Genomic DNA, 113,940 nt, shown 5'->3' with positions numbered 1-113,940 from the left:
CTCCGCGAGTGGGCGGCGGTCTCGGGCGTCCCGCCGCAGCGCACGATCGCCGTCGGCGACGGTGCGAACGACCTGGAGATGATGGCGGTCGCCTCCCTCGCGGTCGCCTTCAACGCCAAGCCCCTGGTGCGCGAGCGCGCCGACCTCGTCGTCGGCGGCCTCGACCTGTCGCAGCTGCTGCCTGTCCTCGGCCTCCGCGGCTGAGGCCCGCCTCCCCCGCCCTCAGGGGCGTCAGCGGCCCGCGATCGCGACGAGTCCGGCGCAGCCGAGCGCCAGCGCCCAGCTGACGAGCGAGCCCACCAGGAAGTACTCTGCCTTCTCGCCGCTGCCGCCGTCGCGGGAGATCTCGGGGAAGCGCACGATCCCCTTGGCCGCGAGCACGGCACCGGCGAGGCCGATCGCTCCGGCGAGCGTGAGGCCGGCGATCAGCAGCCGCTCCAGCGGTCCGATCGTGCGCCCGCCCTGGAGGTCCGGCAGGCGGGCGTCGGCCGGCTCCCGACGCGCGAACCGCTCGCTCCAGCGCGGACGCGGCGCGGGCTCGGCCTGCGGGAGCTCGCGGAACAGCGCCGCCCGCACGATCACGTTGCCGCTCTCCAGCAGGAAGAGCCCGGCTCCGACCGCCAGAGCGAGCTGCTCGATCGGAGGGAGCGTGTTCGCGACGGTTGTCGGCGCGAGCGGCCCCGTCGGGACGCCGGCGGCGCGGTCGACAGCGGTCAGCACCAGGACCGCCGCGACGAGGGCGACGGCCGGACGCAGACCCCCGGGCGGCCGCGCGTTCTCGACGGTCGTGGTCGTCAGCAGCCAGGCTCCGGCCAGGACGACGACGATCGCCGCACCGAGCGGCGGGGCTCCGACGAGGAGCGCTGCGGTCACGGCTGCGGCGGCGAGCACGGGGATCGCGAGGAGGGCCGCACGGCGGCGGAGGTGCGTGCGCGCGAGGTCGCCGAGGCCGATCACGGCGAGCAGCAGCGCCGTCAGCACGTCTCCTCCAGCAGGCGCGCGCCGGCGAGGAGGGCGCCCGCTCCCGCGCGCCGCAGCGCCTGCGAGACGGCGGGCTGCGAGATCGACTCCTGCTCGCCCAGCTCCTTCTGCGACGCTCCGCGCAGGCTCCCCAGCACGAGCCGGCGATCGCGCGCGCTGAGCGCTCCGACCAGGGCGTCGCGGGAGAGGAGGTAGGCGTTGACCGCCGCCTCGCCGGGGTCTCCGTCGGCGTCCCCGGCGACGAACCATCCGCGGGCCGTGGGCACGGCACCGTCCTCGAGCGCGTGGGCGCGATCGATGGCCTCGCGCGCGTGCCACCAACCGGACCCGTCCTCGAGGTCCCCGGCGATCCCCGACCCGACCACCCGCACCTCGCCCAGGCCGATGCCGGCGCGGCAGTCGACGCCGGCCGGGAGCGAGAGGCGCGCCTGCAGCGTCGCCCGGAGCGCGGCGTGGACGGAGGGGTAGATCGCCTGGAACTCGTCGCCGACCGTCGGGTGCAGGGGCTGGATCGCCGGGACCGCGGCCTCCACCTCGGCGAAGCCCCGCTCGATCTCGCGCTGGGCGCCCGCCCGGTCGACGAGGGAGCGGGAGGTCACCAGGTCCAGGAGCACGGCGACGACATCGGAGGAGGTCATCGCATAAGCCTAGAGCTTATATCCGCCGGATATAAGCCCAGGGCTTATCGGTCAGTGGCCCATCCCGAGGCCGCCGTCGACCGGGATCACGGCACCCGAGATGTACGCCGCCTCGTCGCCGGCCAGCCAGCGCGTGACCTTCGCGACCTCGGCAGCGGTGCCGTAACGGGCGAGCGGGATGCTCTTCCGGTACTCCGCCTGCTGCTCCGGCGAGAGCTCCGCGGTCATGTCGGTCTCGATGAAGCCGGGAGCGACGACGTTGGCGGTGATGTTGCGGGCGCCGAGCTCGCGGGTCAGCGAGCGGGCGAAGCCCACGAGGGCGGCCTTCGACGAGGAGTAGTTGATCTGGCCCGGCGACCCGTAGAGGCCGACCACGCTGGAGATGAGGACGACGCGGCCGAAGCGCTGCTTGAGCATCCCCTTCGATGCGCGCTTGACGACGCGGAACGCCCCGGTGAGGTTCGTGTCGACGACGGACGTGAAGTCCTCCTCCGTCATGCGCAGCAGCAGGGTGTCGCGGGTGATGCCCGCGTTCGCCACCAGGATCTCGACCGGGCCCAGCTCCGCCTCGACCTGCGTGAATGCGGCGTCGACGGAGGCGGCGTCGGTCACGTCCGCGACGACGGTGAGGGAGCCCTCCGGGCCGGAGCCCGAGCGCGCGGTCACGGCGACCCGGTGACCGGCGGCCACGAACTCCTGGGCGATGGCGAAGCCGATCCCCCGGTTGCCCCCGGTGACGAGGACGGTGCGCGGCGTGGTCATGGTGTCCCTCCTGCCGGCGCTCGTGCGGCGCCGGGCGACCCGTACATCCTAGAGGCGCGTCGCGCAACAGATTCCGGGATGAGGCCCTCCCGGCCTGCACCCGCCCGCCGCGACGTAGGCTTGCATGGCTGTGAAACCACGCGAGACACTCACCTCCCTACCGCCGTCGCCGAGCGCCGAGCGGCGCTCCCGCGCGATCAAGTACTCGATCGCCATGGGCATCAGGATGCTCTGCGTCATCTGCCTGCTCTTCGCCCACGGCTGGTGGCTGCTGTTCTTCGCCATCGGCGCCGTGGTCCTGCCCTACTTCGCCGTCGTGCTGGCCAACGTCGGCAGTGCGGGCGAGCGCGGCAACGTCGAGCGGCCGGGTGCGATCGTCCTCTCCCGGCCGGTCGCCCCGAGGGCGGCGACCCGCGGGGAGACCGGCCGTGATCCCGCTCGGCCGGGTCCCCGACGCGCACGCCTGCTCCCGAGCGGGCTGCCCGCGGACGGCGACGTTCGCGATCGAGTGGCGGAACCCGAGGATCCACGCGGAGGACCGTCGGAAGACCTGGCTGGCCTGCGGCGAGCACCTGGAGTTCCTGCGCGAGTTCCTCCTCGCCCGCGACTTCCCGCTCGAGGTGAAGCCGCTCTACACGGTCGACCGCGGAGCGGAACGATGAGCGGCGACGCGCCCCGTCCCTCCTGGCGCTTCGTCTTCTCGCGACGCTGGTTCGGCTATCTCGCTCTCGCGATCGTCTTCGCCGTCGCCTGCGTGCTGCTCTCGCGCTGGCAGGTCGCGCGGCTCGACCAGGCCGCCTCGACCAATCGGCTGGTCACCGCGAACTGGACCGCCGACCCGGTGGCGCTCGACGGGCTGCTCCCCGCCGACTCCACGTGGGACGACGCGCTCGAGTACCGCCCGGTCGAGGTCACCGGCGTCTACGAGACGCAGGGGCAGACCCTCGTCCGCAACCGGCCCTACAACGGCAACCCCGGCTTCGAGATCCTGACGCCGCTGCGGCTCGACGACGGCAGCGTGTTCGTCGTCGACCGCGGCTGGGTCCCCGTCGGCTCGACCCAGGACTCCCCCGACGCGATCCCCGCGCCGCCCGAGGGGGAGGTGACCGTCGTCGCCCGCCTGAAGCCCGCGGAGGGACGGATCGACGGACGCTCCGCACCGGCCGGCCAGATCGCCACGATCCAGCTCGATGACCTGTCGACGCAGCTGGACGAGCCCCTGCGGACCTCGGCGTACGGCCTGCTGGTCGCCGAGGCGCCGGCGCCGGTCGACGCTCCCCCGCTGGCCGCGATCAAGCCGGTCGCCGACGAGGGCCTGCACATCAGCTACGCCGTCCAGTGGGTGTTGTTCGCCGTCATGGGCTTCGGCGGGCTCGGCTGGGCGATCCGCCACGAGTACCGCATCCGCAACGCCGACGACCCCGAGGTCGTCGCGGCCGAGGAGCGGCGCGAGGAGCGCCGCCGACGCCGCGGCCGCAGCGACTCCGAGGTCGAGGACGAGCTGCTCGACGCCCGCTAGGCGAGCGTGATCAGGTCGAGGTAGTCGGCCGCCCAGTGGTCCTCGGTGCCCTCCGGCATGATCAGGACGCGCTCGGGGTTCAGCGCCTCGACGGCTCCCTCGTCGTGGCTGACCAGGACGACCGCGCCCTCGTAGTGCGCGAGCGCGTCGAGGATCTCCTCGCGGCTCGCGGGGTCGAGGTTGTTGGTGGGCTCGTCGAGCAGGAGCACGTTCGCGCCCGAGACCACGATCATCGCCAGGGCGAGACGGGTCTTCTCTCCGCCGGAGAGGACCCCGGCCGGCTTGTGCGAGTCGTCCCCGGTGAACAGGAACGAGCCCAGGACCCGGCGCGCCTCGGTCTCGGTGAGGTTCGGGCTGGAGGAGACCATGTTCTCGAGCACCGAGCGCTTGACGTCGATCGTCTCGTGCTCCTGCGCGTAGTAGCCGATCCGGAGGCCGTGCCCGGCCTCGATCACTCCGGTGTCGGGCTGGTCCACGCCGCCCAGGATGCGCAGGAGCGTCGTCTTGCCCGCTCCGTTGAGCCCCAGGATGACGACCTTGGAGCCGCGGTCGATCGCGAGGTCGACGGCGGTGAAGATCTCGAGCGAGCCGTAGCTCTTCGACAGGTTCTGAGCCTGCAGAGGGGTGCGACCGCAGGCGGACGGGGTCGGGAACCGGAGCTTCGCGACGCGGTCGACCGCGCGGACCTCCTCGAGCCCGCTGAGCATGCGCTCGGCACGCGCGACCATCTGGTGCGCCGCTGCGGCCTTCGAGGCCTTCGCGCCGAACTTCGCGGCCTGCAGCTGGAGGGCGCCGGCCTTCTTCTCGACGTTGACCCGCTCCTTCTTGCGGCGCTCCTCGTCGGCGGCGCGCTGGCGCTGGTAGTTCTTCCAGTTCATGTTGTAGACGTCGATGACCTGGCGGTTGGCGTCGAGGTAGAAGACGCGGTTCACGGTCTCGCCGACCAGCTCGATGTCGTGGCTGATCACGATGAAGCCGCCGCGGTAGTTCTTGAGGAACTCGCGGAGCCAGACGACGGAGTCGGCGTCGAGGTGGTTCGTCGGCTCGTCGAGGATCAGCGTGCTCGCGTCGGAGAAGAGGATGCGCGCGAGCTCGATGCGGCGCCGCTGGCCACCGGAGAGCGTCTTGAGCGGCTGGTCGAGGATCCGGTCGGGGAGGTTGAGGTTGCTCGCGATCGACGCGGCCTCCGCCTCAGCCGCGTATCCGCCGAGGGAGAGGAAGCGGTCCGTGAGGTTGCCGTACTTCTTCATCCCGGCCTCGCTCACGGAGGTGTCGCTGCTCGACATCGCGACCGTCGCCTCCTGCATGCCGAGCACCAGCTGCCCCAGCCCGCGGGCGTCGAGGATGCGGGTGCGCGCCAGCTCCTCCGGGTCGCCGGAGCGCGGGTCCTGGGGGAGGTAGCCGATCTCGCCGCCGCGGTCGACCGTGCCCTTCGAGGCGATGAGGTCGCCCGCGAGGACCTTGGTCAGCGTCGTCTTCCCCGCCCCGTTGCGGCCGACGAGGCCGACCTTGTCGCCATCGCCCACCCGGAAGGAGACGTTCTCCATCAGGAGTCGGGCGCCGACTCGGAGTTCGAGGTCGTGCACGCTGAGCACAGTGCTGTCCGTTCCCGCCAAGAAATGGCGTTCGGTTCGGGAGGAGTGGGGCAAGGGGCCGCGATGCGGCAGCCCCCTAGTATATTTCCTGAGCCGCGGGGCGGATCCACGTCCGCTCACCGCGGACGCGCTCGCTCCTCGCTCTCGGGCGACCAGGACTCTCGGAGATCACCCATGTCCCCTTCCTCTTCCGCCCTCCCGCGCCCGGTCCTCGCCGACCGGCTCGTCACCCGCTCCGTCGCGACCGACGCCCTGCTGGTGCTCGCGGGTGCGGGTCTCACCGCGGCGATGGCGCAGCTGTTCATCCCGATGTGGCCGGTCCCCTTCACGGGCCAGACCTTCGCGGTCCTTCTGGTCGGCACGACGCTCGGCGCACTCCGCGGCGCGCTGTCCATGCTCGTGTACGCGCTCGTCGGCGCTCTCGGCGCCCCGGTCTTCACCGAGGGCTCGCACGGCTGGGCGGTCCTCGCGGGTCCCACCGGCGGCTACATCGTCGGCTTCGTCCTCGCGTCGATCGTCACCGGGTGGCTCGCCCAGCGGCAGTGGGACCGTCGCGTCCTCGGCACGCTGGTGACCTTCCTCGCCGGCACCGCCACCATCTACCTCGTCGGCCTTCCCTGGCTGGCCGCCGCCCTCGCCTCGCTGGGGCTGCCCGCCGACCTCGGCTCCGTCCTCTCCGCGGGACTCGTGCCCTTCCTGGTCGGCGACGCGCTCAAGGCGCTGGTCGCCGCCGCGCTGCTCCCCACCACCTGGGCGATGCTCTCGCGCCGCTCGCGCTGAGCGGTCGCACGGACGCCGAAGGGCCGGGAGGACGATTCCTCCCGGCCCTTCAGCGTTCAGCAGAGGTCGAGCCGCCCGGTCCTCCTGCTCGACCTCGGTGGGCACCTCCACCGACTCGACCGGCGGGAGCGACGACGGCCCTCGACGCCGGAGTCGACCCGTCCGGCCGTTCCGACTCCGCGACGGACTGCGACCGGCTGGAGACGACAGAGACGCCGAAGGGCCGAGAGGACGACTCCTCCCGGCCCTTCGGCGTCGGTGTGCAGCGGCTAGATCGAGAAGCCCAGTGCGCGCATCATGTCGCGCCCGTCCTCGGTGATCCGGTCGGGACCCCACGGCGGCATCCAGACCCAGTTGATCCGGAACGCCTCGACGATGCCGTCGAGCGACTCGGCGGTCTGCTCCTCGAGCACGTCGGTCAGCGGGCAGCCCGCCGAGGTGAGGGTCATGTGGATGACGAGGGCGTCGTTCTCGTCGTCCCAGCCCAGGTCGTAGATGAGTCCCAGGTCGACCACGTTGACCCCGAGCTCGGGGTCCATGACGTCCTTGAGGGCCTCCTCGACCTGGTCGAAGAGCTTCGGCTCGAGAGTGGTGACCGCCATGATCAGACCGTCGCCGAGGTCAGGAAGCGGTCGTAGCCCTCGTCCTCGAGCCGGGTGGCGAGCTCCTTGCCGCCCTGCTCGGCGACGCGGCCGGCGACGAAGACGTGGACGAAGTCGGGCTGGATGTAGCGGAGGATCCGCGTGTAGTGCGTGATCAGCAGCACGCCGAGACCGGTGCTCTGGTGGGCGCGGTTGACGCCCTCCGACACGATCTTGAGCGCGTCGACGTCGAGGCCGGAGTCGGTCTCGTCGAGGACGGCGAACTGCGGGGCGAGGAGCTCGAGCTGGAGGATCTCGTTGCGCTTCTTCTCGCCGCCCGAGAAGCCCTCGTTGACGTTGCGCGCCGCGAAGGACGAGTCCATGCGGAGGTTCGCCATCGCCGACTTGACGTCCTTCGTCCACGTGCGGATCGCGGGCGCCTCCCCGGCGATCGCGGTCTTGGCGGTGCGCAGGAAATTGGTGTTGGTCACACCGGGGATCTCGACCGGGTACTGCATGGCGAGGAAGAGTCCCGCGCGGGCGCGCTCGTCGACGGACATGTCGAGGACCTCGACGCCGTCGAGGGTGATCGAGCCCCCGTCGACGTGGTACTTGGGGTGTCCCGCGATCGTGTACGCGAGGGTGGACTTGCCGGACCCGTTGGGGCCCATGATCGCGTGGATCTCACCCTGGTTGATGGTGAGATCGACACCGCGGAGGATCTGCTTGGTCCCCTGCTCGGTCTCGACACTGACGTGGAGATCGCTGATCTGGAGAACGGACATTCAGACTTCCTTCGTGACGGTCGGGTCGATGTAGACGTCGCCGTCGATGATCTCGACGACGAAGACGGGGACCGGCTCGTAGGCCGGGAGGTTCAGCGGGGTGCCGGTGCGGAGGGAGAACTGGGAGCCGTGCGCCCAGCACTCGAGGCTGTCGCCCTCGACGAAGCCCTCGGAGAGCGAGATCTCGCCGTGGGTGCAGGTGTCGCCGATGGCGTGGATCTCGCCGGCGGAGTCCTGCACGACCGCGATCGCGACTCCGTCGACCTCGACCCGCATGGCCTGGTTGGGGATCAGCTCGGAGACCGAGCAGATCATCGCGGCGTTGCTCATGCGGGGACCGCCGCTCCGCGGGAGGAGCCGGTCTGGCCGGCGCTGCCGGCGAGCTCCGCCTCGATCGCGAGCTGCAGGCGGTCCTCGAGCTCGGCGACCTTGATCTGCTGCACGATCTCGCTGAGGAACCCGCGCACGACCAGGCGTCGCGCCTCGTCCTCGCGGATCCCGCGGGACTGCAGGTAGAAGAGCTGCTCGTCGTCGAAGCGGCCGGTCGCCGAGGCGTGCCCCGCTCCGGCGATGTCACCGGTCTCGATCTCGAGGTTCGGGATGGAGTCGGCGCGCGTGCCGTCCGAGAGGACGAGGTTGCGGTTCTGCTCGTAGCTGTCGGTGCCGGTGGCGCTGTTGCGGATCAGGACGTCGCCGATCCAGACGGTGCGCGCGCCCTCGCCCTGCAGCGCGCCCTTGTAGGTCACGCGGCTGCGGGTGTCGGGGGCGTCGTGGTCGACGTACACCTGCTGCTCGAGGTGCTGGCCGCCGTCGGCGAAGTACAGGCCGAAGAGCTCGCCGTCCGCTCCGCGCTCGACGAGGTGCGCCGAGGGGTTCACCCGGACGATGGAGCCGCCGAGGGTGACCACGATGTGCTTCACCTTCGCGTCGCGTCCGACCCGCACGAAGTGGTTGGCCAGGTGCCGGGCGTCGTCCGCCCACTCCTGCACGGTGACGACGGTGAGCTGCGCGCCCTCGCCGACGAGGATCTCCACGTTCTCCGCGAGGGAGGCCTCCCCCTCGTTCTGCAGGACGACGACGGCGCGGGCGTAGGGCGCCGCCTCGATGATCGTGTGCGCGGCGCGGGGTGCGGAGCCGAGGCCCGAGCGGACGAGGGTGGCGACCTTCTCGTCCTCTCCCGTCACGCGGACGGCGAGAGCCTTCTCGAAGCTCGACCAGGCGTTCGCGGCGGCGCGGTCCTCGGGGAGGCCGGCAGTGCCGATCCGCTGGTCGTCGCGGCCGACCCACGAGACGTCGACACCGTCCACCGGCGTGTGCTCGAGGGGGGCGGGCGAGCCGTCGAGCACGCCGTCGATGAGATCGCCGAGGCGGGCGACGGGCGTCAGCTTCCAGGCGATCTCGCGGCCGGTGACGGCCTCGAAGGCCTCGACGTCGACCGACGCGAAACGCTCGGAGCGCGTCTGCACGGGCGTGAACGCCCCGTCGGAGTGGGCGCTGATGCCCAGGCGCTCAGCGGCGGCCGCGCCGTCGATCTCGGGGGTCGCGGCGCTCGTGGGGACCGTCATCTGGCGGTGGTTCCTTTCGATGGGTGCGGGGCGCCCCGTCCGGGCGCCCCTTCGAGGGGGGAGGCGGGCGTCAACCGACGCTGCCCTCCATCCCCATCTCGATGAGCTTGTTCAGCTCGAGGGCGTACTCCATGGGCAGCTCGCGCGCGATCGGCTCGATGAAGCCGCGGACGATCATGGCCATGGCCTCGTCCTCCGGCAGGCCGCGCGACATCAGGTAGAAGAGCTGCTCCTCGCTGACCTTCGACACCGTCGCCTCGTGGCCGAGCTGCACGTCGTCGACGCGGATGTCGATCGCCGGGTAGGTGTCGGAGCGCGAGATGGTGTCGACCAGGAGGGCGTCGCAGCGCACGGTGTTCGCCGAGTGGTGGGCGTTCGCGTCCACCCGGACCTCGCCGCGGTATCCGGCGCGACCGCCGCCGCGGGCGATCGACTTCGAGACGATCGACGACTGCGTGTACGGCGCCATGTGGACCATCTTCGCGCCGGCGTCCTGGTGCTGGCCGGGGCCCGCGAACGCGACGGAGAGGGTCTCGCCCTTGGCGTGCTCGCCGACCAGGAAGATCGACGGGTACTTCATCGTGACCTTCGAGCCGATGTTGCCGTCGATCCACTCCATCGTCGCGCCCTCGTGCGCGATCGCGCGCTTGGTGACGAGGTTGTAGACGTTGTTCGACCAGTTCTGGATCGTCGTGTAGCGCACGCGGGCGTTCTTCTTCACGATGATCTCGACCACGGCCGAGTGCAGCGAGTCCGACTTGTAGATCGGAGCCGTGCAGCCCTCGATGTAGTGGACGTAGCTGTCCTCGTCCGCGATGATCAGGGTCCGCTCGAACTGGCCCATGTTCTCGGTGTTGATCCGGAAGTAGGCCTGCAGCGGGATGTCGACGTGGACGCCCTTGGGGACGTACACGAAGGAGCCGCCGGACCAGACCGCGGTGTTCAGCGCCGCGAACTTGTTGTCGCCCGCGGGGATGACGGTGCCGAAGTACTCCTCGAAGATCTCGGGGTGCTCGCGCAGCGCCGTGTCGGTGTCCATGAAGATGACGCCCTGCTCCTCCAGGTCCTCGCGGATCTGGTGGTAGACGACCTCGGACTCGTACTGGGCCGCGACGCCGCCGACGAGGCGCTGGCGCTCCGCCTCCGGGATGCCGAGCTTCTCGTACGTGTTCTTGATGTCGTCCGGGAGGTCGTCCCAGGTCTGCGCCTGCTTCTCGGTGGAGCGGACGAAGTACTTGATGTTGTCGAAGTCGATGTCCGACAGGTCGGCGCCCCACGTCGGCATGGGCTTGCGCTCGAAGAGCTTCAGGGCCTTCATGCGGCGGTCGCGCATCCAGGCGGGCTCGTTCTTGAGCGCGGAGATGTCGGAGACGACCTCGGGCGAGATGCCGCGTCGCGCGGAGGCTCCGGCGGAGTCCGAGTCGGACCAGCCGAACTCGTAGACGCCCAGGCTCTCGAGCTCGGGGCGGTCGATCAGGATGTCTGACATGTGTACCTCGTTTCCTACCCACTGCTAACCGGTCGGGTCCCGGAGTCATTCCCCCGGGGGTGGCCCGCGGGTGCTCTCCGGCCGGTCGCGCGATCGATCTGATGCGCGGAGCGGATGATGTGCGTCCCTGGATTCCGGAGGTGTGCGTCGGCGCTCCATCGGGCCGTGTGCGGATCACGTGCGCAGGGTGCGTCGAACCGTGACCAGCTTCTCATTCTACCGGCGTCCGCCGTTCAGCGGAACCTCCGCACCTGGGTGTCGGCCGGGCACCGGTGACGTGCCTCCAGACGCGCATGGCCATACCGGTGTCGGTGGTCCGTGATTCGGTTCCGCCATGACGAACGACGCATCGACCCCGATCCCCGCACGACTCGTGACCGCACTGGTGGGCGCCGGCCTGCCGACCGGACCCGCACGGGCGTTCGGCCCTCTCGCCCGCGCGATCGCGGCCGACCTCCCGCTGCGGGCGCTCCCCCGCGTGCTCCTGCGCCTCCGGCGGCACCTGCTCTCCGCCGAGCCGGAGCCCGCGGTCAGGCGGCGGGCTGGAGCTCCTGGGCGGCGTCCCGGCGCTGGGCGCGCACGGTGAACAGCCTCGGGTTCACGTCGAGCAGCACGCGGACCGCGCCGACCCAGATGAGCGCCGAGCCGAGGAGGTGCACCGCGACGAGCGTCTCGGGCAGCGCGGTGAGCGACTGCGCGACCCCGACCAGCGCCTGCAGCACGACGACCACGAGGAAGGCGATCACGCGCCGCCGGGCGAGCTCCGAGCCCGCCGCCCGCGACAGGCGCAGGAGCAGCGCGGCACCCGCGACGAGCACCGCCGTGCCGAGCACGCCGTGGACGACGGTCACGCTCTCCCAGTGGAACTGCATGCGGGGCACCTCCGCGGAGTCGCCGGCGTGCGGGCCGGTTCCCGTCACGAGGGTCCCCACGAGGATCACGAGGAGCGTCAGGCCGACGAGCCCGATGCTGAGCGCCCGCGTCGGGCGGTCGGGCTCGAAGGCCACGGACTGCGAGCGGTGGGCGCGGTGCCACGTCAGTGCGGTGGTGGTGAGGAGGGCGATGGCGAGAGCGAAGTGCCCGGCCACGATGTACGGGTTGAGGCCCGAGTGGACGGTCGCGCCGCCCGCGAGGGCGTTCGCGACGACGAGCCAGAACTGCGACCAGGCGAGCCGGGTCATGGTGCGGTCGCGCGGCTTCTGCAGGCGCGCGGCCGTGATCGCCCAGCCCACCGCGACCACGAGGACGCCGGTGAACGCGCGGTTCGTGAACTCGATGAAGCCGTGGATCCCGAGCTCGGGGGTCGAGGTGAGCGAGCCCGGCTCGCACGCCGGCCAGGTGGGGCAGCCGAGGCCAGAGCCGGTCAGCCGGACGACGCCCCCGAAGAAGATGATCAGGATGCTCGCGACGAGCGCCGCGGTGGTCCCCCAGCGCAATGCGCGCGGACCCAGGGTCACCCGCTCGGCGAGCAAGGAGAACGGCGTCACCATCAGAAGGGGAGCAGCGGGTCGATGCCGACGGCGAGGAAGAGCAGGGTGAGGTATCCGATGGACCCGTGGAACACCCGCATCGGCGAGACGTGCTCGTGACGGATCGCGAGGCTGTAGAGGCGGTGCGTCTCGGCGATGAACCAGACTCCGCTGCCGAGCGCGACCACCGTGTAGAGCACCCCCATGCCGGCGACGGGGATCAGCAGGAGCGAGCAGGCGACGGTGGCCCAGGCGTAGAGGATGACCTGGAGCCCGACGATCGTGCGTCCGCGCACGACGGCCAGCATCGGCACGCCGGCGGCCTGGTAGTCGTCCCGGTACTTCATCGACAGCGGCCAGTAGTGCGGCGGCGTCCAGAGGAAGATGACGGAGAAGAGGATGACGGGGGCCCAGTCGAGCGAGCCGGTGACCGCCGCCCAGCCGATCAGCACCGGCATGCAGCCCGCGATGCCGCCCCACACGATGTTCTGCGGCGTCCGGCGCTTGAGGAAGAGCGTGTAGAACACGACGTAGATCAGGATCGCGGCGAGCGAGAGGCCCGCAGAGAGCCAGTTGGCCGTGAGGCCGAGCCAGACGATCGACAGGACGCCGATCGTGGTCGCGAAGACGAGCGCGGACCGGTCCGAGATCTCCCCGGTCACGAGCGGCCGGTTCTTCGTCCGGTTCATGATCCGGTCGATGTCGCGGTCGAAGTAGCAGTTGAACGCGCCCGCCGACCCGGCGCTCAGGGCGCCGCCGATCAGGACGTCGAGGACCAGCAGCAGGTTCGGGATCCCGCCCTGCGCCAGGATCATCGTCGGAGCGGTCACCACGAGGAGCAGCTCGATCACGCGCGGCTTCGTCAGAGCGACGAAGGCCTTCACCTTGCGCGAGAGGGTCGTCGGCGACGCCCCGTCCCGCTCGACGGCGGTGGTCTCCACGACTGCGTCCATTGCTCCTCTAACGATTCGATGATCCCGAACGAGTGTAATGCGCCCGTCCGGGAGCCGGGCCCGGCGTGCACGCTTGTCCAATCGGACGCAGACATATGCGACCACGCAACCCCCGGTCGGCGGCGCACCCCCCTCCGTATACTCGGGACTGCTCGCCAGAGCGCCCGGCACGCACCCGAGCCCGCCCGACGATCGTCGGCACGTGGCCGAGAGGGCCGTCGCCGGAGCATCGTGTCGAAGTCGTCATGCGGCGTGCTCCACCATGCGAGAGGGCGGACGGTCCCCGTCTGCCCCACGTCTCGAGAAGGGTCAGTACCAAGTGTCAGAACTGCAATGGGAATCCATTGACGAGAAGGCAGTCGACACGGCGAGGGTTCTCGCCGCGGATGCGGTCGAGAAGGTCGGCAACGGCCATCCCGGAACCGCCATGAGCCTCGCGCCCGCCGCCTACCTCCTGTTCCAGAAGGTCATGCGCCGCGATCCGTCCGACGCGACCTGGATCGGCCGCGACCGGTTCATCCTGTCGGTCGGCCACTCCTCGCTGACGCAGTACGTCCAGTTCTACCTGGGCGGCTACGGACTCGAGCTCGACGACCTCAAGGCGCTGCGCACCTGGGGCTCGAAGACCCCGGGCCACCCGGAGTACGGCCACACCGACGGCGTCGAGATCACCACCGGACCGCTCGGCCAGGGCCTCGCCTCCGCCGTGGGCTTCGCCTACGCCTCGCGCTTCGAGCGCGACCTGTTCGACCCGGAGGCCGCCGCGGGCACCTCCCCGTTCGACCACTTCGTCTATGTGATCGCCGGCGACGGCGACCTGCAGGAGGGCGTCACCAGCGAGGCCTCCTCGCTGGCCGGCCACCAGAAGCTCGGCAACCTGGTCGTCATCTACGACTCCAACCAGATCTCGATCGAGGACGACACCAACATCGCCTTCACCGAGGACGTCAAGGCGCGCTACGAGGCCTACGACTGGCAGGTCCAGGTCGTCGACTGGAAGAAGACCGGCGAGTACCACGAGGACGTCGCCGAGCTGCACGCCGCGATCGAGGCCGCGAAGGGCGAGAGCGACAAGCCGTCGCTCATCATCCTGCGCACCATCATCGGCTGGCCGTCGCCGAAGAAGCAGAACACCGGCAAGATCCACGGCTCCGCCCTGGGCGCCGACGAGCTCCGCGGACTCAAGGAGGTGCTCGGCTTCGACCCAGAGAAGACCTTCGACGTCGCCGACGAGGTCATCGAGCACACCCGCAAGGCCGTCGAGCGCGGTCAGGCCCAGCACGCCGAGTGGGACGAGCAGCTCGCCGCCTGGGCGTCCGCGAACCCCGAGAAGAAGGAGCTGCTCGACCGGGTCCTCTCGGGCGAGCTGCCCGAGGGCGTCCAGGAGGCGCTCCCCGTCTTCGAGCCCGGCAAGGAGGTCTCGACCCGCGCCGCGTCCGGCAAGGTCATCAACGCCCTCGCCGGCGTGATCCCCGAGCTGTGGGGCGGCTCCGCCGACCTCGCCGAGTCGAACAACACGACGATCGAGGGAGCCGGCTCCTTCGTCCCGACGGAGTTCTCGACCCACGAGTGGACCGGGAAGAAGGGCGGCCGCGTGCTGCACTTCGGCATCCGCGAGCACGCCATGGGCGCGATCCTCAACGGGATCGTCCTGCACGGCAACACCCGCCCCTTCGGCGGCACCTTCCTGATCTTCTCCGACTACATGCGCCCGGCGGTCCGTCTCGCCGCGCTCATGAAGGCGCCGGCCATCTACGTCTGGACCCACGACTCCGTGGCGCTCGGCGAGGACGGCCCGACGCACCAGCCGGTCGAGCAGCTGTCGACCCTCCGCGCGATCCCGGGCCTGGACGTCGTCCGCCCCGGCGACGCGAACGAGGTCGCCTACGCCTGGAAGACCATCCTCGAGCGCCGCGAGGGCCCCGCCGGCCTCGCGCTCACCCGTCAGAACATCCCGGTGTTCGAGCGCGGCGAGGGCGACGCGGAGGGCGAGACCTTCGCCTCCGCCGCGAACGTCGCCCGTGGTGCCTACATCCTGGCCGAGGCGCCGGGCGGCACCCCGGACGTGATCTTCATCGCGACCGGCTCCGAGGTCCAGATCGCCGTCGAGGCGCGCGAGGCCCTGAGGAGCGAGGGCGTCAACGCCCGCGTCGTCTCGGCTCCGTCCCTCGAGTGGTTCGAGGAGCAGGACGCCGAGTACCGCGAGAAGGTCCTGCCCTCCTCGGTGAAGGCGCGCGTCTCGATCGAGGCCGGCCTGAGCCTGGGCTGGCAGAAGTACGTCGGCGACGCCGGCCGCTCCGTCTCGATCGAGCACTTCGGCGCCTCGGCCGACTACAAGACCCTGTTCCGCGAGTTCGGGATCACCACCGAGGCGGCACTGTCCGCCGCCAAGGAGTCGCTCGCAGCCTCCTGACCCGAAGGCCGCGTCCACCACGGACGCGGCCTTCGCCGTCGGAGCAGCGGCTCCCCCTCACACCACGCACCACCTACGCAGAAGAAGAAGAGACATGACCGAGAACACCCCCACCGCAGAGCTCTCCGCCGCCGGCGTCAGCATCTGGCTCGACGACCTCTCCCGCTCGCGCATCTCCACCGGAGGGCTGCAGAAGCTCATCGAGGAGAAGAACGTCGTCGGAGTCACCACGAACCCCACGATCTTCGCCGCGGCCCTGACCAACGGCGAGTCCTACGACGCCCAGGTGCGCGAGCTCGCCTCCGCCGGCACCTCGGTGACCGACGCCGTCTTCGAGATCACCACCGACGACGTCGCCGCGGCGTCCGACATCTTCCGCCCGATCTACGACGCGACCAACGGCTACGACGGCCGCGTGTCGATCGAGGTCGAGCCCGGCCTGGCGCACGACGCCCAGGGCACCATCGAGCAGGCCAAGGCCCTCTGGGCCAAGGTCGACCGCCCCAACGCGATGATCAAGATCCCCGCGACCGTCGAGGGCCTCGAGGCCATCACGGAGGTCATCGGCTCCGGCATCTCGGTGAACGTCACCCTGATCTTCTCGCTCGCCCGCTACCGCGCCGTCATCAACGCGTACCTGGCCGGCCTCGAGAAGGCCAAGGACGCCGGCATCGACCTGTCGACCATCCACTCCGTCGCCTCGTTCTTCGTCTCGCGCGTCGACACCGAGATCGACAAGCGCCTCGAGGCCGTCGGCACCGACGAGGCCCGCGCCCTCAAGAGCAAGTCCGGCGTCGCCAACGCGCAGCTGGCCTACGAGGTCTTCGTCGAGGCGTTCGCCACCGAGCGCGCGCTGCTGCTCCAGGAGTCCGGCGCCAACCGCCAGCGCCCCCTCTGGGCCTCGACCGGCGTCAAGTCGACCGACCTCCCCGACACCCTCTACGTGACCGAGCTCGTCGCGGCCGGCGTGGTCAACACGATGCCCGAGAAGACCCTCGAGGCGACCTTCGACCACGGTGTCATCACCGGCGACACCGTCACCGGCTCGTACGCCGACGCGAACGCCGTCCTCGACGCCGTCGCGGCGCAGGGCGTCTCGTACGCCGACGTCACCGAGCTGCTCGAGAAGGAGGGCGTGGAGAAGTTCATCGTCTCCTGGAACGAGCTGCTCGACACCGTCACCGCGGCGCTCGAGGGCGCGAAGGCGCAGGCCTGATCATGGCCATCCAGATCCACGTCAGCGGAGACGCCGAGAAGGCCGTCGACCGCGTCGTCCCGGAGCTCGTCGCCGACGAGGTCGCGTCCGGCATCACCGCCCAGGTCCCCACCCTGTGGGGTGCCGCGGCGGAGGAGGAGGCGGCCAAGCGCCTCGGGTGGACCGAGTCGACCACCGTCTCCCGCCCCCTGATCCCCCAGATCCTCGCCCTGCGCGAGGAGTTCCAGGCCAAGGGCGTCGACCACATCGTCCTCGGCGGCATGGGCGGCTCCTCCCTCGCGCCCGAGGTCATCACCCGCACCGCCGGCGTCGAGCTCACCGTGCTCGACTCGACGGCGCCCGGCCAGGTGCTCGCCGCCCTGAACGACCGGCTCGCGTCGACCGCGGTCGTCATCTCCTCGAAGTCCGGCTCGACCGTCGAGACCGCGAGCCAGAAGAAGGCCTACGAGAAGGCGTTCACGGAGGCGGGCATCGATCCGCTCGACCGCATCGTCATCGTGACCGACCCGGGCTCGCCCCTCGACACCTCCTCCCGCGAGGCCGGCTACCGCGTGTTCAACGCCGACCCGAACATCGGCGGGCGCTTCTCGGCGCTCTCCGCGTTCGGCCTCGTGCCGTCCGGGCTCGCCGGCGCCGACATCGAGGCACTCCTCGACGAGGCGGCCGAGGCCTCCCTCGGGCTCGCCGTGGACTCCCCCGAGAACCCGGGCCTGATCCTCGGAGCGGCGATCGCCGCGACCAGCCCGCGCCGCGACAAGCTCGCGATCGTCGCCGACGGGACCGACATCGTCGGCTTCGCCGACTGGGCGGAGCAGCTCATCGCCGAGTCCACCGGCAAGGACGGCACGGGCATCCTCCCCGTCGTCCTCGGCACGCTGGCCCCCGAGCTCTCGGAGGACCTGCCCGACGTGCAGGTCGTCCGCCTGGTCGAGGACGCCACGGCGCTGCACCTGTTCCCGCGCGACCGTCACGAGGGCGAGATCCTCCTCTCCGGCTCGCTCGGCGCTCAGATGCTGACGTGGGAGTACGCCGTCGCCGTCGCGGGTCGCCTCCTGGGCATCAACCCGTTCGACCAGCCCGACGTCGAGTCGGCGAAGGTCGCGACCCGGGCCCTGCTCGAGAAGCGCCCCGAGCCCGAGGCGCCCGCGTTCACCGACGCGGGCATCGAGGTCACCGGCAGCAGCAGTGTCACCGAGGGCGTCTCGACCGTCGCCGCCGCTGTCGACCGCCTCCTCGCCCAGCTGGGCGACGGCGGCTACGTCTCGATCCAGGCGTACGTCGACCGCCTCGCGCTCCCGCAGCTCGAGGGCGTGCGCGACCTCCTCGCCGCGCAGGCCCAGCGCCCCGTCACCTTCGGGTGGGGCCCGCGCTTCCTGCACTCGACCGGGCAGTACCACAAGGGCGGGGCGCCGACCGGCGTGTTCCTCCAGATCACCGAGCGCTCCGACGTGGACCTCGAGATCCCGGACAGCCCGTTCACCTTCGGCCAGCTCATCCTGGCCCAGGCCGCCGGTGACGCGAGCGTGCTCGCCGAGCACGGCCGGCCGGTGCTGACCCTCACGCTGACCGACCCCGAGGCCGACCTCGAGGCGCTCTTCGAGGCCCTCAACACCTGATCCGACGGGCACGCCGCCGCTGCGCTCTCGAGCGCGTGGCGGCGTGCCCGCGGTCGTCCCGCGACCACTTCCCGGGGCAGCAGCCGGGTCCGCCCGCTCCTCCCCCTCCCTCACCGATAGCAGTGCGCCGGTCCCACCGGCACACAGAAGGACACTGCACATGTCTGTGGACATCACCCCCGAGTTCAACCCGTTGAGGTTGAGCTTCGACCGCCGGTTGAACCGGATCGCCGGGCCCAGCGGCCTCGTCATCTTCGGCGTGACCGGCGACCTCTCCCGCAAGAAGCTCATGCCCGCGGTCTACGATCTCGCCAACCGCGGCCTGCTGCCTCCCGGCTTCGCCCTCGTCGGATTCGCCCGGCGCGACTGGGACGACCAGGACTTCGAGCAGGTCGTCCACGACTCCGTGAAGAAGCACGCCCGCACCGAGTTCCACGAGGAGGTCTGGGCGCAGCTCGCGCAGGGCATCCGGTTCGTGCAGGGCGAGTTCGACGACCCCGAGGCGTTCGCCCGCCTGAAGACGACCGTCGACGACCTCGACCGCGAGCGCGGCACGAACGGCAACTTCGCCTTCTACCTCTCGATCCCCCCGAAGTCCTTCCCGCAGGTCACCGAGCAGCTGCGCAGCTCCGGCCTCGCCGAGCAGAAGGACGGCCAGTGGCGCCGCGTCGTCATCGAGAAGCCGTTCGGCAGCGACCTGAAGACGGCTCGCGAGCTGAACGACGTCGTCGAGTCGGTCTTCCCGCCCGACTCCGTCTTCCGGATCGACCACTACCTCGGCAAGGAGACGGTCCAGAACATCCTGGCCCTCCGCTTCGCCAACATGATGTACGAGCCGCTCTGGAACTCGAACTACGTCGACCACGTGCAGATCACCATGGCCGAGGACATCGGCGTGGGCGGGCGCGCGGGCTACTACGACGGCATCGGAGCGGCGCGCGACGTCATCCAGAACCACCTGCTGCAGCTGCTCGCCCTGACCGCCATGGAGGAGCCGATCTCGTTCGACGCGGCCGACCTCCGTGCGGAGAAGGAGAAGGTCCTCGCGGCCGTCCGCCTCCCCGCCGACCTCTCCACCGCGACCGCCCGCGGGCAGTACGCCGGCGGCTGGCAGGGCGGCGAGAAGGTGCTCGGCTTCCTCGAGGAGGACGGCATGAGCCCCACCTCGACCACCGAGACCTACGCCGCCATGCGCCTGGACATCGGCACCCGACGCTGGGCCGGCGTGCCGTTCTACCTGCGGGCCGGCAAGCGCCTCGGCCGCCGCGTCACCGAGATCGCGGTCGTGTTCAAGCGGGCACCGAAGCAGCTCTTCGCCGAGAGCCAGACCACGTCGCTCGGCCAGAACGCGCTCGTCATCCGCGTCCAGCCCGACGAGGGCGTCACCATGCGATTCGGCTCGAAGGTGCCCGGCGCCGGCATGCAGGTGCGCGACGTGACGATGGACTTCGGCTACGGCCACGCGTTCACCGAGGCGAGCCCCGAGGCCTACGAGCGCCTCATCCTCGACGTCCTCCTGGGCGAGCCGCCGCTCTTCCCTCGGCACGAGGAGGTCGAGCTGTCCTGGAAGATCCTCGACCCGATCGAGGAGTTCTGGGCCACGCAGGGCCAGCCCGAGCAGTACCGCCCCGGAACCTGGGGCCCCGATTCCGCCGACGAGCTCCTCGCCCGCGACGGCCGCACCTGGAGGCGTCCATGATCGTCGATCTGCCCGACACCACGACGAGCGAGGTCTCGAAGACCCTCGTCAAGATCCGCGAGGAGGGCGGCGCCGTCGCCCTCGGCCGCGTCCTCACCCTCATCATCGCGACCTCCCGGGGTCACGAGGAGGAGGCCATCGAAGCCGCGAACGACGCGTCCCGCGAGCACCCGATGCGCGTCATCGTGGTCTCGAAGGACGACGGCACCACCACGGTCCCGGTCGACGCGACGGCGCGCGTCGACGCGCAGATCCGGGTCGGAGGCGACGCCGGCGCGAGCGAGGTCGTCGTGCTCCGTCCCTACGGGGACGCGGCCGAGGACGAGGAGAGCCTGGTCACGGGCCTGCTCCTCCCCGACGCCCCCGTCGTGGCCTGGTGGCCGAACAGCGCTCCGGACAACGCCTCGGCGTCCCCGATCGGCCGGATCGCCACCCGGCGGATCACCGACGCGTCGGCCCAGTCGAACCCGGCGGAGGCGCTGCACCACCTCGCCTCCACCTACGCCCCCGGCGACACCGACTTCGCCTGGACCCGCCTCACCCTCTGGCGCGCGCAGCTCGCAGCAGTGCTCGACCAGCCGCCCTACGAGCCGATCACGGCCGTCGAGGTCTCGGGCGCGCCCGACTCCCCCTCGACGATCCTGCTCGCCGCCTGGCTGCAGCTCGAGCTCGACATCCCCGTCGACCACGAGCTCACGATCAGCGCCACCGGGTCCAGCGGGATCCACGGCGTGCGGCTCATCCGCGACTCCGGAGTGATCGAGCTCGAGCGCTCGGTGCCCAACGTCGCGACGCTCACGCAGCCCGATCAGCCGGTCCACGACATCTCGCTCCCCCGCCGCAGCCTCCGGGACTGCCTGGCGGAGGAGCTGCGCCGGCTCGACCCGGATGACCTGTACGGTGAAGTGATCTCGCGCGGGGTCGACATGCTCACTGAGAAGGCCGAGGCCCGCAGCGCCTCCTGAGGCGTGGGCGCCCGTCCAGGGCGCCCACGCCTCAGAGCTTCCCGACACGGAGCCGAACCCCGCCGATCGGCACCCGAACCCGAAGGAGTCCCCTGAGATGACCACCGAACGCCGCGTGCTGGTCCACCGCGACAAGCAGACCCTCGCCGGCTCGGTCGCCGCCCGGTTCCTCACCAAGACGATCGACGTCCTCGACGACCTGGGTTCGGCGAACGTCGTGCTCACCGGAGGAACGATGGGAGCCGCCACACTCAAGGAGATCGGCTCCTCCTCCGCCGCCGGCAACGTGGACTGGTCGCGCGTGCACTTCTGGTGGGGTGACGAGCGCTGGGTGCCCCGCGGCCACGAGGACCGCAACGACGTCCAGGCGGGGGACCTCTTCAGCGTCCTCGACGTGCCGGCGGCGAACGTGCACTCCTACCCCGCCTCGGACGAGGGTCTGGACCTCGACGGTGCCGCCGCTGCCTACGACGCGGAGCTGCGCGAGCACGCCTCCGAGGGGCGCGACTACCCGCGCTTCGACATCACCTTCCTCGGTGTCGGGCCGGACGGGCACATCGCGTCGCTGTTCCCCGAGCGCTCCGCGATCCGCTCCACGACTCCCGGCGTCCTCGCCGTCCGCAACTCGCCGAAGCCGCCGCCGGAGCGCCTCACCCTCACGCTGCCGCTGATCAACCAGTCGGACCGCATCTGGATGGTGCTCGCCGGCGCTGACAAGGCCTCGGCCCTGGGCCTCGCGCTCGCGGGTGCCAGCACGAACGAGGTGCCCGCGTCGGGCGCGTTCGGTCGCAAGCGCACGGTGTTCTTCGTCGACCAGGAGGCGGCGGCCGAGGTCCCCGAGTCGCTCATCGCTCCGAGCTACTGAGCCCGGTCCGGAAACGACGGAAGGCCCGTCCCCCGAGGGGGCGGGCCTTCCGTCGTTCGTCGTGCGGTGAGGATCAGGACGGGGTCGCGGTGCCTCGTCGGGCGCGCAGCTGCTGCAGCGCCTCCTCGAGGAGCTGAGCCGCCTCGGCCTCGGTGCGGCGCTCCTTCACGTAGGCGAGGTGCGTCTTGTAGGGCTCGGTCTTCGCGACCTGGGGCGGGTTCGCCCGGTCGCGGCCCGCGGGGAGACCGGACTGCGGGGAGTCGATCACCTCGGGGATCTCGTCCTCGGGGAGGGCCGCCGAGAAGTGGCGCACCGTCTCGTTGCCGAGAGCGTCCCAGTAGGAGACCGCGACGCGCTCCGCGTGGAAGCCCCGGTCCTGCTCGCCCATGGGTCCTGCGCCGACGCGCGAACCGCGGATTGCACTGCCGCCTGATGCCATTGCGAGTACCCCTATGCTCCGGTGGTGAACTTGGTGATGAGTCCGAGCACCACGATGCAGGCCAGCCAGACGACGCCCAGGATCACGGTGATGCGGTTCAGGTTGCGCTCGGCGACGCCCGACGCGCCGAGGTTGGAGGTGACTCCGCCCCCGAACATGTCGGACAGTCCGCCGCCGCGCCCCTTGTGGAGCAGGATCAGCATGGTGAGCAGGAGGCTCGTGATGCCCAGGATGACCTGGAGCACGACCTGGAGGATGTCCACGCGGTACCTTTCGAAGTTCTGGCGCGTTGCGCGCCCCGACGAGTATAACGGCGCCTGCGAATCCGCGAGGAATGCGTCGTCCCGTGTTCGGGGCGATGTATACGAGTGTCCGTCGATGGGCGGAGCGGGTGGCCTCGTCGCGGTGCCCTCGACAACCTCTCCAGTCGCTTGACCGCGAGCCTGTGATCCACGTACTTTCGGATCGATCGAGCCGAACGCGACACGCTCTCGGAGGGCACCCCGCGAGGAGCCGACGGCACCGGACCGGCCAACGCGCGAAGCCGGTGTGGGATCCTCCGAGGCGAACCGGCGATCCGCGTTCCAGCGGATCGACGTAGCCGGACGCATCCCGCTCCCGGAACCGCGCCCCGTCGCGAAGCCGACCGCGCCACGCCGCGCAGGGAGCGGCGTGGACGACAGCGAGGCGAACCGGCGATCCGCGTCCCAGCGGATCGACGTAGCCGAACGCATCCCGCTCCCGGAACCGCGCCCCGTCGCGGAGCCGACCGCGCCACGCCGCGCGGGGAGCGGCGTGGACGACGAGAGGGCGGGCCCGATGGGCCCGCCCTCTCGTCGCAGCAACTCAGACCCCGACGTGGTTCCGGAATCGCGCGATCGCCGCGAACTCGTCGACCTGGAGGCTGGCGCCTCCGACGAGTGCTCCGTCGACGTCGGGCTCGCGCATGAAGCCGGCGATGTTGCCGGACTTCACGGAGCCGCCGTAGAGGATCCGGGTCTTCGCGGCGGTGTCGGCGCCGAGGACGTCGGCGACGACTCCACGGAGCGCCTTGCAGACCTGCTGGGCCTGCTCGGGCGTCGCGGCCTGTCCGGAGCCGATGGCCCAGACCGGCTCGTAGGCGACGACGAGGTCGGCGTCCGCGGGGAGGCCGGTGAGGGCCTCCTTCAGCTGGGCGACCGGCACGGCCGACGGGCCGTGCTTCTCGAGGTCCTCCGCGGTCTCGCCGACGCAGATGATCGGAGCGACGCCGTGATTGACGGCCGCAGCCGACTTGGCGGCGATGTCCGCGTCCGTCTCGCCGTGGAGCGTGCGACGCTCCGAGTGGCCGACGATCACGTAGTCGCAGTCGAGCTGCTTCAGGAACTGGCCCGAGATCTCGCCGGTGTAGGCGCCGCTGTCGAACTTCGAGACGTCCTGCGCGCCGTACTTGAGCGGCAGCTTGTCCGAGTCGACGAGGATCTGAACGGGCCGGAGGTCCGTGAAGGGCGGGAACACCGCGACCTCGACACCGTCGAAGTCGTGATCGGCGTCCTTGAGGCTCCATGCCAGCTTCTGCACGAAGGCGATGGCCTGGAGGTGATCCAGGTTCATCTTCCAGTTGCCGGCGATGAGCGGGGTGCGGGCGGCGGTGTCTACCATCCGAGGACCTCCAGTCCGGGGAGGCGCTTGCCCTCGAGGAATTCGAGGCTCGCTCCGCCTCCCGTCGAGATGTGGCCGAACTGGTCGTCGCGGAACCCGAGGGCGCGGACGGCCGCGGCGGAGTCGCCTCCGCCGACGACGCTGAGACCGTCGACCTCGGTGAGCGCCTGCGCGACGGTCTTGGTGCCCGCCGCGAACGGCTCGAGCTCGAAGACGCCCATGGGGCCGTTCCAGAACACCGTCTCGGACGCCGCGATGATCTCGGCGAAGTGCGCGGCGGTGTCCGGTCCGATGTCCAGGCCGAGGCCCTTCTCACCGAAGGGCGTGCCCTCGATCGCGTCGGCCGAGGCGACCTGGTGCTCGGCGTCGGGGCCGAACTCCGACGCCACGACGACGTCCGTCGGCAGGACGATCTCCACGCCCAGCTCCTTCGCCTTCGCGAGGTAGCCGAGCACGGTGTCGACCTGGTCCGCCTCCAGCAGGCTGGCGCCGACCTCGTGGCCCTGGGCCTTGAGGAAGGTGAAGAGCATTCCGCCACCGATGAGGATCGAGTCGACCTTCGGCAGCAGGTGCTCGATCACGCCGAGCTTGTCCGAGACCTTCGAGCCGCCGAGGACGACCGCGTAGGGGCGCTCGGGCTTCTCGGTGAGCCGCTCCAGCACCTCGAGCTCGGCCGCGATCAGCGTGCCGGCGGCGCTGGGGAGAAGCTCGGCGAGCTCGTAGACGCTCGCCTGTTTGCGGTGCACGACGCCGAACCCGTCGGAGACGAAGGCGTCCCCGTACGCGGCCAGCTTCTCGGCGAAGGCGCGGCGCTCGACCTCGTCCTTGCTCGTCTCGCCGGCGTTGAACCGGAGGTTCTCGAGGACGACGACGTGGCCGTCCTCGAGGGCGTCGACGGCGGCCGAGGCCGCCTCCCCGACGGTGTCCTCAGCGAAGGCCACCGGAGCGTCGAGCAGCTCGCCGAGGCGGGCGGCGACGGGAGCGAGGCTGTACTTCGCCTCGGGCTTCCCCTCGGGGCGCCCGAGGTGGCTCACGACCACGACTCGGGCGCCCTCGGAGACCAGACGCTGGAGCGTGGGCACCGACGCGCGCACGCGGCCGTCGTCCGAGATCGTTCCGTCCTTCAGGGGGACGTTCAGATCGCAGCGGACGACGACGCGCTTGCCTGCGAGGGAGCCCAGTGAGTCCAGAGTGCGGAGCGTCACTGCGCGCAGCCCTTAGAGCTTGCCGGCGACGAACTCGGTGACGTCGACGAGGCGGTTGGAGTAGCCCCACTCGTTGTCGTACCAGGAGGCGACCTTGACCTGGCTGCCGATGACCTTCGTGAGGCCCGCGTCGAAGATCGACGAGTGCGGGTCGGTCACGATGTCGCTCGAGACGATCGGGTCCTCGGTGTACTTGAGGATGCCCTTGAGGTCTCCCTCGGAGGCGGCCTTGTACGCCGCGTTGATCTCCTCGACGGTGGCGGGCTTGGTCAGCTCGACGGTGAGGTCGGTGATCGAGCCGGTCGGGACCGGGACGCGGAGGGCGTAGCCGTCGAGCTTGCCGACGAGCTCCGGGATGACCAGGCCGAGCGCCTTGGCGGCACCGGTCGAGGTCGGGATGATGTTGACGGCGGCGGCGCGGGCGCGACGCAGGTCGCTGTGCGGGCCGTCCTGGAGGTTCTGGTCGGCGGTGTACGCGTGGACCGTGGTCATCAGGCCGCGCTCGATGCCGAAGTTGTCGAGCAGCACCTTGGCGAGCGGCGCGAGGCAGTTCGTGGTGCAGGACGCGTTCGAGATGATGTCGTGCGTCGCGGGGTCGTAGGTGTTCTCGTTCACGCCGAGGACCAGGGTCGCGACGTCGCTGCCGGTGGCGGGAGCGGAGACGATGACCTTCTTGGCACCCGCGGTGATGTGCTTGCGCGCGTCCTCCGACTTGGTGAAGCGGCCGGTCGACTCGATGACGACGTCGACTCCCAGCTCGCCCCAGGGGAGGTTCGCGGGGTCGCGCTCCTCGAGGACGATGATCGGCTTGCCGTTGACGACGATGCGGTCGCCGTCGAGCTCGACGGTCGCGTCGAGGCGGCCCGTGATTGAGTCGTACTTCAGGAGGTGCGCGAGGGCCTTGTTGTCGGTGAGGTCGTTGACCGCGACGATCTCGAGGTCGCTGCCCTTGGCGAGGGCTGCACGGAAGAAGTTACGGCCGATACGGCCGAAGCCGTTGATGCCGATCTTGACGGACACAGATATCTCCTGGTGAGGAAAGGCACCTCGACGGTGCAGTGGAGGGGTGGAAGCCGACGACAGGGCGTCCCGGACGCGGGGCCCGGGACGCCGAGATCGCTACGACAGTAGCAGCAGGCCCGAAGTCTTCTCGCGGGCCTTCTCGAAGCGCGCGGACACGTCGGCCCAGTTCACGATGTTCCAGAACGCCTTGACGTAGTCGGCCTTCACGTTGACGTAGTCGAGGTAGAAGGCGTGCTCCCACATGTCGAGGAGGAGGACCGGGACGGTCGCCGCGGCGAGGTTGCCCTGGTGGTCGTAGAGCTGCTCGATGATGAGCTTCTCGCCGAGCGAGTCCCAGGCGAGGATCGACCAGCCGGAGCCCTGGATGCCGAGGGCCGAGGCGGTGAAGTGGGCGCGGAACTTGTCGAACGACCCGAAGTTGTCGTCGATGGCCGCGGCGAGCTCGCCGACGGGCTTGTCGCCGCCGTCCGGCGAGAGGTTGTTCCAGAACACGGTGTGGTTCACGTGACCGGCGAGGTTGAAGGCGAGGTCCTTCTGGAGCTTGTTCACGTTCGCGAGGTTCTCGCTGTCGCGAGCCTCCTGCAGCGAGGCGAGGGCGGTGTTCGCCCCGGCCACGTACGTCGCGTGGTGCTTGTCGTGGTGGAGCTCCATGATCCGCCCACTGATGTTCGGCTCGAGGGCCGAGTAATCGTAGGGCAGTTCGGCGAGCGTGTAGTCAGCCATGTGCGATCTCCTGTTCGTGGTCGTCGCTCCCGTGCGACCCGCCGGCGTCTCGGCGTCCTCCGCAAGGCGGAGGAGGAGGGCCGGGAGTGTCCTGAGCGACCCGATCAGTCTAGCGAGGGGGCCCCTCCGCGTTCGGAGGGCTTGCGTTGTTCGACCAGGAGACACTCAGCGTTCGCCGGGCGAGGCGCGCCGTGCGGCCGGGCCTAGAGGTCCTGCAGCTCTGCCGGGAGGTTCGCGTCGGTGCCCGGGATGTCGAGGTCGGACGCGCGCTTGTCGGCCATCGCGAGGAGGCGGCGGATGCGGCCGGCGACGGCGTCCTTCGTCATCGGCGGATCGGCGTGGTGGCCGAGCTCGTCGAGGCTCGCGTCGCGGTGCGCGAGGCGCAGGCGCCCGGCGTAGCGGAGGTGCTCGGGGATGTCGTCGCCCAGGATCTCCATCGCGCGCTCGACGCGGGCGCACGCCGCGACGGCGGCCTGGGCGGAGCGGCGGAGGTTCGCGTCGTCGAAGTTGACGAGGCGGTTCGCGGTCGCCCGCACCTCGCGGCGCTGGCGCAGCTCCTCCCAGCTCGCGACGGTCGCGGTCGCGCCCATCAGGGTGAGCATCGCGCTGATGCTCTCGCCGTCGCGGATGACGACCCGGTGGACGCCGCGCACCTCGCGGGACTTGGCCTGGACTCCCAGGCGTCCGGCGGCTCCGACGATCGCCATGGCCGCCTCGTTGCCGGGGCAGATGATCTCGAGCGCCGCGGAGCGGCCCGGGTCGGTCAGCGAGCCCTGGGCGAGGAAGGCGCCGCGCCACAGGGCGGCGAGCTCCTCGCGGGAGCCGGTCGTGAGGCGGTTGGGCAGGCCGCGGACGGGCCGGCCCCGCTGGTCGAGGAGGCCGGTCTGCCGGGCGAGGGTGTCCCCGCCCTCGACGACGCGCACCAGCCAGCTCGTGGTCCTCCGGGATCCGCCGGCCGAGACGATGCTGCCCTCGCTGCGGACGCCGTACAGCTCGGCGAGGTCGCGGCGCACGCGGGTCGCGAGCGGGGCGGAGTCGAGCTCGACCTCGACCGCGAGGCGGTTGGAGATGATGTGCAGTCCTCCGGAGAAGCGGAGGATGGTCGCCAGTTCGGCGGCACGGACGGTGTTCTTGCGCGAGACGATCGCGACCAGTTCGCCCTTGACGTCTGCGGTGAGGGCCACGGAGTCTTCCTTACGTCGGGTGCGCGGCTGAGCGCGCGGGGATCATTCTCGGCCGAGGTCGCGGTGCGCCACGTTGACGGCGACGCCCGGCAGCTCGGCCAGACGGGCCGCGACACGGCCCGCGACCGCGACGGAGCGGTGCTTGCCTCCCGTGCAGCCGATCGCGATGGTCGCGTGGCGCTTGTTCTCGCGCTGGTAGCCGTCGAGCACGGGGCGCAGGGCCCGGGAGTAGGAGTCGATGAACTCCTCGGCGCCCTGCTGGGCCAGCACGTAGTCTCTCACCTCTTCGTCGAGACCCGTGTGCGGACGCAGCTCCGGGATCCAGTACGGGTTCGGCAGGAACCGCGCGTCGGCCACCATGTCGGCGTCCGTCGGCAGCCCGTACTTGAAGCCGAAGCTCATCACCGTGACCTGGAGGCCCGCGCGGCCGGCCTCGGCGAAGCGCTCGGTGATGCTGGTGGCCAGCTGGTGGATGTTGAGGTCCGAGGTGTCGATGACGATGTCGGCCGACTCCCGCAGCTGAGCGAGGCGCGTCCGCTCGGCGGAGATGCCGTCGAGGAGGGTCCCCCGGCCCTGCAGCGGGTGCGGACGGCGCACCTGCTCGAAGCGGCGGACGAGCGCGGCGTCGGTGGCCTCGAGGAACACCACTCGGAGGTCGACCCCGGCGCGCAGCTCGCGGACGATGTCGCCGAGGTCCTCGAAGAAGTCGCGTCCGCGGACGTCGACGACCGCCGCGATCTTCGGCAGCGTGTCCCCTGCACGCTGCGCCAGGTCGACCAGCGGGCGCAGCATCTGCGGCGGCAGGTTGTCGACGACGTACCAGCCGAGGTCCTCCAGCGCGTTCGCGGCCGTGGACCGGCCCGCTCCGGACATCCCCGTGACGATCAGCACGTCCTGCTGCTCGCTCTCCGTGCTCATGCGCTCTCCGTGCTCGTGTCTGCTCGTGTCCTCGGTGCCGGGCACCGGCCGCTCTCCCCCGGAGCGCGGGCCTCCAGCCTAGGGCGTGCCCCCGACGGCGGACCCGTCCCGATGCAGGTGCGCGTGGATCGCGCCCGCCAGCGTCGGGCCGATGCCCTTGACCTCGGCGATCTCGGCCTCGCCCGCCTCGCGGAGCCGGGCGACGGATCCGAAGTGCTTCAGCAGGTCGCGGACTCGCGTGCCTCCGAGCCCGGGCACCTCGGCCAGCTGCGACGAGATGTCGCGCTTGCGACGCGTCCTCTGGTGGGTGATCGCGAAGCGGTGCGCCTCGTCGCGGATGCGCTGGAAGAGGAAGAGCGCATCGCTGTTGCGCGGCAGGATGACGGGGAAGTCGGAGTCCGGCAGCCAGATCTCCTCGAGGCGCTTGGCGATCCCGCAGAGGGTGATGCCGGTCACCCCGGACTCGTCGAGCGCGCGCTGCGCGGCTGCGACCTGCGGCTGGCCGCCGTCGACGATCAGCAGCTGCGGGGGGTACGAGAACTTGCGCCGCTTGGCCTCGCCGGTCTCGGGGTCGACCGCCGCGGGCTCGACCGGCTCGCGGAGGTACGCGAGGCGGCGGGTGAGCACCTGGTGCAGCGACTCGGTGTCGTCCGTCGACTCCGCGACGGAGAACCGCCGGTACTGGTCCTTCCGCGCGAGCCCGTCCTCGAAGACCACCATCGAGGCGACGATGTTGGTGCCGCTGAGGTGGGAGACGTCGTAGCACTCCATCCGGAGCGGCGCCTCGCTCATGCCGAGGGCGTCGCGGATGTCCTCCAGAGCCTGCGTCCGAGCGGTGAAGTCGGCGGAGCGGCGGGTCTTGTAGAGCATCAGCGAGTGCTTCGCGTTCTGCGTCGCCGTCTCGAGGAGGGCGGCCTTGTCTCCGCGCTGGGCCGCTCGGAGGCGCACGTTCGTGCCGCGCAGTCCGCTCAACCACTCCTCGAGCGCCTCGGTGTCCTCGGGCAGCTCCGGCACGACGACCTCCCGGGGCGGGACGTCGCCGGTCTCGTAGGCGGCCTGGAGGGCCGTGTCGACGAGCTCCGCCGTGCTCATGTCGAGCTCCTTGTCGACGACCCAGCCCCGCTCGCCGCGGATGCGCCCGCCGCGGACCCGGAACTGCTGCACGGAGGCGGCGAGCTCGTCGTGGACGATCGCGTAGAGGTCGACGTCCACGTTGTCCTTGAGCACGACCGCGCTCTTGGCGAGGACCGCGTCGAGGGCGGCGGCCTGATCGCGAAGCTTGCCGGCGCGCTCGTACTCCATCGCCGCGGCGGCCTCGCGCATCTCCTTCTCGAGCTCGCCGATCATCCGGCGGTCGTGGCTGCCCATGAAGGCGACGAAGCGGTCGACCATCTCGCGGTGCTCGGCGAAGGTGACGCGGTGGGAGCAGGGCCCGCCGCAGCGGCCGATCTGCGACGCGAAGCAGGGCTTGCCGCTCTGCATGGCGCGCTTGTAGTTGGAGTCGTTGCAGGTCCTGATCGGGAACGCCTTGATCATCAGGTCGATCGTCTCGTGGATCGCCCAGATCTTCGGGTAGGGCCCGAAGTAGCGGGCCTTCCTGATCTTGGCGTTCCGCGTGACCATCACCCGCGGGGCCTCGTCGCCGAGCGTCACCGCCATGTAGGGGTAGGACTTGTCGTCGCGGAACTTGACGTTGAAGGGGGGATCGAACTCGTTGATCCAGGTGAACTCGAGCTGCAGGGCCTCGACGTCGGTGCCGACGACGGTCCACTCGACGCCGGAGGCCGAGGTGACCATCCGCCGGGTGCGCTCGTGCAGGCTCGGCAGCGGGGCGAAGTAGTTGCTCAGCCGCGCGCGGAGGTTCTTGGCCTTGCCCACGTAGAGCACCCGCCCCCGGGCGTCCGTGAAGCGGTACACGCCCGGGAGGGTCGGGATCTCACCCGGCTTCGGCCGGAAGTCGACTGTCTGCGCCATGCCTCTCGCTCGCGTCAGCCGAGGATCTCGGCGAGGAACATGCCGGTGTGGCTGCCCTCGACCTTCGCCACGTGCTCGGGGGTGCCCACCGCGACCACCTGTCCGCCGCCGGCGCCGCCCTCGGGACCCATGTCGATCAGCCAGTCGGCCGACTTGATGACGTCGAGGTTGTGCTCGATGGTGATCACCGTGTTGCCCTTGTCGACCAGGCCGTTGAGGACGAGGAGGAGCTTGCGGACGTCCTCGAAGTGCAGGCCCGTCGTCGGCTCGTCGAGCACGTAGACGCTGCGGCCGTTGGAGCGGCGCTGGAGCTCGGTCGCCAGCTTGACGCGCTGCGCCTCGCCGCCGGAGAGCGTGGTCGCGCTCTGCCCGAGGCGGACGTAGCCGAGGCCCACCTCCACCAGCGTGCGGAGGAAGCGGTGGATCGCCGTGATCGGCTCGAAGAAGTCGGCCGCCTCGGCGATCGGCATGTCGAGCACCTCGGCGATGTTCTTGCCCTTGTAGTGCACGGTCAGGGTGTCGCGGTTGTAGCGCGCTCCCCCGCAGACCTCGCACGCCACGTAGACGTCGGGCAGGAAGTTCATCTCGATCTTGATGGTGCCGTCGCCCGAGCAGGCCTCGCAGCGGCCGCCCTTGACGTTGAAGCTGAAGCGGCCGGGCAGGTACCCCCGCGCCTTCGCCTCGGTGGTCTCGGCGAAGAGGTTGCGGATGCGGTCGAACACGCCCGTGTAGGTGGCGGGGTTCGAGCGCGGCGTGCGGCCGATCGGGTTCTGGTCGACATGCACGACCTTGTCGAGGTTCTCGAGGCCGGTGACGCGCGTGTGCTTGCCCGGCACCTTGCGGGCGCCGTTGAGCTGGTTGGCGAGCACGCGGTAGAGGATGTCGTTCACGAGGGTGCTCTTGCCGGAGCCGGAGACCCCGGTGACCGCGACGAACGTGCCGAGCGGGAACTCCGCGTCGACCTTGCGGAGATTGTTGGCGTTCGCCCCGACGACCTTGATCATCCGCTTGCGGTCGATCTTCCGCCGCTTCTTCGGGACCTCGATCGCCTTGCGGCCCGAGACGTAGTCGCCGGTCAGCGAGTGCGTGTTCTCGAGCAGCGACTCGTAGGAGCCGGAGTGCACGACCTTGCCGCCGTTGACCCCGGCACCCGGGCCGATGTCGACGATCCAGTCGGCGGTGCGGATGGTGTCCTCGTCGTGCTCGACCACGATCAGCGTGTTGCCCAGGTCGCGCAGCTTGATGAGGGTGTCGATCAGGCGGCGGTTGTCGCGCTGGTGCAGGCCGATGCTCGGCTCGTCGAGCACGTAGAGCACGCCGGTCAGCCCGGAGCCGATCTGGGTCGCCAGGCGGATGCGCTGCGCCTCGCCGCCCGACAGGGAGGCGGCGGCGCGCGAGAGGTTGAGGTAGTTGAGCCCGACCTCGATGAGGAAGTCGATGCGCGCGCGGATCTCGCGCAGCACCTGCGCGGCGATGTGCGCCTCGCGGTCGGTCAGCTCGAGCCGGCTCATGAAGTCCTGGGCGTCGCCGAGGCTGAGGTCGGCCACGTCCGCGATGCTCGCCCCGTGCACGAGCACGGCGAGCACCTCGGGCTTCAGGCGGGAGCCCTTGCACACGGGGCAGGGCACCTCGCGGAGGAACTCGGACCAGCGGGTGCGCTGGACGTCGGTCTCGGCCTGGACGAACTGGCGCTCGATGTAGGGCACGACGCCCTCGAAGCCCGAGGTGTAGCTCATCTCGCGGCCGTAGCGGTTCTTCCACTTGACCTTGACCTCGAAGTTGTCGCCGTGGAGGACGGCCTGCTGCACCTCGGTGCTGAGGCGCTTCCACGGGGTGGTGAGCGTGAAGCCGAGGTCGCGGGAGAGGCCGTCGAGCAGCTTCTCGTAGTACTGGAACAGGCCCTTGCCCTGGGTGGTCCAGGGGATGATGACGCCCTCGGCGATGCTCAGGTCGGGGTCGCCGAGCAGCAGCTCGTCGTCGACCGACATGCGCGTGCCGAGGCCCGAGCACTCCGGGCAGGCGCCGAAGGGCGCGTTGAAGGAGAAGGTCCGCGGCTCGATCTCGGTCAGCGAGATCGGGTGGTTGTTGGGGCAGGACAGCTTCTCGGAGTAGGTGGTCCAGGCGCCGTCGCCCTCGCCGTCGACGTAGTTGATCTGCACGATGCCGTCGGTGAGCCGCAGGGCCGTCTCGAGCGAGTCGGTGAGGCGCCCGAGGATGTCGGGGCCGGCCACGAGCCGGTCGACCACGACGGAGATGTCGTGCTTGTACTGCTTCTTGAGCACCGGCGGCTCGCTCAGCTGGACGAGCTTCCCGTCCACCATGGCGCGGGAGTAGCCGCCCGCGGTCAGCTCCTTGAAGAGGTCGACGAACTCGCCCTTCTTCTGCGAGACGACGGGGCTGAGGATCTGGTAGCGGGTACCGGTCTCGAGCTCCATCAGCTGGTCGGCGATCTGCTGCACGGTCTGCGCGGAGATCCGCTCGCTGCAGATGGGGCAGTGCGGGACGCCGATGCGCGCCCACAGCAGACGCATGTAGTCGAAGATCTCGGTGATCGTGCCGACGGTGGAGCGCGGGTTGCGGTTCGTCGACTTCTGGTCGATCGAGACCGCGGGGCTGAGGCCCTCGATGAAGTCGACGTCCGGCCGGTCCACCTGCCCGAGGAACTGGCGGGCGTACGCGGAGAGGGACTCGACGTAGCGCCGCTGGCCCTCCGCGAAGATCGTGTCGAAGGCCAGGGAGGACTTGCCCGAGCCCGAGAGACCGGTGAACACCACCATCGAGTCGCGCGGGATCTCGAGGTCGACGTTCTGCAGGTTGTGCACCCGCGCGCCGCTCACCACCAGCTTCGAGGACGACTCGTCGAGCGAGGAGACGAAGCGGTGGAAGGAGGGAGAGGGGGTGGAGGAGGGGTCCGTAACGGCGTTCAGGATCGACACTCCGAAAGTGTATGCGGAGCCACCGACATCGCCCGTGGCGTTCGCTGGGCGCTGATCCGCGGGCCCCTCCCCTTGCGGATCAGCGCCTCCGATCAGGACAGGTGCCCGGCCTTCTCCATCTGGCGGAGCTCGCGCTTGAGCTCCTGGACCTCGTCCCGCAGCCGGGCCGCGAGCTCGAACTTGAGCTCGCCCGCCGCCTGGAGCATCTGCCCGTTGAGGTCGGAGATGATCGCCTCGAGGTCGTTGCCGCCGTTCGCGGCGAGACCCTGACGGCGCAGGTTCGGCGTCGGGCTCTTCTTCTTGGCGTCGCGCCCGGCGAGCAGCTTGGCGGTGTCGGCCCCCTCGCGGGCGAGGGCGTCGGTGATGTCGGCGATCTTCTTCCGCAGCGGCGTCGGGTCGATGCCGTGGTCGAGGTTGTAGGCGACCTGCTTCTCGCGTCGGCGGTCGGTCTCGTCGATCGCGAGCCGCATCGAGTCCGTCACCTTGTCGGCGTACATGTGGACCTCGCCCGAGACGTTGCGCGCCGCACGGCCGATCGTCTGGATCAGCGACGTGGACGAGCGGAGGAAGCCCTCCTTGTCGGCGTCGAGGATCGCCACGAGCGAGACCTCCGGCAGGTCGAGCCCCTCGCGCAGCAGGTTGATGCCGACCAGGACGTCGTACACGCCCGCCCGCAGCTCCGAGAGGAGCTCGACGCGGCGCAGGGTGTCGACATCGGAGTGCAGGTAACGGACGCGGACGCCGGCCTCCGTGAGGAAGTCGGTGAGCTCCTCGGCCATGCGCTTCGTCAGCGTCGTGACGAGCACGCGCTCGTCGCGCTCGGTGCGGCGCTTGATCTCCTCGAGCAGGTCGTCGATCTGGCCCTTCGTCGGCTTGACGACGATCTCGGGGTCGATCAGGCCGGTCGGGCGGATGATCTGCTCGACGATGCCGTCGGCGATGCCCATCTCGTAGCGGCCCGGGGTCGCCGAGAGGTAGACGGTCTGACCGACGCGCGACTTGAACTCCTCCCACTTCAGGGGCCGGTTGTCCATCGCCGAGGGCAGGCGGAAGCCGTGCTCGACCAGCGTGCGCTTGCGGGACGCGTCGCCCTCGTACATCGCACCGATCTGCGGCACCGTCACGTGCGACTCGTCGATCACGACGAGGAAGTCGTCCGGGAAGTAGTCGAGCAGGCAGTGCGGGGCCTCGCCCGACTCGCGGCCGTCGATGTGGCGGGAGTAGTTCTCGATGCCGGAGCAGAATCCGATCTGCTGCATCATCTCGAGATCGAAGGTCGTGCGCATCCGCAGGCGCTGCGCCTCGAGGAGCTTGTTCTGCTTCTCGAGGTCGGCCAGGCGCACCTCGAGCTCCTGCTGGATGGTGTCGATCGCACGGTGCATGACGTCCTGGCTGGCGACGTAGTGCGAGCCGGGGAAGACCGACACGGAGTCGAGCTTCCGGACGATGTCGCCGGTGAGCGGGTGGAGCGTGTAGAGCGCCTCGATCTCGTCGCCGAACATCTCGATCCGGATCGCGAGCTCCTCGTACATCGGGATGATCTCGATCGTGTCGCCCCGCACCCGGAAGGTGCCGCGGGCGAAGTCGACGTCGTTGCGCGCGTACTGCATCGACACGAACTTGCGGATGAGGCGGTCCCGGTCGACCCGCTGGCCGACCTGGAGCGCCACCATCGCCTCGAGGTACTGCTCGGGCTGGCCGAGGCCGTAGATGCACGAGACGGTCGACACCACGATCACGTCGCGGCGGCTCAGGAGCGAGTTCGTGGTGGAGTGGCGCAGCCGCTCGACCTCGGCGTTGACCGAGCTGTCCTTCTCGATGAAGGTGTCGGTCTGCGGGACGTAGGCCTCGGGCTGGTAGTAGTCGTAGTACGAGACGAAGTACTCGACGGCGTTGTTGGGGAACAGCTCGCGGAACTCGTTGGCGAGCTGCGCGGCGAGGGTCTTGTTGTGCGCGAGCACGAGCGTGGGGCGCTGCACGGCCTCGACGAGCCAGGCCGTGGTCGCGGACTTACCGGTCCCGGTGGCGCCCAGCAGGACGACATCGGTCTCGCCGGCGTTGATGCGGGCGCTCAGATCGGCGATCGCGCCGGGCTGGTCACCGCTCGGCTTGTACTCGCTGATGACCTCGAACGGGTGCACGGCACGGGTTGGCTCCATGGTTCGAAGCGTAGCCGCGACCACCGACACCGGACGGCGCGTGCGCTGGCGGCGAACGGGGGTGCGCTCTCCGGCCGGGCCGCTCGGTCACGAGGGCGGGTGTCGGGGAAGGACCGTCAGCGGGCGAGCCGCTCCCACAGCGCGTCGGTCCGAGCGAGCGTCTCCTCCAGCGTGCCGGAGGAGTCGATCACGACGTCGGCGAGGGCGAGGCGCTCCTCGTCGCTCGCCTGCGAAGAGACCCGCGCACGCGCCTCCTCCTCGGTCAGTCCCCGGCGGGCGACGAGACGCTCGATGCGGAGGTGCTGCGGCGCGTGCACGACGACCACCTCGTCGAACTCCCCCGCTCCTCGGCCCTCGGCCAGGAGGGGGACGTCGTAGACGACCACCGCGTCCGGGTCCGCCTCGGCGGCCTCCGCGAACAGCCGCTGCGAGCGGAGCGTCACCGCCGGATGGGTGATCGCATTGAGGTCGGCGCGGGCCGCCGCGTCCGAGAAGACGATCGCGCCGAGCGCCGGGCGGTCCAGCGCGCCGTCCGCGCGGATCACGGACGGGCCGAAGCGCTCGGCGATCGCCGCCAGCGCCGGCTCCCCCGGCTCGACGACCTCGCGCGCGAGGACGTCGGCGTCGACCACCACCGCTCCGTGCTCGGCGAGACGGCGGGCGACGGTGGACTTGCCCGAGGCGATGCCTCCGGTGAGGGCGACGAGATGCACCCGGCCACCCTACCCAGCGCCGTCGCCCGGAACGCCGAACGGCCGGCCCCCGAGGGGACCGGCCGTTCGATGCGATGTGCTCGCGATCAGTTGTTCGAGGACAGCTTCTCGCGGAGCGCGGCGAGCGACTCGTCGTCGGCGAGGGTGCCGCCGGTGGTCGACTCGCTGGTGAAGCCGGCGCCGACCGAGACGCCCTCGGAGACGGTGGCCGCCTCCTCCTGCGACTTGGCCACCTGGGCCTTGTGGGCCTCCCAGCGCGCCTGAGCAGCGGCGTACTCCTGCTCCCAGGCCTCGCGCTGCGACTCGAAGCCCTCGCGCCACTCGTTGGTCTCGGGGTCGAAGCCCTCGGGGTACTTGTAGTTCCCCTGGTCGTCGTACTCCGTGGCCATGCCGTAGAGCGCCGGGTCGAACTCGGTGCCCTCGGGGTCGACGTTCTCGTTCGCCTGCTTGAGCGAGAGGGAGATGCGGCGACGGTCGAGGTCGATGTCGATGACCTTGACGAACACCTCTTCGCCGACCGACACGACCTGCTCGGCGAGCTCGACGTGCTTGCCCGACAGCTCGGAGATGTGGACGAGGCCCTCGATGCCGTCCGCGACGCGGACGAAGGCACCGAACGGGACCAGCTTCGTGACCTTGCCCGGCGCGACCTGTCCGATCGCGTGGGTGCGGGCGAAGACCTGCCACGGGTCCTCCTGGGTCGCCTTGAGCGAGAGCGAAACGCGCTCGCGGTCGAGGTCGACCTCGAGGATCTCGACGGTGACCTCCTGGCCCACCTCGACGACCTCGGAGGCGTGCTCGATGTGCTTCCAGGAGAGCTCGGAGACGTGGACGAGACCGTCGACGCCGCCGAGGTCGACGAACGCACCGAAGTTGACGATCGACGACACGACGCCCTTGCGGACCTGACCCTTGTGCAGGTTGTTCAGGAACGTGGTGCGGCTCTCGGACTGGGTCTGCTCGAGGAGCGCGCGACGCGACAGGACCACGTTGTTGCGGTTCTTGTCGAGCTCGAGGATCTTCGCCTCGATCTCCTGGCCGAGGTACGGCGTGAGGTCGCGGACGCGGCGCAGCTCGATGAGCGAGGCCGGGAGGAAGCCGCGGAGGCCGATGTCGACGATGAGACCGCCCTTGACGACCTCGATGACCGAGCCGGTGACGACGCCGTCCGACTCCTTGATCTTCTCGACGTCGCCCCACGCGCGCTCGTACTGCGCACGCTTCTTGGACAGGATCAGGCGACCCTCCTTGTCCTCCTTCTGGAGGACGAGGGCCTCGACGCTGTCGCCCACGTTGACGACCTCGGAGGGGTCGACGTCGTGCTTGATGGAGAGCTCGCGCGAGGGGATGACGCCCTCGGTCTTGTAGCCGACGTCGAGGAGGACCTCGTCGCGGTCGATCTTCACGACGGTGCCTTCGATGAGGTCTCCGTCGTTGAAGAACTTCAGAGTCTTTTCGACCGCGGCAAGAAAGTCTTCAGCAGACCCGATGTCGTTGATCGCGACCTGCTTGGTTGCCTTGTCGGTCGTTGCGGTTGTCATTAAGGGATGCTCCAGGATGGATGGGTCTCGGGCGGCGGCCGCCTGCGGGCCTCGCGGCTCGGCGGAGTGGTGACCACTGCGGTGGTGAGGGATGTGCCTCCGGCCCGGGAGCCGCGCTCGGCCGGCCGGAGGACCGGCCTTCCTCGCGCGCCGCGGGCACGGCGGCGCCACAGATGTGACACCCCAGCTTAGACGCCCCGGGAGGCGCACGGCAATCTCGCCGCGCCCGTCCAGGCGCGGGTTCCGGAGTCAGCCGGCGAGGGAGGAGCGGAGGGTGTCGAGACCGACGCCGCCGAGGTCGAGCGCCCTCCGGTGGAAGGCCGCGAGCGAGAACGCGGCGCCCTCGCGCGCCTCCGCCTCGTCGCGCAGCTGCTCCCAGATCCGCTGCCCGATCTTGTAGGACGGAGCCTGCCCCGGCCAGCCGAGGTACCGGTTCACCTCGAAGCGCACGAACGCGTCGTCCATGTTCACGTTGGCCCGCATGAACTCGAGGGCCGACTCGGCGGTCCAGACGGTGCCGGAGCCCGGCATCGGCTTCTGGAGGTGCACGCCGATGTCCAGCACGACGCGCGCCGCGCGCATCCGCTGGCCGTCGAGCATGCCCAGGCGGTCGGCCGGGTCGTCGAGGTAGCCGAAGCGCTCCATCAGCCGCTCCGCGTAGAGCGCCCAGCCCTCGGCGTGGCCGGAGGTCCCGGCGAGCTGACGGCGCCAGGTGTTGAGGCGGGCGCGGTTGTGGACGGCCTGGCCGATCTGCAGGTGATGGCCCGGGACGCCCTCGTGGTAGACCGTGGTCAGCTCCCGCCAGGTGGCGAACTCGGTGACTCCGGCCGGGACCGACCACCACATCCGCCCCGGGCGCGAGAAGTCGTCGCTCGGACCGGTGTAGTAGATGCCGCCCTCCTGGGTCGGCGCGATCCTGCACTCGAGGCGGCGCACCTCCTCCGGGATGTCGAAGGCGGTGCCGGCGAGCTCGCGGACGGAGCGGTCGCTGGTCTCCTGCATCCAGGCCTGCAGAGCGTCGACGCCGTGCAGAGTGCGGGCCGGGTCCGCCTCGAGGTGGGCGATCGCCTCGGCGACGGAGGCGCCGGGCAGGATCTCGCGCGCGATCGCCTCCTGCTCGGACGTCATGCGGGCCAGGTCCTCGATCCCCCACTCGTAGGTCTCGTCGAGGTCGACGACAGCGCCGAGGAAGCGGCGGGAGTGCAGCGCGTACAGCTCCCGGCCGACGGCGTCCTGCTCGGTCGCGGCGGGGGCGAGCTCGCCCCGGAGGAACTGCGCGAGCGACCCGTAGGCGGCCGAGGCACGGCGGGCGCCGTCCTCCAGTCGCTGAGCGAGCGACGCGGGCAGGGATCCGGCGGCGGGAGCGGCCTCCGCGGCCAGCTCGGCGAAGAACCCCCGGGGAGCGGCGATCTTCCGCGCCTGCTCGGCGACGAGCTCGACCTGGCGGCGGGCCGGGACCACGCCGGTGCGCATCCCCTCGCGCAGGGTCTCCGCGTAGCCCTCGAGGGCGGCCGGCACGGCCAGCAGCCGCTCGGCGACCGCCTCCCAGTCGGCGACCTCGTCCGTCGGCATCAGGTCGAAGACGTCGCGCAGCTCCTGCGCCGGGGACGCGATCACGTTGAGGTCCCGCAGCGGCAGACCGGCGTCGTGCCCTTCCAGGGAGAGCCGGAGCTCGGCGCCGAGGTCGGCGACCGTGACGCGGTCGACGTCGTCCACGGGGTCGGCGGCCTCGAGCTCGGCGAGGGCCGAGGCGGTCGCCGCCCGGGCGCGCTCGAGACCGGCCGGCGAGTAGTCGCCCAGGCGGCCGTTCGCGCCGCTGCGTCCGATCGCGGTGCCGAGGGTGGGGTCGAGGTCGACGAGCGTGTCGACCCAGCGCTCGGCGACGGCGTCGACGGCGGTGGGCTCGCGGGGGGTGTCGGTGCTCATGCCTCCGAGCCTAGCCAGGCGCTGCGGCCGGCTCAGTGCGCGGCGACGTCCCAGTCGGACCCGTGGCCCACCTGCACCTCGAGCGGGACGCTCAGGTCGGCGGCTCCCGCCATCCGGCCGCGGACGATCGCCTCGAGCGGCTCCTCCTCGCCGGGGGCGACGTCGAAGATCAGCTCGTCGTGCACCTGGAGGAGCATCCGCGAGCCGAGCCCCTGCTCGTCGAGGTCGGCCTGCACGCCGATCATCGCGCGCTTCATGATGTCGGCGGCCGAGCCCTGGATCGGCGAGTTGAGCGCCGCCCGCTCGGCGTTGTCGCGGAGGACGCGGTTCGCGCTCTGCAGGTCGGGGAACGGACGCCGGCGTCCGAAGATCGTCTCGGTGTAGCCGGTCTCGCGGGCCTGCTCGACGACGCTGCGGAGGTAGTCGCGCACCGCGCCGAAGCGGACGAAGTAGTCGGTCATCAGCTGCTTGGCCTCGGCGCTCGAGATGCGCAGCTGCTTCGACAGGCCGAAGGCGCTCAGGCCGTAGGCGAGGCCGTACGACATCGCCTTGACCTTGTTGCGCATGGCCGAGGTGACGTCGCCCGGATCGACGCCGAAGATCCGCGATCCGACGAAGCGGTGCAGGTCCTCGCCGGAGTGGAAGGCCTCGATCAGCCCGGCGTCGCCGGACAGGTGCGCCATGATCCGCATCTCGATCTGCGAGTAGTCGGCAGTGAGGAGGGTGCTCGCGTTCGCTCCGTGGACGAAGGCGGTGCGGATGCGGCGGCCCACCTCGCTGCGGACGGGGATGTTCTGCAGGTTCGGGTCGTTGGAGGAGATCCGGCCGGTGGCCGTGCCGGTCTGGTCGTAGCTGGTGTGGATCCGGCCGTCGGCGGTGACCGACTTCTCGAGCGTCTCGATGATCTGCTTGAGCTTGGTCGCGTCGCGGTGCTCGAGGAGCAGCCCGAGGAACGGGTGCGGGTGGGACTCCTGCAGGTCGGCGAGGGCGGAGGCGTCGGTGGTGTAGCCCGTCTTCGTGGCCCGGGTGCGCGGCATGTCGAGCTCCTCGAAGAGGACCTGCTGCAGCTGCTTGGGCGAGCCGAGGTTCATCTCGTGGCCGATCTCGGCGAACGCGCGGCTCGCGAGGTCGGCGGCCGAGACGGTCAGCTCGGCGCGGAGGCGCGCCAGCACGTCGGCGTCGATCGCGACGCCGGTGAGCTCCATCGTCGCGAGGACCTGGACGATCGGCAGCTCGATGTCGACGAGTACCGAGAGCATCCCCTCGCCCAGCCGCTCGCGCAGCGGAGCGACGAGCCGGTACGCGTACCAGGCCTCGGTGGCGGGCCCCATCGGCTCGACGGTGGGGACCAGCTGGTTCGGGTCGCCCTGCGCCATGGTCTCGTCGAGGTGCTGCGCGACCTGCGCCGCGAGCGTGGCCGGGTGCCCGGTGGGCTGCACCAGCCAGGAGGCGACGCGGGTGTCGAACGCGAGCCCCGCGACGGGGAGTCCGGCCCTCCGCAGCGCCTTGATCTGGGGCTTCGCGTCGGCGAAGTACTTGGGGGCGGGCCCGGCCAGCCACTGCTCGAGCGCGGTGTAGTCGGGCCGCTCGGCGGCCCACGGGACGAACGCCGTCTCCTTCTCGACCGCGAGACCCACACCCTCGAGCCCGCCGGCTCCGAGCAGGACCTGCACGGCGACGGGCGCGGTGCCCTTCGCCGACACGCGGTCGAGCCAGTGCGCGAGCTCCTCGTCGACCAGGGTGCGGACGGCGGGCGCGGAGGTCGTGACCACGTCGCCCGCCAGGGCCGCGGCGGCGCCGTCGACGCCCTCCTCCGCGGCGATCGTGAGGACCCGCTCCTGCAGGGTCTTGAACTCGAGGCGGCTGAAGATCTCGCGGACCGCGTCGGGATCGATCGGACGGCGCGTCAGATCGTGCGGCCCGAGGGGGAGCTCGACGTCCGTCACCAGCCGGTTGAGGCGGCGGTTGCGGAGCGCGTTCTCCTTCTGCTCGCGCAGCTTCTCGCCGACCACGCCCTTGATCTCGTCGGCGTGGGCGATGATGTCGGCGACCGTGCCGTACTGGTTGACCCACTTCGCGGCCGTCTTGGGGCCGACCTTGTCGACGCCGGGCAAATTGTCGCTGGTCTCGCCGACGAGCGCGGCGATCTCGGGGTACTGGTGCGGCTCGACGCCGTACTTCTCGAACACCTTGTCGCGGTCGTAGCGGGTGAGCTGCGAGACGCCCTGGGTGGAGGGATAGAGCAGGGTGACGTCCGGGGTCACCAGCTGGATGGTGTCGCGATCGCCCGAGACGACCAGCACGCGGAAGCCGGCCTCGGCCCCCTGGCGCGCGAGCGTCGCGAGGATGTCGTCGGCCTCGAAGTCCTCCTTCGAGACGGTCCGGATGTTCATGGCGTGCAGCGCCTCCTCGAGGAGGGGGACCTGGCCCTTGAACTCGGGCGGCGTCTCGCCGCGGGTGCCCTTGTACTCCGGGTACTCGCGCGTGCGGAACGAGTAGCGGGAGATGTCGAACGCGACGCCGAGGTGGGTCGGCTTCTCGTTCTTCAGCAGCAGGATCAGCATCGAGAGGAAGCCGTGGATGGCGTTCGTGTGCTGGCCCTCGCGGGTCTGGAAGCTGTCGACCGGGAGCGCGTAGAACGCCCGGAACGCCAGGGAATGGCCGTCGACGAGCAGGAGGGTAGGCTGTTCCGGATCTGACACAGGGCCAGACTACACAGCGCCTCCGACACCGGATCGGCCCGCTCGCGCCCGCCGGTCAGGGCCGCTCCGAGGCTCCAGCGCGAGGAGCGACGTGACCGAGCCGACCCCCACCACGACCGCCTGGATCCGCCCGCCCGCGCTCGACCTGGTCGCCGGGATCGGCCGCGGCATGGGCGAGCTCGCCGAGCGGATGGGGATCCTCTGGCACGAGCTCACCCCGCAGCACTCGGTGGCCTCGATGCCCGTCGAGGGCAACCGGCAGCCGGTCGGCATCCTGCACGGCGGCGCACACGTCGTGCTCGCCGAGTCGATGGGCTCGATCGCGGCGAACGTGCACGCCGGCGCGGACCGCCTGGCGATGGGCATCGAGCTGAACGCGAGCCACAGCCGCTCGGTCCACTCGGGCTTCGTGATCGCCACCTGCGACGCGATCCACCTGGGGTCCACCCTCACCACCCACGAGATCGTCGTGCGCGACCAGGAGGGGCGCCGCCTCTCCACCGTGCGGATCACCAACATCATCCGCGACGCCCGCTGACGGGAGCGGACGGGTCCCCCTCGCGGGAGCGGAGGGCGACGACCACGCCCAGGACCGCGACCGCCGTCGGGACCGCCCGTGCCTGCGAGCGACGGGGGATCGACCGGTCGGCCGCGCCGCTCGGGGACCCGGCACCGCGGCGAGCGGCACTGTCAAGCGACGGCGCGCGACTGTGCCCGGTGGTGCCCGAAGGGCGACACTGAGCGGATGAGCCTTCGCCATCTCCTCAAGAGCCTCCCGTCCATGCCCTCCGAGCTGCCCTCGTTCGATGCGGAGGCGGCTCCGGCCGATCCTCTCGAGCTGTTCGCGCAGTGGCTCGAGGAGGCGAAGGACGCGGGCCAGCTCCTCCCCCACGGCGCCACGCTCTCCACCGCCTCCGACGACGGCACCGTCTCGGCGCGCGTGCTCGTGCTGCGCGAGATCGACGAGGCGGGCTGGGCGTTCTCCACCCATGCCACCAGCCCCAAGGGACGCGCCATGGAGGAGAACCCGCACGCCGCGCTGACCTTCTTCTGGCCGGTCCAGGGCCGTCAGGTCCGGGTCGAGGGCCGGGTCGAGCGCGCCTCCGCGCAGGAGTCGGCCGACGACTTCCGCCGCCGCTCCGAGGCCGCTCGCACCGCCCTGCTCGTCGGACGCCAGAGCGAGCCGATGCGCAGCGCGCAGGACTTCGGCCTCGTCACGCTCCAGACCAGCGTCGCCGTGGGCTGCTCGCCCGCGACGCTCGACCGGGAGTGGGCCGTCTACCGCGTCGTGCCCGAGCGCATCGAGTTCTGGCAGGGCTCGACCGCGCCGGAGCAGGATCACACCCGTCTCGAGTACCGCCCGGGAACGACGGAGGCGGGCGGCTCCCCGTGGGAGCGCACCCGCCTCTGGCCCTGAGGCCGTGGGCCCTCGGGCCCGGCCTCGCGCTAGGCCTTCTTCGTGCTCAGCTGCTCGATGATCGCCTGCGCGACGTCGTGCATGGTGAGCCGGCGGTCCATGGAGGCCTTCTGGATCCAGCGGAACGCCTCGGGCTCGGTGAGCCCCATCTTCTCGTTGAGCAGGCCCTTGGCGCGGTCGACGAGCTTGCGGGTCTCGAAGCGCTCGACCATGTCGGCGACCTCGGCCTCGAGGGTGAGGATCTGGGCGTACCGCGAGAGGGCGATCTCGATCGCGGGCAGCAGGTCGTTGGGCGTGAAGGGCTTCACGACGTAGGCGAGCGCTCCGGCCTCGCTGGCGCGCTCGACGAGCTCCTTCTGGCTGAAGGCGGTGAGCAGGACGACGGGCGCGATGTGCGCCTTCGAGAGGCGCTCGGCCGCCGAGATGCCGTCGAGCTGGGGCATCTTGACGTCCATGATGACGAGATCGGGGCGCAGCTCGGTGGCGAGGGCCACAGCGGTCTCGCCGTCGCCGGCCTCGCCGACGACCTCGAAGCCGTTGTCGCGGAGGATCTCCACGATGTCGAGGCGGATGAGGGATTCGTCTTCGGCGACGACGACCCGACGGGGTGCGGTCGACGAGGGTTCCTGGTCAGTCACGCCGATGAGCCTACGGTATTCTCGACGGGCTGGTGATGAGCCGGTGTGGCGGAATGGCAGACGCGGGGCACTCAAAATGCTCTGTCCGAGAGGGCTTGTGGGTTCGAGTCCCACCACCGGTACCCGCCTGGTCGCGCGGTGCGCGCCTCCGCTCGCTAGCGTCGTCGGATGAGCACCGACCCCTGGCCCCTGTTCTCGCTGGAGCTGCGCACGCCGCGGCTCGAGCTGCATCCGGTCCGCGACGCCGACCTCGGCCCTCTCGCCGACGCGGCCCTCGCGGGCGTGCACGAGAGCGGCCGCTCGCCGTTCCCCTCCCCCTGGGCCGAGGCGCCGCCGGAGCGCCTGCCCGGCGAGCTCGCCCGCTTCCACTGGTCGCAGCGCGCGCAGACGACGCGGGAGTCGTGGCGCGTCGCGTTCGCCGTGGTCGAGGACGGCCGGGTCGTCGGCTGCCAGGACGTGGTCGCCGAGTCCTTCGCCACCACCCGCACCCTGACCTCGGGCTCGTGGCTCACCCGCTCGGCGCAGGGCCGCGGCCTCGGGCAGGAGATGCGCGCCGCCGTGCTCCTCCTCGCCTTCGACCACCTCGGAGCCGAGGTCGCCGAGAGCGCCGCCCTCTCCTGGAACACCCGCTCGATCCGGGTGTCGGAGGCCCTCGGCTACCGGCCGAACGGGACGCACCGGATCGTCGGTCCGGACGGTGCGCCGGTCGAGGAGCTGCGGTTCCGCGTCACGCCGGAGACTTTGGTGCGGCCGGAATGGACGCTGGAGGCCTCGGGGATCGACGCCGCACGAGCGGTCCTCGTCCAGGACCCGCTCGGTCCGCCCTCCCCTGTCTGATTCACCAGAACATCGTGCCCGGCGAGCCCTTGAACGGACCGACCACACGCGAGGTGATCCAGCCGCCGTAGAAGTCGCCCGGCTGCGGCTGGACCGTCTCGCCGTCGACCGTGCAGGAGTCCATCCGGCCGGGGTAGAGGGCGACCGTGTCGACGAGGGCCTCGAAGCCGGCCATCGGCTCGGGGTACGTCCAGCCCGCCGCCTCCGCGACCGCTCCTCCTCCCCCGCGCACGGTGAGGTAGGAGGCCGCGCCCTTGAACTCGCAGATGCTGCGGCCGGGCGCGGGCTCGAGCACCCCGGGCGCGAACGAGGACACGGGGAGGTAGTAGACGGGAGGGTGGCTCGTCTCGAGGACGCGGAGAGCGTCACGGGACTCGGCGACGACGACGCCGCCCAGCCGCACGACCACGTGCTCGGTGGTGGTCTCGACCCTCGGGGGTCGCGGGTAGTCCCAGACGGATTCCTGGCCCTCGGCGGGCGGCACGCGCTTCATCCCGCTCACGCTACGCGGCGGGGAGCGGGGCTCCGGCGCCTCCCAGAGGATGCCCGGGCGGACGCCGCGGCTCCGCAGATCCCCGCCGCCGGGACGCGCGGGGGCCCCGGTCGCGTAACGTCGTCCCTGCGGCGGAACCCCGAGCCCGCGCGCAGAAGGAATCCAGAGTGCCCACCGAATGCATCCACGGCCTCGACATCGCGCTCTGCGACGTCTGCACCCCGAAGAAGCTCCCCGAGCAGGTCGGCCGTGCCACCCGCGCCCCCGCGCGCGTGCCCGGGACCTCCCGTGCGGCCACGGCCCGTGCCGCCGCCCGCGGCACGGCGCGCGAGAAGCCCCTGCCGAAGGTCGACATCGCCGCGCAGCGGATCTACCACGTCACCCACCTCGACAACCTCGAGGCGATCGTCGCCGCCGGCGCGATCCTGGCGGACCAGCAGCTCCAGGAGCGCCCCGCGATCGACGTCAGCGCCGAGACCACCCGCGAGCACCGCCGTGCCGTGCAGGTGAAGGACGGCGTCAGCGTCGCCGGCTTCGTGCCCTTCTTCCTCTCCCCCGACGCCGCCCTCTGGGCCGACCTGCGCGGCGAGCGGGTCGCTCCGCACTGGTCGCCGAGCGCCCACGAGACCACCGCTTCGCAGTACGTCGTCCTGGTGGGCTCGCTCGCCTCCGCCCCGGTCCTGAGCGACGGCGACGCCTCCCACGTCCTCACGCGCTTCACCGAGGGCGACGCGCTCGTGCGCACCTTCGCGCGCCTCCTGGTCGACGAGCCGGCCCTGCGCAGCGCCGAGGCGCTCGTGCCCGAGCGCTTCCCGCTCGAGGGCGTCGCGACGGTCGGCGTGGCGTCGGTCGCCGCCCGCAACCGCGTCAAGGCTCTCTTCGAGGGCATCGACGCCTCTCCCCGCGTCGCCGTCTACCCGCCGTGGTTCCACCCGGTGGCCGAGGAGGAGTGACCCGGCGCTAGTCGGCCTCGAGGAGGTCGAGGCGGTCGGCCAGGTACCGGCGCAGCGGCATCAGTCCCTGCTCTCCCAGACCGGGCGCCCAGCGCACGAGCACCTCGGAGCCGCGCAGGGCCAGCGGCTCCTGGCCCGACTCGAGCGCTGCGGCGTCCAGTGCGAGGCGCCGCCAGCCGTAGTTGACGATCTCGCCCTCCTGGAACTGACCGTCGAAGGCGGCGCGCCGGATCTCGCGGCGCGCCTCCTGCGACTCGGACTGGTTGTTGGCGTGAAGCGGAGCGACGGCACGAGTGACCGAGCCCGTCGCGAGGAGCTCGCCCTCGCGTCCGAGGAGCACCACGCCGAGGCGCCACGCGCGGGTCACCGGCGCCATCACCGGCTTGCGGCGGAAGCCGAGGATCGCGCGCGGCGTCCGCAGCTCGGCGACGGCCTGGTCGGCGATGCCGCGGGCGTCGAGCTCGGCGGAGACCTCGCGCAGGAGCGCGGCCAGATCGGCGGCGGCCTGCTCGGCCCCGGGTGCTGCGGGCATCGCTCCTCCTCGGCTCGTCCCGCCAGCCTACGGGCCCGGTGTGCACCGGCCACCCCGCTCCGCACCGCTAGCATCGCCTGACGACACCGAGGAGGACGAGCGATGCGCGTCATCATGATGGGCCCGCCCGGCGTGGGCAAGGGCACCCAGGCGGCCGTGCTGTCGCGCGAGCTGGGGGTGCCGGCGATCTCCACCGGCGATCTGTTCCGCGCGCACGTCGCCGACGGCACCGACCTCGGACGGCGCCTGCGGGCGCTCGTGGAGGCCGGCGAGTACGTGCCGGACGAGCTGACGAACGCCCTGGTCGCCGAGCGCATCGCCGAGGAGGACGCCCGGGACGGGTTCATCCTCGACGGCTACCCGCGCACGCTCGCCCAGGTGGACGCGCTGGCGGAGCTCCTCGAGGAGCGGGGCACGCCGCTCTCGTGCGTCGTGCTGCTGACGGCCGACGCGGACGTGGTCCTCGAACGGCTGCACGTGCGGGCGCAGGAGCAGGACCGCGCCGACGACGACCCCGAGGTGGTGCGGAACCGGATCGAGGTCTACGAGCGCGAGACGGCTCCTCTGGCGGAGGTCTACGACGAGCGCGAGCTCCTGGTGCGGATCGACGGCTCCGCCTCGCAGGACGAGGTCGCCGCGAGGATCATCGCGGCGTGCCGGCCCGAGTGAGCCGACCCGCCGCGACGCGGGCTCAGATCGCCGAGGCGAGGACCTCGTCGAGCTTGGCCGAGGCCTCCTCGTCGGTGCCCTTCAGGGCGAGCGAGAGCTCCGACACGAGGATCTGACGCGCCTTCAGGAGCATCCGCTTCTCGCCGGCCGAGACGCCGCCCGCCTGCTCGCGGCGCCACAGGTCGCGGACGACCTCGCTGACGCGATACACGCTGCCGCTGGCCATCTTCTCCTGGTTGGCCTTGAAGCGGCGGGACCAGTTGCTGGCCTCCTCCGCGACGTCGCTGCGCAGGACGTCGTAGACCGCCTGGACTCCGGCGTCGTCGATGATCTCGCGGACGCCGACGAGCTCGGCGTTCTCGACGGGGAGGGTGATGGTGAGCTCGCTGGTGTGCACGTTCATCGTCATGAACGTCTTCTCGACGCCCTTGACCGAGCGCTTCTCGAGCCCGGTGATCGTCACCGCTCCGTGGTGCGGGTAGACCAGGGTCTCGCCGACCTCGAATGTCATCATGTCGTGCCTTTCGTCGTGGGGCGTGGTGGGAGTGAGGAGTCCAGGGGGCGCAGCGGCGCCGCGGCGAGCCAGGCCGGGAGCAGCGCGACGAGGTGCTCGACCAGCTCCTCGTCGGTGCCGTCGAGGGAGCCGGCGAGCCAGGCGCCGACCACGGAGAGGACGCCGCCGGCCGCGAAGACCGCGGTGAGCTCGGGGTCGACCGCTGCGGGGACGTCGACCCGGGCGAGCACCTCGCGGTGCAGGGCGAGCGCCGTGTCGAGCACGGCGTCGTCGGAGGCGACCCGGGCGGAGGCCCGCGCGCGGAGCCGGGCATGGAACGCGTGGCGGTCGACCAGCCGCTCGACGAGCCGCGAGTAGCCGCGCTGCAGGGCGTCGGCTCCGGAGCGGTCGGCGGGATCGCCCTCGGCGACGTCGGCGACCACGAGGTCCTGGCGGAGCAGCGCGGAGGCTACTCCCGCCGCGTCGTCGAAGTGGGCGTAGAACGAGCTGCGGCTGATCCCGGCCTCGCGCACGATGTCGCTCACCGCGATGCCCTCGGCCCTCTCGCCGTCGCTCTGCATGACGAGCCGCTCGACCGCGTCGAACACGCGGCGGCGGGTGCGCCGGGCTCGCGGATCGGCGGAGCCGAGCGCCGAGGGGGACTCCGCCGCGGGCACGGAGGCGAGGCGGGCGGGAGTCATCGACGTCAGTCTACCACTTCCCGGACAGGTGTACGGGAAGAGCGTCAGGCGCCGGTGCGAACCTGGTCGAGGCCGGCGATGCGGTCGATCGCGGCCTGCTCGCTCGGCGAGACCCGGCCGAGATACCGGCCCAGGAACACGAACAGCAGGCGGTTCGCCGTGATCGCGGGCCACCACGGGCGCCGAAGGCCCAGGAGCCTCCGCACCTCGGGGCTGAGCGAGGCGACCGCGCCGGCGAACAGCAGCGGGTAGACCACGCCCGCCTCGCCCGGCAGCCGGATGTCGCGGAGGAAGCCGACCGCCTCGTGCACGCGTGCGTCGGGCTTGAGCTCGCCCGCGAATCCGGCGAGCTGCGCGCGGAGCTCCGAGACGCTCTCGGGCGGATCCTCCACTCCGAGCAGCCGGCCGGAGGCGGCCCACTCGCGCACGTAGGCGTCGGGGCCGCCGGGGATCCGTCCGCCCCAGATCTCGTGGGCGCCGAGGAACGCGTCGGTGAAGGCGTCGTGCACCCAGAGCAGCAGGCGGGGGTCCTGCGCCGAGTAGGAGCGCTCACGCCCGCCGGCGTCCTCGTAGGAGCCGACGATCCGCTCGTGCACGCCGGTCACCCAGCGCGCCGCTCCGCTCGCCGCGGCGGTGTCGCCGAAGCTGGTGGTCAGGACCCAGCGGACCGTGTTGTCGAGGCGGCCCATCGGGTCCTCGCGGTAGCGGGAGTGGTCGTGCACACCGGCCATCGCTCCGGCGTGGAGGGTCTGCATGAGCAGAGCCCGCACTCCGGCGATCATCGTGGGCAGGCCGCCGTTGACCGCCCAGACCGCGCTGCCCGGTCCGAAGAGCCCGGCGTCGTCGCCCTTCTCGAGGGCCACGATCCAGTCGGCGCGGGGGCGGGGGCGGCGGCGTCTCATCCGCTCAGTGTGCGCTCGTATCCTGGGCCGCGCCTGGCCGTTCTGTCACCCTTCGTGGGGCCGTGGTCCCTCGGCCAGCAGTTCGCGGACGTCGTCGGCCGACAGCGCCCGGGCGAAGAGCTCGCCCTCGTCGAGCACCGCCGTGCTGAGGCGGCCCTTGCGCTCCTGGAGGCGCATGATCTTCTCCTCGATCGTGTCCGTCGCCACCAGCCGGTACACGTTCACCCGCCGCTCCTGGCCGATGCGGTGCGCGCGGTCGACGGCCTGCGCCTCGGCCGCCGGGTTCCACCACGGGTCGAGGATGAAGACGTGGTCGGCCTCGGTGAGGGTGAGCCCGGTGCCGCCCGCCTTCAGGCTGATCAGGAAGACGGGCGCGGCTCCCGAGCGGAACTCCTCGATCACTCCCGCGCGGTCCCGCGTGGAGCCGTCGAGCTGCACGAAGGGGATGCCGCGCCGGCGCAGCCGCTCCCCCGCCCGCTCCAGGTACGAGGTGAAGGTGCTGAAGACGAGGACCCGACGGCCTTCCGCGATCACGTCGTCGAGCTGCTCGACGAGCACGTCGAGCTTCGCGGACGGGACGTGCCGGTAGGCCGGGTCGACCAGGGACGCGTCGAGCGCGAGCAGGCGCAGGAGGGTGAGCGATCGGAACACCGTGAAGCGCTGCCGGTCGAGGTCGTCGACCAGACCCAGGAGCTTCCGCCGCTCGCGCTGGAGGTAGCCGTCGTAGAGCACCCGGTGGGCGGGGGTCAGCGCGACCTCGATCGTCTGCTCCTGCTTCTCGGGGAGCTCCGGCGCCACCGCCTCCTTGGTGCGGCGGAGCAGGAACGGACGCAGTCGTCGGCGCAGTCTCTCGAGGCGGCGGCGCGCGCCCTCGGTGTGGCTGACGGTCCGTCCCTCGGACAGATCGGGCGAGGCGATGCCGACGGGCGCCTCCGCGTGCAGGATCGGCCGGGTGTACTCCTCGCGGAAGCGGCGCAGCGGCGGCAGGAGCCCGGGCGCCACCAGGGCGAGGACCGCCCAGAGCTCGTCGAGCGAGTTCTCCAGCGGTGTGCCGGTGAGCGCGAGCGTGACGGGCGCGCCGACCCCGCGGGCGGCCCGGTGCGTCTGTGAGGCGGGGTTCTTGACGAACTGGGCCTCGTCGAGGATCAGCGCCGACCACGTCCTCGACGCCCAGCGCTCGCCGCCGAGGCGCAGGACCGCGTAGCTGGTGAGGACCACGTCCGCGTCGGCCGGGATCGCGTCGAGCGCGCCCTCCCGCGAGCTCGCGACGACGTGGACGCGCAGGGCGGGCGCGAAGCGCTCGGCCTCCGAGCGCCAGCCCGGCACGACCGAGGTGGGGGCGACCACGAGGAACGGCGCACGGCGGATCCCGGCGCGGCCCGCCTCCTCGACCGCGTCGAGCATCATGGCCAGCGCCTGCAGGGTCTTGCCGAGACCCATGTCGTCGGCCAGGATCCCGCCGAGCCCGTGACGGAGGCGGTGCACGAGCCAGGCGTAGCCCGCCCGCTGGTACGGACGCAGCCGGGCGGTCAGGCCCTCCGGTGGCTCCACGTCCTCCGGCGACCCGGCGGCCAGCGCGGAGTCGAGCACGGCGCGCCACGCGTCGGAGGGGACGCTCTCGTCGGCGAGCTCCTCCAGCTCGTTCCACAGCCCGGCCTGGTGCCGGCCGAGCCGCGGTCCCGTCTCCCACTCCTCGAGCTCGTCCGCCCGGGTCAGCAGCTCCCGGAGCCGGTCGAGGCCGGGGTGCGCGAGCGAGAGGTAGGAGTGGTCGACCAGGCGGATGCGGTCGCCGCCCGCGGCCAGAGCGCGGAAGAGGGGCAGGAACGGCACGGTCGCGTCGCCGATGGTCACGACGACGCCGAGGTCGAACCAGTCGGCGCTCTCGGTGTCGACCGCGGTGATCGTGAGCGTGAGCGGTCCGGTCAGCAGGCGGTAGTCCGGGGCCGCGCCCTCGCGCTCGAGCCGGACCCCGCCGATCCCCTCCAGCTGCGGGAGCTGCTCCACCACGAACACCGCCGCCTCGGCCCCGCGCAGGACCGCGCTCGTCCCCGGCTCCGGCACGAGAGCGGACCCGGCCTCGCCGAGCACCGAGCGCACCCGGCGGAGCACCGCGCGCTCGAGAGCCGCGTCGGCCGTGCCGTCGAGCTCGCCCGCGCGATCGGGCGAGCGGCGCCAGTGCCAGCCCACCCTGACGGCGCGCCGCGGCTCGAACGAGACCGTGCAGACCAGGCGCGGGGGTTCCGGATCGTCCAGGACGAGGTCGACGCCCTCCTCGCGCACCGCGACGCGGCCGCGGAGGGCGGGGAGGTGCTCGCCGACGAACTCGGGCACGTCCTCCGCCGGGACCTCCGTCTCCTCGGGGTGGTCGAGGAGCCGCAGCTCCTCGTCGTCGAAGGGCAGGGACGCGGGCGCGAGCAGGAGCGAGGACGGATCGCCGCCCTCGACCGCGTAGACGCCGTGCCGGGCGACCGGACGCGCTGACTCGGGCGCGTGCTCCGCGCCGTCGATCCGCAGGACGGGCCGCAGCCGCAGGCCTCCCTCCTCGGCCGAGACCGTCACCGCCACATGCGCGGGACCGGCGAGACGGACCGCGCCCTTCTCCGGGGCGAGCAGCGGGATCCCGGCGGCCTGCGCCTGCTCGAGCAGCCGCCAGAGCAGCGGGCTCTCGTAGTCGTCGAGGTGGATCCAGTCGGGGTCCTGCCCCAGGTGGACGGTGCGCGTGGCGCGGTGCAGGGCCGCGAACTCGGCGAACCAGCGCTGGTGAGCGGGGTCGAGCGAGAGGCGGTGGGTCTGGAAGTTCAGCGACTTCCAGGTGAGGGTGGTGCGGTTCCAGGCGCCCCCGCGCCCGCGGACGACGGGGCGGGTGGCCAGACGGTGGTCGCGGCGCTCGGCGGCGTCGTAGGTCTTCGCCGTGACGCGCTCGCTCGCCGGCGCCCGCCAGGGATCGTCGGCCCGGCGCACCAGCCGGCGCAGCTCGAACTGCAGCCCGATCGGAGTGAGGACGGGCGGCGACTCGGCCTCGGCGGGTCCGCTGAGCTCGCCGACGCGGGCGCGCCAGGAGGAAGGGATCGACTCGGGAGGCACCGCCCCATGCTGCCACGCGCCGCCGACACCCCCGCCCGCACCGCGTGACGGGCAGAATCAAAGGATGACCAGCAGCGACTCCCCCGCGCCCACCGTCCTCACCCTCGGCAGCGAGAGCCTGCGCCTCGCCCTGACGACCGCCGGGGCCGAGATGACGTCCCTCCGCGACGACGAGGGCCGCGAGTACCTGTGGCAGGCCGGCCCGGAGTGGCGCCGGCACGCTCCCGTCCTGTTCCCGATCATCGGGCGCCTCCCCGGCGACACGCTGCATCACGACGGCGCGGACCACCGGATGGGGCAGCACGGCTTCGCGCGGGACCGGGTCTTCGAGCTCGCGGGCGTCTCGGCGGACGAGGCGGTGTTCCGGCTCCGGAGCGACGACGCCACGCGCGCGGTGTTCCCCTTCGACTGGACGCTCCTCATCGCCTACGCCGTGACCGGCGCCTCGCTCCGGATCACCCAGACCGTCGAGAACAGGGGTCCCTCTCCGCTGGGCTTCTCGCTCGGGAACCACCCGGCCTTCGCGCTGCCGCTGCCCGAGGGCCGCGGCGAGCACCGCATCCGCTTCGCGCAGCCCGAGCCGGAGGGGTACCGCCGCGCTCCGGAGAACCTGCTGCTCGAGGCGCGCCACCCGGCGCCGCTCGAGGACGGGGTCCTGACAGTGGACGACGCGCACTTCGAGGAGGGCGTGATGATCTTCGACGAGCCGCGCCGGCGGACCCTCCGGCTCGAGGCCGACGGCGCCGCCCGCGCGATCGTCGTCGACACCGGGGACTTCGACGTGGTCGGCGTGTGGAAGCCCGTCGGGGCCCCGTTCGTCTGCCTCGAGCCGTGGCGGAGCGTCCCGACCCCCGAGGGCTGGGACGGCGACATCGTCGACAAGCCGCGCCAGATCGTCCTCGAGCCGGGCGGCCGGCGGTCGCTGTCCTACAGCATCGCGCTGAGCTGAACGTCCTCGCGCTGGATCTGCGCGTCGAGCAGCTCGAAGCGGCGGATGATCAGCCCCTCGCGGGTGGCCCAGGGGCAGATCACCAGCGTCTCGATGCCGAGGGCGTCCATGGCCGCCTCCGCGACGAGAGCGCCCGCGAGCAGCTGCGGAGCCCGCAGAGCGGAGACGCCGGGCAGCGCTGAGCGGTCGGCCGCGCTGATCGCGGCGAGGCGGGCGGACCACAGCCGGAGGTCGACCAGGTGCAGCTCGCGGCGCACCAGCGGACCGGCGGCGCTCGGAGCGGCGCCGGTGATCCGCGCCAGAGACCGGAAGGTCTTCGACGTGCCTGCGACCAGGTCGGGGCGCCCCAGGGCGAGGAAGCCGCGGACGGGCTCCGCGAGCACCTCGCGGGCGTGACGCCGGGCGGCCTTCACGCTCGTGGCCGAGGCGGGATCGCCGACCAGCAGGTCCCGCGTCACCCGCCCCGCTCCGAGCGGGACCGACACGGCGAGCTCGGGCACCTCGTCCACGCCCATCGAGAGCTCGAACGAGCCGCCGCCGATGTCGAGGTCCAGGATCGAGCCCGCGCCCCAGCCGAACCAGCGGCGCACGGCGAGGAAGGTGGCCGACGCCTCCGCCTCGCCGCCGAGCTCCTGGAGGTGCACGCCCGTCTCGGCGCGGACCCGGTCGAGGACCGCCGCGCCGTTGCCGGCCTCGCGGATCGCCGAGGTCGCGAACGCCAGCAGGTCCTCCGCGCGGTGCTCGCGGGCGACCTCGGCGGCCTCGGTCACGAACGCGATCAGCTCGCGCTGGCCCCGCTCGGTGATCTCCCCCGCCTCGTCGAGGTGCGCCACGAGAGCGAGGCTCCGCTTGTGCGAGCGGTAGGGCACCGGGCGGGCGCCGGGGTGCGCGTCGACGAGGAGCAGGTGGACCGTGTTGGAGCCGATGTCGAGCACGCCGAGTCGCATGGGTCCACGGTATCCGCCCGCGGAGTCGCGTTTCTCCACGCGGGCCGCCGGGGAACGCCGGAGGGCCCGGCCGCTCGCGCGACCGGGCCCTCCGGGGGTGCTGGACTCAGTGGTCCCAGTTCTCGGCCCTGTCGGCCGAGCTGGACGAGCCGACGATGTGCACCCGCATGTCGTTCGTCGTGCCGGCACGCCCGGGGGGCGATCCGGAGACGACGACCACGGTCTCGCCCGCCTGGGCGAGGCCCTCGCGGAGCAGCACCGCATCCACCTGCGCGAACATCGCGTCGGTGTGGTTGACGCGCGGCGTGACGAAGGACTGAACGCCCCAGTTCAGCGCCATGCGGCGCCGGACGGCGGGCTCGGGGGTGAAGCCGATGATCGGGATGCCGTGGCGCAGGCGCGTCATGCGGCGGACCGAGTCGCCCGACTCGGTGAACACGCAGAGGAACTTCGCCTCGACGAACTCGGCGACCTCGGCGGCGGCCAGCGTGACGGATCCGCCCTGGGTGCGGGGCTTGCTCCCCAGCGGGGGGATGCGCTCCAGGCCGTGCTCCTCGGTGGACTCGACGATGCGGGCCATGGTCTGCACGGTGACGACGGGCCAGGCTCCGACGCTGGTCTCGCCCGAGAGCATGACCGCGTCCGCGCCGTCGAGGATGGCGTTCGCGACGTCCGAGGCCTCGGCCCGGGTGGGGCGGGGGCTCTCGATCATCGACTCGAGCATCTGGGTCGCGACGATGACCGGCTTCGCCCAGCGGCGGGCGAGCTCGACGGCGTGCTTCTGCACGATCGGCACCGCCTCGAGGGGAAGCTCGACGCCGAGGTCGCCGCGGGCGACCATGATGCCGTCGAAGACGTCGATGATCTCCTGCAGGTTGTCGACCGCCTGCGGCTTCTCGATCTTGGCGATGACGGGAGCCTTGCGGCCCTCCTCCGCCATGATCTCGTGCACGCGCTCGATGTCGCTGGCGTTGCGCACGAAGGAGAGGGCGATGATGTCGGCGCCGAGGCGGATCGCCCAGCGGAGGTCGTCCTCGTCCTTCTGGGAGAGGGCGGGGACGTTGACCGCGACACCGGGCAGGTTGATGCCCTTGTTGTTCGAGACGTTGCCGGGGACGACGACCTCGGTGACGACCCGGGGGCCCTCGACGGCGGTGACGCGGACAGCGACCTTGCCGTCGTCGATGAGGAGCATGTCGCCCGGGTTCACGTCGTCCGGGAGGCCCTTGAACGTGGTGCCCGAGAGCTCGCGCGTGCCGAGGACGTCCTCGGTGGTGATGGTGAAGACGTCGCCCTCGGCGAGGGCGTACGGGCCGCCCTCGAACTTGCCGAGGCGGATCTTCGGACCCTGCAGGTCGACCAGGATCGCGACCGCGCGCCCGGCGTCGTCCGCGGCCTTCCGCACGATGCGGTAGATGCCTTCGTGGACGTCGTAGCTTCCGTGACTGAGGTTCATGCGGGCCACGTCCACGCCGGCGTCGATGATCGCACGAATGGTCTCGTACGACGACGTTGCCGGGCCGAGGGTGGCGACGATTTTCGCTCGTCTCATTGAGGGGGTGCTCCGTTGTTCTGCGCCCGGAGGCGCGTCGTTAGCGGGGAGGGTGAGCTGATTGCTGGCGGGCCGAGACTATCGCGTCCCGGGGACTAGAGCGTGAAGCCCCGGTCGTCGGGGCCGACCGGCGCCGGCAGCTGGGTCGTGCCCTCGAGGTAGCGGTCGACCTCGGCCGCGACGGAGCGGCCCTCGGCGATCGCCCAGACGATCAGGGACTGGCCGCGCCCGGCGTCGCCGGCCACGAAGACGCCGGGGACGGTCGTCTCGAAGGCGTCGCCGCGCGCGACGTTGCCGCGCTCGGTGAAGGGGACGTCGAGCTGGCGGCCGAGGTGGTCCGCCTCCGGGCCGGTGAAGCCGAGGGCGAGCAGGACCAGGTCGGCCGGGATCTCGCGCTCGGTGCCCGCCTTGGGGACGCGGCGCCCGTCGAGGTACTCGGTCTCGGCCACGCGCACCGCGCGGACCTCGCCGCCCTCGTTCGCGAGGAACTCCACGGTCGACGCGAGGAACATCCGCTCCCCGCCCTCCTCGTGGGCGCTCGAGACCTCGAACACGGTCGGGTCCATCGGCCAGGGCTGGCTGTCCGGGCGCTGCGACGGCGGCTGCTGCCCGATCGCCAGGTTCGTGACCGACGCGGCCTTCTGGCGATGGGCGGTGCCGATGCAGTCCGCTCCGGTGTCGCCTCCGCCCAGGACGACGACGTGCTTGCCCTCGGCCGAGATCTGCTCGAAGACGCGGTCGCCCGCGATCGCGCGGTTCGACTGCACGAGGTACTCCATGGCGAAGTGCACGCCGTCGAGGTCGCGACCCGGGATCGGCAGGTCTCGCGGCACGAGAGCACCGGTGGCGACCACGACCGCGTCGTAGCGCGCCCGCAGGTCGTCCCAGGTGATGTCGGAGCCGATGTCGACGCCCGCGCGGAACCGGGTGCCCTCGGCCTTCATCTGGTTCAGGCGGAGCTCGAGGTGCTTCTTCTCCATCTTGAAGTCCGGGATCCCGTAGCGCAGGAGGCCGCCGATGCGGTCGTCGCGCTCGTAGACCGCGACGGTGTGCCCGGCGCGGGTGAGCTGCTGAGCGGCGGCGAGCCCCGCCGGGCCGGATCCGACGACCGCGACGGTCTTGCCGGTCAGGCGCTCCGGCGGGTGCGGCTGCACCCAGTCGTTGCCGAAGGCCTGATCGATGATCGAGACCTCGATCTGCTTGATCGTGACGGCGGGCTGATTGATGCCGAGCACGCAGGACGACTCGCACGGCGCCGGGCAGAGCCGGCCCGTGAACTCCGGGAAGTTGTTCGTCGCGTGCAGGCGCTCGATCGCCTGGCGGCCCTCGCCGCGCCACATCAGGTCGTTCCACTCGGGGATCAGGTTCCCCAGCGGGCAGCCCTTGTGGCAGAACGGGATGCCGCAGTCCATGCAGCGGCCCGCCTGCCGGCGCAGCACGGCGGAGTCGCCCTGCTCGTAGACCTCTTTCCAGTCCATCAGGCGGACGGACACGGGACGCCGCTTGGGCAGCTCCCGGTCCTGCACCTTCAGGAACCCCTTGGGATCAGCCACCGGTCACCTCCAGAATCCGTCCCCAGACGACGTCGCCGTCGGGGTCGAGCCCCTCCTCCACAGCGGATGCGCGCGTCGCGAGCACCGCGGCGAAGTCGCGGGGCAGTACCTTGACGAAACGCGAGACCGTTCCGTCGAAATCGTCGAGCATCCCCTGGGCCAGGGTCGACTCGGTCTCCGCGACGTGCCGCTCGAGCAGGTCGCGCAGGATCTCCACGTCGGCGCTGCCGAGCTCGGAGAGGGTCAGCTCGCCGGAGGCGATCGCGTCGCGGTTCACGAGCTCGCTGCGCAGGCCGTGGATGTAGGCCGTGCCGCCCGACATGCCGGCGCCGAGGTTCCGCCCGGTCTCGCCGAGGATCACCGCCAGGCCGCCGGTCATGTACTCGAGCGCGTGGTCGCCCACTCCCTCGACCACCGCGGTGGCGCCGGAGTTGCGGACCAGGAAGCGCTCGCCGACCATCCCGCGGATGAACATCGTGCCCTGGGTCGCCCCGTAGCCGATCACATTGCCCGCGATCACGTTCGTCGAGGCGTCGAAGGTGCTGCGGCGGTCCGGCCGCACCACGATCTGGCCGCCCGAGAGGCCCTTGCCGACGTAGTCGTTGGAGTCGCCCTCGAGCCGCAGCGTGATGCCGGCGGGAAGGAACGCTCCGAGCGACTGCCCGGCCGAGCCGCGGAGCGACACGACGATGGAGTCGGCCGGCAGGCCGTTCTCGCCGAATCGGACGGTGACCTCGTGGCCCAGCATGGTGCCGACGGCGCGCTCGGTGTTCTTGATCTCGCGCTCGATCCGCACGGTGCCGCGGTGGTCGAGCACGTTCGCCGCGAGGCGGATCAGCTCGTTGTCGAAGTGGTGCTCGAGCTCGTGCTCCTGCGCGCGGCCGTGGCGGCGCGGCTCCTCCGCCGTGAAGACCGGTCCGACGAGGATCGGCGTCAGGTCGAGCCCGCTCGCCTTCCAGTGCTCGATCGCCTGGTCGACGTCGAGCAGCTCGCGGTGGCCGACGATCTCGTCGACGCTCCGGAAGCCGAGTTGCGCGAGGTACTCGCGCACCTCCTGGGCGATGAACTCGAAGAAGTTGACGACGAACTCGGGCTTGCCGGAGAACCGCTGGCGCAGCTCCGGGTTCTGCGTCGCGACGCCCACCGGGCAGGTGTCGAGGTGGCAGACGCGCATCATGATGCAGCCCTCGACGATCAGCGGAGCCGTCGCGAAGCCGAACTCCTCGGCTCCGAGCAGCGCGCCGATGACGACGTCGCGACCGGTCTTCATCTGGCCGTCGACCTGCACGACCACACGGTCGCGCATGCCGTTGAGCATCAGCGTCTGCTGGGTCTCGGCCAGGCCGAGCTCCCAGGGCGTGCCCGCGTGCTTGAGCGAGTTCACCGGGCTCGCGCCGGTGCCGCCGTCGTGACCCGAGACGAGGATCACGTCGGCGAGGGCCTTCGCGGTGCCGGCGGCGACCGCTCCGATGCCCGACTGGCTGACCAGCTTCGCGTGGATGCGCGCCGACGGGTTCGCCCGCTTGAGGTCGAAGATCAGCTGCTTGAGGTCCTCGATCGAGTAGATGTCGTGGTGCGGCGGCGGCGAGATCAGGCCGACGCCGGCGGTCGCGTGCCGGGTGCGCGCGATCCACGGGTACACCTTCGTCGGCGGCAGCTGACCGCCCTCGCCGGGCTTGGCGCCCTGAGCGAGCTTGATCTGGATGTCGTCGGCGTGGGTGAGGTACATGCTCGTGACGCCGAAGCGGCCCGAGGCGACCTGCTTGATCGCGGAGCGGCGCTCCGGGTCGAGCAGCCGCTCGGTGTCCTCGCCGCCCTCGCCCGTGTTCGACTTGGCGCCGAGGCGGTTCATCGCGATGGCGAGCGTCTCGTGCGCCTCCGGCGAGATGGAGCCGTAGCTCATCGCGCCCGTCGAGAAGCGCTTCACGATCGCCTCGACCGGCTCGACCTCGTCGATCGGGATCGGCGTGCGCCCCGCGGTGTCGAGCTTGAACATGCCGCGGAGGGTCATCAGCGAGCTCGCCTGGTCGTCGACCATCTTCGTGTACTCGCGGAAGACGTCGTAGCGGCGGTTGCGCGTCGAGTGCTGCAGGCGGAACACCGTGTCCGGGTTGAACAGGTGCGGGGCGCCGTCGCGGCGCCACTGGTACTCGCCGCCGACCGCCAGGCGCTCATGCGCGACGATCGCGCCGTCCTCGGGGTACGCGGCGCGGTGACGCGCGGCGTTCTCCTCGGCGACGACGTCGATGCCGATGCCGCCGAGCTTCGAGACGGTGCCGGTGAAGTACTGGTCGACGAACGCCTGGCTGAGGCCGACGGCCTCGAAGGTCTGCGCCCCGGCGTAGCTCGACACGGTGGAGATGCCCATCTTGGACATGATCTTCAGCACGCCCTTGCCGAGCGCCTTGATCACGTTCTTCACGGCCTTCTCCGGCGAGACGTCCGACAGCATGCCGCTGCGGACGAGGTCCTCGCAGGTCTCCATCGCCAGGTACGGGTTGACCGCGGAGGCGCCGTAGCCGATGAGCGTCGCCACGTGGTGCACCTCGCGGACGTCGCCCGCCTCGACCACGAGCCCCACTCGCATCCGGTTCTCGGTGCGGATGAGGTGGTGGTGCACGGCGGCGAGCATCAGCAGCGACGGGATCGGCGCGAGGTCCTTGGTGGAGTCGCGGTCCGAGAGCACCAGGAACTGCGCTCCCGCGGCGATGGCCTCGTCGGCCTCGTCGCACATCTCGTCGATGCGGTCCTGCATCGCGCGGGGTCCCGCGTCGACGCGGTACAGGCCGCGGATCGTCGTGGTGATGTGGCTCAGCGGGCGCGGCGCGATGTGCTGGATCTTCGCGAGCTCGTCGTTGTCGATGACCGGGAAGTCGAGGACGACCTGGCGCGCATGCTCGGCACCGGCGGTCAGCAGGTTGCGCTCGGGGCCGAGGCCCAGGCGGAGCGAGGTCACGACCTCCTCGCGGATCGAGTCCAGCGGCGGGTTCGTCACCTGCGCGAAGGCCTGCGTGAAGTAGTCGAAGAGCAGGCGGGGGCGCTTGGACAGGACGGCCACGGGGGTGTCCGAGCCCATCGCTCCGAGCGGCTCCGCACCGGCGCGCGCCATCGGCAGCAGGAGGAGGCGGACCTCCTCCTCGGTGTAGCCGAAGGTGCGCTGGCGGCGGTTGACCGAGGCGGGCGTGTGCACGATGTGCTCGCGCTCGGGGAGGTCCTTGAGGTTGATGCGGCCCTTCTCGAGCCACTCCTCGAACGGACCGGAGGCGGCGAGCTGCCCCTTGATCTCCTCGTCCTCGACGATGCGGCCCTGCTCGGTGTCGACCAGGAACATGCGGCCGGGCTGCAGGCGTCCCTTGCGGACCACCTTCGCGGGATCGATGTCGAGCACGCCGATCTCGCTGGCGAGCACCACGAGCCCGTCGTCGGTGACGACGTAGCGGCCGGGGCGGAGCCCGTTGCGGTCGAGGGTGGCGCCGACGAGCTCGCCGTCGGTGAAGACGATCGCGGCCGGGCCGTCCCACGGCTCCATGAGCATCGAGTGGTACTCGTAGAACGCGCGGCGCTTCGGGTCGAGCGCGCCGTCCTGGTTCTCCCAGGCCTCCGGCACCATCATCATGACCGCGTGCGGGAGCGACCGGCCGGCCAGGTTGAGCAGCTCGACGGTCTCGTCGAACGAGGCGGAGTCGCTGCGGCCGGGCGAGACGATCGGGAACAGCGGGGCCAGGTCGCCCAGCTCGCGGCTCTTCAGCTGCGACTGGCGTGCGCGCATCCAGTTGCGGTTGCCCTGCACCGTGTTGATCTCGCCGTTGTGCGCGATCATCCGGAACGGCTGAGCGAGCGGCCACGACGGGAAGGTGTTGGTGGAGTACCGGGAGTGCACCAGCGCGAGCTTCGACGCGAAGCGCTCGTCGGACAGGTCCGGGTAGAACGGCTCCAGCTGGAGCGTCGTCACCATGCCCTTGTAGACGAGCGTCCGGCTCGAGAGCGACATGAAGTAGACCTCGAGCTCGCGCTCGACGCGCTTGCGCAGGCGGAAGGTCAGGCGGTCGAGGCGCACGGAGGAGAGGGGCGTGCCGCTCTCGTCGGTCAGCTCGCTCCGGATGAACAGCTGCTCGATCGCCGGCATGGCGGCCCGGGCGAGCGTGCCGATCTCGTCGGGCTGCACGGGCACGGAGCGCCAGCCGACCACGGCGAGGTTCTCCTCGCGGGCGATGTCGGCGATCGTCGACTTGACCCGCTCGCGCTCGAACACGTCCACCGGGAGGAAGGCGTTGCCCACCGCGTACTGGCCCAGCGGCGGGAGCTCGAAGGGAGCGACCGCGCGGAGGAACTCGTCCGGGATCTGCGTGATGATCCCCGCGCCGTCGCCCGTTCCCGCGTCGGAGCCGACGGCGCCGCGGTGCTCGAGGTTGCGCAGCGCGTTCAGCGCGGCGTCGATGATGTCGTGGCCGGCGGTGCCGCGCATGGTGGCGACCATCGCGAGACCGCACGCGTCCTTCTCGGCGGCCGGATCGTACATCCCCTGCGCCGGCGGCATGCCCAGGAAGGGCACGGCGCGGGCCGGGGTCGAGGGCTGGGCGGAGGCCATGGGAACCGTCCTCACGGGGGTGATGGCTGATCGGGACGTCGCTGGCCCGCGGTGGTGGAGGAGGAGCGGCTCCCCGATCGGGAGGGCCGCAGGGTTCTGCCGTGGCGCGAGCGTCGCGCGCCGTCGGCGGTGCCTGCACGACGACCCGCCCGCGGCAGCGCTCGTGGCTGCGCCGCGATGGGGCGGTCGTGGAGGTGTCGGGCACCCGGGAGGCGGTCGCGGAGGCTCCGCGACCTCCGTCAGGTGCGGGAGACCGTCGGCTTCTCGGCGTCGGTGCCGGAAGCAGGGGTGGTGGTGTCGTCGGAGTCGGACTCGACGTCCTCGAATTCTACCGCAGCCGGGGCGGGCGTCCACTCGCGACCCGGCCGGTAGGCCGAGGGCTCGGCGCCCGGGTGCTCGCGCTTCTGGATCACCACGAGGACCAGGCCGATGACCACGGCGATGAGCGCGGCCCAGACGTTGGTGCGGATGCCCCAGAAGAACTCGCTCGGGTCGATCCGGATGGACTCGAACCAGACGCGGCCGATCCCGTACCAGATCAGGTAGGCGGCGAAGACGGTGCCCCACTGCAGCTTGAGACGGCGCTCGAGCAGGAGGATGACCGCGATGCCGACGACGTTCCAGAGGATCTCGTAGAGGAAGGTCGGGTGGAAGAGCGTGCCCGCCGGGAGGCCGACGGGGAAGGCCGGGTTGGTGGTCTCGATCTCGAGGCCCCAGGGCAGGGTCGTGGGCAGGCCGAAGAGCTCGTGGTTGAACCAGTTGCCCAGGCGCCCGAGCGCCTGCGCGGCGAGCATGCCGGGGGCGAGGGCGTCGGCGAAGGTCCAGAACCGCACTCCTGTCCAGCGGCAGCCGATGAACGCGCCGACCGCGCCTCCGATCAGCCCGCCGAAGATGGCGTTGCCGCCGTTCCAGATGCGGACGACCTCCCACGGGTCGGCGCCGTCGTAGAAGTAGTCGCCGGGATGGGTGAGCACGTGGTAGGCGCGGGCGCCGACGATGCCGAGCGGCACCGCCCAGATGATGATGTCGAGCACGACCCACGGCTCCGCGCCGCGGCGCTTGAGGCGCTGGTTCGTCATGATCGTCGCCACGATGATCCCCGCGAGGATGCAGAGCGCGTAGGTGTGGATCGCGAGCGTGAAGGTGCCGATCGTGAGGTCGTACTGACTCCACGCGTCGGGGGGGCTCGGAATGCTCAGCGGTACGGACACCGGTACTCGACCTTTCGAAGGAGGGGGTCCCCCGGGCGCGGCTCGGCCGCGCCCCGGTGGGCATCCCGATTGTAGCGGGAGGGTGTCAGCGCGCGGAGCGCAGGCGGGTGCCCTCGGCGAGGCCGCGGGAGGTCTCGGCGACCGCGTCGACCCCGCCGGACGCCAGCGCCCGCACCAGGGCGGATCCGACGATGGCGCCGTCCGCGTAGGCGAGGATCTCGGCGACCTGCTCGCCGGTCGAGATGCCCAGGCCGACGCACGCGCTCTCGGAGCCGGCGGCGCGGAGGCGGTCGACCAGGGTGCGGGCCGCGGAGTCGACGTCGGTGCGCGCGCCGGTGATGCCCATCGTCGAGACCGCGTAGACGAATCCACGGCTCGAGTCGACGGCCTGGCGCAGACGCGTGTCCGTCGAGGACGGCGCCGCGAGGAACACGCGGTCGAGTCCGAGCCGCTCGGAGACGGCGAGCCACTCGGCGCCCTCGTCCGGGATCAGGTCGGGCGTGATGAGGCCGGACCCGCCGGCCTCGGCCAGATCGGTCGCGAAGCGCTCGACCCCGTACTGCAGGACGGGGTTGTAGTAGGTCATCACCAGGACCGGCACGTCGACGCGCGCCCGGATCTCGCGGACGGCCTCGAAGCCGTGGCGGAGGCGGAAGCCGCCCGCGATGGCGGCCTGGGTCGCCTCCTGGATGACGGGTCCGTCCATCACCGGATCGGAGTAGGGCAGACCGAGCTCGATCGCGTCGACGCCGTTCTCCGCCATGGCCACGGCGGCGTCGATGCTGGTCGGCAGGTCGGGGAACCCGACGGGGAGGTAGCCGATCAGGGCGCCCGCCGCCTCCTCGTTCCGGCGCCGGACGGTCTCGGCGACGCTCGGTCCGCGGCCGCTCACGACTGCACCGCGCCCTGGTCCATGAGGCCGAAGTAGTGCGCAGCGGTCGTCATGTCCTTGTCGCCGCGGCCCGAGAGGTTGACCAGGATGGTGGCCTCGGGGCCGAGCTCGCGCCCGAGCTCCAGCGTGCCGGCCAGCGCGTGCGCGGACTCGATCGCCGGGATGATCCCCTCGGTGCGGCTGAGCAGCATGAGCGCGTCCATCGCGGCCGAGTCGGTGACCGCGCGGTAGTCGGCGCGGCCGATGCTCGAGAGCCATGCGTGCTCCGGGCCGATGCCCGGGTAGTCGAGGCCGGCCGAGATCGAGTGCGACTCGACGGTCTGGCCGTCCTCGTCCTGGAGGAGGAAGCTGCGGGCGCCGTGCAGGACGCCGGGGCGGCCCTTGCTGATGGTCGCCGCGTGGCGGGGGGTCTCGATCCCGTCGCCGCCGGCCTCGAAGCCGACGAGGCGGACCTCGGGGTCGTCGAGGAAGGCGTGGAAGATCCCCATCGCGTTGGAGCCGCCGCCGACGCAGGCGGTGACCGCGGTGGGCAGCGAGCCGGTGAGCTCGAGGACCTGCTCGCGCGCCTCCTCGCCGATGATCTTCTGGAAGTCGCGGACGAGGGCCGGGAACGGGTGCGGGCCCGCGACGGTGCCGAAGATGTAGTTCGTGGTGCCCACGTTCGTCACCCAGTCGCGCATCGCGTCGTTGATCGCGTCCTTGAGGGTGCGCGAGCCGGTCGTCACGGGGATCACCTCGGCGCCGAGCAGGCGCATGCGGGCGACGTTGAGGGCCTGGCGCTCGGTGTCGACCTCGCCCATGTAGACCACGCAGTCGAGGCCGAACAGGGCGGCGGCCGTGGCGGTCGCGACGCCGTGCTGGCCCGCTCCCGTCTCGGCGATGACGCGGGTCTTGCCGATCCGCTTGGTGAGCAGCGCCTGGCCCAGCACGTTGTTGATCTTGTGCGAGCCGGTGTGGTTGAGGTCCTCGCGCTTGAGGATGATCCGCGCTCCGCCGGCGTGCTCGGCGAACCGCGGCACCTCGGTGATGATCGACGGACGGCCGGTGTAGCTGCGGTGCAGCTCCATCAGCTCGGCCGCGAACGCGGGGTCGACCTTCGTGCGCTCGTACTCGGCGCTCAGCTCGTCGAGGGCCTCGACGAGGGACTCGGGGACGTAGCGTCCGCCGAACTCGCCGAAGTAGGGGCCGAGTTCATCCCGGAGTGCCATGGGGGTACCGCCTATCGGAGTGGTCAGTGCGCCAGGAAGCCGGCGAGGGTGGAGACGGGGTCGCCGCCGGTGACGAGAGCCTCGCCCACGAGGACGACGTCGGCTCCGGAGCCGCGGTAGTGCGCGACGTCGTCGGCGGTGAGGACGGCCGACTCGGCCACCTTCACCGCGTCGTCGGGGAAGCGCTCGGAGAGGCGGCCGAAGAGGTCGCGGTCGAGCTGGAAGGTGGAGAGGTCGCGGGCGTTCACGCCGATGAGCCGCGCGCCGAGGTCGGCGGCCCGCTCGAGCTCGTCGGCCGAGTGCGTCTCGACGAGCGGGGTCATCCCCAGCTCGAGCACGAGGGCGTGCAGCGCGGCGAGCAGGGGCTGCTCGAGCGCGGCGACGATGAGGAGGACCAGGTCGGCTCCGGCCGCGCGGGCCTCGAGGACCTGGTACGGCTCGGCGACGAAGTCCTTGCGCAGGACGGGGATCGACACGCGCTCGCGGACCGCCTCGAGGTCCGCGAGGGACCCCTTGAAGCGGCGCTCCTCGGTGAGGACGCTGATCGCGCTCGCTCCCCCGAGCTCGTACTGCCCGGCCAGCTCGGCGGGGACGGGGATGTCGGCGAGGGCTCCGCGCGACGGGCTGGCGCGCTTCACCTCGGCGATGATCCTGACGCGCTCGGCGGGGGCCAGAGCGGCCAGGGCGTCGAGGGCGGGCGCCTGGGCGAGCGCGCGGCGCTCGACGGCTTCGAGCGGGGCGCTCTCGCGGCGCCGGGCCGCGTCGGCCAGGGCGCCGGCGGTGAGGTCGGCGAGCACCTAGGCGCGCGCCTTCGGGTTCGCCTTCGCGCCGTTGACGCCGTAGCCCGCCTTGGCCATGCCCATTCCCACGAGCAGACCCACCACGACCAGGCCGGCCGAGAGCCAGACCACCAGGGGCACGTCGAACCAGAACGCGATCGTGCCGATCGTGAATCCGACCAGCATGATGACGACGGCCGTCCACGCTGCGGGCGAGTGGCCGTGGTTGTCGTCGTCGTGCTCGGTGCTCATGGGTCTCCTCCTGGGGGTGCATCGGGACCAGAGCAGTCTAGCGTGAGGCGCCTGAGCGCCCGGCCCCGGACTCGCCTGCGCAGCCGCCCGCAGGAGGCGGGGATGCCGGACCGCCGGACACGACCCCGGCCGGTGTCAGCGGCCCGAGGTGGGGTCGTCGCCGCGCGAGAGCTCGTCCCACGAGACGACCGGGTCGATGTCGCCGTCGTCCGTCTGCACGGTCGACGCGCCGTGGCCGTAGCCGTCGGCGGGCTCGAAGCGGGAGGCGCGCTTCCGCGCCGCTCCCGGCCAGCGGCGCGAGGTCGCGAGGACGCCGATCCCGAGCAGCGCCGTGAGCGCGCCGCAGACCAGGGCGACGACGGGCCAGGCCGTCGCGGAGGACGAGGCCACGAGGGCCGCGACGGACTGCTCCCCCGCGATGGCGGTCGCCTCCGTGACCAGCGAGGCGCCGGCGCGCACGGGTTCGCCCAGTGCTGTCGCGGCCGCGAGCACCACCGAGGCACCGAGGACGGCCTGGAGCAGACCGAGCACGATCCGGAACACGGGGCCGGCGATGGCGAGGGCCGCGGCGAGGGCGAGGCCCGCGAGCGCCAGGGCGGAGAGCGCGGGCGCGGCGACGGTCCCGGCCACGTCGATCCGCTGGCCCTCCCCCTCGATCGCGGCCAGGGTCAGCGTGGACCAGGTCTGAGTGGAGGAGGTCAGCTCGAGCGCGGCGAGGAGCACGACCCCGAGGATCGCCGTGTACTTCAGCCGCCGTCCGCTCATGCTCACTCCGCCGGGCCGAGGCCGGTGAACGGCACGAGGGGGTCGACGTCGAAGCAGGCGTGCTCGCCCGTGTGGCAGGCTGCGCCGATCTGCTCGACCTGGACCAGCAGAGTGTCGGCGTCGCAGTCGAGGGCGGCACCCCGCACGTACTGCGCGTGCCCGGACGTGTCGCCCTTGCGCCAGTACTCCTGGCGCGAGCGCGACCAGAAGGTGACGCGGCCCTCGGTGAGGGTGCGCCGGAGAGCCTCGCGGTCCATCCAGCCCATCATGAGCACCTCGCGGGTGTCGTGCTGCTGGATGATCGCGGGCAGGAGCCCGGTCGGATCGAAGGCGGCGCGGTCCAGGACGGCGTCGAGCTCGGCGGGGGTCATCGGATCTCGATCCCGGAGGCGGCGAGCGAGCGCTTGACGTCGCCGATCGTCAGCTCGCGGTTGTGGAAGACGGAGGCGGCGAGCACGGCGTCGGCTCCCGCGTCGACGGCCGGAGCGAAGTGCTCGACGGCGCCGGCGCCTCCGGAGGCGATGACCGGCACGGAGCTCAGCTCGCGCATCGCGGCGATCAGCTCGAGGTCGAAGCCCTGCTTGGTGCCGTCGGCGTCGATGGAGTTGACCAGCAGCTCCCCGGCGCCGCGCTCGACGGCCTCGGCCGCCCAGGCCAGGGCGTCGAGCTCGGTCTCGCGGCGTCCGCCGTGAGTGGTGACGACGAAGCCGGACGCCGTGGCGTCGCTCCGCTTGACGTCGAGCGAGAGCACGAGCACCTGCGCGCCGAAGACGTCGGCGATCTCGCCGAGGAGCTCGGGCCGGGCGATCGCGGCGGAGTTGACGCCCACCTTGTCGGCGCCGTGCGCGAGCAGTCGCGAGACGTCCTCGGCGCTGCGCACGCCTCCGCCGACCGTGAGCGGGATGAAGACCTGCTCGGCGGTCGCCCGCACCACGTCGTAGGTGGTCGAGCGGTCGTCGACCGTGGCGGTGACGTCGAGGAAGGTCAGCTCGTCGGCGCCCTGCTCGAAGTAGAGGCGGGCGAGCTCGACGGGGTCGCCCGCATCGCGCAGGTTCTGGAAGTTGACGCCCTTCACGACGCGGCCGGCGGCGACGTCGAGGCAGGGGATGACGCGGACGGCGAGACTCATCGGCTCCCCCTCTACAGGCGCGCGGCGTGGATCGAGGTGACCAGGATCGCGCGGGCGCCCAGGTCGTACAGGCGGTCCATCACCTGGTTCATGTCCGAGCGCGGCACCATCACGCGGACGGCCACCCACTCGGCGTCGTGCAACGGCGAGACCGTCGGGGACTCGAAGCCCGGGGCGATCGCCGTGGCGCTCTCCAGGAGCGCGACGGGGCAGTCGTAGTCGAGCAGCACGTACTCGCGGGCGACCAGCACGCCCTGCAGGCGGCGCAGCAGCACCGGGATGCCCTCGGGCTCCCCTGCGGCGGAGACCAGGACGGCGGTCGAGTCCAGGATGACCGGGCCGAAGATCTCGAGGCCGGCCTTGCGGAGCGTGGTGCCGGTCTCGACGACATCGGCGATGACGTCGGCGACGCCGAGCTGGATCGCGGACTCGACCGCGCCGTCGAGGCGGATCAGCGTCACCTCGACGCCGTGCTCCCGGAGGAAGCGGCCCACGAGGCCCGGGTAGCTGGTCGCCACGCGGAGGCCGTCGATCTGCGCGAGCTCGTCGTAGCGGCCGGCGGGCCCGGCGAAGCGGAAGGTGGAGTTCGCGAAGCCGAGGCTCGCGATCTCGCGCGCCTCGGAGCCGGAGTCGATCAGGAGGTCGCGGCCGGTGACCCCGACGTCGAGAGCGCCGGAGCCGACGTAGGTGGCGATGTCGCGCGGGCGCAGGTAGAAGAACTCGACCCCGTTGCGCTCGTCGACGACGTGCAGCTCCTTCGGGTCGCGACGGCCGGTGTAGCCGGCCTCCGCGAGCATCTGACCGGCGGTCTCCGAGAGGGAGCCCTTGTTGGGGACGGCGACGCGCAGGAGCGCCGGGGCGGGGGTGGTGGTCACGGGACGTCCTTCATGACTCGACGGCTGTTCAGGGGGCGGCACGGCTCCTCGGGGAGCGTGCGGGCGCGACGGCGCGGAGCGGAGGCGCACCCCGGCGAGCGGGGCGGGGCTCACAGATGCCGGTAGACGTCGGCCGTCGTCAGTCCCTTGGCGAGCATGAGCACCTGCAGGTGGTAGAGCAGCTGCGAGATCTCCTCGGCGGTCCGCTCGTCGCCCTCGTACTCGGCGGCCATCCACACCTCGGCGGCCTCCTCGACGATCTTCTTGCCGATGAAGTGCACGCCGGCGTCGAGCTCGCGGACGGTGCCCGAACCCTCGGGACGGGCGGCGGCCTTCTCGCCCAGCTCAGCGAAGAGGTCGTCGAAAGTTTTCACCGGGGAAGTCTATACGGCGGCCGGGCGCGGGCCGCCTCAGTGCCGGTGCAGGTGAGCGGTCGCCGTCTCGCGCAGCGACGCGATCGCGGCCTCCGGGTCGTCCGCGCCGAAGACCGCGGAGCCCGCGACGAAGGTGTCGGCTCCCGCCTCCGCTGCGATCTCGATCGTGCCGGGAGCGATCCCGCCGTCGACCTGGAGCCAGACGTCGAGCCCGGTGCGGTCCACCACGTTCCGGAGGGTGCGCAGCTTGGGCATCGTCTCCTCCATGAAGGACTGGCCCCCGAAGCCGGGCTCGACCGTCATCACGAGGACCTGGTCGAACTCGGGCAGGAGGTCGAGGTAGTCGTCCACCATCGTGCCCGGCTTGAGCGCGATCCCCGCCCGAGAGCCGATCTCGCGCAGGCGCCGCGCGAGTGCCACGGCGTCGCGCGCGGCCTCGGCGTGGAAGGTCACGGAGTAGGCGCCGGTCTCGGCGTAGTCGGGGGCCCACCGGTCGGGGTCGTCGATCATCAGGTGCAGGTCGAGCGGCCGGGGCGAGACGTCCTGGAGGCGCTGGACCATGGTCAGCCCGAACGTGAGGTTCGGCACGAAGTGGTTGTCCATCACGTCGACGTGCACCAGGTCGGCTCCGGCGATGCGCTGCAGCTCGGCCTCGAAGTTCACGAAGTCGGCGGAGAGGATGCTGGGGTTGATCCGTGCGGGCATGCGTCCAGCCTAGATCGGAGCGTCCTCCGCGTCCGCCCGGCCGAGCACGCTCCCGCTCCGGAGGGTTCAGGCGTCTCCGGACGCCGCCTCGAGGGGCCGGCGGCGGAGGAGCTGGACGAACATGGCGTCGGTGCCGTGCCGGTGCGGCCAGAGCTGCACGTGGAGGGGGCCGTCCGGCAGCGGGAGCGGGTCCGCCGTCACCGCGCGCAGCACGGCCGGCGTGTCGACGAGCTCGAGCTCGTGCCGCTCCTGCGCGAGGGCGAGCACGCGCCGGGTCTCGCCGAGGTGCGGCGAGCAGGTCACGTAGGCCAGCAGCCCGTCGGGAGCGAGAGCCCGGACCGCGGAGTCGAGCAGCTCGCCCTGGAGGGCGGCCAACGGCTCCACGTCGGCCGCGGACTTGCGCCAGCGCGCCTCGGGCCGCCGCCGCAGCGCACCGAGACCGGTGCACGGCGCGTCGAGGAGGATGCGGTCGAACGATCCCGGCTGCTCGTCGCCCAGGTCGCGCCCGTCGCCGGTGCGCACCTCGACCGAAGGGTCGACGGCGGCCAGCGCCTGCCGCACCAGGCCCGCGCGGCCCGGGACCACCTCGTTGGCGAGCAGCGCCGCCCCTCCTGCGCGCGCCTCCGCCGCGAGCAGCGCCGCCTTGCCGCCCGGTCCCGCGCACAGGTCGAGCCAGCGCTCGCCCGGGCGGACCGGCCGTGCCCGGGAGAGCGCCAGAGCGGCGAGCTGGGAGCCCTCGTCCTGCACGCGCACGCGGCCCTCGTGCACCGCGGGGAACGCCTCCGGGTCGCCGCCGGTGCTGGTCATGCCGACCGGCGAGAACCGGTCGGGTTCGGCGTCGGCGATCTCGCCGGGAGACGCCAGGCCCGGCAGAGCCACCAGGTTCACGCGCGGAGCCGCGTTGTCGGCGGCGAGCAGCGCGTCGAGCTCGTCGGCCGCCCCCTCCGCCGCCAGCGCCCGTCGCAGGGCGCGCACGATCCACACGGGGTGGGAGCTCAGCGCGGCGATCCGGTCGTCCCCGGAGACCGCGGCCGCGGAGACCCGCTCGCGCCACTCGCCGGCGCTCGAGCGCGAGACCGCGCGCAGCACGGCGTTGGCGAAGGCCACTGCTCCCCGCGAGGAGCCGGCCGCGACGAGCGCGACGCTCTCGTTCACCGCGGCGTGCGGGGCCACGCGGGTCGCGAGCAGCTGGTGCACGCCCAGGCGCAGCGCGTCGAGCACGGGCGCATCGATGCTCTCGACGGACCGGCCGGCCGCGAGGGCGATCACGCGGTCGTAGTAGCCGGACATCCGCAGAGTGCCGTAGCAGAGCTCGGTGGCCAGTCCCGCGTCGGCGGGCGAGAGGCCGGCGGCGCTGATCCGCGCGGGCAGGACCAGGTTGGCGTAGGCGTCCGACCCGCTCACCGCGAGCAGGACGTCGTAGGCGACCCGGCGGGCGGGAGCGGCCTCGCGACGGGCGCTCATGCGAGCACCGTGCTCTCGCGCAGGCCGCGGGCCCAGGCGGCGCCGGCCATCGGGGTCCTGCCGGCGGGCTGGACGGTGACCAGCTCGACCGCTCCGTCCGCGGTGCCGACGAGGGCGCGCCCCGCGTCGAGGCGGACGACGCCGGGAGCGAGGTCCCCCTCGGCCGCGCGGACCGCGAGCACCTTGAGGCGCGCGTCGCCCACCGCGGTCGAGGCTCCGGGCTCGGGAGTCGTTCCGCGCACGAGCGCGAGGACCCGCGCGGTCGGGAGGCTCCAGTCGATCCGGGCGTCCGCGGCGTCGAGCTTGGGAGCGGGGGTCGCCTCTCCGGCCTGCGGAGTCGCGACGGCCGTGCCCTCCTCCAGCGCGTCGACCACGCCGAGGGTGAGGCCGGCGCCGCTCCCGGCCAGCTCCGTCAGCAGCTCGCCCGCGGTGCGCTCCCCCGCGTCGACGGCGAGCTCGGCGTACACGTCACCGGCGTCGAGCTCGGCGACCAGCTGGAAGACGCTCGCGCCGATCCGCGTGTCGCCCGCCATCAGCGCCCGCTGGACGGGAGCCGCCCCGCGCCAGCGCGGCAGCAGGGAGAAGTGCAGGTTGATCCAGCCCAGGCGCGGCACCGCCAGCAGGCGCTGCCGGACGAAGCCGCCGTAGGCCACGATCACGCCGAGGTCGGGGGCGAGCCCCGCGATGCGGTCCGTCACGTCCTCGTCGAGGCGGTTCGCCCGGATCACCGGGATCCCCAGCTCCTCGGCCGCGACGGCGACCGGCGAGGGGGTGAGCACGCGCTTGCGTCCCACCGGGGCGTCCTCCCGGGTGACCACGGCGACGACCTCGTGCGCGGAGGCGGCGAGGTCGCGGAGGGTCGGAACGGCGGCGGCGGGCGTGCCGGCGAAGACGAGGCGCACGGGGGTCTCCTGGGGAGTCAGAGGATGTCGGGGTCGTCGAGACGGACCCGGAGCCGGGGGGCCGGCCGGAAGCGGCCGGGCGTGGTCGGCGGGCGACGACGGCGCGTGGCGTTGCGGATCACGGCGGAGCGGAGGCGCGCGGCCACATCCGCACCGCGAGCGTAGTCGAACCGGACGATCGCCCGGACGGAGCCGTCCTCGAGCCCGACAGGACCGAGGACCTCGTGCCGGTCGTCCTCGTCGAGCGCGTCGAGCGCCTCCTCCACCGCGTGCGCGTCGCCGCTCACCGTGGCCAGGCGCACCGCGGGCGGGAAGCGCAGAGCGCGCCGCTCCTGGAGCTCGGCCCGGAGGTACTCGGCCTGCCGCCAGGTCGCCAGGGCGGTCGCGAGCCGGCCGCCGACCCCGACCAGGAGGACCGGCGCGCCCGGGCGGGCCAGCGCCGCGGCGTTCGACCAGGTGCGGAGCGCATCGTCGGCGACCCGCAGGCTCTCGCGGGCCAGCATCCGCTCGCCGTCCAGCAGCAGGACGGCGTGGTAGCCGCCGTCGGCCCGCGGCTCCGCCCCGCGCGTGGCCACGACGAGCGCGGGCTCGTCGGGGAGGGTGAGCACGGGGCGCTGCCCGTCGGCGACGATCACCTTGGCACCCGGGAAGGCGCGTCCGAGCTCCTCCGCGGTGCGGCCCGCGCCGAGGGAGACGAGGCGCAGAGCCGTCGCCTCGCAGACGGAGCAGGTCCAGTCGGCCGCGATCAGGCCGCACCAGCCGCAGCTCGGCCGCCCGCCCTCGGAGTGCACGCCGAGCGGACCCTGGCAGCGGTTGCAGCGTGCGACGGTCCGGCAGCGGGCGCAGGCGACCACCGGCGCGTAGCCGGGGCGCGCGACCTGGACGAGCACGGGACCGGAGTCGAGGGCTTTCCGCGCCTCCCGCCAGGCGGAGGAGGGGATGCGCGCTGCCGCGTCGTGCTCGTCGGCCGCCCACTGCTGCGCGGTCGGCACGACGTGCGGGCGGCGGCTCGGCCGCGGCTCCACCTCGGTCGCGAAGCCGATCTCGACGAGCCGCTCGACCTCGACCGTGCGCGTGTTGCCGAGCAGGACGAGGCCGGCGCCGCTCTGCTCCTGCCGCACCAGGGCGACGTCGCGGGCGTGCGCGTAGGGCGCGAGCGGCTCGGCGAAGAGCGGATCGCCGTCGTCCCAGAGCCCGATCAGGCCGAGGGCGGAGGAGGGCGCGTAGAGGACGGAGCGGTTGCCGACGACGACCCGCGGCCCGGGATCGAGGCAGCGGACGAAGGCGGAGTAGCGCTCGGCACCCTTCTGCCGCGCATCGAGGCGCACCACCGCCTCCGCGGGGACGAGGGCGGCGAGGGCCAGCTCCAGCTGCTCCTGGTCGCGGTAGTCGGGGACGGCCAGGATCGCGTCGCGGCCCGCGGCGAGCGTGTCCCGGGCGAGCTCGGCGAGCGTGACGGCCCAGCCGCCGACCCACGCGCCCGAGTCGAGCCTCACCGGAGCGGGCACGGCGCCGACCGCCAGCCGGGCCCCCTCGGCGAGTCCCGCGAAGGAGGCGTCGGGGTAGCCCGTCACGCCGCCCGCCTCGACCGCGGGCGCCGCAGGAGCGGGACCCGCGGCGAGTCGCGCCTTCTCGACGCGGACGTGGCGGCGCGGCACGGCCAGGCGCAGCACGTCGCTCGCGCCTCCGGAGGCGCGGTCGGCCACCCGGCGGGCGAGGGCCCAGACCTCCGGGGTCAGCACGACGAGCGGCGAGACCAGCTCCTCGATGCCGCTGAGCGCTCCGGCGTGCTCGGTCCCCTCCCCCGTCTCGACGACGAACGCGTCGGCGATCCGGCCTCCGGTCCGCAACGGCACCCGCACGCGCACGCCGGGGACCACCTCGCCGCGCAGCGCCTCCGGCACCGCGTAGTCCAGGAGCCGGTCGAGCTGCGGGAGGGGCGAGTCCAGGAGCACGCGCGCGACGGCTCCGCTCGTCGCCATCGCCGCCGCGCCCGCTACGAGAGGCCCGCGGCGGAGCGCAGGTCGTCGACCCGGTCGAGGCGCTCCCAGGTGAAGTCGGGCAGCTCCCGGCCGAAGTGGCCGTAGGCCGCGGTCTGCGCGTAGATCGGGCGGAGCAGGTCGAGTGCGTGGATGATCGCGGCCGGGCGCAGGTCGAAGACCGAGCGGATCGCCTCGGTGATCGTCTCGTCGGAGACGGTGCCGGTGCCGAAGGTCTCGACGTAGAGGCCGACCGGGGCCGCCTTGCCGATGGCGTAGGCGACCTGCACCTCCAGCCGCGAGGCGAGCCCCGCGGCGACCGCGTTCTTGGCGACCCACCGCATGGCGTAGGCGGCCGAGCGGTCGACCTTCGACGGGTCCTTGCCCGAGAACGCGCCGCCGCCGTGGCGGGACGCTCCGCCGTAGGTGTCGACGATGATCTTGCGGCCGGTGAGCCCGGCGTCGCCCTGAGGGCCGCCGATCTCGAAGCGGCCCGTCGGGTTGATCAGCAGGCGCACGGCGGAGGAGTCGAGGTCGACCGTCTCGAGGACGGGGCGGATGACGTGCGCCGCGATGTCCGCGTGGATCGTCTCGGTGCTGACGTGCTCGGCGTGCTGGGTGGACAGGACGACGGTGTCGATGGTGGACGGCGTCGTGCCGTCGTAGCCGATGGTGACCTGGGTCTTGCCGTCGGGTCGGAGGTAGTCGAGCTCGCCCGACTTGCGGACGGCGGCCAGGCGCTCGGCGAGGCGGTGCGAGAGCCAGCTCGGCAGCGGCATGTACTCGGGGGTCTCGTCGGTCGCGAAGCCGAACATCAGGCCCTGGTCGCCCGCGCCCTGGCGGTCGAAGGCGTCCTCGCCCGCCTCGGAGGAGCGGACCTCGAGCGCCGTGTCGACGCCGGCCGCGATCTCGGGCGACTGCTGGCCGATCGAGACCGAGACGCCGCAGGAGCGGCCGTCGAAGCCCTTCTCCGAGGAGTCGTAGCCGATCTCGACGATCGTGTCGCGCACGATCTTGGGGATCTCGACGTAGCCGCTCGTGGAGACCTCGCCCGCGACGTGCACGAGCCCCGTCGTGACCAGCGTCTCGACGGCGACCCGGCTGTGCGGGTCCTCGCGGAGCAGGGCGTCGAGGATGCGGTCCGAGATCTGGTCGCAGATCTTGTCCGGGTGGCCCTCGGTGACGGACTCGGAGGTGAACAGGCGGAGGGGACCGGAGGTCATGCTTCTCTTCTCGTCCCGGCTCGTGCGGACCGGGGTCGTTCGTACCGGGAGTGGCCTGGCGAGCGCGATGCCGGGCGGCAGGCGATCGGCGCCTGGGCGGGCGGACCGGCGAGGCTAGCGCACGACCGCGTCGAGGACGCGATCGGCCACCTCCGCCTTGCTGCCCGAGGCCTCGCCAACTATATCGCCGGCCCGATCGAGCACCACGACGGCGTTGCTGTCGCTCTGGAAACCCTCGGCCCAGCCCACCCTGTTGAGGACGAGCAGGTCGCAGCCCTTGCGGGCGATCTTGGCGCGGCCGAGGGCGAGCATCGCGTCCCGGTCCGGCTCGGTCTCCGCGGCGAAGCCGACGACGATCTGCCCCTCCCGCCGGGAGGCGGAGATCTCGGCGAGGACGTCCGGGTTCTTGACGAGCTCGAGGACGAGACGGTCGCCCTGCTGCTCCTTCTTGATCTTCGCGTCGGCGACCGCGGCGGGCCGGTAGTCGGCGACGGCCGCGGCCATGATCACGACGTCCGCGCCGGGGGCCGCGGCGAGGGCGGCCTCGCGCAGCTCGAGCGCGGTGCCCACCGGGAGGACCGTGACGCCCTCCGGCGCCGGCACGTCGAGGTTCGCGGCGAGGAGGGTGACCTCCGCGCCCCGGGCCGCAGCGGCCAGCGCGAGCGCGACGCCCTGCCTGCCGCTGGAGCGGTTGCCGACGAAGCGCACCGGGTCGAGGGGCTCGCGGGTGCCGCCGGCGGTCACGAGGACGCGCACGCCCGCGAGGTCGCGGCGGGCGGAGGCGGAGCGGGCGTGGACGGCGAGGGCCTCCGCCACGATCGTCTCGGGCTCCTCCATGCGGCCGGGGCCCGAGTCGGCGCCGGTGAGGCGGCCGACCGCGGGGCCGACGACGTGCACGCCGCGGGAGCGGAGCACCGCCGTGTTCGCGACGGTGGCGGCGTTCGCCCACATCTCGGTGTGCATCGCGGGGGCGACCACGAGCGGGGCGGTGCTCGCGAGCACCGTGTTGCCGAGCAGGTCGTCGGCGAGGCCGGCGGCGAGCTTGGCGAGCGTGTGCGCCGTCGCGGGCGCGATCACGATGAGGTCGGCGGCCTGGCCGATGGCCACGTGCCGGACCTCGGCGACGCCCTCGTAGAGCTCGGTGTGCACCGGGTTCCGCGAGATGGCCTCGAGGGTGGGCTTGCCGACGAAGCGCAGCGCGGCCTCGGTCGCGACGACGTGCACGTCGTGCTCCGCGAGGACCAGCGCGCGGACGACTCCGACGGCCTTGTACGCGGCGATGCCGCCGGTGATGCCGACGACGACGTTGAGCCGTCGGCCGGCCTCGAGAGAGGAGCCCACCCGGAGGGGACTACTCGGCGAGGGGCTTGGCGACGAGCTTGTCCTCGTTGATCTCGTGCAGTGCGACCGAGAGGGGCTTGTCGTCGATGGTGGAGTCGACCAGCGGGCCGACGTTGTCGAACAGGCTGCCCTCGTGGAGGTCGGCGTAGTAGTCGTTGATCTGGCGGGCGCGCTTGGAGGCGAAGATCACCAGCGCGTACTTGGAGTCGACCTTCGAGAGGAGCTCGTCGATGGGCGGGTCGATGATGCCGAGGTTGTTGGCCATGGGTGTCTCCTTGCAGGCGCATCAGCGCCGATCTGCGGCTCCGGAGCAACACGGCGTGCGGGCTCCGAGGGGCGTGTGCCCTGTGGGACCCGGGGCGTCGGCCCGGAGGTGGTCGGTGGCCCGGTGTCAGCGGCCCGGGTCAGCGGGCGCGCCGTCGGCACGAGGCGACATCAATTCTACGACCTCGCGGGCCGCTTCGGGCACGGTGCTGTTGACGACGGCGAAATCGAACTCGTCCTGCGCGGCCAGCTCCACCTTCGCGGTGGCCAGACGGCGCTCCTGCTCCTCCGCGCTCTCGGTGCCGCGGCCGACCAGGCGGCGGACCAGCTCGTCCCAGCTCGGCGGCAGGAGGAAGACCAGCCGCGCGTCCGGCATCCGCTCGCGAACCTGGCGGGCACCCTGGATGTCGATCTCGAGCATCACCTGCCGGCCCTGCTCCAGCGCGGCGTCGATGGGGCCGCGGGGCGTGCCGTAGCGGTGAGCGTTGTGGACGACGGCGTACTCGAGGAACTCCCCCGCCGCGACCATCCGGTCGAACTCGGCGTCGTCGACGAAGTAGTAGCTGACGCCGTCCACCTCGCCCGGACGCGGGGCCCGGGTGGTGGCCGAGACCGAGAGCAGCACGTCCGGGTAGTTCTCGCGGATGTAGGTCGACACGGTGCCCTTGCCGACCGCGGTCGGACCGGCGAGGACGAGCAGGCGGTTGCGGCCGGGGCGGCGCTGCCGCGACTCCCGCTCCTCCAGGAACGACGACAGGCCCTCGACCTGGCGCCGGCCGAGCCCGCCGAGGCGCTTCGACTCGGCGATCCGCAGCTGGTCCATCACCCGGGGCGTCTTCACCACGCCGAGTGCGGGCACGGCGCGGAGCAGCTCGCTGACGCGCATCCGCCCCTCGACTCCGAGCGGCTCGGCCTGGGCCGCCGCGAGCACGGCGGTCGCGGGGCGGCGTCCGGCGGCGACGGCCTTCTTGACGGCGGCGCGGGCACGGCGCGCCGCGATCGCGGCCTCGGAGGCGGCGCGCCGGTCGACCTCGGGCGGCGAGGGACGGCGCACGGCCTCCGGGCGCGAGGAGGCGCCGGGATCGGGGCTGACGGTTTCAGCGGACAAGGGTCTCCTGGATGTCGGTCGCGCGGCGGGTGATCTCGGCCGCGATCCCCGAGGGGCCGGCGCCGAGCACGCTCCGCGACTCGCTGACGATGGTGGCGGCGCTCAGCGCGCCGAACAGCCGCTGCGCGTCCGCGACGGCCGCGCCCTGGTGGCCGAAGCCGGGCGCGAGCACCGGGAGTGCGGGGAGCAGAGGTTCGTCGATGCCGATGCCGAAGTCGCCCAGGGCGACCGTGGCGCCGAGCACCACGCCGATCGAGCCGATCGACGCGCGAGCGTGAGCGTCGTTCCAGGATGCCACGTCCGCCACGACCGCGCGTGCCACGGTGGATCCCGCCCGGCCGCCGTCCTGCACGAGGGCGCGCTGCACGGGGCGGGCCTCGGGGTTGGAGGTGGCTGCGAGGACGAACACGCCCTTGCCCGCCTCCTCCGCGAGGGTCAGCATCCCCTCGAGGGAGCCCAGCCCCTGGTAGGCCGCGGCGGTCATGGCGTCCGCCTCGAGCGGCGAGCCCGGCCGGAGCCACGCCTCGGCGTAGGCGGTGACGCTCGTGCCGATGTCGCCGCGCTTGACGTCGGCGATCACCAGCAGTCCGGCCTCGCGCGCGTCGGCGAGCACGCGCTCGAGCGCGGCGTAGCCCGCCGAGCCGTGCCGCTCGAAGAACGCGATCTGCGGCTTCACCACGCCCGCACGGCCGGCCGCCGCCTCGACGACCGTGCGTCCGAAGCTCTCGAGCCCGGCCGCGTCGTCGGCGAGGCCCCACGCGTCGAGCAGGTACGCGTGCGGGTCGATCCCCACGCAGAGCCGGCCGTGCGCGGCGAACGCCGCCTCGAGGCGCGAGCCGAAGGAGGCGGTGCCCGCCGCGCCGCCGCTCACGCGGTGCGCTCCGCGCGGCGCAGGGCGTAGTCCTGCAGGCTCGTCACCTCGAAGGGCTCGTTCGCCGCGTCGAGCGAGGCGACCGCGGCCGCGAGCTGGGCGATCGTGGTGAACAGCGGCTTGTCCGCGGCGACCGCGGCGGCGCGGATCTCGTAGCCGTCGGCGCGGGTCGCTCCTCCGCTGGGCGTGTTGATCACCACGTCGACCTCGTCGCGGGCGATCAGCTCGACGATGGAGGGCGCGTCGCCCTCGGCGGTCTCGCTGTACTTGCGGACCACGCGGGCCTGGATCCCGTTGCGGTTCAGCACCTCGGCCGTGCCCTCGGTCGCGAGGATGTCGAAGCCGAGCTGGCGCAGGCGCAGCGCGGGCAGGACGATCGAGCGCTTGTCGCGGTCGGCGACCGAGATGAAGACGGTCCCGCTCGCCGGCATGCCGCCGTACGCGGCGTCCTGGCTCTTCGCGAAGGCGCGCGGGAAGTCGCGGTCGATCCCCATGACCTCGCCGGTGGAGCGCATCTCGGGCCCGAGCAGCGAGTCGACGATCTGGCCCTCCTTGGTGCGGAAGCGCTTGAACGGCAGGACCGCCTCCTTCACCGCGATGGGAGAGTCCATCGGGACGTCGGAGCCGTCGCGCTCGGGCAGCAGGCCCTCGGCCTTCAGCGCGGCGATGGTCTCGCCCACCATCAGGCGCGACGCGGCCTTCGCGAGCGGGATGCCCAGCGCCTTCGACACGAACGGCACGGTGCGCGAGGCCCGGGGGTTCGCCTCGAGCACGTAGAGCACGCCCTGGCCGATCGCGAACTGGACGTTCAGCAGTCCCCGGACGCCGACGCCCTGCGCGATCGCGAGGGTCGCCTCCCGCACCTGGTCGATCTGCCGGCGGCCGAGCGTCACCGGCGGGAGCGTGCACGCCGAGTCGCCGGAGTGGATGCCGGCCTCCTCGATGTGCTCCATCACGCCGCCGATGTAGAGCTGCTCGCCGTCGAAGAGCGCGTCGACGTCGATCTCGATCGCGTCGTCGAGGAAGCGGTCCACCAGCAGCGGGTGCGCCTCGTCGATGATCCCCTCGCCGGCCATCCGCTCGAAGTAGTCCTCGAGCTGGGGCGTGCCGTAGACGATCTCCATGCCGCGCCCGCCGAGGACGAAGGACGGACGGACGAGGACCGGGTAGCCGATCTCCACCGCGACCTCGCGGGCGCCGTCGAGGTCGGTCGCGGTGCCGTTGCGCGGAGCGAGAAGCCCCGCCTCGTCGAGGATCCGCGAGAACGCGCCGCGCTCCTCCGCGAGGTCGATGTTCGCGGGGGTGGTGCCGAGGATGGGCACGCCGGCCGCCTCGAGGCCCGCGGCGAGCCCGAGCGCCGTCTGGCCGCCCAGCTGCACGACGACGCCGACGAGCTCGCCGGACTGCGACTCCGCGTGGATGACCTCGAGCACGTCCTCGAGAGTCAGCGGCTCGAAGTAGAGGCGGTCCGAGGTGTCGTAGTCGGTCGAGACCGTCTCGGGGTTGCAGTTGATCATGATCGTCTCGAAGCCCGCGTCCGAGAGCGCGAACGAGGCGTGCACGCAGGAGTAGTCGAACTCGACCCCCTGGCCGATGCGGTTGGGGCCGGAGCCCAGGATGACGACCTTGCGGCGGTCGGCGGCGACGACCTCCGTCTCCTCGTCGTACGAGGAGTAGTGGTACGGCGTGAGCGCCGGGAACTCGCCCGCGCAGGTGTCGACGGTCTTGTAGACCGGGCGCACGTCCAGCGCGTAGCGGGTGCGGCGGACCTCCGCCTCGTCGAGCCCGCGGAGCTCGGCGATCTGCGCGTCCGAGAAGCCGTGGTCCTTCGCGAGGCGGAGGAGTCCGGCGTCGAGGCCGTCGTGCTCGCGCACCAGGTCGGCGATCTCGTTGATCAGCACGATCTGGTCGAGGAACCAGGGGTCGATCTTCGTGGACTCGAACGCCTGCTCGACCGTGGCTCCCAGGCGCAGCGCCTGCTGCACGGTGACGATGCGGCCGTCGGTCGGGGTCCTCGCGATCTCGAGCAGCTCCTCGACCGAGCGCTCCTGCGCGCCCCAGTGGAACGACGAGCCGCGCTTCTCGAGCGAGCGGAGCGCCTTCTGCAGCGCCTGCGCGTAGTTGCGGCCGATCGCCATCGCCTCGCCCACCGACTTCATGGTCGTGGTCAGCGTCTTGTCGGCGGCCGGGAACTTCTCGAACGCGAACCGCGGGACCTTCACGACCACGTAGTCCAGCGTCGGCTCGAAGCTCGCCGGCGTCACCTTGGTGATGTCGTTCGGGATCTCGTCCAGGCGGTAGCCGATGGCGAGCTTCGCGGCGATCTTGGCGATCGGGAAGCCGGTCGCCTTGGAGGCGAGGGCGGAGGAGCGGGAGACGCGTGGGTTCATCTCGATGACGATGATCCGGCCGTCCGCCGGGTCGATCGCGAACTGGATGTTGCAGCCGCCGGTGTCCACGCCCACGTCCCGGATGATCCGGATGCCGATGTCGCGCAGCTTCTGGTATTCGCGGTCGGTGAGGGTCAGCGCCGGTGCGACGGTGATCGAGTCGCCCGTGTGCACGCCGACGGGGTCGACGTTCTCGATCGAGCAGACGACGACCGTGTTGTCGGCCGTGTCGCGCATCAGCTCGAGCTCGTACTCCTTCCAGCCGAGGATCGACTCCTCCAGGAGAACCTCGGTGGTGGGGCTCTGGTGCAGGCCGTCGCCGACCATCCGCACCAGCTCCTCGCGGGTGTAGGCGAAGCCGGAGCCCAGGCCGCCCATGGTGAACGACGGGCGGATGACGAGGGGGTAGCCCAGGTCCTCGGCGTACTCGATCGCCTCGTCGACGGTGTGCGCGATGTAGGACTTCGCGACGTCGGCGCCCGCGTCCAGCACCAGCTGCTTGAAGATCTGGCGGTCCTCACCGCGGTTGATCGCCTCGAAGCTCGCGCCGATGAGCTCGACGCCGTACTTCTCGAGGATCCCGAGGTCGTGCAGCTGGATGGCCGCGTTCAGGGCCGTCTGCCCGCCGAGGGTCGGCAGGATCGCGTCCGGCTTCTCCTTGGCGATGATCGCCTCGATCGCCTTGGGCGTGATCGGCTCCACGTAGGTGGCGTCGGCGAAGTCGGGGTCGGTCATGATCGTCGCCGGGTTGGAGTTGACGAGGATCACGCGCACCCCCTCGGCGCGCAGCACGCGGCAGGCCTGGGTGCCGGAGTAGTCGAACTCGACGGCCTGTCCGATGACGATCGGGCCGGAGCCGATGACCAGGACGCTCTGGATGTCTTCCCTGCGCGGCATTACTTCTGCTCTCCGATGCTGCTGGTCGTGGGGATGTCGGTGGGCTCCGAGGCCCCGCGCCCGGCCGTGCGCTGCACGACCATCTCGCGGAAGCGGTCGAAGAGGTGGTTGGAGTCGTGCGGGCCGGCCGCCGCCTCCGGGTGGTACTGCACCGAGAAGGCGGGGATGTCGAGGCAGCGCAGGCCCTCCACGACCGAGTCGTTGAGGGAGTAGTGGCTGACCTCGACGCGGCCGAAGCCCTCGGGCGAGTCCAGCTCGCCCTCGATCGGCGCGTCCACGGCGAACCCGTGGTTCTGCGAGGTGATCTCCACGCGGCCGGTGAGCTTGTCGAGCACGGGCTGGTTGATCCCGCGGTGGCCGAACGGGAGCTTGTAGGTGCCGAAGCCGAGAGCGCGCCCCAGCAGCTGGTTGCCGAAGCAGATGCCGAAGAACGGCAGGTCGGCGCGCAGGGTGGTGCGCAGCAGCTCGACGTGGCGGTCCGAGGCCTCGGGGTCGCCGGGGCCGTTGGAGAAGAAGAGCGCGGACGGGTCGAGCGCGAGCACCTGCTCGGCGGTCACCGACTCGGGCAGCACGTGGACGTCGAAGCCGCGCTCCGCGAGGTAGTCGACCGTCGAGGTCTTCACCCCCAGGTCGATGACCGCGACCGAGCCGACGCGCTCGCCGCGGGCGGGCACCGTGTACTGCTCGTCGGTCGAGACCGAGGAGGAGAGGTTGAGCCCCTGCATCTGCCGGCCGCCGAGGACCAGCGCGAGCTGCTCCTCCTCGGGGAGGGCGAGGTCCTCGCCGGAGAACACGCCGGCGCGCATCGAGCCGGCCGAGCGGATGTGGCGGGTGATCGCCCGGGTGTCGACGCCGGAGATCCCGACGATGCCGTCGGACTCCAGGTCGTCGCCGAGGGAGCGCTGCGCGCGGAAGTTGGAGACGACGCGGGAGGGGTCGCGGACGACGTAGCCGGCGACCCAGATGCGGCGGGACTCCATGTCCTCGTCGTTGGTCCCGGTATTGCCGATGTGGGGCGCGGTCTGCACGACGATCTGGCCGGCGTAGCTCGGGTCGGTCAGCGTCTCCTGGTACCCGGTCATGCCGGTGGCGAAGACGATCTCGCCCAGGGTGCGGCCTCGGGCGCCGTAGGCCTGTCCCCGGAATCGTCGTCCGTCCTCGAGGACGAGGACGGCGGTGGGTTCGGTGCTGAGGCGTGTCGTTGGCACGGACTAGGAGCCCTTCTGGGTCGTGTCGGGGCCGCCGTCGGCGGCTCCGGGGTGGGAGGGGGAGGAACGGGGGCCGGCGAGGCGCTGCAGCTCGGCGACCAGGTGCGCCCGGAGGGCGGGCTCGGCCACGCGGAGGTAGCTGTCGACGGTCTCGTCGCCGCGGGGCGACCAGGAGATCACGAGCAGGCCGCCCTCCTCGACGACGCGGTCGATCACGTAGCTGCCCTGGCCCGCTCCGCGCAGGAGGGAGGCCGGGATCACCGTCTCGCGCTCGCCGACGGGGGCGATCACGACGCCGCGCTCGTGGAGGCGCAGCACCGCGTTGCCGCGGAAGCCGAGCCCCGGCAGCACGACGCGCTCGAGCGGCTGCTCGAAGCGGGTCGTGGCCACGTACGGGAGGTCGACGCGCTCGACCTCGGCGCCCAGCGAGGACGCGGGCACGGGCTCCGGCGCGAGGGCGGCCGAGCGGCGGCGCCGCGCGCGCCAGGAGAGCAGCATGCCGACGAAGACGAGGACGACGACCGCGGCGATGACGATCGTGATCGCGGCCCTATCCACGGGAGGCCTTCGCGGAGGCGGCGACGACCGCCGCGTCGACGAGCTCGCCGTCCAGCACGGTCGGGAAGCCCCGGTGGAGGGTGGCGACGACGCGGCCCGGCAGCTCGCGACCGAGGTACGGGGAGTTGTCGCTGCGGCCGCGCAGGTCCTCGACGGAGAAGCGGCGTCGCGCCTCCGGGTCGTAGAGCACGACGTTCGCGGCGGCCCCGACGGCGAGGCCGCGGTCGTAGCCGTCGAGCCGGCCGATGCGGGCGGGGGCGGAGGAGAGCACGCGCGCGACGTCGGACCAGCTCATCCGCCCGTCCTCGACGACGGCGGCGTGCACCACGCTCAGCGCGCTCTCGAGGCCGACCATGCCGAACGCCGCGGCGTCCCACTCGCAGTCCTTCGCCTCGACCGGGTGCGGCGCGTGGTCGGTGGCGACGATGTCGATGGTGCCGTCGGCGAGGGCCTCGCGGAGGGCGAGCACGTCCTCGTCGCGGCGCAGCGGCGGGTTCACCTTGAAGCGGGCGTCGTAGCTCGGCCCGTCCTGGCCGGCGACGGCCTGCTCGGTGAGGAGCAGGTGGTGGGGGGTGACCTCGGCGGTCACGTCGATCCCCCGGGCCTTCGCCCAGCGGATGACGTCGACCGAGCCCGCGGTCGAGACGTGGCAGACGTGCAGGCGGGAGCCCACGTGCTCGGCGAGGAGCACGTCGCGGGCGATGATCGCCTCCTCGGCCACGGCGGGCCAGCCCTGCAGGCCGAGGGCGCTGGAGACGGCGCCCTCGTTCATCTGGGCGCCGACGGTGAGCCGCGGCTCCTGCGCGTGCTGGGCGACGACTCCGTCGAACGCCTTGACGTACTCGAGAGCGCGGCGCATCAGCAGCGCGTCCGAGACGCACTTCCCGTCGTCCGAGAAGACCCGCACGGCCGCGCGGCTGCGGGCCATCGCGCCGAGCTCGGCGAGCGACTCCCCCGCCAGACCCACGGTCACCGCGCCGATCGGGCGGACCGTCGCGTAGCCGGCGTCCTCGCCCAGGCTCTGCACCTGCTCGACAACGCCCGCGGTGTCCTGCACCGGCGAGGTGTTCGCCATCGCGAAGACGGCGGTGAAGCCTCCGGCGGCCGCAGCTCGCGTGCCGGTGAGGATCGTCTCGCTCTGCTCGAACCCCGGCTCGCGCAGGTGCGTGTGCAGGTCGACCAGGCCGGGCAGCGCCAGCAGGCCGTCGGCGTCGATCACGCGGGCCCCGCGCGAGTCGAGGTCGGCGCCGATCTCGACGATCACGCCCCCGTCGATCAGCAGGTCGGCGGTCGACTCGTCGGCGAGCGTCGCCCCCGAGATCAGGATCCGCTCCGGCGCCGTGCTCTGAAGCGGCTGGGCAGTGCTCATCAGTGGACCTCCCGTTCGCCGGACAGCAGCAGGTAGAGCGCGGCCATCCGGACGGACACTCCGTTCGTGACCTGTTCGAGCACCGTGGAGCGGCTCGAATCGGCGGCCGCCGAGGAGATCTCGACGCCCCTGTTCATGGGTCCGGGGTGCATGACGATGGTATCGGGACCCAGCCGGGCGAGCCGCTCGTCGTCGAGGCCCCAGATCCGCGCGTACTCCCGGCCGTTGGGGAAGAACCCGCTCGACATCCGCTCGAGCTGGATGCGCAGGAGCATCACGACGTCGGGGAGCCCGGTGTCGATCGCCTCGTCCAGATCGAAGCGGATGGTCGCGGGCCAGTCGCGCGTGTCGACCGGCACGAGGGTCGGCGGTGCGACCAGGGTCACCTCGGCGCCCAGCGCCGTCAGCAGCCAGACGTTCGAGCGCGCCACCCGCGAGTGCAGGACGTCGCCCACGATCGTGACCGCGACACCGTCGAGGCTCTTGCCGCGGGACGCGGAGGCGCCGTGCAGGCGCCGGCGGATGGTGAACGCGTCCAGGAGCGCCTGGGTCGGGTGCTCGTGGGTCCCGTCGCCGGCGTTGAGGATCGACGCGTCGATCCAGCCGCTCGCCGCCAGAACCGCAGGGGCTCCGGAGGCGCTGTGGCGGATGACCACGCCGTCGGCGCCCATCGCGGCGAGCGTCTGCGCGGTGTCCTTCAGGCTCTCGCCCTTGGAGACGCTGGAGCCCTTCGCGCTGAAGTTGATGACGTCGGCCGAGAGCCGCTTCGCCGCCGCCTCGAACGAGATCCGCGTGCGGGTGGAGTCCTCGAAGAAGAGGTTGACCACGGTCTTCCCGCGCAGGGTCGGCAGCTTCTTGACCTCGCGGTTCTGCACGTCCGCCATGTCCTCGGCGATGTCGAGGAGGGCGATCGCGCTCGCGCGGTCGAGGTCGCGGGTCGAGAGCAGGTGCTTCACGGAGCCGTCTCCTCGCCGGTGGCCTGCGACTCGATCGCGACCAGGTCCTCCCCGTCCGTCTCGACGAGCCGGACGTTGATCCGCTCGCTCAGGCTGCTCGGCAGGTTCTTGCCGACGAAGTCCGCCCGGATCGGGAGCTCGCGGTGTCCGCGGTCGACCAGCGCGGCCAGCCGCACGGCTCGCGGACGGCCGATGTCGCTGAGGGCGTCCAGGGCGGCGCGGATGGTGCGGCCCGAGAAGAGGACGTCGTCGACGAGGACCACGGTCCGGCCGTCGATGCTCGCGGGGACGGCGGTGCGCGCGGGGGTGCGGACCGGGTGCCGGGAGAGGTCGTCGCGGTACATGGTCACGTCGAGGGAGCCGGCGAAGACGGGGGGACCGTCCGGCTCGATCCGCGCGATCGTCTCGGCGATCCGCCTCGCGAGGGCGACGCCGCGCGTCGGGATGCCGAGGACGACCAGCGACTCGGGGCCGCGGTTCGACTCGAGGATCTCGTGGGCGATGCGCGTGAGCGCTCGCGTGATGTCAGCGCCGTTGAGCACGATTCGTGCCGTCACACCGACCTCCTTCCCCGCCTCACAGGACGGCTGTTAAAGGAAAAGCCGTGTCGAGTATAGGGGCCGTCGCGCGGGCCGCCGGACGGGCAGCCCGGGAACGACTTCGGCCCGCCCGATCACGGGGATCCGGCGGGCCGAGCAGGTCTCCGGGGCGGGTCAGGCCGTCGTGCGGGACTCCGCGACGGAGGCGAGGAGCCCGTTGATGAAGCCCGCCGAGTCGTCGGTCGACAGCGACGTGGCGGCCTCGACGGCCTCCGAGATGGCGACGCCGTCGGGCACCGCGTCGTTGTGCAGGATCTCCCACACCCCGATCCGGAGGATCGCGCGGTCGACCAGCGGCATGCGCGAGAGTGTCCAGCCCTGGGCGAGCCGGGCGATCAGCTCGTCGATCTCGTCGGCGTGGTCGATGACCCCGTCGACGATCTCGCGGGCGTAGAGCCACGAGGCCTCACGGGCCGGCTCGTTCGCCGCTCGCTCGGCCTCGGCGCGCAGCGACTGGGCGAAGCTGATCTGCCGGACGTCGGCGTTGTAGAGGATGTCGAGGGCGCGCTTGCGCGCCTTCGTGCGAGCACTCACGGGAGGCCCGGCTCAGCTGACGCGGCCGAGGTAGTCGCCCGTGCGGGTGTCGACCTTGACCTTCGTGCCCTGCTCGAGGAAGAGCGGGACCTGGATCTGGTAGCCGGTCTCGACCGTCGCGGGCTTGGTGCCGCCGGTCGAGCGGTCGCCCTGGAGGCCCGGCTCCGTGTAGGTGATCTCGAGGACGACCGAGGCGGGGAGGTCGATGTAGAGCGGGTCGCCGTCGTGCAGGGCGAGGGTCACGTTCTGGTTCTCGAGCATGAAGTTCGCCGCGTCGCCGACGACCGCCTCGGGGACGGTGATCTGGTCGTAGTCGCTGGTGTCCATGAACACGAAGTCCGCGCCGTCGCGGTAGAGGTACTGGAAGTCGCGGCGGTCGACGTTGGCCGTGTCGATCTTGGCTCCCGCGTTGAAGGTCTTGTCGACGACCTTGCCCGTGAGGACGTTCTTCATCTTGGTGCGGACGAAGGCGCCGCCCTTGCCCGGCTTGACGTGCTGGAAGTCGATGACGTTCCAGAGCTGGCCGTCGATGCTGAGGACGGTGCCGTTCTTGATGTCGGTGGTAGAGGCCATGCGAAGGGGGATCCGTTTCGGTGGAAGTCTGCGCCGGCGAGCCCGGTACGCGGGCGCGGCGATATCGGCCGGTCCGGCTGACCCGTCGAGTGTAGTCGACGCGGCCCCGTCGGCAGAGGAGTCTGGACGCCGCGTGCGAATCGCCCCACCGGTCCGCGGGAGCGCGAGACGGTGGAGGACCGACCCCGAGGAGGAGCACAGGGACGCCGTTCCCGCCGACACCGTCGTGCCGCCCTGGTACTCGATCGCATTCCTCGCCGTGCCGATCGTCATCACCGTCGTGATCGTGCTCGTCGTGGTGCTGATCGTCGTGAACCCGCGCCGGGCGCGCTCGCTCGGAGTGGATCCGCTGACCCTGCGGACCGAGGTCGCGGCCCGCTTCGCGCGCGAGGGTCCCGGCTCCGCCCGCCCGCTGGCGGACCGGCTCGCCGAGCTGGAGGCGCTGCGAGCGGCGGGCACGATCACCGAGGCCGAGTACGCCCAGGCGCGGAGGGCCGCCCTGGGCGGAGGCTGACGGCGCCGCCCGGGCTCAGCCGAGTCGGAACTACGAGCCGATCTCCTGGTACGCCGCGAACAGCAGCGACGTCTCCGGCCCCTGCAGGATGCTCGGGCGGGCGATGTCGTCGAGGACCACGAAGCGGAGCATCCCCGCGCGGGTCTTCTTGTCGCGCTGCATCGCGGCGAGGAGCGTCTCCCATCGTCCGAGCGGGTAGCTCGTCGGCAGGGTCAGCGATTCGAGGACCCGGCGCTGGCGGTCCACCACCGCGTCGCTGAGCGAGCCGGTCAGGCGCGAGAGCTCGGCCGCGAACATCATCCCGACCGAGACGGCCGCGCCGTGGCGCCACTGGTAGCGCTCGGCGTGCTCGACCGCGTGCCCGAGGGTGTGCCCGTAGTTCAGGATCTCGCGCAGGCCCTTCTCGGTGAAGTCCTCGCCGACGACCCGCGCCTTGATCCCGATCGACAGCTCGACCAGGCTGCGGAACTCCTCCGACGTCGGGTCGGTGGCCAGGTCGATGTCGGACTCGATGATGTCGAGGATGCGCGGCTCGGCGATCATCCCGTACTTCACGATCTCGCCGAATCCGGCGAGGATCTCGTTGCGCGGGAGGCTGGTCAGCACGTCGAGGTCGGCGACGACCGCCCGTGGCGCGTGGAAGGCGCCGACGAGGTTCTTGCCCTCGGCCGTGTTGATGCCGGTCTTCCCGCCGACGGCCGCGTCGACCATCCCGAGCACGGTGGTCGGCACCTGCACCAGGTCGACCCCGCGGAGCCAGGTGGCGGCGACGAAGCCGGCCAGGTCGGTGATCGCGCCGCCGCCGAAGCCGACGACCACGTCCGTGCGGGTGAAGTCCGACTGCCCCATCACCTGCCAGCAGAAGGCCGCCACCTCCACGCGCTTCGCGGCCTCGGCGTCCGGGACCTCGGCGAGCAGCACCTCGTAGCGCTCGAGCAGGCTCTCGCGGATCTCGGCGGCGAGGACCGCGAGGGTCGGCGGGTGCACGATGAGCACCTTCGCGGCCCGGGGGCCGATCGCGTCGGCGAGGCCGTCGAGGAGTCCGCGCCCGACGTGGATGTCGTAGCCGTTCTCTCCGGCGACGGGGATGGCGGTGGTGCCGTCGTTCATGACTGTCTTCCGCTCGGGCGGCTCGTGGCCGCCGGGTCCGATGGTGCAGGGGTGGCGGAGGGGCGCTGCGCGCGCACCCACTCCGCGATCTCGGCGGCGATCAGGGTGATCGGCCGCCGGGAGGTGTCGACCACGGTGTCCGCGAGGGACTCGTAGACCGGGCGCCGCTCGTCGAAGATGCGGACCCAGTCGCCGACCCCGCCGCGCACCAGCGGGCGGGAGCCGGAGCCGAGCCGGTCGCGGACGGCCTCGGCCGTGGTGGTGAGGAGCACGACGGGCACGTCCGCGAGGTCGGCGCGCGTCGCGGGATCGAGCACCGCTCCCCCGCCGAGGCTCAGCACCACGTCGCGACGGACGGCGCGCTCGACGACACGGCGCTCCTCCCGGCGGAAGGCCGGCTCGCCGTGGGCGTCGAAGTAGGGGGCGATCGGGCCGTGGGTGCGCACGAACTCCGCGTCGGAGTCGACGAACCCGGCGCTCAGCGCCTTCGCGACCCGCTTGCCGATCGTCGTCTTGCCGGCGCCCATCGGGCCGATCAGGACGAGGCGGGCGCGGGCCGCGCCGGTATCGTGACCCGCCATCAGCGGGCCGCCGAGGACGCGGCCATCAGGCGAGCCCGAGACCCGGGTCGCTCGCGGCGGCCGTGCGGAGCTCGTCGGGGATGGCGGCGAGGTAGCCCTGCAGGTTGCGGCGGGTCTCGGTGACGCTGTCGCCGCCGAACTTCTCGAGCACGGCGTTCGCGAGCACCAGGGCGACCATCGCCTCCGCGACGACACCGGACGCCGGCACCGCGCAGACGTCGGAGCGCTGGTGGTGAGCGCCGGCCGCCTCGCCGGTGGCGACGTCGACGGTGCGCAGCGCGTGCGGCACGGTCGCGATCGGCTTCATGCCGGCGCGGACCCGCAGCACGGTCCCCGTGCTCATCCCGCCCTCGGTGCCGCCGGCCCGGTCGCTGGACCGGGAGATGCCGGCGGCGGACTGGAAGAGCTCGTCGTGCGCCTCCGAGCCGCGGCGGGTGGTGGTGAGGAAGCCGTCGCCGACCTCGACGCCCTTGATCGCCTGGATCCCCATCAGGGCCGCCGCGAGCTGGGAGTCGAGACGACGGTCCCAGTGCACGTAGGACCCGAGTCCGGGCGGGAGATCGTACGCGAGGACCTCGACCACGCCACCGAGGGTGTCGCCGTCGTCGTGGGCGCGGTCCACCTCGGCGACCATGAGGGCGCTGGTCGCGGCATCGTGGCAGCGCAGCGGATCCGCGTCCAGGGCGGCGACGTCGGCCGGGCCGGGCAGCGGCGAGCCCTCGGGCACGCGGACCGGCCCGATGGCGAGGGTGTGGCTGACGAGCGAGACGCCGAGCTCGCCGAGGAAGCGGCGGGCGACGGCACCGAGGGCGACGCGGGCCGCGGTCTCGCGGGCGGAGGCGCGCTCGAGCACGTTGCGGGACTCGGGGAAGCCGTACTTCTGCATCCCGACGAGGTCGGCGTGGCCCGGGCGGGGCCGGGTGAGCGCGGCGCCGCGGCCCTTGGGCAGGCTCTCGGGGTCGCGGGGCTCCGCCGACATGACGTCGACCCAGCGCGGCCACTCCGTGTTGCCGATGCGCAGGGCGATGGGGCTGCCCATCGTCGCTCCGTGCCGGACGCCGGAGGAGATCGTCAGCTCGTCCTGCTCGAAGTTCATCCGGGCTCCGCGGCCGTAGCCGAGCTTCCGGCGCGCCAGATCGGCGCGGATGTCGTCGAGGGAGACGGGGACGCCCGCCGGCAGTCCTTCGAGGACGGCGACGAGTTCGGGACCGTGGGATTCCCCGGCCGTGAGCCAACGGAGCATCCTCCGATTCTGGCACACGAGGTCAGTGCGCCGGACCCGCCGAGACGGCTCGGCGCATCGCCGCGAGCACCTCGTCCTCGCGATCGAGAGGCAGGACCGGGTCGCCGCCGACGAAGATCCGCACCTGCACGAGTGCCTGGTGGAGCAGCATCCCGAGCCCGGAGACGACCGGGGAGCCGCCCTGCTCCCAGCGCCGGGCGAGCGCGCTCGGCCACGGGGAGTACGCCACGTCGAACAGGGTCGAGCCCGCGACCGCCGCGTCGGGCACGTCGAGGCCGTCCGCCGCCCCGCCGGGGAGCGTCGAGATCACCAGTGGCGCTCCGGTGGACCAGTCGGCGAAGGAGCGGACCGAGATCAGGACGCCGAGCGACTCCGCGAGCGGAGCGAGCTCGACGGCCCTCGACGCCGTCCGCAGGACGAGGTCGACCCGCGCCGCGCCCAGCTCGGCGGCGGCGGCCAGGGCGGAGGCGGCGGTCGCTCCCCCGCCGAGCACCTGGACGCGCTCCGCCGAGACGACGCCCGCCTCGGCGAGGGCGCGCACGATGCCCGCGACGTCGGTGTTGAACCCGCGGAGGCGGGGTGCCGGGCCGGAGCGGTCGACCAGCACGGTGTTGACCGCGCCGGTGGCCCGGGCGACCGCGTCCTCCTCCGCCAGCAGCGGGCGCACCGCGTGCTTGAGCGGCATGGTCAGCGACAGGCCGTGCCAGGGCTCACCGGACACGACGTCGGAGAGGGTCGCCTCCGTCGTCTCGACGGCGCGGTAGCTCCAGTCGAGTCCGAGCACCCGGTACGCGGCCGCGTGCAGCGCGGGCGACTTCGAGTGCGCGATCGGCGCGCCGAGGACCGCGAGGCGGTACCCGGCGGCCGTCACTGGTACTCCGGGTGGTCCCGCATCCAGGCCTGCCACTGGTCGACGGCCGCGTTGTGCTCGGCGTCGGTGGTGGAGTAGACCGTCTCGCCCGTCTCGAGGTTCACCGTGACGAAGTACATCCAGGTGCCGTCCGCGGGGTGCATGACCGCGTCGATCGCCACGTCGCCCGGGTTCGAGATCGGCGCGGGCGGCAGGCCGTCGCGCTGGTAGGTGTTGTAGACGTTGCCGGCGTCGTTCCGCTCGGCGTCCGTGGTCGAGACGCGGTCGGTCGCGCCGGTGCCGTACGCCACGGTCGCGTCCGACTGCAGGCGCCAGCCCTGGTCGAGGCGGTTCTGGAACACGCGCGCGACCTTCGGGAAGTCCTCGGCGACGCGGGCCTCGCGCTGCACGAGGGACGCGAACACCACGACGCGGTAGCGGTCGTCCACCGGCACGCCGGCCTGGTCGAGCGACTGGTACATCCGGTCGACCAGCGTCTTCAGGATGTCGTGCGCCGGCGTCGACGGGTCGATGTCGTAGGTCGCGGGGAACAGGAACCCCTCGAGGCTCGTCGCCCCGGCCGGGAGCCCGAACGAGCCCCAGTCGGCGGCGGCCGCCTCGAGGTCCGTCAGCGCGACCCCGGTGCCGTCCGCGATGAGCGGCAGCGCCTCCTTGAGCGCCGTCCCCTCGGGGATGACGAAGGTGTTCGCGAGGCGCGTCGACTCGGAGTCGAGCAGCGCCGACAGTGCGGCCTTGGCGCTCATCTCGGCCTTGAGCGAGTACGCGCCGGGCTGGAAGACGGGCTCCGGGCTCTGGGCGAGGAGCAGGTCGTAGAAGGGGTCGTACGACTTGATGACCCCGTCCGAGACGAGGTTGTTGGCGATGTCGCTGCCGCCGTCGCCCTGGTGGATCGTGAACAGCACCTCGCTCGAGCCGGTGCCGGTGAAGTCGGTCGGCTCGGGCTCGGCGAACAGGCCTCGCACCGGCTCGAGGAAGATCGTGACGGCGATGGCGACGAGCGCGGCGAAGACGCCGAAGGCCAGAAGCCCGCCGATGAGCCCGCGGCGGCTGCGGCGCTTCTTCGCGCCGCCCGTCGCGGGAGCCGCGCGGCCCCGCTTCGGGCGCGCGTCCGGGTCGAACGCGGCCGCGTCGTCGCGGCCACGGGGCTCGGGCACGTCGGGCCCGGTGAAGAGGCGGCCCAGCGGATCGTGCGCCTCAGTCGGCGCGGGCTGCTGCTCCGGAGTCGGGTCGGGCGGAGTCGGCTGCGCCTGCTCGGCGGCGCGGGCGTCGCGGCGGCTCGGGGGGACGTCGGTCACGAGGAGGTCCTTCGTTCGGTTCGAGCAGGACCCCGGCCGGGGTACCGGCCGAGCGCTCGGAATCGATGGCGTGCTGCAGGATCACCACGGCGGCGACCTGGTCGATCACGGCTCGGGAGCCGCGGGTGGTGCGTCCGGAGCGGTGCAGGGCGCTCTGAGCGGTGACCGTCGACAGCCGCTCGTCGACGAGCCGCACCGGAGCGGTGGGCACCGCCTCGGCGAGCAGTCGAGCGAATCCGCGCGCGTCCTCCGTCGAGGCCGTCTCGGCCCCCGACAGCGACAACGGCAGTCCGACGATGATCGCCTGGGCATCGTACTCGGCGGCGAGGTGCGCGATCCGGGAGACGTCCGAGGATCCGCCGTCAGTGCCCGCCCGTGCGACCGTCTCGACGGGCACCGCGAGCAGGCCGTCGGCGTCGCAGCGGGCGACCCCGATGCGGGCACGGCCCACATCGATGCCGAGCCGGACGCCGAACCGGCCCATTCAGCTGGTCGCTTCCTGCACCACGGCCTCGAGCGCCGCGCCGATGGCGGAGACGTCGGAGCCGCCGCCCTGGGCGAGGTCGTCCTTGCCGCCTCCGCCGCCACCGAGGATCCCGGCGGCGCGCTTGGCGAGCGCACCCGCGCGGCGGCCCTGGTCGCGGGCGGCCTGGTTGGTGGCGACGATCACCGCGGGCTTGCCCGAGACGTCGGCGGCGAGCGCGACGACGGCCGGCTCCTGGCCGAGCCGCTCGCGGACGGAGGTCACGAGGGAGCGCAGCTCGTCGGTCGATCCGGCGGAGCCGATGCTCTCGGCGACGACGGTCGTGCCGCCCACGGTGCGGCGGGTCGCGGCGAGGGCGGGCACCCGGTCGGCGAGGGCCTTGGCCTCGAACGCGGCGATCCGCTTCTCAGCGGCCTTGAGGCTCGCGACGAGCTCGCCGATCCGCTCGGGGAGCTGCTCGCGCGGGGTCTTCAGCGAGGACGAGATCGTGCTGACGAGGGCGCGCTCGGCGGCGAGCTCCTGGAAGGCCTCGCGGCCCACGAGCGACTCGACGCGGCGGTTGGTCGATCCGACCGAGGACTCGCTGACCAGGCTGATCACGCCGACCTCGGACGAGCGCCCGACGTGGGTGCCCGCGCAGAGCTCGCGCGACCAGGGCCCGCCGATGTCGACCACGCGGACGACGTCGCCGTACTTCTCGCCGAAGAGGGCCATCGCGCCGAGCGCCTTCGCCTCGTCGATCGGGAGCTCGCGCGTGACCACCTCGAGGTTGTCCCGGATCGCCGTGTTGGCGATCTCCTCGATCTCGCTGCGGGTCTCGAGCGAGAGGGCCTGGTTCCACGAGAAGTCCAGGCGCAGGTAGCCCGCCTTGTTGTAAGAGCCGGACTGGTGCGCCTGCGGGCCGAGCACCTGGCGCAGCGCGGCGTGGATGAGGTGCGTGCCCGAGTGCGCCTGCGTGGCGCCCCGGCGCCAGTCGCGGTCGACGACGGAGGTGGCGGCGTCGCCCACTCCGACCTCGCCGCTGGCGACCTGGACCTTGTGGCTGATGAGCCCCTTGACGGGCTTCTGCACGTCGAGGACCTCGAGATCGAAGCCGGAGCCGACGATGCGGCCGGCGTCGGCCTCCTGGCCGCCCGACTCCGCGTAGAGGCTGGTCGCCTCGAGGATCACCTCGGCGATGTCGCCCGCGACCGCCTTCGTGACGGAGTGCCCGCCGACGATGAGGCCGAGGATGCGCGTCTCGGTGTCGAGCACGTCGTAGCCGGTGAACAGCGTCTCGCCGTGGGCGCGGAAGTCGGCGTAGACCGAGAGATCGGCCAGCGCCGACTTCTTCGACTTCGCGTCGGCCTTCGCACGCGTGCGCTGCGCGGTCATGAGGGAGTCGAACGCCTCGCGGTCGACCGTCAGACCCGACTCCTCGGCGATCTCGAGGGTGAGGTCGATCGGGAACCCGAAGGTGTCGTGCAGGAGGAACGCGGTGTCGCCCGGCAGCGTCGGCGACTCGGCCTTCTTCGTCTTCAGGACCGCGAGGTCGAGGATCTCGGTGCCGGCCGCGAGGGTGCGGAGGAACGCCTCCTCCTCGCCGTAGGCGCTGGTCGAGAGGCGCTCGAACTCCGTGGACACCTCGGGGTAGGCCGACGCCATCGCGTCGCGCGAGGCGGCGAAGAGCTCGGGGAACGTCGCGGTGTCCACTCCGAGCAGGCGCATGGCGCGCACCGTGCGGCGCATCAGGCGGCGGAGGATGTAGCCGCGCCCCTCGTTGGACGGCGTCACGCCGTCCGACAGCAGCATCAGCGAGGAGCGCACGTGGTCGGCGATGACGCGCATGCGGACGTCGTCCTCGTGGACGGCTCCGTAGCGGCGGCCCGAGAGCTCGGCGGCGCGGTCGAGGACCGGACGGACCTGGTCGATCTCGTACATGTTCTCGACGCCCTGCTTGAGGAAGGCGACGCGCTCGAGGCCCATGCCGGTGTCGATGTTCTTGCGCGGAAGCTCGCCGAGGATGTCGAAGTCGACCTTGCTCGTGCCCTCGCCCCGGAGGTACTGCATGAAGACGAGGTTCCAGATCTCCACGTAGCGGTCGTCGTCCGTCGCCGGGCCGCCGTCGATCCCGTAGGCGGGGCCGCGGTCGAAGAAGATCTCGGAGCAGGGGCCGGCGGGGCCGGGCTGGCCGGTCGACCAGTAGTTGGTGTCCTTGTCCAGGCGCTGGATGCGCTCGTCCGGCAGTCCCGCGATCGTCTTCCAGAGCGCGATCGCCTCGTCGTCGTCCTTGTAGACGGTGACCCAGAGGTCCTTCTCGTCGAAGCCCAGTCCCCCGTCGCTCTCGGCGCCGGTGAGCAGCTCCCAGGCGTAGCCGATCGCCCCCTCCTTGAAGTAGTCGCCGAAGGAGAAATTGCCGTTCATCTGGAAGAAGGTGCCGTGACGAGGCGTCTTGCCGACCTCCTCGATGTCGTTGGTGCGGATGCACTTCTGCACGCTGGTGGCACGCGGGTAGGGCGCGGGGACCACTCCGGTGAGGTAGGGCACGAACGGCACCATGCCGGCGACGGTGAAGAGGAGGCTCGGGTCCTCGCTCACGAGGGAGGCGGAGGGGACCACGGTGTGGCCGCGGCTCCCGAAGAAGTCGAGCCAGCGGTTGCGGATGTCTGCGGTCTGCATGGGTTCCGTTACGGTTCGGTCGGTGACGACGCGGATGTCGGGCGGCGGGGCGTCAGCCCTCGCCGATGGCGGCCTTCAGTTCGGCCTCGCGCTGGTGGTAGCCCTCGGAGACGGCCTCGCCGAGCTCCTTCGCGGTGCGGTTGATGTCGGCGAAGAGCCGGGCGCCCGCCTCGGTGCGCGAGACCTGGTGGGCGACCGCGAATCCGAGGCCGATCCCGATGACGATCAGGAGGATGTTCTTCACGGGGTGTCCTTCCACAGCGGCGGGGCGGGCGCGACGGCGCGACGACCCGTTCGATTCTAGGGCGCGGGCGCGGCGCTACTTCGAGCGCGGGCGCTTCGTGCGCTTCGCGGCGGAGCGGCCGACCGCGGCTCCGGCCTTGTCGGCCGTCCGTCCGGCGACGAGCACGGCGCGGACTCCGGCGGTGAAGCCGGCGAGCTTGATGAGCGGACCGCCGACGGTCGCGGCCGTGAGAGCGACGAGCGCGTTGACGTTGCCGGTGACCTCGGCGACGTCCTTGGTGATCGTGTCCACCCGCGCGAGCTGGTGGTTGGCCTCGCGGAGGGTGGACGCCGACTCGTCGAGGATCGGCGTCAGGCCGTCGCTGGCCTGCTTGATGGCCTCGCTCGTGCTGTCGAAGACGCGCCCGAGCTTCCAGAGCGGGACGGCGGTGATCGCCACCAGGATCGCGAACACCCCCGCGGCGATGAGCCCTGCGATGTCTCCACCGGTCACGGTGACCTCCGTTCGATGCCGCCCAGCGCGGCACTCCAGCCTACCGACGGGCCGCGAGAGGGTCGGACGCGGGGACGGGCGCTCGGCTCGGGCGCGACGGCCGGATCGGGCGCAGCGCGGGACTCTCGGAGCGCGGCGGGCACTCCGGATCGCGACCCCGGGAACGGGAAAAGCCCCGGTGCGGACACCGGGGCCTTTCTCTGCGGGGCTGGACTCAGCGGGCCGCGTAGTACTCGACGACGAGCTGCACTTCGCAGGTCACGGGGACCTCGGCGCGCTTCGGGCGGCGCAGGAGCGTCGCCTGCAGCTTGTCGATCTCGACCTCGAGGTAGCCCGGGGTCTTGGGGAGGACGTCGACGTGTCCACCGGCGGCGGCGACCTGGAAGGGCTCGGTGCCCTCGGAGCGGGTCTTGACGTGGATGACCTGGCCCGGCTTCACGCGGAAGGAGGGGCGGTCGACCGTCTTGCCGTCCACCATGATGTGGCGGTGGGTGACGAACTGGCGGGCCTGCGCGGTGGTACGGGCGAAGCCCGAGCGCAGGACGAGGGCGTCGAGGCGCATCTCGAGGAGCTCGACCAGGTTCTCACCGGTCAGGCCCTGGGTGCGGCGCGCCTCCTGGAAGGCGATGCGGAGCTGCTTCTCGCGGATGCCGTACTGGGCGCGCAGACGCTGCTTCTCACGCAGGCGGACCGCGTAGTCGGAGTCGGCCTTGCGCTTCGAGCGGCCGTGCTCGCCGGGAGCGTAGGGACGCTTCTCGAGGTAGCGGGCGGCCTTCGGGGTCAGGGGGATGCCGAGGGCGCGCGAGAGGCGCGTCTTCGAGCGGGTACGGGACGTGGTCGACACAGTGGTCCTTCCAAGGTCTGAGAGGTTCGGTCGCAGCTCTCGACCGCCGGCTCCGGGAGGAGGGCGGACGCCGCGGTCGTGTCCTCCGCGGGTGCGGGGGAAGGGTGACCGCAGTGGCGGGCTGCGCGATTCAGAGGGATGCGCTGCTCCGCTCGGCTACAGAGCGGTGGGCAACCTCGCAAGACTATCAGGCCACGGCCTCCCGTGGGGTCGCGCGAGCTCGCGGTCGGCGCGGTCAGCCCCGGTCGCCGCGGATGATGCGAAGGAGCTTCGCCAGGCGTGCGGAGACGTCGCGCTCGTTGCCGTGCTCGGTGGGCCGGTAGTACCGCGCGCCCTGGAGCGGATCCGGGAGGTACTGCTGCTCGAGGACGCCGAGGTCGGCGTCGTGCGGGTACCGGTAGCCCTTCCCGTGGCCGAGCTTCTTGGCGCCGGGGTAGTGCGCGTCGCGCAGGTGCGCCGGCACGCGGCCCGCGCGGCCCGCGCGCACGTCCGCGATGGCCGCGTCGATGGCGGAGTAGGACGCGTTCGACTTCGGGGCGGTCGCCAGGTGCACGACCGCCTGGGCGAGCGGGATGCGCCCCTCCGGCATGCCGATGAACTGCACGGCGTCCGCCGCGGCGATCGCGACGACGAGCGCCTGCGGGTCGGCCATGCCGATGTCCTCGGACGCGGAGACGATGATGCGGCGGGCGATGAACCGCGGATCCTCCCCCGCCTCGATCATCCGGGCCAGGTAGTGCAGCGCCGCGTCGACGTCCGAGCCCCGGATGGACTTGATGAAGGCGCTGATGACGTCGTAGTGCTCGTCGCCGTTGCGGTCGTAGCGCAGCAGGGCGCGGTCGACGGCGCGCGCGACGACCTCGCTCGTGATCACGGGGAGCGCGGGCTCCTCGGCGGCGGCCTCGACGGGAGCGCCCTCGTCGTCCTCGTCCTCGTCCGGGTCCTCCGCGGCGGCGGCGCGGGCGACCCGGTCGGCCTCGCGGGCCTCCGAGCGGGCGGAGGTGGCGGCGGCCTCGAGCGCGGTCAGCGCCCGCCGGGCGTCTCCGGAGGCGAGCCGCACGATGCTCGCCCGGGCCTCCTCCTCCAGCGTCACCGAGTCGCGCAGACCCCGCTCGTCGTGCAGGGCGCGGTCGACCAGGACGCCCAGGTCGTCGTCGCTGAGCGGCTCGAGGGTCAGCAGGAGCGAGCGCGAGAGCAGCGGCGCGATCACCGAGAACGAGGGGTTCTCGGTCGTGGCCGCGATGAGGATGACCCACCCGTTCTCGACCCCGGGCAGCAGCGCGTCCTGCTGCGCCTTGGTGAAGCGGTGGATCTCGTCGAGGAAGAGCACGGTGGACGTGCCGTAGAGGTCGCGGGTGGAGAGTGCCTCCTCCATCACCTGCCGCACGTCCTTCACGCCCGCCGTGACGGCGGAGAGCTCGACGAAGCGGCGGCCGCTGGAGTGGGCCACCGCCTGCGCGAGCGTGGTCTTGCCCGTGCCGGGAGGGCCCCAGAGGATCACGGACACCGCTCCCCGCTCCCCCGTCGTGTCGGCGGCGAGGGCGACCAAGGGCGAGCCGGGCGTCAGGAGGTGGCGCTGGCCGGCGACCTCCTCGAGGCTGCGCGGCCGCATCCGCACGGCGAGCGGAGTCGCCCCGGAGCGGAGTCCGGCCTGCTGCATGGTCATGCCCCCAGCGTAACGACGGCCTCCGACAGAGCCCCGGCCCGACTGCCCGGCGCGACGGAGCGGCGTTTGTCGCGCCTCCGGCGGTTCTCGTAGGCTCGACGCGGCCTGCGTGCGCGGGCCGCCGCGCCGAAGCCGCGCGGACGAGGACGTCGGAGGAACACGTGGCCCAGGGCAAGTCGAACGACCGCGAGGCGCGCACCCGGCTCCGGGCCTACCAGGCCCGTCAGAGCCTCCACCGCTCGAGGCAGAAGCGGCGCGTGCGCGACAACGTGATCGCGGCGATCGCCGCCGTCGTCGTGATCGGGCTCGCGGTCGTCGCCCAGATCCTCTACTTCTCCGGCGGCCCCGGCACCCCGGTCGCCGAGCCGACCTCCTCCTCCTCCGCGACCCCGACGCCCGAGGCGACGGGGTCGAACACCGGCGACGTCCCCTCCTCCGACATCGCCGAGGGCCGCGACTGGACGGGCACGCTCACGATCGGCGAGGACCCGCTGGGCATCACGCTCGCCGGCGCCGCCGCCCCGCAGGCGGTGTCCTCCTTCATCTCGCTGACGCAGTCCGGCTTCTACGACGGCGTCTCCTGCCACCGCCTCACCACGGAGGGCCTCTACGTCCTCCAGTGCGGCGACCCGGACGGCGACGGCACCGGCGGACCGGGCTACAGCTACGGCCCCGTCGAGAACGCGCCCGAGGACGGCGTCTACCCGGCCGGGACCATCGCGATGGCCCGCCAGGGCGGCAACGGCTACAGCCAGGGCAGCCAGTTCTTCGTCGTCTACCAGGACACGACCCTGCCCGCCGACGCGGCCGGCGGGTACACCGTGCTCGGGCAGGTCACCTCGGGACTCGACGCCCTCGTCAGAGACGTCGTGTCGAAGGGCACGGCCGACGGATCGGGTGACGGCGCCCCCGCCGAGCCCGTGTCCATCACCTCCGTCTCCGTCCAGTAGCCGCACCCGCGGCGTCGTCACGGTCCGCCCGCGCGGGGAGTGCAATAGGCTTGTCGTCACTGCCCGTTCGCGGCCGAGCGCGGTCTTCGGCCCTCCGGCCGTCGAGCCCCACCGGCCGACGACGCGACGGGCACCGAGAAGCACGACATCGAACAGCAAGGTGAGGCTCCGAGCGATGAGTGACCAGCAGCCGTGGGGACGGGTCGGCGACGACGGGACGGTCTACGTCCGCGTCGGCGACGGGGAGCGAGAGGTCGGCCAGTACCCCGATGCGACTCCCGAGGAGGCGCTCGCCTACTACGAGCGCAAGTACACGGAGCTCGCCGGGCAGGTGTCCCTGCTCGAGCAGCGCGCCAAGCGGGGCGCACCCGCCGGAGACATCGCCCGCACGGTGCAGTCGCTGTCCGCGGCCATCGCGCAGGCGAACGCGGTCGGCGACCTCGAGTCGCTGCAGACCCGGGTCGACGCGCTGAGCGGCTCCGTCGAGGATCTGACCGAGCAGCAGGCGGCCGAGTCGAAGGCCGCGCTCTCCGAGGCTCTCGCCTACCGCGAGGCCATCGTCGCCGAGGCCGAGGCCCTGGCGGCGGTCGACCCGGCGAAGACGCAGTGGAAGCAAGCCAGCGCCGCGATCGACGACCTCTTCGCCCGCTGGCAGAACCACCAGCAGCAGGGCCCTCGCCTTCCCAAGAACGACGCGAACGAGCTGTGGCGCCGGTTCCGCGGTGCGCGCACCACGATCGAGCAGAACCGCAAGGCGTTCTTCGCCGACCTCGACTCCGCGCACCGCGAGGCCAAGCAGGCCAAGCAGGCGCTCATCGACCAGGCCGAGGCGCTGGTGCCCCAGGGCGCCGACGCCATCCCGGACTACCGCGCGCTCCTCGAGCGCTGGCGGGTCGCCGGCCGTGCCGGCAAGCGGTTCGACGACGCGCTCTGGGCGCGCTTCAAGGCCGCCGGCGACGCGATCTACGGCGCCAAGGCCGAGATCGTCGCGCAGGAGAGCGTCGAGTACACCGAGAACCTCGACCTCAAGCTCGCCCTCCTCGAGGAGGCGGAGCCGCTCCTGCAGGAGCAGGACCGCGAGAAGGCCAAGCGGGTGCTGCTCTCGATCCAGGAGCGCTGGGACGCCGTCGGCCGCGTGCCGCGCGAGCAGGTGCGCACCGTCGAGGACCGCCTCCGCAAGGTCGAGGCGCACGTCCGCAAGCTCGACGAGGAGCACTGGAACCGCAGCAACCCGGAACGCAAGGCCCGCTCCGAGGGTCTCGCCTCGCAGCTGACCGCCGCGATCCAGAAGCTCCAGGAGGAGCTCGACGAGGCGAAGGCGCGCGGCGACCGCGACGCGATCGCCCAGGCTCAGGAGGCGCTCGACGCCCGCAAGGTCTGGCTCGACGCGATCGGCTAGACCCGCGCCGGCGGATCCCTCCACAGATCCGCTCGCGACGCTCCGGAAGGGAGGCGCATCGGCCAGCATGGCCGGATGCGCCTCCCCTCCGTGCTCCTCCCCGGGCACCTCCCTCTCGCGGAGCTGTGCGCCGCCCGCCTCGACGGCGAGCTGGTCGCGCTCGACGAGGGCTTCCTCGTCGCGGACCTGCCCCTGGGGGCGTCCGAGCGGGCCGCCTCCCTGCGCGCGCTGCTCCCCCGCGGCGCCGTCGCCGATCGTCTCTCCGCCGCGTGGGTGCACGGAGCGATGCACCGTCCGCCGCGGGTGCACAGCGCCTCGATCGACCGGCGGAAGCGCCGACAGGCGCCGTCGAACCCCCGCCTGCGCTGCCACGAGGTCCTGCTCGACGAGGACGACGTCGTCCTCCTCGGCGGCGCGCCGGTCACGTCGCCTGCTCGCACGCTGATCGACCTCGCCCGGACGGAGGACGCGGGCGCGATCCTCCGAGCGCTCTCTCGGAGCACCCGGACCGGCCTCGACGCCGTCCTCGCGAGGCTGGAGGAGGGCAGCGCCGTCGCCGGACGGAGGATCGTCGGACGACGGCTGCGGGCGGCGCTCGGCGAGGCGCCGCCCGGGGATCAGCCCGCGTTCACCCGGTAGACGTCGTAGACGGCGTCGATCCGGCGCACGGCGTTCAGCACGCGGTCCAGGTGGGTGGTGTCGCCCATCTCGAAGACGAACCGGCTGATCGCCAGCCGGTCGCTCGAGGTCGAGACCGTCGCCGAGAGGATGTTGACGTGGTGCTCCGAGAGCACGCGCGTCACGTCGCTCAGCAGGCCCGAGCGGTCCAGCGCCTCGACCTGGATCTGCACGAGGAAGATGCTCTTGGAGGACGGCGCCCACTCGACGTCGACGATCCGCTCCGGTTCCTTCAGCAGCTCCTGCACGTTGTGGCAGTTCGCCTGGTGCACGGAGACGCCGGCTCCCCGCGTCACGAATCCGACGATCTGATCGCCCGGAACCGGAGTGCAGCACTTCGCGAGCTTCACGAGGATGTCCGGCGCGCCCTTCACGAGGACGCCCGACTCGCTGCTCCGGCTCCGCGGCCGGGGCGAGCGAGGGAGGGTGACCTCGTTCTCGTCCGACTCCGGATCGCCCTGGATGGAGGAGACGACCTTCTCGAGCACCGACTGGGTCGAGACGTGGCCCTCGCCGACGGCCGCGTAGAGCGCCTCGACGTCGTTGTAGCGCAGCTGGCTGGCCACCTCGGTGAAGGTGTCCTGGCTCATCAGCTTCTGCAGCGGCAGGTTCTGCTTCCGCATCGCCCGGGCGATGGAGTCCTTGCCCTGCTCGATCGCCTCGTCGCGCCGCTCCTTGGTGAACCACTGCCGGATCTTGTTGCGGGCCCGGGGGCTCTGCACGAAGTGGAGCCAGTCCTGACTCGGTCCCGAGTCGGGGTTCTTCGAGGTGAAGACCTCGACCACGTCGCCCGTCGTCAGAGCCGACTCGAGCGGCACGAGGCGCCCGTTGACCTTGGCGCCCATCGTCCGGTGCCCGACCTCGGTGTGCACCGCGTAGGCGAAGTCGACCGGGGTCGCACCGGTCGGCAGGCCGATCACGCGTCCCTTCGGGGTGAAGACGTAGACCTCCTTGGCGCCGATCTCGAAGCGGAGGGAGTCGAGGAACTCGTTCGGGTCGGTGGTCTCCGACTGCCAGTCCGAGAGGTGCGCGAGCCAGGCGAGGTCGGTGTCGTTCGATCCGGAGGTGGGCACCTTGCCGGTGGCCATCTGCTCCTTGTACTTCCAGTGCGCCGCGATGCCGAACTCCGCGTGCTGGTGCATCTCGTTGGTGCGGATCTGGATCTCGACCGCGCGGCCCTTCGGCCCGACGACCGTCGTGTGGAGCGACTGGTAGAGGTTGAACTTCGGAGTGGCGATGTAGTCCTTGAACCGGCCCGGCATCGGCGTCCAGCGGGCGTGGATCGAGCCGAGCACGGCGTAGCAGTCGCGCACCGAGTTCACGAGGACGCGGATGCCGACCAGGTCGTAGATCTCGTCGAACTCGCGACCGCGGACGACCATCTTCTGGTAGATCGAGTAGTACTGCTTCGGCCGGCCGACGACGCGACCGCGGATCCGCCCGGCCCGCAGGTCCTCGCTGATCAGGTCGATGACGTTCTGCACGAACTCCTCGCGCTGCGGCGTCCGCCGCTTCACCAGGCTCTCGATCTCGTTGTAGATCTTCGGGTAGAGCACCGCGAAGGACAGGTCCTCGAGCTCCCACTTGATCGCCTGGATGCCGAGGCGGTGCGCCAGCGGCGCGTAGATCTCGAGGGTCTCGGTGGCCTTGCGGGCCGCGGACTCGGCGGGGACGAAGCCCCAGGTCCGCGCGTTGTGGAGGCGGTCGGCGAGCTTGATGATCAGGACGCGGATGTCCTTCGACATCGCCACGATCATCTTGCGCACGGTCTCGGCCTGCGCGCTGTCGCCGTACTTGACCTTGTCGAGCTTGGTGACGCCGTCGACGAGCATCGCGACCTCGTCGCCGAAGTCCGCGCGGAGCTCGTCGAGCTGGTAGTCGGTGTCCTCGACGGTGTCGTGCAGCAGCGCGGCGGCGATCGTCTTCGAGCCGATGCCGAGGTCGGCGAGGATCTGCGCGACGGCCAGCGGATGCGTGATGTAGGGCTCGCCGCTGCGGCGCTTCTGGTTCGCGTGCGCCCGCTCCGCGACCGAGTACGCGCGCTCGATGAGCGCGATGTCGCTCTTGGGGTGGTGCATCCGGACGGTGCGGACGAGGGTGTCGACAGCACCGGAGGGCTGCGCGCGCGAGAAGATCCGCGGGACCAGTCTGCGCAGGGCAGCGGTCGAGGACGTCGTCGTCGTTTCCGTCACGCGAGGATCTCCATCGCCCCATTATCGCCCGTGCGGACGGCGCCGATGACCGTTCCGCCCGGGGCGGACGGCGCCGGCGTCAGCCGATGCGTCCCGGGCGCCCCTCGCCGTCGACCACGTCGCCGCCCGCCGCGGCCCAGGCGGTCATGCCGGCGTCGACGTTGGCGACCTCGTAGCCGGCGCCGTCGAGGGCCTGCGTCACCATCGCGGAGCGGACTCCGGAGTGGCAGACCACCAGGATCGCTGTGTCGGCCGGGAGCTCGTCCTGCCGGGCGCCGATCTCCCCCATCGGGATGTGGTGGGCGGCCGGAGCATGCCCCGCCGCCCACTCGTGCGGCTCCCGGACGTCGAGCAGCCAGACCTCGTCGCGCTCGACGAGTCCGACGGCGTCGGCCGCCGTGACCTGTGCGTAGTCGGCCACGGCTCAGCCCTGCACGGCCGGCGCGGCCGGAGCGGTCGCCTTCGCCCGGGCCGACTCCACGCGCTTGTCGTGCTTGGAGATCTCGGGCTCCCGGCTGCGCAGCTGGGCGTACAGCGGCGCCGCGACGAAGATCGTCGAGTACGTGCCGACGATGATGCCGATCAGCAGGGCGAGCGAGATGTCGCGGAGCGTGCCCGCGCCGAGGACGAACGCACCGATCACGAGGATCGCGGCCACTGGGAGTGCGGCGACGATCGAGGTGTTGATGGAGCGCACGAGAGTCTGGTTCTCGGCCAGGTTCACCGTCTCGGAGAAGGTGCGGGTCGTGCTGCCGAGCGCCTCCACGGTGTTCTCGCGGATCTTGTCGAAGACCACGACCGTGTCGTAGAGCGAGTAGCCGAGGATCGTCAGCAGTCCGATCACCGCCGCCGGCGACACCTCGGTGCCGGTGATGCCGTAGACGCCCGCCACGATCACGAGGTCGTGCAGGAGCGCGACGATCGCCGCGAGCGACATCTTCCAGGTGCGGAAGTACGCCCACATGGCCAGGGCCGCGAGGACCACGAAGATCACCAGGCCGCGCAGGGCCTGCTGGGTCACGTCGTTGCCCCACGCCGCTCCGATGAAGGAGGAGGCGACCTGGTCGGTGGGCACGTCGTAGGCCTCCGACAGGGCGTTCCGCACCGCGGTCGACTCGTCGGTCGAGAGCTGGCCGGTCTGCACGCGGATGGAGTCGTCGCCGACGATGGACACGCGCGGCACGGTCTCCGGAGCGACCGAGGTCACCGCGTCCGTCGCCGTCGCCTGCTCGAGGCTCGACGGCGAGGACACCGTGAACTGCGAGCCGCCGGTGAACTCGATGCCGAAGTTGAAGCCGCCGCGGGCGACCGTCCCGAGCAGCGTGATCAGGATCAGGGCGAGTGAGACGAGGTACCACGTGCGGCGCCGGCCGACGAAGTCGATCGATCGCGCACCGGTGTAGAGGTCGTTTCCGAACTGCGAGAAGCTGGCCATCACGCGTCCTTCCCGTTCGAGTCGTTGGAGTCGCGCAGGCCGGCCGCCTCGGCGGCCTTCCGCTCGGCGATGGTCTGGCGCTTGGCCGCCTCGCGGGACGCGGAGGCGCGCTTGCCGGCGACCACCTGGTCCTGCGGACGGAAGGCGGCACGGCCGCGGTAGACGGCTCCGAGCGCCCGGGGATCCAGGCCCGACGCCTTGTGCCCCTCGGCGAAGAACGGTCTCGTGGCCATCAGCTGCAGGATCGGGTGGGTGAACAGCGCCACCACGATCAGGTCGATGATCGTCGTGATCCCGAGGGTGAGCGCGAAGCCGCGGACACTGCCGACGGCGAGGAGGAAGAGGACCACCGCGGCGAGCAGGTTCACCATGTCGGACGCGAAGATCGTGCGCAGCGCGCGCCGCCAGCCGGACTCGACGGCGGACTCGAGGCCGCGTCCGTCGCGGAGCTCGTCGCGGATGCGCTCGAAGTACACGATGAACGAGTCGGCCGTGATGCCGATCGCGACGATGAGACCCGCGACTCCTGCGAGCGAGAGGCGCAGTCCCTCCCGCCAGGACAGCAGCGTGACGACGAGGTAGGTGACGATCGCCGCGACGAGCAGCGAGGCGATCGTGACGGCTCCGAGCACGCGGTACTGCGCGATGGAGTAGACGATGACGAGGATCAGGCCGATGAGGCCGGCGAGCAGGCCGCTGGCGAGCTGGGCGGAGCCGAGCGTCGCCGAGATGCTGTCCGAGCTCTGGACCTGGAAGCCGATCGGCAGCGCGCCGTACTTGAGCTGGTCGGCGAGCGTCTTCGACGACTCCTGGGTGAAGGAGCCCGAGATCTGCGCGTTGCCGTCGGTGATGGCGGCGTTCGTCGACGGGGCCGAGATGACCCGGCCGTCGAGGACGATCGCGAATTGGTTCTGCGCACCCTGCAGCGCCACGAGCCGCGAGGTCGTGGCGCCGAAGGCCTGCGTGCCCTGGTCGTCGAACGAGAGGTTGACGGCCCAGGTGCCGGTGCTGGCGCCGGAGGAGGTCGTCATCAGGCCGTTCGAGGCGTCCGAGATGTCCTCGCCGGTGATCTCCACCGGGCCGAGGACGTACTTCACCGTCCCGCTGTCGTCGCAGGTGATGAGCGGCTGGTCGGCCGGGGCGAGGTTCGGGTCCTGGCCGTTGAGGAACGCGCAGTCGAACGAGGTGTACTGGGCCTCGAGCGCCGGCGTGAGGTAGGCGAGGTCGCTCGCGTTCGTCGGCGAGGCGGTCGGCTCCGTCGCGAGCGACGGATCGACGGGCGTCGGCGTGGGCGAGGACGTCGCGTCGCCGCCGACCGAGCTGTTGGTGGCCTGGCTCGCGACGAGGACCGGGCGGAAGTCGAGCTTCGCCGAGGCCTCGATGCGCTGGAGCGTCTCGTCGTCGGGCGTGCCCGGGATCGAGACGACGATGTTGCTCGAGCCCTGGGTCGTGATCTCGGCCTCGGAGACGCCGGACGCGTCGATGCGCTGGCGGATGATCGAGACGGCCTGGGTCAGCTGCTCCGACGAGACGGTGTCGCCGTCGTTCAGCTGCGGCTGCAGGACGATCTGAGTGCCGCCCTCGAGGTCGAGGGCGAGCTTCGGCGTCCAGGAGCCGCCGCCCCAGAGGACGGCCGCCGTGTTGAGTCCGACGAGAGCGAGGATCAGGACACCGAGCCAGCTCAGGGAGCGGCGGGCCTTCCGGACGGGGGTTGATGCGGCCACCCAGGGCTCAGCTTTCTCTTCGGTCGACGGTGATCGGCCCGGGGTCGCCCGGGCGTGGAGAAGGGCGGGCGGGCGCCGATGCGCCCGGCCCGCCCAGGAGACTACTGCGCGTCGGGGCGGCGGTCGCGCTCGACCGGGTCCACCAGCGGGTCGCGGTGCGCGGAGTCGCGCTCGCCGAACTCGGGCGAGCCGGTCGCGGTCAGCGGGTCGGCCTCGTCCTCGGTGTCGACGGCGACGGCGTTCTCGCTCGGGTCGATGAGGCGGGCGATCGCCTGACGGTGGATGGTCAGCAGCGTGCCGGGGGTCGACTCGATGACGATCTTGTTCGCCTCGTCGTCGATCGACACGACGGTGCCGAAGAGGCCGGAGCCGGTCATGAGCTCCACCCCCGGCTGGAGGTTGTTCTTCATGCTCTCCGCGTCGCGCTGGCGCTTCTTGTTGTTGCGGAACATGAAGATGATCATCACGGCGAGCAGCAGGACGAGCAGGATGATCGTCGGATCCATGGGTGGGCCTTCCGGAGTGGATGGGCGATCCGCCGCGCGGCCTCAGGTCGAGGCGGAGCGGATCGAGCGGCCCGTCGGGCCTAGAGAATCATAGATCATCGGGGAACAGGGGCGGCTGAGCCGCCGTCCCCCGGGGGTCGATGCCGAAGTGGCGGTAGGCGGCGGGGGTCGCCACGCGGCCGCGCGGCGTCCGGGTCAGCAATCCGATCCGCACGAGGAACGGCTCGACGACGGCCTCGACCGTCTCCGCCTCCTCCCCCACCGACACGGCGAGGGTGTTCAGGCCGACCGGCCCGCCGTCGAAGCGGGTCAGCACGATCTCCATCACCGCGCGGTCGAGCCGGTCGAGTCCGAGCGCGTCGACGTCGTAGAGCTCCAGCGCCGCGCGGACGGCGGTCACGTCGGCCCGTCCGCCGTGGACCAGGGCGAAGTCCCGCACCCGCCGGAGCAGGCGGTTGGCGATGCGCGGGGTGCCTCGGCAGCGGCCGGCGATCTCGGCGATCGCGTCCGCGTCGATGTCGAGCTCGAGCAGCCGTGCCGCCCGGGCGAGCACCTGCCGCAGCTCGTCCTCCGCGTAGAACTCGAGGTGCGCGGTGAAGCCGAAGCGGTCGCGGAGCGGATTGGGCAGCAGGCCGGAGCGGGTCGTGGCGCCGACGAGCGTGAACGGGGCGAGATCCAGCGGGACGGACGTCGCTCCCGCCCCCTTGCCGACCATGATGTCGATCCGGAAGTCCTCCATCGCGAGGTAGAGCATCTCCTCCGCGGAGCGCGCCATGCGGTGGATCTCGTCGATGAAGAGGATCTCGCCGGGCAGCAGCGAGGAGAGGACGGCGGCGAGGTCGCCCGCGTGCTGGATCGCGGGGCCGCTGGAGAGCCGCAGGGGCGAGGAGCTCTCCTCCGCCACGATCATCGCGAGGGTCGTCTTGCCGAGACCGGGCGGGCCCGCCAGCAGGATGTGGTCCGGGGTCCGGCCCTGCATGGCCGCGGCCTTGAGCAGCAGCTCGAGCTGGCCGCGCACCTTGCGCTGGCCGACGAACTCGCTGAGGTTCCTGGGCCGCAGGGCGCCCTCGAAGGCGACCTCGGCCTCCGATGCGACCTCGGCGCCCAGCACCTCGTCGCTCACGAGCGGGCCGCCGGACCGAGGCGGGCGAGGGCGAGCCGGAGCAGCGCCTGCACGTTCGCGGCGTCGGAGGCCTGCGCGTCGAGCAGGATCTCATCGACCACATCGGCCGCGGTGCGCTCGGGCCAGCCCAGGCCGACGAGCGCCGCGAGCACGTTCTGCGCGGCGGTGGCGGCGGGACCGGAGCCGCGGGCGGCGCGCGGACGGACGGTCACCTTGCCGGCGAGCGACAGGATGATCAGCTTGGCCGTCTTCGGGCCGATGCCGCTGACCTTCCGGAACACCCCGTCGTCCTCGTCGGCGACCGCCTGCGCGATCCGGTCCGGCTCGACCGCGCCGAGCACACCGAGGGCGGACTTCGGGCCGACGCCGGTCACGCCGATCAGCAGCTCGAAGATCTCGAGCTGCTCCTCGTCGGGGAAGCCGTAGAGGGTGAGCGAGTCCTCGCGGACGACGAGCACGGTGCTGACCGTGGTCTCGTCGCCGACGCGCATCTCGAGCGCGTGCTGCGGGGTCACGTTCACCGCGTAGCCGACGCCGTGGACGTCGAGGACGGCGAGACTCCCGCGGGCGGAGAGGACGGTGCCGCGGAGGGAGGAGATCACCGCGTCAGTCTAGATGCTCGAACAGGCGTTCGACTCGCGGCCTCGGCGGCGCGCCACGCCCGCTGCGCTGCTGTGCCGCCCGCCGCTCCGTCGGCACCGGCTCCCGCCGACCCGGAGTAGGGCGCGAGAGGGGCCCGCCAGGCGTGGCAGACGGCCAGGGCGAGAGCGTCGGCCGCGTCGGCCGGCCGCGGCGGGGCGTCGAGCCGGAGGACGCGCTGGATCATCGCGGTGACCTGGCGCTTGTCCGCGGCTCCGTAGCCGGTGACGGCGGCCTTCACCTCGCTCGGCGTGTGCATCCCGACCGGGAGCCCGCGCCGGGCCGCCGCGACGAGGGCGACGCCGCTGATCTGCGCGATGCCCATCACGGTGCTGACGTTGTTCTGCGCGAAGACCCGCTCGATCGCGACGGCGTCGGGGCGGTGCTCGTCGAGCAGCGCCTCGAGCCCGTCGCCCAGGGCCAGCAGGCGGCGCTCCAGCGCGTCATCGGGCGGTGTCCGGAGGACCGTCACGTGCACGAGGGTCGCGCGGCGGTCGCGCGAGACGTCGACGATGCCGACGCCGCAGCGGGTGAGCCCGGGGTCGATCCCGAGGACGCGCATCAGGCCGCCCTCCGGGATCGGGCCGGGCTCACCGCGTCACTCCTCGTTCTCGAGCTCGGCGCGCACCTCGGCCGTGATGTCGAGGTTGGTGTAGACGTTCTGCACGTCGTCCGAGTCCTCGAGCGCGTCGATCAGGCGGAAGACCTTGCGGGCCGTCTCGGCGTCGGCCTCGACCTGGAGGGAGGCGACGAACTCGATGTCGGCGGAGTCGTAGTCGATGCCCGCCTCCTGCAGGGCCGAGCGGGCCGGGACGAGCTCGCTCGGCTCGACGCGGACCTCGAAGCTCTCGCCGTGGTCGAGCACGTCGTCGACGCCGAAGTCGAGGACCGCGCCGAGCACGTCGTCCTCGGTGACGCTCTCTCCGTGGGGCACGGAGATGACGCCCTTGCGTGCGAAGTTGTAGGCGACGCTGCCCGGGTCGGCCATGGTGCCGCCGTTGCGGGTCATCGCGGTGCGGACGTCCGCCGCGGCGCGGTTCTTGTTGTCGGTGAGGCACTCGACGAGCAGGGCGATGCCGTTGGGGCCGTAGGCCTCGTACATGATCGTCGTGTAGTCGATGACCTCGCCGGTGAGGCCGGCGCCGCGCTTGATCGCGCGGTCGATGTTGTCGTTCGGCACCGAGGTCTTCTTCGCCTTCTGCACGGCGTCGACGAGCGTCGGGTTGCCGGAGAGGTCGGCGCCGCCGATCTTGGCGGCCACCTCGATGTTCTTGATCAGCTTGGCGAAGGACTTCGCGCGGCGCGAGTCCTTGATCGCCTTCTGGTGCTTGGTCGTGGCCCACTTGGAATGCCCGGACACGGTGCTCCCTCGGAAATCTCGTTGCGTGCGGCCCCCGAGGGCGCCGCTGATGGCAGGGGCCAGTCTATTCGAGAGCCGGTCCGCGCCCGTCTCGGCCCGAGCACCGAGCCTTCCGCGCCCGTCTCGCCGGCGACGAGCCGCCCTCCCCACGCGCCCCCGCACCGCCGAACGCACGGTCCGCGTGCCAGCGGATCGCTGTAGGCGGACGCGACCCGCTCCACCC

At 72.0% G+C, this 113,940-nt stretch carries 103 protein-coding genes, 1 tRNA gene and 2 pseudogenes (1 of these 106 only partly in view); 22 read left to right on the top strand and 84 right to left on the bottom strand.

Features of this window, described 5'->3' with window-relative positions; translation table 11 throughout:
* Positions 1-204, top strand: the 3' portion of a protein-coding gene (gene serB / locus C5D66_RS02820; RefSeq protein ID WP_104254987.1) for a phosphoserine phosphatase SerB. Its footprint begins 456 nt before the window's first position; the window shows 204 of its 660 coding nt (coding positions 457-660); its start codon lies beyond the left edge, outside the window; the stop codon is at positions 202-204.
* A gap of 27 nt (positions 205-231) precedes the next feature.
* Here the strand turns inward: serB and C5D66_RS02815 are convergent, their stop codons facing one another.
* From C5D66_RS02815 to C5D66_RS02805, 3 genes are read right to left on the bottom strand one after another with little or no spacing between them, the layout of a single operon-like run.
* Positions 232-981 carry a hypothetical protein gene (locus C5D66_RS02815; RefSeq protein ID WP_104254986.1) on the bottom strand — a complete coding sequence of 250 codons (750 nt, stop codon included), beginning with the start codon at positions 979-981 and terminating at the stop codon, positions 232-234.
* Entirely contained in the window at positions 975-1,619 is a 645-nt protein-coding gene (locus C5D66_RS02810; protein WP_104254985.1) for a SatD family protein, read from the bottom strand. Before C5D66_RS02810 ends, C5D66_RS02815 begins: the two co-directional genes overlap by 7 nt.
* Positions 1,620-1,670: 51 nt before the next feature.
* Positions 1,671-2,381 carry a beta-ketoacyl-ACP reductase gene (locus C5D66_RS02805; protein ID WP_104232629.1) on the bottom strand — a complete coding sequence of 237 codons (711 nt, stop codon included), beginning with the start codon at positions 2,379-2,381 and terminating at the stop codon, positions 1,671-1,673.
* A gap of 124 nt (positions 2,382-2,505) precedes the next feature.
* Between C5D66_RS02805 and C5D66_RS17635 the strand changes: the two are divergent.
* From C5D66_RS17635 to C5D66_RS02790, 3 genes and pseudogenes are all read left to right on the top strand, one after another.
* A pseudogene (locus C5D66_RS17635) lies at positions 2,506-2,706 on the top strand (DUF3099 domain-containing protein); the annotation flags it as partial.
* A gap of 103 nt (positions 2,707-2,809) precedes the next feature.
* Positions 2,810-3,043, top strand: a complete 234-nt coding sequence (locus C5D66_RS02795) for a hypothetical protein (RefSeq protein ID WP_104225286.1) — start codon at positions 2,810-2,812, stop codon at positions 3,041-3,043.
* Positions 3,040-3,900 (top strand): SURF1 family protein, encoded by an 861-nt coding sequence (locus C5D66_RS02790; RefSeq protein ID WP_104250363.1) that lies wholly within the window; start codon positions 3,040-3,042, stop codon positions 3,898-3,900. The genes C5D66_RS02795 and C5D66_RS02790 overlap by 4 nt, the downstream gene beginning before the upstream one ends.
* Here the strand turns inward: C5D66_RS02790 and C5D66_RS02785 are convergent.
* On the bottom strand, positions 3,897-5,495 hold the full coding sequence (locus C5D66_RS02785) for an ABC-F family ATP-binding cassette domain-containing protein (protein WP_104221943.1): 1,599 nt from the start codon (positions 5,493-5,495) through the stop codon (positions 3,897-3,899). The two genes, C5D66_RS02790 and C5D66_RS02785, sit on opposite strands and share 4 nt — an antisense overlap.
* Before the next feature lie 174 nt (positions 5,496-5,669).
* On the opposite strand from C5D66_RS02785, the gene C5D66_RS02780 reads away from it, so the two are divergent.
* Entirely contained in the window at positions 5,670-6,275 is a 606-nt protein-coding gene (locus C5D66_RS02780; RefSeq protein WP_104232632.1) for a biotin transporter BioY, read from the top strand.
* 269 nt (positions 6,276-6,544) lie between these two features.
* Here C5D66_RS02780 and C5D66_RS02775 read toward each other — a convergent pair whose 3' ends face one another.
* The 7 genes from C5D66_RS02775 to C5D66_RS02745 form a co-directional block, all read right to left on the bottom strand.
* Positions 6,545-6,877 carry a metal-sulfur cluster assembly factor gene (locus tag C5D66_RS02775; RefSeq protein ID WP_104221939.1) on the bottom strand — a complete coding sequence of 111 codons (333 nt, stop codon included), beginning with the start codon at positions 6,875-6,877 and terminating at the stop codon, positions 6,545-6,547.
* Positions 6,878-6,879: 2 nt separating this feature from the next.
* Positions 6,880-7,641, bottom strand: a complete 762-nt coding sequence (gene sufC, locus C5D66_RS02770; RefSeq protein ID WP_104221937.1) for a Fe-S cluster assembly ATPase SufC — start codon at positions 7,639-7,641, stop codon at positions 6,880-6,882.
* On the bottom strand, positions 7,642-7,971 hold the full coding sequence (locus C5D66_RS02765) for a non-heme iron oxygenase ferredoxin subunit (RefSeq protein WP_077222834.1): 330 nt from the start codon (positions 7,969-7,971) through the stop codon (positions 7,642-7,644). It lies immediately after the preceding gene.
* On the bottom strand, positions 7,968-9,206 hold the full coding sequence (gene sufD, locus C5D66_RS02760; RefSeq protein WP_104255361.1) for a Fe-S cluster assembly protein SufD: 1,239 nt from the start codon (positions 9,204-9,206) through the stop codon (positions 7,968-7,970). The genes C5D66_RS02765 and sufD overlap by 4 nt, the downstream gene beginning before the upstream one ends.
* A gap of 70 nt (positions 9,207-9,276) precedes the next feature.
* The gene (gene sufB, locus C5D66_RS02755; RefSeq protein WP_104221933.1) at positions 9,277-10,695 is read right to left on the bottom strand and encodes a Fe-S cluster assembly protein SufB; all 1,419 of its coding nucleotides are present in this window, start codon (positions 10,693-10,695) and stop codon (positions 9,277-9,279) included.
* A 530-nt stretch (positions 10,696-11,225) separates the two neighbouring features.
* The gene (locus C5D66_RS02750; RefSeq protein ID WP_104255362.1) at positions 11,226-12,185 is read right to left on the bottom strand and encodes a heme A synthase; all 960 of its coding nucleotides are present in this window, start codon (positions 12,183-12,185) and stop codon (positions 11,226-11,228) included.
* A complete protein-coding gene (locus C5D66_RS02745; protein ID WP_104255363.1) occupies positions 12,185-13,117 on the bottom strand; it encodes a heme o synthase in 933 nt (310 codons plus the stop codon). Before C5D66_RS02745 ends, C5D66_RS02750 begins: the two co-directional genes overlap by 1 nt.
* Positions 13,118-13,436: 319 nt before the next feature.
* On the opposite strand from C5D66_RS02745, the gene tkt reads away from it, so the two are divergent.
* The 6 genes from tkt to pgl all read left to right on the top strand — a co-directional run bounded on the left by tkt (position 13,437) and on the right by pgl (position 21,891).
* A complete protein-coding gene (tkt, locus tag C5D66_RS02740; protein ID WP_104326781.1) occupies positions 13,437-15,530 on the top strand; it encodes a transketolase in 2,094 nt (697 codons plus the stop codon).
* A gap of 94 nt (positions 15,531-15,624) precedes the next feature.
* A complete protein-coding gene (gene tal / locus C5D66_RS02735; RefSeq protein ID WP_104221924.1) occupies positions 15,625-16,746 on the top strand; it encodes a transaldolase in 1,122 nt (373 codons plus the stop codon).
* 2 nt (positions 16,747-16,748) lie between these two features.
* Positions 16,749-18,362: a glucose-6-phosphate isomerase gene (locus C5D66_RS02730; protein ID WP_104221922.1), complete on the top strand. Its 1,614-nt coding sequence runs from the start codon at positions 16,749-16,751 to the stop codon at positions 18,360-18,362.
* Positions 18,363-18,522: 160 nt separating this feature from the next.
* Positions 18,523-20,061 carry a glucose-6-phosphate dehydrogenase gene (gene zwf, locus C5D66_RS02725; RefSeq protein ID WP_104246802.1) on the top strand — a complete coding sequence of 513 codons (1,539 nt, stop codon included), beginning with the start codon at positions 18,523-18,525 and terminating at the stop codon, positions 20,059-20,061.
* Entirely contained in the window at positions 20,058-21,026 is a 969-nt protein-coding gene (locus C5D66_RS02720; RefSeq protein ID WP_104232638.1) for a glucose-6-phosphate dehydrogenase assembly protein OpcA, read from the top strand. The genes zwf and C5D66_RS02720 overlap by 4 nt, the downstream gene beginning before the upstream one ends.
* A 97-nt stretch (positions 21,027-21,123) precedes the next feature.
* Positions 21,124-21,891 (top strand): 6-phosphogluconolactonase, encoded by a 768-nt coding sequence (pgl, locus tag C5D66_RS02715; RefSeq protein WP_104221917.1) that lies wholly within the window; start codon positions 21,124-21,126, stop codon positions 21,889-21,891.
* Positions 21,892-21,964: 73 nt separating this feature from the next.
* Here the strand turns inward: pgl and C5D66_RS02710 are convergent, their stop codons facing one another.
* The 15 genes from C5D66_RS02710 to polA all read right to left on the bottom strand — a co-directional run bounded on the left by C5D66_RS02710 (position 21,965) and on the right by polA (position 42,975).
* Positions 21,965-22,330, bottom strand: a complete 366-nt coding sequence (locus C5D66_RS02710) for an RNA polymerase-binding protein RbpA (protein WP_055791968.1) — start codon at positions 22,328-22,330, stop codon at positions 21,965-21,967.
* Positions 22,331-22,341: 11 nt separating this feature from the next.
* Positions 22,342-22,593 carry a preprotein translocase subunit SecG gene (gene secG, locus C5D66_RS02705; protein WP_104221915.1) on the bottom strand — a complete coding sequence of 84 codons (252 nt, stop codon included), beginning with the start codon at positions 22,591-22,593 and terminating at the stop codon, positions 22,342-22,344.
* Positions 22,594-23,176: 583 nt separating this feature from the next.
* Complete coding sequence (tpiA, locus tag C5D66_RS02700; protein ID WP_104221913.1) at positions 23,177-23,971, bottom strand: triose-phosphate isomerase; 795 nt, start codon at positions 23,969-23,971, stop codon at positions 23,177-23,179.
* Complete coding sequence (locus tag C5D66_RS02695; RefSeq protein WP_104274423.1) at positions 23,965-25,176, bottom strand: phosphoglycerate kinase; 1,212 nt, start codon at positions 25,174-25,176, stop codon at positions 23,965-23,967. Before C5D66_RS02695 ends, tpiA begins: the two co-directional genes overlap by 7 nt.
* Before the next feature lie 12 nt (positions 25,177-25,188).
* The gene (gap, locus tag C5D66_RS02690; protein ID WP_104221909.1) at positions 25,189-26,196 is read right to left on the bottom strand and encodes a type I glyceraldehyde-3-phosphate dehydrogenase; all 1,008 of its coding nucleotides are present in this window, start codon (positions 26,194-26,196) and stop codon (positions 25,189-25,191) included.
* 99 nt (positions 26,197-26,295) lie between these two features.
* Positions 26,296-26,922 (bottom strand): superoxide dismutase, encoded by a 627-nt coding sequence (locus tag C5D66_RS02685; protein ID WP_104221907.1) that lies wholly within the window; start codon positions 26,920-26,922, stop codon positions 26,296-26,298.
* A 203-nt stretch (positions 26,923-27,125) separates the two neighbouring features.
* Positions 27,126-28,106, bottom strand: a complete 981-nt coding sequence (whiA, locus tag C5D66_RS02680) for a DNA-binding protein WhiA (RefSeq protein WP_104221905.1) — start codon at positions 28,104-28,106, stop codon at positions 27,126-27,128.
* A 42-nt stretch (positions 28,107-28,148) separates the two neighbouring features.
* A complete protein-coding gene (rapZ, locus tag C5D66_RS02675) occupies positions 28,149-29,024 on the bottom strand; it encodes an RNase adapter RapZ (RefSeq protein ID WP_097166020.1) in 876 nt (291 codons plus the stop codon).
* A 78-nt stretch (positions 29,025-29,102) separates the two neighbouring features.
* Positions 29,103-30,998, bottom strand: a complete 1,896-nt coding sequence (gene uvrC / locus C5D66_RS02670) for an excinuclease ABC subunit UvrC (protein WP_104326780.1) — start codon at positions 30,996-30,998, stop codon at positions 29,103-29,105.
* A 14-nt stretch (positions 30,999-31,012) separates the two neighbouring features.
* Positions 31,013-33,838 (bottom strand): excinuclease ABC subunit UvrA, encoded by a 2,826-nt coding sequence (uvrA, locus tag C5D66_RS02665; RefSeq protein WP_244229661.1) that lies wholly within the window; start codon positions 33,836-33,838, stop codon positions 31,013-31,015.
* Positions 33,839-34,026: 188 nt separating this feature from the next.
* Positions 34,027-36,093, bottom strand: coding sequence for an excinuclease ABC subunit UvrB (gene uvrB / locus C5D66_RS02660; RefSeq protein WP_104221901.1), 2,067 nt, complete (start codon positions 36,091-36,093; stop codon positions 34,027-34,029).
* 116 nt (positions 36,094-36,209) lie between these two features.
* On the bottom strand, positions 36,210-36,806 hold the full coding sequence (coaE, locus tag C5D66_RS02655; protein WP_104255367.1) for a dephospho-CoA kinase: 597 nt from the start codon (positions 36,804-36,806) through the stop codon (positions 36,210-36,212).
* Positions 36,807-36,892: 86 nt separating this feature from the next.
* The gene (rpsA, locus tag C5D66_RS02650; protein WP_104221897.1) at positions 36,893-38,347 is read right to left on the bottom strand and encodes a 30S ribosomal protein S1; all 1,455 of its coding nucleotides are present in this window, start codon (positions 38,345-38,347) and stop codon (positions 36,893-36,895) included.
* A 249-nt stretch (positions 38,348-38,596) separates the two neighbouring features.
* The gene (locus C5D66_RS02645; protein ID WP_104255368.1) at positions 38,597-40,273 is read right to left on the bottom strand and encodes a DUF885 domain-containing protein; all 1,677 of its coding nucleotides are present in this window, start codon (positions 40,271-40,273) and stop codon (positions 38,597-38,599) included.
* 32 nt (positions 40,274-40,305) lie between these two features.
* Positions 40,306-42,975, bottom strand: a complete 2,670-nt coding sequence (gene polA, locus C5D66_RS02640) for a DNA polymerase I (protein ID WP_104255369.1) — start codon at positions 42,973-42,975, stop codon at positions 40,306-40,308.
* 91 nt (positions 42,976-43,066) lie between these two features.
* Between polA and C5D66_RS02635 the strand changes: the two genes are divergently transcribed.
* Positions 43,067-43,513 carry a PaaI family thioesterase gene (locus C5D66_RS02635; protein ID WP_374952910.1) on the top strand — a complete coding sequence of 149 codons (447 nt, stop codon included), beginning with the start codon at positions 43,067-43,069 and terminating at the stop codon, positions 43,511-43,513.
* 207 nt (positions 43,514-43,720) lie between these two features.
* A complete protein-coding gene (locus tag C5D66_RS02630; RefSeq protein WP_104232645.1) occupies positions 43,721-44,392 on the top strand; it encodes a pyridoxal 5'-phosphate synthase in 672 nt (223 codons plus the stop codon).
* Positions 44,393-44,421: 29 nt separating this feature from the next.
* Here the strand turns inward: C5D66_RS02630 and C5D66_RS02625 are convergent, their stop codons facing one another.
* Positions 44,422-45,030 (bottom strand): ANTAR domain-containing response regulator, encoded by a 609-nt coding sequence (locus C5D66_RS02625; RefSeq protein WP_104221889.1) that lies wholly within the window; start codon positions 45,028-45,030, stop codon positions 44,422-44,424.
* 39 nt (positions 45,031-45,069) lie between these two features.
* Here C5D66_RS02625 and C5D66_RS02620 point away from each other — a divergent pair.
* Both C5D66_RS02620 and C5D66_RS02615 read left to right on the top strand, forming a co-directional pair.
* Positions 45,070-45,152: transfer RNA gene (locus C5D66_RS02620), tRNA-Leu, on the top strand.
* A 46-nt stretch (positions 45,153-45,198) separates the two neighbouring features.
* Positions 45,199-45,867, top strand: coding sequence for a GNAT family N-acetyltransferase (locus C5D66_RS02615; RefSeq protein WP_104255370.1), 669 nt, complete (start codon positions 45,199-45,201; stop codon positions 45,865-45,867).
* Between the two features lies 1 nt (position 45,868).
* Here the strand turns inward: C5D66_RS02615 and C5D66_RS02610 are convergent, their stop codons facing one another.
* Positions 45,869-46,360, bottom strand: a complete 492-nt coding sequence (locus tag C5D66_RS02610; protein ID WP_104255371.1) for a DUF427 domain-containing protein — start codon at positions 46,358-46,360, stop codon at positions 45,869-45,871.
* A gap of 167 nt (positions 46,361-46,527) precedes the next feature.
* Here C5D66_RS02610 and C5D66_RS02605 point away from each other — a divergent pair, with 167 nt between their 5' ends.
* Positions 46,528-47,313 (top strand): DarT ssDNA thymidine ADP-ribosyltransferase family protein, encoded by a 786-nt coding sequence (locus C5D66_RS02605; RefSeq protein ID WP_104221883.1) that lies wholly within the window; start codon positions 46,528-46,530, stop codon positions 47,311-47,313.
* A gap of 7 nt (positions 47,314-47,320) precedes the next feature.
* Here C5D66_RS02605 and C5D66_RS02600 read toward each other — a convergent pair whose 3' ends face one another.
* Positions 47,321-47,845 (bottom strand): hypothetical protein, encoded by a 525-nt coding sequence (locus C5D66_RS02600; RefSeq protein WP_104255372.1) that lies wholly within the window; start codon positions 47,843-47,845, stop codon positions 47,321-47,323.
* Positions 47,846-47,947: 102 nt separating this feature from the next.
* Between C5D66_RS02600 and C5D66_RS02595 the strand changes: the two genes are divergently transcribed.
* A complete protein-coding gene (locus C5D66_RS02595; protein WP_104221879.1) occupies positions 47,948-48,514 on the top strand; it encodes an adenylate kinase in 567 nt (188 codons plus the stop codon).
* 22 nt (positions 48,515-48,536) lie between these two features.
* Here the strand turns inward: C5D66_RS02595 and C5D66_RS02590 are convergent, their stop codons facing one another.
* Genes C5D66_RS02590 through C5D66_RS02575 form a run of 4 tightly spaced genes read right to left on the bottom strand, consistent with a single transcriptional unit; the run spans position 48,537 to position 53,694 of the window.
* On the bottom strand, positions 48,537-49,025 hold the full coding sequence (locus C5D66_RS02590; protein WP_068257183.1) for a CarD family transcriptional regulator: 489 nt from the start codon (positions 49,023-49,025) through the stop codon (positions 48,537-48,539).
* Positions 49,025-49,708 (bottom strand): TetR/AcrR family transcriptional regulator, encoded by a 684-nt coding sequence (locus tag C5D66_RS02585; RefSeq protein ID WP_104221877.1) that lies wholly within the window; start codon positions 49,706-49,708, stop codon positions 49,025-49,027. Before C5D66_RS02585 ends, C5D66_RS02590 begins: the two co-directional genes overlap by 1 nt.
* A gap of 44 nt (positions 49,709-49,752) precedes the next feature.
* A complete protein-coding gene (locus C5D66_RS02580; protein ID WP_104255373.1) occupies positions 49,753-50,610 on the bottom strand; it encodes an oxygenase MpaB family protein in 858 nt (285 codons plus the stop codon).
* Between the two features lie 45 nt (positions 50,611-50,655).
* Entirely contained in the window at positions 50,656-53,694 is a 3,039-nt protein-coding gene (locus tag C5D66_RS02575) for a DEAD/DEAH box helicase (RefSeq protein ID WP_258061241.1), read from the bottom strand.
* A 64-nt stretch (positions 53,695-53,758) separates the two neighbouring features.
* Here C5D66_RS02575 and C5D66_RS02570 point away from each other — a divergent pair, with 64 nt between their 5' ends.
* Positions 53,759-54,643, top strand: a complete 885-nt coding sequence (locus C5D66_RS02570; protein ID WP_104221873.1) for an aldose 1-epimerase family protein — start codon at positions 53,759-53,761, stop codon at positions 54,641-54,643.
* Here C5D66_RS02570 and C5D66_RS02565 read toward each other — a convergent pair.
* From C5D66_RS02565 to efp, 31 genes are all read right to left on the bottom strand, one after another.
* Positions 54,622-55,590, bottom strand: a complete 969-nt coding sequence (locus C5D66_RS02565) for an exopolyphosphatase (protein ID WP_104232654.1) — start codon at positions 55,588-55,590, stop codon at positions 54,622-54,624. The two genes, C5D66_RS02570 and C5D66_RS02565, sit on opposite strands and share 22 nt — an antisense overlap.
* 106 nt (positions 55,591-55,696) lie before the next feature.
* The gene (gene pyk, locus C5D66_RS02560; RefSeq protein WP_104221869.1) at positions 55,697-57,142 is read right to left on the bottom strand and encodes a pyruvate kinase; all 1,446 of its coding nucleotides are present in this window, start codon (positions 57,140-57,142) and stop codon (positions 55,697-55,699) included.
* 95 nt (positions 57,143-57,237) lie between these two features.
* Positions 57,238-58,695 carry a glutamate synthase subunit beta gene (locus C5D66_RS02555; protein WP_104232655.1) on the bottom strand — a complete coding sequence of 486 codons (1,458 nt, stop codon included), beginning with the start codon at positions 58,693-58,695 and terminating at the stop codon, positions 57,238-57,240.
* Entirely contained in the window at positions 58,688-63,283 is a 4,596-nt protein-coding gene (gene gltB, locus C5D66_RS02550; protein WP_104274197.1) for a glutamate synthase large subunit, read from the bottom strand. The genes C5D66_RS02555 and gltB overlap by 8 nt, the downstream gene beginning before the upstream one ends.
* A gap of 239 nt (positions 63,284-63,522) precedes the next feature.
* Positions 63,523-64,494, bottom strand: coding sequence for a prolipoprotein diacylglyceryl transferase (gene lgt, locus C5D66_RS02545; RefSeq protein WP_258059820.1), 972 nt, complete (start codon positions 64,492-64,494; stop codon positions 63,523-63,525).
* A gap of 85 nt (positions 64,495-64,579) precedes the next feature.
* Complete coding sequence (trpA, locus tag C5D66_RS02540; RefSeq protein WP_104232657.1) at positions 64,580-65,386, bottom strand: tryptophan synthase subunit alpha; 807 nt, start codon at positions 65,384-65,386, stop codon at positions 64,580-64,582.
* Positions 65,383-66,594 (bottom strand): tryptophan synthase subunit beta, encoded by a 1,212-nt coding sequence (gene trpB, locus C5D66_RS17340; RefSeq protein ID WP_104225310.1) that lies wholly within the window; start codon positions 66,592-66,594, stop codon positions 65,383-65,385. The genes trpA and trpB overlap by 4 nt, the downstream gene beginning before the upstream one ends.
* 23 nt (positions 66,595-66,617) lie before the next feature.
* Entirely contained in the window at positions 66,618-67,391 is a 774-nt protein-coding gene (trpC, locus tag C5D66_RS02535) for an indole-3-glycerol phosphate synthase TrpC (RefSeq protein ID WP_104255375.1), read from the bottom strand.
* Positions 67,392-67,625, bottom strand: a complete 234-nt coding sequence (locus C5D66_RS02530; RefSeq protein WP_104221860.1) for a DUF6704 family protein — start codon at positions 67,623-67,625, stop codon at positions 67,392-67,394.
* Between the two features lie 135 nt (positions 67,626-67,760).
* Positions 67,761-68,390 carry a Trp biosynthesis-associated membrane protein gene (locus C5D66_RS02525; RefSeq protein WP_104255376.1) on the bottom strand — a complete coding sequence of 210 codons (630 nt, stop codon included), beginning with the start codon at positions 68,388-68,390 and terminating at the stop codon, positions 67,761-67,763.
* A 2-nt stretch (positions 68,391-68,392) separates the two neighbouring features.
* Positions 68,393-68,761, bottom strand: a complete 369-nt coding sequence (hisI, locus tag C5D66_RS02520) for a phosphoribosyl-AMP cyclohydrolase (RefSeq protein ID WP_104221855.1) — start codon at positions 68,759-68,761, stop codon at positions 68,393-68,395.
* Positions 68,758-69,519 carry an imidazole glycerol phosphate synthase subunit HisF gene (gene hisF, locus C5D66_RS02515; RefSeq protein ID WP_104246786.1) on the bottom strand — a complete coding sequence of 254 codons (762 nt, stop codon included), beginning with the start codon at positions 69,517-69,519 and terminating at the stop codon, positions 68,758-68,760. Before hisF ends, hisI begins: the two co-directional genes overlap by 4 nt.
* Before the next feature lie 11 nt (positions 69,520-69,530).
* Positions 69,531-70,394 (bottom strand): ATP phosphoribosyltransferase, encoded by an 864-nt coding sequence (gene hisG, locus C5D66_RS02510; protein ID WP_104221851.1) that lies wholly within the window; start codon positions 70,392-70,394, stop codon positions 69,531-69,533.
* A 110-nt stretch (positions 70,395-70,504) separates the two neighbouring features.
* Complete coding sequence (locus tag C5D66_RS02505) at positions 70,505-70,768, bottom strand: phosphoribosyl-ATP diphosphatase (protein WP_055791842.1); 264 nt, start codon at positions 70,766-70,768, stop codon at positions 70,505-70,507.
* 36 nt (positions 70,769-70,804) lie between these two features.
* The gene (gene rpe, locus C5D66_RS02500; protein WP_104232661.1) at positions 70,805-71,473 is read right to left on the bottom strand and encodes a ribulose-phosphate 3-epimerase; all 669 of its coding nucleotides are present in this window, start codon (positions 71,471-71,473) and stop codon (positions 70,805-70,807) included.
* Positions 71,474-71,539: 66 nt separating this feature from the next.
* The gene (locus C5D66_RS02495) at positions 71,540-72,937 is read right to left on the bottom strand and encodes an RsmB/NOP family class I SAM-dependent RNA methyltransferase (protein ID WP_104255377.1); all 1,398 of its coding nucleotides are present in this window, start codon (positions 72,935-72,937) and stop codon (positions 71,540-71,542) included.
* Entirely contained in the window at positions 72,934-73,839 is a 906-nt protein-coding gene (locus C5D66_RS02490) for a methionyl-tRNA formyltransferase (protein ID WP_104255378.1), read from the bottom strand. Before C5D66_RS02490 ends, C5D66_RS02495 begins: the two co-directional genes overlap by 4 nt.
* 17 nt (positions 73,840-73,856) lie before the next feature.
* Positions 73,857-75,821 carry a hypothetical protein gene (locus C5D66_RS02485; RefSeq protein WP_104255379.1) on the bottom strand — a complete coding sequence of 655 codons (1,965 nt, stop codon included), beginning with the start codon at positions 75,819-75,821 and terminating at the stop codon, positions 73,857-73,859.
* Between the two features lie 14 nt (positions 75,822-75,835).
* Positions 75,836-77,041 (bottom strand): methionine adenosyltransferase, encoded by a 1,206-nt coding sequence (gene metK, locus C5D66_RS02480; protein ID WP_104221839.1) that lies wholly within the window; start codon positions 77,039-77,041, stop codon positions 75,836-75,838.
* A gap of 114 nt (positions 77,042-77,155) precedes the next feature.
* A complete protein-coding gene (gene coaBC, locus C5D66_RS02475; protein ID WP_104237507.1) occupies positions 77,156-78,382 on the bottom strand; it encodes a bifunctional phosphopantothenoylcysteine decarboxylase/phosphopantothenate--cysteine ligase CoaBC in 1,227 nt (408 codons plus the stop codon).
* Positions 78,383-78,392: 10 nt separating this feature from the next.
* Positions 78,393-78,647, bottom strand: a complete 255-nt coding sequence (gene rpoZ / locus C5D66_RS02470) for a DNA-directed RNA polymerase subunit omega (protein WP_104221835.1) — start codon at positions 78,645-78,647, stop codon at positions 78,393-78,395.
* A 126-nt stretch (positions 78,648-78,773) separates the two neighbouring features.
* On the bottom strand, positions 78,774-79,700 hold the full coding sequence (gene gmk / locus C5D66_RS02465; RefSeq protein ID WP_181028723.1) for a guanylate kinase: 927 nt from the start codon (positions 79,698-79,700) through the stop codon (positions 78,774-78,776).
* A 43-nt stretch (positions 79,701-79,743) separates the two neighbouring features.
* A complete protein-coding gene (pyrF, locus tag C5D66_RS02460) occupies positions 79,744-80,625 on the bottom strand; it encodes an orotidine-5'-phosphate decarboxylase (protein WP_104255381.1) in 882 nt (293 codons plus the stop codon).
* Positions 80,622-83,912: a carbamoyl-phosphate synthase large subunit gene (gene carB, locus C5D66_RS02455; protein ID WP_104221829.1), complete on the bottom strand. Its 3,291-nt coding sequence runs from the start codon at positions 83,910-83,912 to the stop codon at positions 80,622-80,624. The genes pyrF and carB overlap by 4 nt, the downstream gene beginning before the upstream one ends.
* A complete protein-coding gene (carA, locus tag C5D66_RS02450) occupies positions 83,912-85,120 on the bottom strand; it encodes a glutamine-hydrolyzing carbamoyl-phosphate synthase small subunit (protein WP_104274198.1) in 1,209 nt (402 codons plus the stop codon). The genes carB and carA overlap by 1 nt, the downstream gene beginning before the upstream one ends.
* A gap of 3 nt (positions 85,121-85,123) precedes the next feature.
* Positions 85,124-85,678 carry a hypothetical protein gene (locus C5D66_RS02445; protein WP_104255383.1) on the bottom strand — a complete coding sequence of 185 codons (555 nt, stop codon included), beginning with the start codon at positions 85,676-85,678 and terminating at the stop codon, positions 85,124-85,126.
* Positions 85,671-87,047, bottom strand: a complete 1,377-nt coding sequence (locus C5D66_RS02440; RefSeq protein WP_104274336.1) for a dihydroorotase — start codon at positions 87,045-87,047, stop codon at positions 85,671-85,673. The genes C5D66_RS02445 and C5D66_RS02440 overlap by 8 nt, the downstream gene beginning before the upstream one ends.
* A complete protein-coding gene (locus C5D66_RS02435) occupies positions 87,047-88,003 on the bottom strand; it encodes an aspartate carbamoyltransferase catalytic subunit (protein ID WP_104224749.1) in 957 nt (318 codons plus the stop codon). The genes C5D66_RS02440 and C5D66_RS02435 overlap by 1 nt, the downstream gene beginning before the upstream one ends.
* Complete coding sequence (pyrR, locus tag C5D66_RS02430) at positions 88,000-88,560, bottom strand: bifunctional pyr operon transcriptional regulator/uracil phosphoribosyltransferase PyrR (protein WP_104224750.1); 561 nt, start codon at positions 88,558-88,560, stop codon at positions 88,000-88,002. The genes C5D66_RS02435 and pyrR overlap by 4 nt, the downstream gene beginning before the upstream one ends.
* Before the next feature lie 156 nt (positions 88,561-88,716).
* A complete protein-coding gene (gene nusB / locus C5D66_RS02425) occupies positions 88,717-89,136 on the bottom strand; it encodes a transcription antitermination factor NusB (RefSeq protein ID WP_104224751.1) in 420 nt (139 codons plus the stop codon).
* Between the two features lie 12 nt (positions 89,137-89,148).
* Positions 89,149-89,709, bottom strand: a complete 561-nt coding sequence (efp, locus tag C5D66_RS02420; RefSeq protein ID WP_068210208.1) for an elongation factor P — start codon at positions 89,707-89,709, stop codon at positions 89,149-89,151.
* 133 nt (positions 89,710-89,842) lie between these two features.
* On the opposite strand from efp, the gene C5D66_RS02415 reads away from it, so the two are divergent.
* Positions 89,843-90,223: an SHOCT domain-containing protein gene (locus C5D66_RS02415; RefSeq protein ID WP_146083153.1), complete on the top strand. Its 381-nt coding sequence runs from the start codon at positions 89,843-89,845 to the stop codon at positions 90,221-90,223.
* A 30-nt stretch (positions 90,224-90,253) separates the two neighbouring features.
* Here the strand turns inward: C5D66_RS02415 and aroB are convergent, their stop codons facing one another.
* The 11 genes and pseudogenes from aroB to C5D66_RS02360 all read right to left on the bottom strand — a co-directional run bounded on the left by aroB (position 90,254) and on the right by C5D66_RS02360 (position 101,711).
* The gene (gene aroB / locus C5D66_RS02410; protein ID WP_104224752.1) at positions 90,254-91,333 is read right to left on the bottom strand and encodes a 3-dehydroquinate synthase; all 1,080 of its coding nucleotides are present in this window, start codon (positions 91,331-91,333) and stop codon (positions 90,254-90,256) included.
* Positions 91,330-91,914, bottom strand: a complete 585-nt coding sequence (locus C5D66_RS02405) for a shikimate kinase (protein WP_104225325.1) — start codon at positions 91,912-91,914, stop codon at positions 91,330-91,332. Before C5D66_RS02405 ends, aroB begins: the two co-directional genes overlap by 4 nt.
* Before the next feature lie 25 nt (positions 91,915-91,939).
* Positions 91,940-93,157 carry a chorismate synthase gene (gene aroC, locus C5D66_RS02400; protein WP_104251091.1) on the bottom strand — a complete coding sequence of 406 codons (1,218 nt, stop codon included), beginning with the start codon at positions 93,155-93,157 and terminating at the stop codon, positions 91,940-91,942.
* Positions 93,158-93,179: 22 nt separating this feature from the next.
* Positions 93,180-94,028 carry a shikimate dehydrogenase gene (locus C5D66_RS02395; RefSeq protein ID WP_258063923.1) on the bottom strand — a complete coding sequence of 283 codons (849 nt, stop codon included), beginning with the start codon at positions 94,026-94,028 and terminating at the stop codon, positions 93,180-93,182.
* A complete protein-coding gene (gene mltG / locus C5D66_RS02390) occupies positions 94,025-95,323 on the bottom strand; it encodes an endolytic transglycosylase MltG (protein WP_181067927.1) in 1,299 nt (432 codons plus the stop codon). Before mltG ends, C5D66_RS02395 begins: the two co-directional genes overlap by 4 nt.
* A 10-nt stretch (positions 95,324-95,333) precedes the next feature.
* A pseudogene (gene ruvX / locus C5D66_RS02385) lies at positions 95,334-95,807 on the bottom strand (Holliday junction resolvase RuvX); the annotation flags it as partial.
* Entirely contained in the window at positions 95,808-98,465 is a 2,658-nt protein-coding gene (gene alaS / locus C5D66_RS02380; protein WP_104255387.1) for an alanine--tRNA ligase, read from the bottom strand.
* A gap of 52 nt (positions 98,466-98,517) precedes the next feature.
* Positions 98,518-98,709 (bottom strand): hypothetical protein, encoded by a 192-nt coding sequence (locus C5D66_RS02375; protein WP_104225329.1) that lies wholly within the window; start codon positions 98,707-98,709, stop codon positions 98,518-98,520.
* A gap of 75 nt (positions 98,710-98,784) precedes the next feature.
* A complete protein-coding gene (locus tag C5D66_RS02370) occupies positions 98,785-99,201 on the bottom strand; it encodes a DUF948 domain-containing protein (protein ID WP_104224759.1) in 417 nt (138 codons plus the stop codon).
* Between the two features lie 214 nt (positions 99,202-99,415).
* Positions 99,416-100,045, bottom strand: coding sequence for a 30S ribosomal protein S4 (gene rpsD / locus C5D66_RS02365; protein ID WP_068210518.1), 630 nt, complete (start codon positions 100,043-100,045; stop codon positions 99,416-99,418).
* Between the two features lie 235 nt (positions 100,046-100,280).
* Entirely contained in the window at positions 100,281-101,711 is a 1,431-nt protein-coding gene (locus tag C5D66_RS02360; RefSeq protein WP_104255388.1) for a replication-associated recombination protein A, read from the bottom strand.
* A 161-nt stretch (positions 101,712-101,872) separates the two neighbouring features.
* Between C5D66_RS02360 and C5D66_RS02355 the strand changes: the two genes are divergently transcribed.
* From C5D66_RS02355 to C5D66_RS02345, 3 genes are all read left to right on the top strand, one after another.
* Positions 101,873-102,661, top strand: a complete 789-nt coding sequence (locus C5D66_RS02355) for a peptidylprolyl isomerase (protein ID WP_104255389.1) — start codon at positions 101,873-101,875, stop codon at positions 102,659-102,661.
* 175 nt (positions 102,662-102,836) lie between these two features.
* A complete protein-coding gene (locus C5D66_RS02350; protein WP_104255390.1) occupies positions 102,837-104,060 on the top strand; it encodes a DUF349 domain-containing protein in 1,224 nt (407 codons plus the stop codon).
* Positions 104,061-104,135: 75 nt separating this feature from the next.
* On the top strand, positions 104,136-104,699 hold the full coding sequence (locus C5D66_RS02345) for a type IV toxin-antitoxin system AbiEi family antitoxin (RefSeq protein WP_104255391.1): 564 nt from the start codon (positions 104,136-104,138) through the stop codon (positions 104,697-104,699).
* Here C5D66_RS02345 and C5D66_RS02340 read toward each other — a convergent pair.
* From C5D66_RS02340 to C5D66_RS02300, 9 genes are all read right to left on the bottom strand, one after another.
* Complete coding sequence (locus tag C5D66_RS02340) at positions 104,678-106,930, bottom strand: bifunctional (p)ppGpp synthetase/guanosine-3',5'-bis(diphosphate) 3'-pyrophosphohydrolase (protein WP_104225334.1); 2,253 nt, start codon at positions 106,928-106,930, stop codon at positions 104,678-104,680. The genes C5D66_RS02345 and C5D66_RS02340 overlap by 22 nt on opposite strands.
* A 79-nt stretch (positions 106,931-107,009) precedes the next feature.
* Positions 107,010-107,351 (bottom strand): rhodanese-like domain-containing protein, encoded by a 342-nt coding sequence (locus tag C5D66_RS02335; protein WP_104224765.1) that lies wholly within the window; start codon positions 107,349-107,351, stop codon positions 107,010-107,012.
* Positions 107,352-107,354: 3 nt separating this feature from the next.
* Complete coding sequence (gene secF / locus C5D66_RS02330; RefSeq protein ID WP_104233316.1) at positions 107,355-108,365, bottom strand: protein translocase subunit SecF; 1,011 nt, start codon at positions 108,363-108,365, stop codon at positions 107,355-107,357.
* Positions 108,365-110,089: a protein translocase subunit SecD gene (secD, locus tag C5D66_RS02325; protein WP_104255392.1), complete on the bottom strand. Its 1,725-nt coding sequence runs from the start codon at positions 110,087-110,089 to the stop codon at positions 108,365-108,367. The genes secF and secD overlap by 1 nt, the downstream gene beginning before the upstream one ends.
* A gap of 101 nt (positions 110,090-110,190) precedes the next feature.
* Positions 110,191-110,595, bottom strand: coding sequence for a preprotein translocase subunit YajC (gene yajC / locus C5D66_RS02320; RefSeq protein WP_104224768.1), 405 nt, complete (start codon positions 110,593-110,595; stop codon positions 110,191-110,193).
* Between the two features lie 88 nt (positions 110,596-110,683).
* Positions 110,684-111,718 carry a Holliday junction branch migration DNA helicase RuvB gene (gene ruvB, locus C5D66_RS02315; RefSeq protein WP_104224769.1) on the bottom strand — a complete coding sequence of 345 codons (1,035 nt, stop codon included), beginning with the start codon at positions 111,716-111,718 and terminating at the stop codon, positions 110,684-110,686.
* Positions 111,715-112,320: a Holliday junction branch migration protein RuvA gene (gene ruvA, locus C5D66_RS02310; protein WP_104225337.1), complete on the bottom strand. Its 606-nt coding sequence runs from the start codon at positions 112,318-112,320 to the stop codon at positions 111,715-111,717. Before ruvA ends, ruvB begins: the two co-directional genes overlap by 4 nt.
* A complete protein-coding gene (gene ruvC, locus C5D66_RS02305; RefSeq protein WP_104255393.1) occupies positions 112,317-112,919 on the bottom strand; it encodes a crossover junction endodeoxyribonuclease RuvC in 603 nt (200 codons plus the stop codon). The genes ruvA and ruvC overlap by 4 nt, the downstream gene beginning before the upstream one ends.
* A gap of 36 nt (positions 112,920-112,955) precedes the next feature.
* Positions 112,956-113,717, bottom strand: coding sequence for a YebC/PmpR family DNA-binding transcriptional regulator (locus tag C5D66_RS02300; protein ID WP_104224772.1), 762 nt, complete (start codon positions 113,715-113,717; stop codon positions 112,956-112,958).
* Positions 113,718-113,940: the final 223 nt, after the last annotated feature.

The sequence above is a fragment of the Rathayibacter sp. AY1B4 genome (genome assembly GCF_002932815.1).
In the GTDB taxonomy this organism is placed as follows: Bacteria; Actinomycetota; Actinomycetes; order Actinomycetales; family Microbacteriaceae; genus Rathayibacter.
The sequence above is the reverse complement of the archived record's forward strand: the minus strand, read 5'-3'. Positions and strand labels throughout refer to the sequence as shown.

What these genes read in the sequence shown, in the direction of transcription:
- C5D66_RS02710 (WP_055791968.1), bottom strand. Translation starts at nt 22,330, where the DNA reads ATGGCATCAGGCGGCAGTGCAATCCGCGGTTCGCGCGTCGGCGCAGGA.
- C5D66_RS02350 (WP_104255390.1), top strand. Translation starts at nt 102,837, where the DNA reads ATGAGTGACCAGCAGCCGTGGGGACGGGTCGGCGACGACGGGACGGTC.
- C5D66_RS02580 (WP_104255373.1), bottom strand. Translation starts at nt 50,610, where the DNA reads ATGAGACGCCGCCGCCCCCGCCCCCGCGCCGACTGGATCGTGGCCCTC.
- sufC (WP_104221937.1), bottom strand. Translation starts at nt 7,641, where the DNA reads ATGTCCGTTCTCCAGATCAGCGATCTCCACGTCAGTGTCGAGACCGAG.
- C5D66_RS02565 (WP_104232654.1), bottom strand. Translation starts at nt 55,590, where the DNA reads ATGCGACTCGGCGTGCTCGACATCGGCTCCAACACGGTCCACCTGCTC.
- C5D66_RS02600 (WP_104255372.1), bottom strand. Translation starts at nt 47,845, where the DNA reads ATGCCCGCAGCACCCGGGGCCGAGCAGGCCGCCGCCGATCTGGCCGCG.
- C5D66_RS02790 (WP_104250363.1), top strand. Translation starts at nt 3,040, where the DNA reads ATGAGCGGCGACGCGCCCCGTCCCTCCTGGCGCTTCGTCTTCTCGCGA.
- C5D66_RS02685 (WP_104221907.1), bottom strand. Translation starts at nt 26,922, where the DNA reads ATGGCTGACTACACGCTCGCCGAACTGCCCTACGATTACTCGGCCCTC.
- C5D66_RS02805 (WP_104232629.1), bottom strand. Translation starts at nt 2,381, where the DNA reads ATGACCACGCCGCGCACCGTCCTCGTCACCGGGGGCAACCGGGGGATC.
- C5D66_RS02495 (WP_104255377.1), bottom strand. Translation starts at nt 72,937, where the DNA reads ATGAGCGCCCGTCGCGAGGCCGCTCCCGCCCGCCGGGTCGCCTACGAC.
- C5D66_RS02585 (WP_104221877.1), bottom strand. Translation starts at nt 49,708, where the DNA reads ATGACTCCCGCCCGCCTCGCCTCCGTGCCCGCGGCGGAGTCCCCCTCG.
- efp (WP_068210208.1), bottom strand. Translation starts at nt 89,709, where the DNA reads ATGGCCTCTACCACCGACATCAAGAACGGCACCGTCCTCAGCATCGAC.
- C5D66_RS02645 (WP_104255368.1), bottom strand. Translation starts at nt 40,273, where the DNA reads ATGAGCACCGACACCCCCCGCGAGCCCACCGCCGTCGACGCCGTCGCC.
- sufB (WP_104221933.1), bottom strand. Translation starts at nt 10,695, where the DNA reads ATGTCAGACATCCTGATCGACCGCCCCGAGCTCGAGAGCCTGGGCGTC.
- sufD (WP_104255361.1), bottom strand. Translation starts at nt 9,206, where the DNA reads ATGACGGTCCCCACGAGCGCCGCGACCCCCGAGATCGACGGCGCGGCC.
- C5D66_RS02485 (WP_104255379.1), bottom strand. Translation starts at nt 75,821, where the DNA reads ATGGCGACGAGCGGAGCCGTCGCGCGCGTGCTCCTGGACTCGCCCCTC.
- uvrC (WP_104326780.1), bottom strand. Translation starts at nt 30,998, where the DNA reads ATGGCGCAGACAGTCGACTTCCGGCCGAAGCCGGGTGAGATCCCGACC.
- pgl (WP_104221917.1), top strand. Translation starts at nt 21,124, where the DNA reads ATGACCACCGAACGCCGCGTGCTGGTCCACCGCGACAAGCAGACCCTC.
- C5D66_RS02405 (WP_104225325.1), bottom strand. Translation starts at nt 91,914, where the DNA reads ATGGCGGGTCACGATACCGGCGCGGCCCGCGCCCGCCTCGTCCTGATC.
- C5D66_RS02730 (WP_104221922.1), top strand. Translation starts at nt 16,749, where the DNA reads ATGGCCATCCAGATCCACGTCAGCGGAGACGCCGAGAAGGCCGTCGAC.
- yajC (WP_104224768.1), bottom strand. Translation starts at nt 110,595, where the DNA reads ATGGATCCGACGATCATCCTGCTCGTCCTGCTGCTCGCCGTGATGATC.
- pyk (WP_104221869.1), bottom strand. Translation starts at nt 57,142, where the DNA reads ATGAGACGAGCGAAAATCGTCGCCACCCTCGGCCCGGCAACGTCGTCG.
- C5D66_RS02525 (WP_104255376.1), bottom strand. Translation starts at nt 68,390, where the DNA reads ATGAGCGGACGGCGGCTGAAGTACACGGCGATCCTCGGGGTCGTGCTC.
- C5D66_RS02345 (WP_104255391.1), top strand. Translation starts at nt 104,136, where the DNA reads ATGCGCCTCCCCTCCGTGCTCCTCCCCGGGCACCTCCCTCTCGCGGAG.
- uvrB (WP_104221901.1), bottom strand. Translation starts at nt 36,093, where the DNA reads ATGGAGCCAACCCGTGCCGTGCACCCGTTCGAGGTCATCAGCGAGTAC.
- carB (WP_104221829.1), bottom strand. Translation starts at nt 83,912, where the DNA reads ATGCCGCGCAGGGAAGACATCCAGAGCGTCCTGGTCATCGGCTCCGGC.
- hisI (WP_104221855.1), bottom strand. Translation starts at nt 68,761, where the DNA reads ATGACCCCCGCCGAGCTCGACGCCGTCCTGGACCGCGCCGCCTTCGAT.
- C5D66_RS02360 (WP_104255388.1), bottom strand. Translation starts at nt 101,711, where the DNA reads ATGACCATGCAGCAGGCCGGACTCCGCTCCGGGGCGACTCCGCTCGCC.
- gltB (WP_104274197.1), bottom strand. Translation starts at nt 63,283, where the DNA reads ATGGCCTCCGCCCAGCCCTCGACCCCGGCCCGCGCCGTGCCCTTCCTG.
- C5D66_RS02765 (WP_077222834.1), bottom strand. Translation starts at nt 7,971, where the DNA reads ATGAGCAACGCCGCGATGATCTGCTCGGTCTCCGAGCTGATCCCCAAC.
- C5D66_RS02630 (WP_104232645.1), top strand. Translation starts at nt 43,721, where the DNA reads ATGAGCCTTCGCCATCTCCTCAAGAGCCTCCCGTCCATGCCCTCCGAG.
- rpoZ (WP_104221835.1), bottom strand. Translation starts at nt 78,647, where the DNA reads ATGGCCAACAACCTCGGCATCATCGACCCGCCCATCGACGAGCTCCTC.
- aroB (WP_104224752.1), bottom strand. Translation starts at nt 91,333, where the DNA reads ATGAACGACGGCACCACCGCCATCCCCGTCGCCGGAGAGAACGGCTAC.
- C5D66_RS02745 (WP_104255363.1), bottom strand. Translation starts at nt 13,117, where the DNA reads ATGGACGCAGTCGTGGAGACCACCGCCGTCGAGCGGGACGGGGCGTCG.
- alaS (WP_104255387.1), bottom strand. Translation starts at nt 98,465, where the DNA reads ATGCAGACCGCAGACATCCGCAACCGCTGGCTCGACTTCTTCGGGAGC.
- C5D66_RS02440 (WP_104274336.1), bottom strand. Translation starts at nt 87,047, where the DNA reads ATGAGCACTGCCCAGCCGCTTCAGAGCACGGCGCCGGAGCGGATCCTG.
- ruvC (WP_104255393.1), bottom strand. Translation starts at nt 112,919, where the DNA reads ATGCGCGTCCTCGGGATCGACCCCGGGCTCACCCGCTGCGGCGTCGGC.
- C5D66_RS02775 (WP_104221939.1), bottom strand. Translation starts at nt 6,877, where the DNA reads ATGGCGGTCACCACTCTCGAGCCGAAGCTCTTCGACCAGGTCGAGGAG.
- secF (WP_104233316.1), bottom strand. Translation starts at nt 108,365, where the DNA reads ATGGCCAGCTTCTCGCAGTTCGGAAACGACCTCTACACCGGTGCGCGA.
- C5D66_RS02570 (WP_104221873.1), top strand. Translation starts at nt 53,759, where the DNA reads ATGACCAGCAGCGACTCCCCCGCGCCCACCGTCCTCACCCTCGGCAGC.
- C5D66_RS02750 (WP_104255362.1), bottom strand. Translation starts at nt 12,185, where the DNA reads ATGGTGACGCCGTTCTCCTTGCTCGCCGAGCGGGTGACCCTGGGTCCG.
- tpiA (WP_104221913.1), bottom strand. Translation starts at nt 23,971, where the DNA reads ATGGTAGACACCGCCGCCCGCACCCCGCTCATCGCCGGCAACTGGAAG.
- C5D66_RS02530 (WP_104221860.1), bottom strand. Translation starts at nt 67,625, where the DNA reads ATGAGCACCGAGCACGACGACGACAACCACGGCCACTCGCCCGCAGCG.
- trpB (WP_104225310.1), bottom strand. Translation starts at nt 66,594, where the DNA reads ATGGCACTCCGGGATGAACTCGGCCCCTACTTCGGCGAGTTCGGCGGA.
- C5D66_RS02610 (WP_104255371.1), bottom strand. Translation starts at nt 46,360, where the DNA reads ATGAAGCGCGTGCCGCCCGCCGAGGGCCAGGAATCCGTCTGGGACTAC.
- aroC (WP_104251091.1), bottom strand. Translation starts at nt 93,157, where the DNA reads ATGCTCCGTTGGCTCACGGCCGGGGAATCCCACGGTCCCGAACTCGTC.
- rapZ (WP_097166020.1), bottom strand. Translation starts at nt 29,024, where the DNA reads ATGAGCACGGAGAGCGAGCAGCAGGACGTGCTGATCGTCACGGGGATG.
- zwf (WP_104246802.1), top strand. Translation starts at nt 18,523, where the DNA reads ATGTCTGTGGACATCACCCCCGAGTTCAACCCGTTGAGGTTGAGCTTC.
- C5D66_RS02590 (WP_068257183.1), bottom strand. Translation starts at nt 49,025, where the DNA reads ATGACATTCGAGGTCGGCGAGACCCTGGTCTACCCGCACCACGGAGCG.
- hisF (WP_104246786.1), bottom strand. Translation starts at nt 69,519, where the DNA reads ATGAGTCTCGCCGTCCGCGTCATCCCCTGCCTCGACGTCGCCGCCGGC.
- C5D66_RS02780 (WP_104232632.1), top strand. Translation starts at nt 5,670, where the DNA reads ATGTCCCCTTCCTCTTCCGCCCTCCCGCGCCCGGTCCTCGCCGACCGG.
- C5D66_RS02720 (WP_104232638.1), top strand. Translation starts at nt 20,058, where the DNA reads ATGATCGTCGATCTGCCCGACACCACGACGAGCGAGGTCTCGAAGACC.
- metK (WP_104221839.1), bottom strand. Translation starts at nt 77,041, where the DNA reads ATGACCTCCGGTCCCCTCCGCCTGTTCACCTCCGAGTCCGTCACCGAG.
- rpsA (WP_104221897.1), bottom strand. Translation starts at nt 38,347, where the DNA reads ATGACAACCGCAACGACCGACAAGGCAACCAAGCAGGTCGCGATCAAC.
- C5D66_RS02595 (WP_104221879.1), top strand. Translation starts at nt 47,948, where the DNA reads ATGCGCGTCATCATGATGGGCCCGCCCGGCGTGGGCAAGGGCACCCAG.
- rpe (WP_104232661.1), bottom strand. Translation starts at nt 71,473, where the DNA reads ATGCCCGCACGGATCAACCCCAGCATCCTCTCCGCCGACTTCGTGAAC.
- C5D66_RS02615 (WP_104255370.1), top strand. Translation starts at nt 45,199, where the DNA reads ATGAGCACCGACCCCTGGCCCCTGTTCTCGCTGGAGCTGCGCACGCCG.
- tal (WP_104221924.1), top strand. Translation starts at nt 15,625, where the DNA reads ATGACCGAGAACACCCCCACCGCAGAGCTCTCCGCCGCCGGCGTCAGC.
- C5D66_RS02810 (WP_104254985.1), bottom strand. Translation starts at nt 1,619, where the DNA reads ATGACCTCCTCCGATGTCGTCGCCGTGCTCCTGGACCTGGTGACCTCC.